Raw genomic sequence first — 115,343 nt, 5'->3', positions numbered from 1 at the left:
ACGGAATAGCTTTCGCCCCACCATGTATGGAAATGGTTCTTCGATACGTCCGGAGTGAAATTCGCATCGTAGTTTACAAGCAGTTCATCACCCTCTTTGGCGACCGATACAATCTGCACCTCACACCCATCCACAGGGCAGGCATTGGGCATCGCTGACTGGGCAGTTGCATCAGCACCGAACAAGAGTGTAGCTGCACCCAGGATCAGAGCGCCCTGACGAAGCTGGTTTCCTGAAGTATTCAATGACATCATTCCCTCCCAATCTTGGTTGAAATACGCAATTGGTGCCGATTCTAGCACAATCGCGAGTTTCTTTCTGAGACTTTCACCACAGAAGCCAGAATTCAGGCGTGCCACGTCGTTTATCGGCGGACGACCTCAAACTCTAATGGGCGCGCATCAGAGTGCAAAATTGATAGTGCAGGCGATATCAGCCCGCTATCGGCCAGCATTATGTTCTCGCGCTTAAGCTGGATTTCACGCGCATTCTCGAATTGTACGTAAGTTCCCGACGAACTGCGATCCGCCAGCATCAGCTTCCCGCCTTTCATGCTGAGTACCGCATGCAGTCGCGAAACCCACGGCTCAGGCAGGATGACATCGCATTGACTGGATCTGCCGATCGTTAGCTCCCCGCCTTCCCGACACCGCCAGGTATGATCGTCGTGATAAAGAATGAGCGCAAAGCTTTCATTCTGCTGCATGCCCTCAGATCCGCTGGCCGTCTGCGTCGGCAGATGCATCACGGTGCTTAACCCGTCCGTTGAGGCCACGATTGAATAGGCTTTGACCGGTTCACTCACACCTTTCAGGCGAAGCGATCCGATTGGGGTGAGCATCTGGAGACTTTCGGGGCTTAGATCCTTGGCGACGCTTTCGCTGACACAAGCTTCACCCGGATTGGCCGCGGCCGCCAAACGTGCGGTCAGATTTACTGTTTCGCCAAATATCCCATTATCGCCAATAACAACAGGACCTTGATGAACACCCGCGTGGACCGACAGTAATGTTCCAGGCGGTTTCTGAATCATCTCTACAACCGCGTTTACGGCGGCCTCGGGTTCCTTGAAATAGGACAAGACGTCATCGCCTTTCTGCCCCACAGGAACTCCGCCAAACCCAAGTAGAACCTCACGCAATCGATCGATTTCAAACTGAATCAACTGCTGCGCCTGATCGTCCCCCATTTCTTCGTAGAACGGAGTGCTGTCAGAAATGTCAGCAATTATGGTCGTGACGAGCTTGGTTTCCACGGTGCTACTCGCAATTTTGCTTGTCCGGAACGGCAAACCCTATTTGGGATCATAAACATAACCTATACCCCGCACGGTTCTGATGATTTCCGGCTTTTCCGGGTTGGTTTCAAGCTTCCGGCGCAGTCTGGATATTCTGATATCAATGCTGCGATCGAACGGGTCCCAGGACCGGTCATGCGCTTGTTCTAGCAACTGATCACGGTTCAAAACACGCCCTTTGTTTTCAGCAAACACCTTGAGCAGACTATACTCCATCGCCGTTAGCGGGACCTCGGATCCATCCGGCGCAAGAAGTTTGGCTGCCTCTTTATCCAGCGTGTAGTCGCCAAAAAGGGCCAAATTGCCTTCGGAGGCATCTGCGGGCAGACTTTCGTTGATGGCCCCTCGGCGCAATAGGGCCTTGATCCGCGCTTCCAGTTCCCGAAGATCAACCGGCTTTCCAAGATAGTCATCTGCCCCCATCTCAAGCCCGATGATCCGGTCCACTACATCGCCTGCTGCAGTCAACATGATCACGGGCGTCGTGTTTTCAGGACGAAGCGATCTGAGGATCGAAAGACCGTCTTCCTTTGGCATATTGATATCCATGATCATGACATCAACAGCACGAGAGGAGATGACAGACCGGAGCTCTTCTCCGCCAGCGGCTGCAGAAACCTCGTACCCGCGTTTGCTCAGATATTCCTGAAGCATCTCGCGCACGTCGATCTCGTCATCGCAAACCAGGATATGGGTTTTCTGGTCATTCATCCGTTTGATCCTTCTGATCGGCGAGCAGCTTTCCGACAAGTATTCTCAGTTCCGAAGGCGAGACGGGTTTTTCCAGATAGGGCAGACCGGATTCCTTCAGCAGTCCCAATGAGCTTTCACCCATGGTGTCCCCGGTGATGTATGCTGTCCGGGTCAGCATTTTCGGAAAACGCGCCACCAGCGCCTCATAAATCTTGCGTCCGTCAACACCGGGCATGTTCATATCACTTAGGAATACATCGTAGTTGGCGGACTGCAGTTGCCTGAGCGCCTCTTCCCCTGAGGTAACGAAATCAACGTGAAAGCCGTCCTTCCGCAGTATCTCGGCATTGATCTCACCCACTTCGACCTCATCATCCACGACCAATGCACGGTGCTTGGCAAAATTCGCGGCGGGTTCGGGTTTTTCTTCAGCCACATCATTTTGCATCTTTGCGACGGGCAGAGTTATCCGGAAGCAGGTGCCGGACACTGCGGCCTGATCAAGCCTGATCTGACCGCCATGGGACAGAATGATCCGGTGACAGAAAGCAAGCCCAATCCCGGTGCCGTCACCCACTTCTTTTGTGGTGAAGAACGGCTCGAAGATACGTGCGCGTATGGCTTTGGGGATACCGGGGCCATTGTCCTGAACCGTGATCTCAACCATTCCGATGGCAGGCTTGACCTCGGCAGACAGCATGATCTGGTCGCCGATGCCGGATGCGGTCATGGCCTGCTCGGCATTGATGATAAGATTCAAGACGACTTGCGTAAGCTGGTCCGCATCCCCGGCAACTGCAGGCAGGTCTGCTGGCACACTTTGCTCAATGCGAATTTCACCTGATGAGCTACCGTACCCGGCGACATCCGCAGCTGTTTCGATCAGGCTGGGAACATCAACCTGCTCGATCTTGCTGGGCTGCTGACGCGCCATCGCCAGAAAGGTCTTTACAATCTTCGCGCAGCGTTCTGCAGCATTGCCGATTTTTTCAATCCTGACACCGAGATCGGGGTCGGAAATTTCTTCCTTCAACATCAACGAATGACCCACAACAACCGACAATGGATTGTTAAGCTCATGCGCCACACCGGCGAGTAGTTCGCCAAGCGCAGACATCTTTTCGTTCTGGAACAACAGCTCTCGTTGCTTTTCAAGCTCAGCCTCAATGGCCAATTCATCGGTCAGATCGCGGGTATTGGAAACGATTACTTCTTCACCGTTGAACTCGATCAGCCGTGAAGAATCCGCCCCCCAGAACTTTCGTCCGCTTGCATCGACGAACTCCATACGTCGATCCTTAAGCGCCCCCGCTTGCCGGAGGTCTTTCAGGTACCGTTGGCGCTCATTCGGGTCCGCATAGTAGGATTTCGAACTTTCTGCTTCACCAAACAGCGCCTTTATCTCGGGCGTAGCAAACAGCACCTCTCCGGTGTCGGCATGCGTCATGTTGATGGCTGCTGGATAAGCCTCCATGACCTGACGGATCAGGGCATCAGCCTCTTTCTGGACGGTTAGATCGATCACGCTGGTCACGATGACTTCTTCGCCTTTGTAATCGATCAATTGAGACGAAATCGACGCAGGGAAGGTTTTGCCAGCCGCATTAATCAAGTCGAGCTTGTAGTCATCGACACGACCATCGGCCAAAAGCTGGGTTACAAAATCCGCGCGCTCTTCCGGCTTTTGATAATGTTGTTTTGCGGATTTGGAAGGTCCGAACATCTGCAGCGCAGCAGGCGTGCGATACAGTATCTGACCATCACCAATCCGCGCCATAGTTACGATTGCCGAACTGGCATCCAGCACCTTTCGAATCAATAGATCGCCGTCGCGCTCTTCGACCTCGGCTTGTTTGCGTTCGGTGATATCCTCACGCGTGACGACAAATCCGCCGAACTTGGTGGGATGAACAGAAACCAGATAGGTGCGCCCATCCGTTTCCGTCAGCTCAAAGTCTTGGATGAACTCGACACCGTTGGCCAACCGGTCCGAAACCCACTGCTGTTCATTGCCGATGGCGTCCGCATATATCCCGCGGCGTGCCGTCTCGCGCATCAGGATTTCCCAGTCCAGTCCGGGTTGCAGCAGGTCGGCGACCCCCTTGTTCATCTCGGCATATCGTTGGTTGAATAGGACAAGGCGGCGATCATCATCATAGAGGGCGAACCCTTCTTTGAGAGATTCGATCGCATCACGAAGAAGGTCCCTCGCCTTCTCGATTTCTTCAAATTCGTTCGCCATGCCCATCGTCATCCTGAATTTTTAGGATACCATTGTTTCAATGCCATTTCAAAATCAGCATCGCGTGTTTCAATTGTTTCAATAGGTGCCAACTCAGCCAAGTACCGGCCGATAAACCTGTTTGTTTTTGAGCCGGATAGCAAGTTGTGTGACCTGCTTCACAGAGCAACAACTGAAACACTTGGCACCGCTTCCAGACATCACAATGAAACATAGAAAGGTCAGTTATTGCCCATCTTAAGTGCGATTGGGTAAGAACGATGACTATTTCTTTTAGAACTACTGAAATGATTAACGCACCTATTTTTGCGTTGCATTCTTCGGCGTCCAATAGTGGGCAATGGAACCAACTGGCGGCGGATCTGGAAGGTCGCTTTAGTGTTCACGCTGTTGATCTTCCCGGGTACGGTCGTAGCCCGTTGACTGGAGATAACTCTCAAAACGGTGCGGCGTTTTCTGCCATACCGGTAATCCACGAAATCGAAGCGCTGGGACGCCCCGTTCATCTTGTTGGACATTCCAACGGCGGAGGTATTGCCATCAAAATCGCGTTGATGCGTCCTGATCTTGTCAAAAGCCTGACGGTATATGAGCCTGCAGCCTTTCATTTTCTGAAGGCTGGCAATGAGGTCAGCAAGAAACTGTTCGGGCAAATCCAGCTTCTCGCGGGTGTGGTGAGCGCCGCAGCAGCGGATGGCGATGCCGCTGCTGGTATGCATCACTTTTTGGATTTCTGGAACGAGAAGGGGTTTTGGAACTCGCTGCCCGCGCAGGCCCGGGACCGGTTCATTGGGATGATCCCATCAGTCATGTCTGATTTTGCAAAAGGTTTTGCTGAAACCTGGCAACTGAAGGACCTGTCCAAGCTTGAAATACCGACGTTGGTAATGACTGGTTTGGAGTCACCTGAGATTGCGCAGCACGTCTCGGTCGAGATCGCGAAGGCTTTGCCCAATGCGCGGATCGCGTTGCTGCCCGAGCTGGGCCATATGGCGCCGGTCTTCCAGCCCGAATGGATCAACGCAAGGATTTTCGAACACGTGGCCAATGTGGAGCGGCCCGTTGAAACTGTCAGCTGGCCAGAACGTCAAGCTGCCTGACCGGGGCCGCATTTAGCAATGCGGCCTTCATCAAACCACTGCCACATCAAAAGGAGCAATATCATGGGTATTCAAACATCGATCAACGCCACCACAGACTTTGCGGCAATCAAAGCAAAGCAAAACGTCGCCTGGGGCTCCGGCGACTACAGCAAAGTGGGTGTCACCCTTCAAATTACGGGTGAAGAACTGGCTGAAACCATGGATCTGATGCCCGGTTCCAAGGTACTGGATGTCGCCGCCGGGAATGGTAATGCCACCCTGGCCTTCGCCCGGCGCTTTTGTGATGTTACATCGACCGACTATGTAGAAGCCCTGCTGGACGCCAGCAGCCAGCGCGCCAAAGCGGAAGGTCTGTTCGTGACCTACAAGGTTGCCGACGCCGAAAACCTGCCTTTCGATGATCAATCCTGCGACGCGGTGGTTTCGACGTTCGGCGTGATGTTCACACCGAACCAACAACAATCAGCAGCAGAGCTGCAACGGGTCGTCAAACGCGGCGGCAAGATTGGTCTGGCCAACTGGACGCCGGACAGCTTCATCGGCCTTCTGTTCAAAACGATCGGTAAACATGTGCCTCCACCTGCTGGCGTAAGCTCTCCGGCTTTGTGGGGCAGCCGGGACTGGATTGAAGAAGCCTTCGGATCGCACAGCACCATCGTTTCGTTCCGACGCAAGAACTTCATGTTCCGCTACCGTTCAGCCGAACACTTCCTAGAGTATTTTCGGACGTTCTATGGCCCGATGCAAAAGGCCTTCGATGCACTGGACGCATCGGGACAAGAGGCGCTGCAGCGCGATATCATGGCCCTGATCGAGAAGTTCGATATCTCAGGCAATGACACACTTTGCATCTCATCCGAGTACGCTGAAATTGTCATGCAGCGCAGCTGAGATCGTGAATCACTGGCTCATCGTTCTTTGACCCAACCGTCAAAGAACGATGAAGATCACCCGGTGTAGTCGATCCACCATTTTCTTGGTATTAGTTTGTTTAAGGGGGATTTTGTTATGGCCGAGCGCACACTTTATGAAAAGTACGGTGGGTTTTCACAGATCAGCAAGATCGTGTTCTCGTTCTATGACATCCTGCTCGACAATGACGAGGTTGGACCATTCTTCGACAACGTGGATATGAGTCGCATGGTCGACCATCAGACCAAGTTCATAGCGTCGCTCCTTGGTGGTCCGGCCTCCTACACCGACAATCAACTGCGCCAGTTACACTCTCATCTCGCAATTACGGATGACCATTTCGACGAGTTGGAGGTCGTGCTCCGTGATGCTTTGCAAAGACACGGCGTGGATGCCGAGGATATCGATATCGTTGTCGCGGAATTCAGTAAACGTCGCCCCTTGATTGTTGGATAAATCATGACCATCGAAGCCATCAATGAACAGCTCCTTCGCGCGATTGGTGTGGGCGTTGCCCTACTGGACCGTCAATCGCTGAAGTTTGGGTTCCGCAATGATACGTTTGACGAGTGGTTCAGTGCCGATGGCCCTTCAGACCAATTGCAGCAGCTCTTTCCTGATCTGGATATCGACACAGTGCAAACAAGCCTGTCCGGCACCGGGCGACATACATCAGAAATCACGTTCAAAAAGAAACGCCGCACACTGGTGATCGCACTCGATTTCACGGTCGCGCATGACGATGTGCTGGTTCTGGTATGTCAGAACATCACCCGTATCAAAGAGCTGGAGTCCATGATCGACTCCTATTCGATGATGGTGGAACGGAACACGCGCGAGTTGAAGCGGGAAAAGGAGCAGGTTGAAAAACTGCTGCTAAATCTGATGCCCCGGTCGGTCTACGAAGAGTACAAGACTTTCGGCGTGGTCACGCCACAACTCTATGATCCCGTCTCCGTCCTGATGCTCGATTTCGTGGGGTTCACGGATATGGTCGCCTCGCAGGACCCAAGCGTCACGGTCACCGAACTGAATGATATCTACAGCGCGTTCGATCGCATAGGTGAGCAATTCGGTTGCGAACGGATCAAGACGATCGGAGACGCATATATCACCGTCGCTGGTCTGCCCGATCCGACTCCGGATCACGCCAAGGCAATCGCAAACACAGCCATTCGTTTCGTACGCTATTTGACCCGCCGAAACCTGAGCCATCCGCATCAGTGGCGGTGCAGAATTGGACTGGCCACGGGATCGGTAGTCGGGTCGGTCGTTGGCATCCAGAAGTATGTGTACGATATCTTTGGTCCGGCTGTGAATCTGGCCTCCAGACTTCAGGAATTCTCTGACCCGATGCAGATTTCAGTCCAGGACGAAGTCGCGCAGGTCCTCAAAGATCAGTTTGACCTTGAGAATGTCGGCGCGCGAACAATCCGTGGGTTTGGAGAGCAAGACATCTGGCGCTTGTCCGACGATAGCTGAGCGTCAATGCCCGCTGTAATCCTTTGTTCGCACTAAATGGTGACTGATCACTGCAGTGACTACAGTAGGCTGTTTACCCAGCCCCAAAACCACTGATCTTGATCCCGAAATAAGCGGCTACTCGTTTCGGCGTTTGGTGACAACGGTTTCGAGCACCTCGCCTTCGTGATCAACAACCCGCCAGAGGCAATGTCTCTTACCATTCACCTTCACAAAATCTCGTCGGCGTGCCACTTCCATATCGAGAGTGCGCGCAGTTGTTGCACCCGCATTCTTCGGATATCAAAGGCAAACATTGGACCGAACCTGTTCCAACAGTAGCAGTCGGTTTCGTGACTCACGTCGATGCCTCGCTCGTGCAACAGATCTACGGCATTCCGAAGCGAGAGCGGGAATCGGATGTACAGCATCACGGTCAAGCGGATGATCTCAGAACTGGTTATTATAGTATTTGAAAGATGCGGGTCTGGTCATGGGCAAAAGCTACGCAACACCCTTACCCCGCCCAAGCAAAGTTCTTCTGACAAGATTCTTTTGACAGTTCCCCGATTGCAGTTTTCCTTGGTCACACAAACCTGTTCACATAATTCTCTAGAATCTCCTGACGCCCAGATTGTGGTTTCGGGTTGGTATTTTCCTGCAGAACCCGGGCAGAAATCTCTTCCAGACTGCTACTCAACATAGAAACTGCTTCCGGCGTGTTCCAACCGGAATACCGTTCCGTTAGCGCGTCCTCCAAGCCACCGTCTTCAATCATTGCAGCCGCAGCTTTCAAGCCTCGTGCACAAATGTCCATTCCACCGACATGGGCTGCAACAAGATCTTTTGCATCAAGCGATTGCCGACGAATTTTGGCGTCAAAATTTGTGCCCCCAGTTGTAAAGCCACCAGCTTTCAGGATGTAGTAATATGCCAAAGCAACCTCTGGCGTGTTATTCGGGAACTGGTCCGTATCCCATCCGGATTGGTAATCGTTTCGGTTCATGTCGATTGAGCCAAGCATCCCTTCGGCAGCGGCGACCGCAATTTCATGCTCGAAACTGTGTCCGGCCAGGATCGCATGCCCCTGCTCCAGGTTCAACTTGACCTCGTCCTCCAACCCGTACTTCCTGAGAAATCCAATACAAGTCGCGGCGTCGTAGTCGTATTGGTGTTTGGACGGCTCCTGAGGCTTGGGCTCAACGAGAATAGTTCCTTTGAACCCAATCTTGTGTTTGTATTCAACGACCATGTTCAAGAAACGGCCCATGTGGTCCAACTCGGTTTTCAAATCCGTGTTCAGAAGGGTTTCGTAGCCCTCACGACCACCCCACAGAACATAGTTTTCGCCGCCGAGCTTGTGAGTTGCATCCATGCAGGATTTCACGGTCGCTGCAGCGAATGCAAAAACGTCGGGATCAGGATTGGTACTGGCGCCAGACATCCAGCGACGATGGCTGAACATATTGGCCGTGCCCCAAAGCAGCTTGGTACCAGACACCTGCATCTTTTCACCGATATAATCGGTGATATCTTCCAATGTGCGCAGGTTATCGGCAAAATTTCCCTGTTCGGGCCGGATGTCAGCGTCGTGCCAGCAAAAGAATGGCTGCCCCAAAAGCGCAAACAATTCGAATGCAATATCTGCCTTCTGTCGGGCCCGGCCCATATCGTCCTGAGGATACCATGGGCGTTCGAACGTAGGTCCACCAAAGGGGTCTCCGCCCTCCCACGCGAATGAATGCCACCAGGCCACTGCAAACCGCAGATGGTCCTCCATACGCTTGCCCATGATTATTTCATCCGGGTCGTAGTGACGAAAGGCCAACGGGTTCTTGCTGTCCACGCCTTCAAACTGGACCTTCTCGATCCCTTCAAAAAATCCACTTGGCATTTCTGCCCCCTACTCTGCTTTTTGTGCTGGCTGTTTGCCGAGAATGATCATCGACAAAAGATCGTCATCAGTTACGTCTGAGATATCGACCGTCCCAACCAGTTTTCCGTTCTTCATGACCGATGCGCGGTCGCACAGTTCCATGACGGCATGCACGTCGTGATCGATCAGAAATATCCCGATGCCTTGCGCCTTCAGCTGGTGGATCAGATCCGCCACCATCTGAGTTTCATGCGGCCCAAGCGCTGCTGTGGGTTCATCCATGATCAGGATACGGGCATTGAAATAGACGGCCCGAGCAATCGCCACTGATTGTCTTTGCCCACCCGACAAGGCGGAGACCGGGTCATTGAACTTCTGAAAGTTCGGGTTGAGCTGCGCCATGATCTTTCGGCACTCGGCCTCCATGGCTGCGTCGTTGACCAAGCCAAAAGGCGTCGTCATCTCGCGCCCCAGGAACAGGTTTGATGTCGCGTCCAGATTGTCGGCCAAGGCGAGCGTCTGATATATCGTTTCGATATTGTTCGCCCGGGCGTCACGGGGATTGCCAATCTCGACCGGCTTGCCATCGATCAGAATTTCGCCGTGGTCCATCTGATAGGCGCCGGACAATACCTTGATCAACGTGGACTTTCCGGCCCCGTTGTGGCCAAGCAGGCCAACGACTTCACCCGGATAGAGATCGACCGACACATGGTCGACGGCCTTGATCCCACCGAAGGAAATCGAGATGTCGCGCATCTCGACCAATGGCGGCGCGCCTGAACCGCGCCCAGTGCCAGAAGGTTTTTTCTGCGTATCCTGAGCTTGCATCACTTTGCCCCCAGTCGCTTGCGGTAAACGATGTCGATATAGACGGCCAACACGAGGACGCTGCCGACGACGATGTTCTGAAACGGCGCGTCAACGCCAACCATTGCCATGCCCGATTGCAGCGCCTGCATGATCAATGCACCCAGGATCGCGCCATAGATAGTGCCGATGCCGCCCGACAATGCGGTTCCTCCGATCACTGCAGCTGCTATGACCCGAAGTTCGTCGAGCGTACCAATGTCGTTCGAATGGTTCGCCAAGCGGGCCGAGGCGACCACCGCGGACACGGCGCACAAGAAACCCATCAAAGCAAAGATTTTCACGGTTAGCAGTCGAGTGTTGATACCCGAAAGCTCTGCCGCATCCGGGTTGCCGCCAGTGGCAAAGATGTACCGACCAAACCGGGTTTTTCGCGCCACAATTGTCAGCGTGACAGCCACGATGATTAGGATGAGTACAGAAATCGGTATGCCGTATCCGACGACCAGCCCCTCTGGCATTGTCTCTCCGCGCGCTTCGAACATACGTTGCAGCCGACGCGTTGGTATGGCGTAGCTGTTTACGATGTAAACGTACCCGAGGATGGCGATCGCGATTATCCCGGCCAAAGTGGCCTCGGCCCAGACAGGTTTGACGGGGAACCCATGCGCCGCCTTTGCGCGACGACTGCTCCACAAAGCCCAGATCGCGATTGCGGTAGCAAACAAGCCGAACAGCCAGCTTGTCGTCGTTCCCAATGTCCCGTTGGTCCCGCCAAACATCAGGAATGTACTATCCAGAGGACCAATCGTCTGACCGCTAGTCAAATACCACGCCACGTTTCGCCAAACCAGAAACCCACCAAGCGTAACGATGAAGGCTGGTATCGTCAGGTATCCGACCATCCAGCCATGAAACGCACCAATCAGCGTGCCGACAAACAACCCGACGACAATGGTGATCGCCCAGGTTGCAGGATTGTTCAGACCCATACCAAGTACTTGCGGCAAAAGCTCGGTTTGCGTCATCGCCATCACGGCCGAGGTTGTTGCCAGCAGTGCACCAACCGACAAGTCGATGTGCCGCGTGACGATAATAAATACCATCCCGCATGCCATAATGGCGACCGAAACCGTCTGGATGGACAGGTTGAATAGATTGCGCGGCGTCAGGAACCTTCCATCTGTGAAGATGTTGAACCCGATGCACAGGATGACAAACGCGCCGATCATTCCCAAAAGCCGCATATCCAGTTCCAGTTGCTGGAACAGGCTGGGTTTCGCTTTTTCAGGTACCGGCTGAGACGAAGTTTCGGTCATTTCCGATCTTTCATATTCAGCAATAGTCCCCGGCCCAGACGGGGCCAGGGACTTTGAAGTTTAGTTGCAGGGAGCAGGTCCGTTTTCAACGCCCTGACACAGATCTTCCAATGGGATCCATCCAGCGTCCACAACAACGGATAGGTTGTCCTTGGTGATCGGAACGGGTGCGAGGAAGACCGAGTTCATCTCGGTGCCACCCGGTGATGTCCAACTAATTGCACCTTCGACATCAGCAGGGCTTGTCCCTCCGCTCAGTGCGACTGCGATTTCGCCAGCGGCCTTTCCGAGTTCACGAGCGTCCTTCCATACCGAAACGGTTTGAGTGCCCAGCGCAACGCGGTTCAACGCTGCGTGGTCGCCATCCTGACCTGACACCGGAATGCCTTCCATACCCTGTGCGGTCAGCGCAGCAACAACACCGCCTGCAGTACCGTCATTCGACGCAACGACTGCATCCACGTTGTTTTCGTTCGCGGTCAGGATTTGTTCCATGTTCCGCTGCGCGTTCGCGGGCAACCAACCATCTGTGTAGGCTTCACCAACAATTACAATGTCACCGCTGTCGACGGCTGCTCCGATGATCTCTTGCTGACCACCGCGCAGGAAATCTGCGTTCGGATCAGTAGGAGAGCCTTTGATCATCACGTAGTTGCCTTTGGGCATGGCCTCAAAGACAGCCCGAGCCTGCATTCTGCCGACTTCCACGTTGTCGAAGGTCAGATAAAATGCTCGGTTGTCCTCGATCAGACGGTCATAGGCAATCACAGGAATACCTTCGTCCGCCGCGGCCTGAACCGCGGGACCAATGGCCTGCGCGTCCTGCGCTAGGATGATAAGCGCGTCCACGCCTTGCGCAATCAGGCTTTCGATATCCGAAAGCTGTTTGGCCGAGGATGATTGCGCATCGGCCGAGATATACTCGGCACCGCCGGCTTCTAGCGCCGATTTGATCGCGGCTTCGTCTGTCTTCCAGCGCTCTTCCTGAAAGTTGGACCAGCTTACGCCGACTACCGGCTCTGCGAACGCAGTCGAGGCCAGCAGCGTGGCTACAGCTGAGAAGCTGAGAATTTTTTTCATGATTTCCTCCCATATGCAGAGCCATCTCAACTCGATTCGCGGCTCTCACAATTTTAAATAACACATTTATTTCAGTCGGTAAAATATTTAGTCTATAAGACACATCAAAATTCAAATAGATTGAACCAAAGGTAAGATTCGCGAGGGCAAGATGCTGAAAAGCAAAGCGTCTGTAGTTTCTTTGGACCAACGAAACGCGACCCGCCTACGGGTGTTGGAACAGATCAGAAGCAATGGATCCGTATCGCGGATTGATATCGCATCCGCCTTGGAGACCAGTCCTGCCACGATCACTTCAGCGACGGCTGATCTGATCTCGGCAGGGCTGATCAAGGAAACCGAAGGCGAAGCTCAGTCAAAGTCTGGAAAAAGAGGTCGGCCCAGAGTTTTGCTGCAATTGGATGGCCAATCCATTCTTGTTGCGGGCCTGAAGATTGCTCGTCAGGTGATCTCGGTCATATTGGTGGATTTTGAAGGCAACGAGGTGACGTCGCACAACGTCCCGCTTGAAGACGCCCGAATGTCGCCGACGAACCTTATATCGACTATTCGCGAAGCCCTTGAAGTTACGTGCCAACGGGTCGGTCTTTCAATCGGACACTTGGCTGGCGTTTCAATCGGATTGGCCGGGCAGATTGATGCGGCAAGGAACTTTGTCCACTGGTCATCCTCGGTAACTGAAAGAAACATTGACTTCAGCCCTTTACTTGCGAAAGAACTCCCCTGCCCTGCATTCGTGGAAAACGACGCGAACCTTGTCGCAAAGGCTGAACAGCTTTCTGGGCTAGGCAACGGGTTGAAGAATTTCCTTGTCGTCACGATCGAACATGGTGTTGGGCTTGGCATCGTTCTGGACGGCCGACTTTATCGCGGGGAAAGAGGGTGCGGGGCCGAATTTGGGCATACTAAGGTGCAACTCGATGGCGCATTATGCCAATGTGGACAACGGGGGTGTCTGGAAGCCTATGTGGGGGACTACGCCCTGATCCGGGAAATGACTGTCACAGGTCACGCCGATAATATGCAAACGGTCTCGGATATCCACGCTCGTGCCAATTCCGGTGATGATAGAGCCGCCTCGGTTCTAGCGCGTGCAGGACAGATGTTCGGGCTTGGGGTATCCAATCTGATTAATCTGTTCGATCCCCAGTGCATTATTGTATCGGGCGCGCAAATGAGTTTTGAACACCTTTGCTCAGCCGAAGTTATGACGCGCATTCGAAATGGTGTTGTGAATGTCGACGCACCCTTGCCTGAAATCAAAGTGCATCACTGGGGTGATCTGATGTGGGCCAAAGGTGCGGCCGCCTATGGGATCGAACAAGTCTCGATCCTGAAGGTGAAGGAGCTTGCGGCGAATGCGTCCTGAACTTGCGGCATTACTCTTTCTTGCCACGGCTGCCGAAGCGGGCACTCAACCGCAATTCAAAGTAATAGATGTACCTGCACATATCTACGACGGCGGTTGGGAGCATTTTGTGGGTGGTGGCGTAGCAGTTTTCGACTGTGACGGCGACACGTTTCCCGAATTGTTCGTCGCGGGCGGATCCAATCGATCTCAGCTGTTCAAAAACACCTCTCAGGGCGAGATTTCTTTTCGGATTGAAACGCCGGATCCACTGTTCTTGACGGGAGTAACCGGTGCTTACCCATTAGACATTAACGGCGATGGCTTGACTGACCTGGCCATTTTGCGCGTTGGCGAAGATGTGCTGCTTCAAGGGCAGTCGGATTGTCAGTTTCGTCCCTTCGATAACATCGAGTTCCAATCCGAAGATCACTGGACCACAGGGTTTTCAGCCACTTGGGAAGAAGGCCAGTCTATGCCGACTCTGGCGTTTGGAACTTACGTGGATCGCTTCGATCCAGAAGGTCCGTTTGAATCCTGCGGGCCAACCCTACTCTATCGCCCGAACGGGAACAGTTATGGCCAACCCCAGCATCTGAAACCGGGATATTGCTCGCTTTCCATTTTGTTTTCAGACTGGGCGCGAACCGGACGTGCTGACCTCCGTATCAGCAACGACCGCCACTATTATGTTCGTGGCGGGCAAGAGCAACTATGGGCCATGGAGCCAGAGCCCCGATTGTATTCGCCCGAAGACGGATGGCTGCCCTATTCGATCTGGGGCATGGGAATTGCCTCTCGCGATCTGACCGGAGACGGCTTTCCTGAGGTTTACTTGACTTCGATGGGTGACCAAAAACTCCAAATTTTTGACCCCGATACCGGCGGCCCGACGTGGCGCGATGCAACTTATGAAAAAGGCACGACTGCCCACAGGCCGCATGTCGGCAATGACGGAAGGCCGTCGACCGGTTGGCACGCGCAGTTTGGAGACGTCAACAATGACGGCAGAGACGACATCTTCGTCGCCAAAGGCAATGTCGAGCAAATGCCCGATGCAGCACTGAACGACCCGAACAACCTTTTGGTTCAGGATTCGGAAGGTCAGTTTATCGAAGCTTCGGCAGAGGCTGGTGTTGCGTCGATAGCGAAGTCTCGCGGCGCAGCGCTTGCGGATCTGAACAACGATGGGCGGCTCGATCTGGTGGTCGTAAACCGTGGATCAAAACTTGAGGTCAACCAGAATATGTCAGCAGGTGACAATTGGCTGTTGGTAGAAGTTACTCAGGACAAATTCAATTGGGCAGCGGTAGGCGGATTTGTCGAGGTTCGAACCAGGCGGGGATTACAGACCCGCGAAATTACCATTGGCGGCGGACATGTAGGAGGCACGGCCGGCTATCATCATTTCGGCTTGGGGGCCGAGACCCAAGTACAGTTACGAGTTATATGGCCGGACGGAGAAGTCGGTGCGTGGCAGGAGGTCGTGCCGAACCAGATCGTTGAAATGCACAGGTGACTATTGATCTACCGGCAGACCGCTTGGAACAAAGGCAGGAACGCCCAACCTCTGAGCAGGGTCTTCAAGGCTTGCCAGAAAGCTCAATAACGCGTCGATCTCATTATCCGTTAGAACAACCTTCGGTAAACCGTTGCTTTTGGCTATGGCATCTAGATGTTGCTGATCCAGCAGCGGAGTTTCGTCTTCAGAACCCGGAAAATCTGGCAAATAAGCCATTTCAGTAGTGTAGCTTCGCAAAGAAGAAACCGAATCCAGATGGTGGCGTACGATATCCTCCAGCCGTGCAAATGCTCCATTGTGCCCGTAAGGAGCGGTTAGCGTCACATTGCGGAGCGATGGCGTACGAAAGGCAAACGCGTCCTCGGAGTTACCCGTGACGCGAAGACGACCATCATCTCTGATATGGTTCTCAAATCGAGCGGCCTTTCCGGGCCCGATTTGCGGAAGAGCGATCGAATGAAACTTGTGATCTGTTTGGAACCATCCCACGTGGCATGCGCTACACCCCGCCTCTCCATAAAACAGGTTCATGCCAAGTTCGGCGTCTTCGGATAGTGTGCCCTCACCTCGCATCGCGCGATCAAAAGGACTGTTATCTGCGCGCCATTCGAACGCGATGAAATCTGCGATCACATTTGCTATGGCCGTGAAAGATATCTCACCACCCGGCGTAATGGCTTCAAACCGCTGCTTGTATTCTGGGATAGCGGCAACACGTGCTGCAATCAGATCCCACGCGCCGCCTTGCTGTGTCAAAAGCCCGAGTCGAACTGCCTTGCTGACGTCATTTTCCGAGTAATGACCAGCCATTTCGTCTGGTGAAAGAACCGGGAACATCGCCTGCGCCGCTAATGCCGATTGGAAACCGGACCGCATATGTGTCCCCAAAGGTGTTCTAATCCCGTTGGGTTGTGATGGATCGGCCTCAAGGCGCCCATCATGAAAAAACGTCGTAAACTCTGTCGCACCAAGATTCCAAAGCGCCGGTGAATTACGGGGGATGCGTTGCTCCGGCGTATTCTGGGGATCCAGCCTGCGTTCAGCAGCCAGGCCAATCCCGCCTTCCCCGATTCCTAACGAAAGGCCGTCCGAAGTGCCAAACCTCGGGTGATGGCATGTCGCGCAACTGATGTTCTTGTTGCCGGACAAAATCGGGTCGTAGAATAGCAACTGTCCTAGTTCAACGCGGTCGAAATCAGGTTCTAGGAAAGTTGGAGGTGGCCCAAGCTCCTGAGCATTGGCGCCATTGCCGGCAATCAAAAAGCCAATGGTGGAAATGACTAACCTAGCTCTCATTGCCATCTTCCGAAATCTCGAGCGTGAGCACCTGCCTGTACGGTTTCTCGTAGGTGCATATGATCGAAGGAAACGAGGGTATGTTGGGCGCATTCGGATATCCGGAGGGTTCGATGCACAAACCAGCCGAACCGCTTAGCGGCTTCGCCAATTGGGCACCCGAATAGACCTGTACTCCGGGTTGGTCAGAATATGCAGTCAGAGAAAGACCAGACGGTGCGGTGAACTTCGCGATCGGACCAGTTGGATCGCGATTCAGGTCAAAGCAGAAATAGTGGTCTATGGCCTTTGGAACATGCCCGATCGATCTGGGCGCAGAGAAATCAAGTTCGCCGTTCTTGGTCGAACACACCGCACCGGACGGAACTCCTTGTTCGTCTAGTTCCAAGTAGCGGACAGAGGCCAGTTCCAGCTTGTGTGCGTCGACACCTTTTGAGCTGCCCAACGAATAATAGTTATGCTGCGTTAGGCTGATCGGCGTAGGACGGTCAGGATAACCTTTTAATATATAGGTCAACCGTGGGTACCGCAGCGTGACGCTGACCTCGAACCGGACATTCGCAGGAAAACCGCTTTCCCCGTCGTGTGAAAGGTAGTGCAATACCACTTCGTTCGGTGCGGTCTGTCTAAGGTTCCAGAATTGTTTGGAAAGCCCCTCAGCCCCGCCATGCAGAGTATTCTTACCCTCATTGGCGCTAAGCCCAAAACGTGTGCCTGCCAACTCGAACCGCGCGCCGCCGATCCGGTTCGCAACACGACCTACAACTGCGCCCACATAACTTGTATCGAGTAAGTACTTGATTGGATCATCAAACCCCAAAATAAGCGGTATATCCTTGAACCACCAACTTTGAGTGATTGCCCCGTAGTTCAGCACCGATGCCCGCATATCGCCATCGATCAGCATAACCGTCTCGACCCGAGAAGAATATTCCATTGCAGGCGTCATCCTGCCGCCAAGGGCGCCAGCGCCATGTAATACTGTCGATATCGCCCATATTCCTTTTCATAGTGTTCGGCCAGATCGTTACGTGGATCGATAACTTCCTGAATTTTGGGCGGTGTCATGATGTCCCCAAGGTTTGCGTTGTTGGCCGCGCAGATAGCGAGGCGCGCTGCGCCCATCGCCGCTCCGAAATCACTGCCTTTTGGCAAGCCCAACGGCACTTGCAATACGGTCGCCATTGTTTCCAACCAGAACCTGGATCGTGCACCTCCTCCAACAGCCATCAAGTTGGTCGGTACGGTTCCTGTGCTTTTTAAGGCTTCAAGACAGTCCCGCATCGCAAAGGCGACGCCTTCCATCACAGATTGTGTCAGTTCAGCGGGGCCCGACGCGACATCTACGCCTAAGAAAGCTGCTCGGATACGGCTGTTGTTATGCGGCGTTCGCTCGCCTGAAAGGTACGGTAGGAACGCGATCGAGGAGGGTCCGGTTATACTGTCGGGTACCATCGACGCCAGTTTTTCCACAGATTGACTTAGATTGCGAGACAACCAATTCATACTGTTTGTTGCCGAGAGTATGACCCCCATTTGAATCCACATTTCGGGAACAGCGTGGCAAAAGCAATGTACTGCAGTTTCAGGTGCCGGAGCATATGCATCCCGAGCAACAAGAAGAACTCCGGACGTTCCCAAAGATACAAAACCCGCGCCGTCCCGAATGCTCCCGATGCCACACGCGGCGGCCGCATTGTCACCTGCGCCACCTGCCACAACGACAGGATTGGAAAGCCCCCACGCCCGCCGCAGCTCAGTTTTCAACTCACCAGCCGGTTCGTTCCCTTCGACAAGACGCGGCATCTGCGAGGCATGCATGTGACCCAAACCCAAAGCCGTTTCCGACCATTGACGATTGTCTACGTCCAACCATGATGTGCCGGCACTGTCTGACATGTCCGATATGTACTCACCCGTCAGCCAAAACCGCAGATAGTCTTTAGGCAATAGAACCTTGGCTGTTTTTGAGAACACCTCGGGCTCGTGCGATCGCACCCATTCCAGTTTCGGGGCCGTGAAGCCAGGAAAAACGATGTTTCCTGATATGGTGCGCATCTGTGGAATCTGGTCGAGTGTACTTGCCTCGTCCGCCGAGCGTGTATCATTCCATAGAATGCAGGGCCTAAGAACCCTTCCACTGGCATCCAATAAAGTGGCACCATGCATGTGTCCGCTCAGACCAATGCCGCGAAGTTTTGCGAATGCCGGTTCGTTGTCCGCACGGAGATTCGCGACGACTTCTAAGCAAGCGCTAATCCAATCTGACGGATTTTGCTCGGACCAGCCGGGTTTTGGCGTCGATGTAGAAATGCCAGCTTCTGCGTCGCTGACGACGAGACCGGATTCATCGATCAGAATGCCTCTGAGTCCCGACGTTCCCAAATCCAATCCAAGATACATTCGGCGCCATCCTTTGAGTTTTATTTTAGTTGATAAAATTAATCATGGAAGACGCAGTGTCAAGGTGACTGTCGCGCTACTCCAACTTTACCCAAGCCGCATTTCTTGCAGAACTTTGCACGCAAGCTGCAACGAACCTGACACCATTCAATCCATCCTGAACAGTGGGATAGATCACCGATGGATCAGCTGAATTGCCACTTCGAAACGCTGTTATGGCGTCCGCAGCTTCACTATAGACATTTGCAAAACCTTCCAGATACCCTTCCGGATGGCCCGGAGGCACCCTGCTCAGACGGTTGGCGGCGTCCCCGGCTCCGGCCCCATTGCGGGTGATCAGTCGTTTTGGCTCACCATAGGGCGTAAACCAAAGATAGTTTGGATCTTCCTGCGCCCACTCGATCCCACCTTTTTCACCATAGACACGCAATCGCAGTGCGTTTTCGTTGCCGGGGGCAACTTGGGACGACCACAGCATCCCGCGCGCGCCACCGTCGAACCGCAGCAGGACATGTGCGTTATCGTCGACCCTGCGCCCCGGCACAAAGGCCTGCAAGTCAGCCGCAAGGCTTTCCGCCTTCAAGCCTGTCACAAAGCAGGCGATATTGTAGGCGTGGGTTCCGATGTCACCCGTCGATCCCCCTGCTCCGGAACGCTCAGGATCGGTTCGCCATTCGGCTTGCTTAAAGTCTTGCTGCTCGGTCAACCAGTCCTGCGGATATTCAACCTGAACCACGCGGATATTGCCAATCTCTCCGTTGGCGACCATCTCACGCGCCTGCCTGACCATTGGATAACCGGTGTAGTTATGGGTTAGAATGAACAGCGCGCCTGAACTCTCCGCCGCCTTCACGAGCTTCTTGGCATCCGCAAGGGTCGAAGTGAGGGGCTTGTCGCAAATCACGTGAATACCGCGCTTCAAGAACTCTCGCGCTGCGGCGTAATGAACGTGATTAGGCGTGACGATCGAGACTGCTTCGATCCCCGATTTCAAACGCGCTTCTCTGATCGCCATCTGCTTAAAGTCGTCATAGACCCGTTCGAGCCCCAACGCTTCTCCGCTTTCTCGAGATTTTTCTGGCGTTGAAGACAAGGCACCTGCGACCAACTCGAACTTGTCATCCAAGCGCGCCGCAATTCGATGCACACCTCCTATGAAAGCATCAGTGCCGCCACCAACCATGCCAAGGCGAATGCGGCCTGATTTTACTTCACTGCGTCCAGTTACCATCAGTCTATCCCCAGCATTTTTCGATTGGCCGCCATATCGCTGCCGCCATCCGCAAAGTCGTCGAATGCTTTCTCTGTGACACGGATAATGTGGTCAGAAACGAATTGCGCACCTTCGCGCGCTCCGTCTTCTGGGTGTTTCAAGCAGCACTCCCACTCGACCACGGCCCAGCCGTCAAAATCGTTTGCAGCCATCTTCGAAAAAACGGCCCCAAAGTCGACCTGACCATCACCAAGCGAGCGGAAACGCCCTGCCCGGTTAACCCAGCTTTGATAACCAGAATAGACGCCCTGCCGACCGGTCGGGTTGAACTCGGCGTCTTTGACATGGAACATCCGGATTCGGTCTTTGTAGATGTCGATATTATCAAGGTAGTCGAGACACTGCAGAACGTAATGCGACGGGTCGTACAGCATACAAGCCCGAGTATGATTGCCCGCCCGTTCGAGGAACATCTCATAGGTCACGCCATCATGCAGATCCTCGCCTGGATGGATTTCATAACAAACATCGACTCCACAATCTTCTGCGTGATCCAGGATCGGGACCCAACGGCTGGCAAGCTCATCAAATGCTGTTTCGATAAGGCCAGCAGGACGTTGCGGCCAAGGGTAAACATAAGGCCATGCGAGCGCGCCAGAGAATGTCGCGTGCGCAGATATCCCTAAATTTTTGGAAGCTGACAGCGCCTTCTTAACCTGATCAACGGCCCACTCCTGCCGGGCTTTTGCGTTTCCCCTGACGCTTTCGGCAGCAAAGCCGTCGAATGCTGCGTCGTATGCGGGATGCACGGCAACAAGTTGGCCCTGAAGATGCGTGGACAACTCCGTCACTTCCACGCCGTTCTCTTTGGCCTTGCCCTTGAATTCATCGCAGTAATCCGTGCTTGAGGCAGCGGTTTCAAGATCAAACAACCGGCCGTCCCAACTGGGCACCTGAACGCCTCTGTACCCACAATCCGCCGCCCATTTGGTAATGGTGTCCCACGAGTTGAAAGGCGCTTCATCTCCGGCGAACTGTGCCAGAAACAACGCCGGGCCTTTGATCGTTTCCATAATGTCTCCTCCCCAAAAACCGATGCCTCTATGGCGGTAAATTTTCCTTCAGATAGATATCGATGCGAATACGTTCTTGTGCCTTGTTGAACGGAACCTTGTCTGATGTTGCGCGCAACAGACGGACCGCGGATCGGACCAAGTGACCTGAATCCTGCGAGATTAACGCATCAAATGTTCCACGGCTCAGTGCGTCACGGCTGAGCGGCGTGAGTTCATGGGCTATGATCACCAGATCTTTGCTGATTTTGCTGTCGGACAGAAACTGGATCAAACCGGCGTTGCCAGCAGCGGAAGAATAGATACCGACAAGATCTGGATAGGTCTCAAAAATCTCGGGCATCATCTTGTAAATCAGTTCAGGGTCATCGCGACCTTCGACCGACGCCACAACTTCGAGATGCGGAAAATCTTCGGCAATCACCAGATCAAAACCCTGCCGTCGTTCCAAATGATCCCGTGCCAAGCGCGAGCCTGTCAAGACCAACAACTTTCCCTTGCGATGCACAAAGCGCCCCATCAACTGTGCCGCAGTCCGACCAGCCGATACGTTGTCAACTCCGACGAAGTGGTCGCGCTCCGAGCTGGGGAGGTCGGACACCAACGCGACGACTGGAACGCCTTTGTCCCGGACCCGTTTCACTGCATCACGTACCGACGGTGTTTCCGGACCGAAGACAGCGACGCCATCGACTTCCCGAATGTCCAAGGCGTCTAGGATTTCGACAATTTCCTGGGGATCAAATGGAGCGACACGTTGGATTTTCATACGAGTCCGCTCGATGAACTGATCGCGCGACTGGTCTACGATTTGCTTGCTGAGCGCTTCGACAAACTCGTTGTCGCTATCGGGCAGCACAAACAAGAAGTTATAGACACGCTTTCTCGCAAGGTTGGCTGCAGCGGTGTCGCGGACATAGCCAAGCTCATTAATTGCCTGTTGAACCTTTTGTACAGTCACTGCACGAACGCCCGGCCGTCTGTTCAGGACACGATCAACGGTTGCCAGACTGACACCCGCAACACGCGCAATGTCATTCACAGTTGGTTTGTTCACCAATTCTAGTTTGTGTTTTTGCTCTTTCACGTGTCGTTCAGCCTTTAATCTCCCGCGCCAACCCCTCGAACAGCAAGGCGACGGCTTCAGCGCCAGGGTCGTTGTTTCCCATCAGGTTTTCCTCGGGAACATAAGCGGCCCGACCGGCCTTGGCACGGTGAATATTTGCAGTGCTGTCCGCGCCTTCGCGCGCTGCATGTGCAGCTTGGACCAATCCCAAAGGCAGAGCGTCCAAAGCGGGTGCCAACGCGTCGATCATTGTCCTGTCGCCGACCTTCGCGCCCCCAACCTGGCTGACGCGGTTCAAACCTTCCGCCAAAGACTTCGGGATCGATGCGCCACTGGCGCAGGCGTCTCCTGCTGCATTGAAAAAGATGGCAAGAATGACCCCTGAAGAACCACCCATTGTTTGGCTGAGTTCGTTGCCCAAAGCCGGAAAAAGTTGCGTCAGATCCGCAAGTGGCATTCGGTCGAGACTACCCTGCAGAGCCCTGGCCGCAGTTGCCAATGTGCTGCCGGTATCTCCATCGCCGGACTTGGCATCTAACTCATTCAGGTCCTTCTCAGCATTTATCATCAATTCGGACAATCGCGTGATCGTTTCCTTCGTCGCGGGATTGTTGGATGGAATAGGATCAATCGGTGTCAAGCCATCAGGCAAAGGCGCGACTTGAATTGGATCAATAGAATTGACGCCTGGCCATGCCACGAGAGCGACCGGAGCTTCAAGCGCCGATAGTTCGCCTTCGCTCACGGGCAAGACAGAAACAGAGAATCCGTGCATGTCCAGAGATGTCATCATTGGCGAAGGACCGATAATGTGACGCGCCATCCCTGTTTCGGATAACGCGTGCGTCAACACGGACATTTCCAGCGGGGTTGTAGACCCGAGGTTGTTAACCAACGCAACACATTCCCCCGAGCTAATCCGTTGTTTTAACTTTCCTACGACGGTGGACATAGCCGTGACCGCGTTGGCAAAATCCACCTGCTCAACACCCGGTTCGCCATGGATTCCCAAGCCCAACTCGGCTTTGCCCGGTGCAATCCTGTCCTCTTTCGGAGATCCCGGAACGGTGCAGGTATCGAGGCTCATCCCGATACTGACCACTTTACCGATGACGCTTTTTGCAGCCTTGGTCACTGTGTCCAGGTCAGCGCCATCTTCCGCAAGCGCGCCTGCAATTTTGTGTACGAACAAGGTCCCGGCCACTCCACGCGGCTGCGGCAGATCCGGCAAGGCGATGTCATCATCGACTACCACCATCTCAACCTTGCGCCCCAAGGCGCGGGCGCGTTCCGCCGCAAGCCCAAAGTTCAACCGATCACCAGTGTAATTTTTCACAATTAGCAAACACCCCGCCTCACCGGTCACGGCCAGAATGCCCGCAAGAACCGCCTCAACCGAAGGCGATGCAAACACCTCTCCACACACAGCCGCAGTCAGCATGCCAGCCCCGACAAACCCAGCATGAGCAGGTTCGTGACCAGACCCGCCACCAGACACCAATGCCACCTTGGATTTGTCCCAATCCGAACGGTAAACCACCTTGATATGCGGGTAGCCGTCCAATCGGGTCAATGCGCCGCCAGAAGCGGCCAAAAGACCGTCAATCGCCTCTGTTACAAGGGTTTCTTTGGTGTTGAGGAACTGGGCCATGCTTTTGCTCCTTAATTCACGCGCGCGCCGGACGCGTCAAAATACAACGGGTTGTGTGGGCGGATTTTTATAAGTTTTCCAGATGGATAATCCTGATGTACATCAATCAAGGTCACAACCGGGTGACCGTTCAGGTCCAGGTGTAGCCGCGTTTGATCCCCCAGATGCTCTGCGCGTATTACCCGCGCTTCGCTGCCTTCTCCTTCGATGATGTTTTCCGGGCGAAGACCTATCTGCGGACCTTTGTGATTACCTCCGAACAGCTCGGAAGGCAGAATGTTGATCCGTGGCAGTCCCAACCGGCTGGCGACATAAACGCTACCGGGGTTTTCATAGATGTCCCGGGGTGTTCCGTACTGAACCAGCCTGCCGTTCTCCAAAACGCCGATATGCGTCGCCATTGTCATGGCTTCGACTTGATCATGGGTCACGTATAGCAAGGTCGATCCCAGATCCGCCTGAATTCTTTTTAATTCGACCCGCAAATCCGCCCGAAGCTTGGCGTCCAAAGAGCTGAGGGGTTCATCCATCAGAAATATCTGGGGGTCTCGCACCAGCGCTCGTCCAATTGAAACGCGCTGCATTTCACCGCCAGACAGTTCAGTCGCTTTGTTGTTCAACTTGTGCGGAATCTGGAGGATGTCCGCAACTTCGTTAACCTTCCTCTTGATCTCATCCTCTGGCGTCTTCAGGATCGGCGACCTCAGAGGAAAAGACAGGTTCTCCCGCACTGTCATATGCGGGTACAGTGAGTATTGCTGGAAAACCATAGCCACATCGCGCTGGGCTGGCGTTTCTATTCCAACATCCCGTCCAGCAATGCGAACGGTTCCAGAATCCAGTTTCTCAAGTCCGGATATCAATCTCAGCGTCGTTGTCTTTCCCGCGCCCGTTGGACCCAATAGCACCACAAAGGCGCCGTTGGGGATCGTCATTGAGATATCATCCACCGCCTTTAGATTGCCGAATGACTTCGAGATATTCTCTAAAACGACTTCAGCCATTACTTAGTACCTCGTCGTTCAGAGCGGACCTCAACGCGCGTCCGGTGGCCTTTTCAAACAGTGTTACTGCGGGTGAGCGGAACTCTAAACCCACCGTCTCGCCGGGATTTACGACTTCGCGCGCATCAATCCGGGCTTTCAGCTCTCCGTTCGGGCTTTGCAGCGTCACGATCTGGGTGGTTCCCAAATATTCTGTCGCCAGAACCTTGGCTCTGTAGGCGCTCGCATCCGATAGAAAAACATGCTCAGGGCGAACCCCAAAAACTAAGTCACCTTCCGCCCCCTCCATCAGTTTGGGCACGGCTTCGTCATGGCCATTTAGTCGAACCATTTCCGAGTCAGGCGCGACCTTTCCTTGAAACGGCAGGAAGTTCATGGAAGGGGACCCGATAAAATCTGCAACGAACATTGTGGCTGGTTTGTCGTAGATTTCCTGAGGTGTGCCGAATTGCTCAATCACAGCGTTGTTCATCACTACGATCTTGTCGCCCATTTGCATGGCTTCCAACTGGTCGTGTGTCACGTAAACAGTGGTTGCGCCCATACGGTCATGAAGCGCGCGTAACTCTTCGGCCATGTGTTCTCGAAACTCGGCATCTAAGGCACCCAACGGTTCGTCCATCATGAATGCCTTGGGTTCGCGAACGATCGCGCGGCCCAGCGCCACGCGCTGCCGGTCGCCACCTGACAGTCCACCTACCGGGCTATCGAGGATGTCGTTGATCCCCAGAATTCCCGCGACTTCTTCTACTTTGGCTTTTACAGCAGCACGCGGCATGCCCTGCGATATCAGGGGGTAGCTGATATTTTTGCGCACGTTCATGTGGGGATACAGCGCAAACATCTGGAACACGAATGCAATGTCTCGCTCTGATGGGGGTCGCTGGCTGATTTCTTCGCCGTCGAGATAGATCTCACCCGATGTTGGAAGCTCCAAGCCTGCGATCATCCTCAGCGTCGTTGTTTTGCCGCAGCCCGATGGACCAAGCAGCATGAAGAATTCACCATCTTCAATCGTGAACGAGCTTTCCCGCACAGCGGTGAAATCGCCGAACATCTTCTTTACGTTTTTGACAACGATCTGGGCCATTTCTACTCCGGAAAATGGCTGACGATGATGAACATGACAGTTCCGATCAGCGTAACGATGAAGGAATAAGTGAACGCCCAAAGGACGAACGGTTGCATCAGCATAAATACGCCGACCGCGATGAGGATGGTCGCGACCATCTCCCATGGGCCTCGGCGAAAACGCATTAATCCTGATAGAAACTCGCTCATTTGCGCACCGCTCCGAATGTGATCCCGCGCAGCAGGTGTTTGCGCATCAGGATGGTAAAAATCATGACCGGAATCAGGAAGATCGTGGCACCAGCCGCAACTGCAGGCCAATCCAGCCCACCGATCCCGATGATGGTTGGAATAAAGGGCGGCGCGGTCTGCGCATTCGCGGATGTCAGCAACACGGCAAACGCATACTCGTTCCATGCAAATATAAGGCAGAAGATCGCTGTCGAAGCGATACCCGTCGCAGCCTGCGGCAGTACAACTTTGTAAAACGCCTGAAACCGGGTGTAGCCGTCTATTAGTGCCGCTTCCTCGTACTCTCGCGGGATTTCGTCGATGAACCCTTTCAGCAGCCAAACAGCCAACGAGATGTTCACACCCGTATAGAGAAGGATCATCCCCAAATGCGTGTCGCTTAGACCGAGGTTTCTGAACATCAGGAAGATTGGGATCGCAACGGCAACCGGGGGCATCATTCTCGTACTGAGGATGAAGAACAGAAGGTCATCCTTGAGCGGCACCTTGAAACGGCTGAATGCATAAGCAGCCAAGGTGCCAAGGAAGATGCTTAGGAACGTCGATCCAAACCCGATGATCACCGAATTCATAAAACGCTCGCCAAACTTGGATGGCCCGACAATAACCATGTCATATTGCCGGACGATCTCATCGGCCCAGTTCTGTGGCGGGTTGGCTTCCAGGAACTCCTGCGTCTGCCGTGTGCGAGTGGTGAAGAGATTGACATAGCCTTCAAGTGTTGGGTCAAAGACAACCTTGGGCGGATAGCTGATCGCGTCGGCTGGAGACTTGAAGCCAGTTAGCAAAATCCAAACCAGCGGGATCATCGTGATCAGCGCATAGGTGATAACCAGAAACCCAGCGATCCACTTTGAACGGTTCGAAGGTTCGGTGACGGAAAAACTGCTCATCTCTGTTTCACCTTGTTCAGGGCTTTGACGTAGATCGACGCAAGGCCGAACACGGTGACGAAAAGGATGATCGCATAGGCCGAGGCATAACCCGTGCGCCATTTCTCAAAGGCTTCGCGCTTCAAATTGATGGAGGTCAGCTCCGTAACAGACCCTGGCCCGCCGCCCGTCAGTTGCACCACCAGATCGAACATCTTGAAGTTCTCGATCCCTCTAAACAGCACCGCCAACATGAGGAATGGCAGGACCATCGGGATGGTAATCGTAAAGAACTGGCGCAGCTTGCTGGCCCTGTCGATCTCAGCTGCCTCGTAGATGTAATCGGGAATACTGCGCAGCCCGGCCAGACAGATGAGCATCACGAAGGGGGTCCACATCCAGGTGTCGACAATCACGATGGACCAGGGCGCCAGCGTTACGGACCCGAGCATCTCAAAGCTCGACGGGTCTTTGCCGGTAAACCACGATACGATGTAGTTAAACAGGCCGATCTGAGGCTGATAGAGAAACTTCCAGAAGTTTCCGACAACGGCCGGGGACAGCATCATCGGCAGCACGATGATCGTGGTCCAAAGATCATTGCCCTTGAATTTCTTGTTGATCAACCACGCCAGAGTAAATCCGATCAGGACTTGAAAAAAAATCGTCCAGAACAGGAAATGTGCGGTGGCCTGCATGTTCAGCCATGTGTCCGAGTCTGTCAGGATGCGCTCGTAATTCCTGAACCCGACATCTTTGACCTCGCGCCCGATCCGGTTGGCCTTGTAGTTGGTAAAGCTCAGTTGGATGGTCCAGATCAAAGGGAAGATATTGATCGCCAGCAGTAGAAATATCGTTGGGGAGATGAATATCCAGGCGATCGCGCGGTCGGATAACCCCCGAATTTTTCGCGCAACTCGCTCGGGCGTTGCCTGCGCAACGCGATCTACGGTCCTGTCAGACATCTCTTTGCCAGTTCTTGTTGGTTTAGGGCTCACGGGTGAAGGTAGAGCGGGTTTGCACCCGCTCCTGCCTGTGTCCGGACTAAAGCTTGCCTTCGTCTTCGAAGACTTCCGTCCAATCTTCGATCAGAAGATCAAGCGCTTCTTGAGCTGTGCCTTGGTCGGCAACCACGTAGTCGTGGATGCGCTTCTGCATTGCCAGCAGCAGTTCCGCGTAGGCAGGCTCTTGCCAGAAATCCTGCACCCCGGCCATTGCTTCCAGGAAGTCACCGGCGAACGGTTGGCTGTCTACGAAACCAGGATCTTCCAGCACTGAATTATGTGCTGAGTAGCCGCCTAGTTCCCACCATTTGGCCTGAACTTCTGGCTGCGCGAACCACTTAATGTACTCAAGCGCGGCGTCCTGTTTGTCAGAGTAGCTGACAACAGAGATACCTTGTCCGCCCAGTGTCGAGCCTGCCTGATTTTGTGGTGGGTTCACGAAGAAGTCGATCTTGTCACCACCGGTATTGGGATCGGCATAGAGACCTGGGAAGAACGCGAACCAGTTCATAGCCATGGCGACCTGACCGGACTTAAAGGCGTCCAAGCTCTCTCCCATGTAGGAGTTTGTGTATCCTGGGGGTGTCGCTGTTTTGTAGAATTCTTTGTAAAACTCTAGCGCTTCGACTGCTTCGGGCGAGTTTACGGCACCCTCCATATCGTAGGATCCTGGTGTGTTTTCATATTTGAAGCCCCACGGATAGAGTGCTCCGGTCACACCCATGGTGATCCCTTCGGAACCACGCTCAGTAAAGATCGCCGCACCGTAAACCGTCTTTCCATCGATCTCACGACCCTGGAAAAACTGCGCGATTTGCAGCAATTCTTTCTGAGACTGAGGTTCACGCAAATCTTGCCCTGTTGCTTCCTTGTACGCAGCTTGGATGTCCGGATTCTCGAACCAGTCCTTGCGATAGAACCAGCCGTTTGCATCCCCCATTGCGGGCAATGCGTAGTAGTTCGGAGTACCTTTAGGCCATGTCGAATAGGCGTAAACCGTTGCCGGCGCGAAATCGTCCATGCTGATGCTCTCGGCATCGAAGAAATCATTCAGTTTTACATAATGACCGTTTTCAGCGCCCCCGCCGATCCACTGACTATCTCCGATCAACAGGTCGCAGAGCTTCCCGCCGGAGTTCAGCTCGTTCAGCATCCGGTCGGCAAAGTTTGGCCAGGGAACAAATTCGAAGTTCATCGTGTGGCCGGATTCTGCTTCGAATTCTTTTGATAGCTCAACAAGCGCGTTGGCCGGGTCCCATGCAGCCCAACAGAGCGTCAGGTCTTCAGCATTTGCCTTGGTAGAAAGAGTAGTAGCGGCAAGGACTATTGCGCTGGCCGAAGCCAGTTTTGTGTAAGTCATCCATTCCTCCCTTTTTTGCGCCGTCATTCGAGGATGTGCGAATCGCGGCATGTCTATAAGGCTATTTGAGGTACGCACCTCAAGTCCAGAAAATTTTGAGGTTCGTACCTCAAAATCACCGCCAACACATCAACGTATCCCAGTAATAATATGCTTTTACTATATTTTTCTTCCTCTCGATCACTCAGGACCATCAAGCGCAAAGGAAGAAGGAATTCGAAATCAAACGCGCCAATTCTTCAAATCAAGGCACCGACGGTATTGCATTGCCAACCCGAGTCTATCCATGATTGTGCCGAAGCCCAATTCTTGCCGTTCGACCAAGATTCCAATGTAGGATCGCTAGGAGGGCGCTTGCTAGCCCCACCACCCGGATATCTCGACAAGCCAGGACCCCAATTATGAGTAAACTCACCATTGTCCGGATGAACCGCTACCCGATCAAAGGTTTGAGCCCGGAACCACTAAGCACCATAAACCTGCGAGCGGGTGAAGGCATTCCTGGTGACCGCCTATTCGGCTTTGCCCGCTACAACTCCGGTTTCGACCCTCGAGATCCAAAACCATTGAGAAAAGACCGCTTTGTTGTGCTTTTGAACGAAGCAAGACTGGCTGGACTGCAAACCAAATTCGACGCTCAAACTCAATTGCTGGAAATTAAGCACGGAAGGAAAACTCTCCACTTCGATATGAGTGAGCCAAACGGGCAATTGGACGCGGCGAGTTTCCTCAATACCACACTCGACTTAAGAGACCCCGAACCGCCAGTGTTTGTCTCTTCCCATCCGCATCGATTCACAGACGTTTCGGTCGTGTCGCCAAAAATGATGAACGCAATTTCCGTTCTCAACCTAGCGTCTGTTGATGCACTTAGTAGAGAGCTCAATGTGGAAATACACCCGGCAAGGTTTCGTGCAAATATTGAATTGGACGGACCACCTCCATTTTCCGAGTTAGACTCTGTCGGCTCAACCTTGGCCTTTGGCGATGTGAAGCTAAAGATAATTTCGCGAACAAAAAGATGTGCCGCTACCGAAGTTAACCCTCAAACAGCCGAACGAGACCTGAAAATCCCGTTCCTTATTCGAAAACACTTGGGCCACATGGATATGGGCGTGTACGCAGAGGTGCAGGAGAAGGGAACCCTAAACGTGGGCCAACATGGAAAGATAACGCAGTAGAACAAATATGAACCAATCTCAGCTAGGCTCTGGACCCATTGATTTGGATGCAGGTGCTGTCAGACGAATTTTAACCAGTCTCAATTTGACGCAAAATCGTGAACCTATCCGGAACAAAGTTGACGCCACTCGTCAAGAGCGGCGGTTCGCGTCAGCTTGAAGGAGTCTCGGCTGGTGAGGGATCTTTCCTGGTTAAAGTGGTTGTATACGGAGGAATGGTCGGAAGCGAAATTCTGTAAACTTCGAATGCGCCTTAAACCCTGCATCGCGCGCTCGCATTGTTGATACGGCAGGTGCGAGTTCTCGACCCGGTTGTTGAGCCATCTACCCGTCGGTTGTTTTTCGAGCGTGCCCAGCTCTCTGACCGCGACTCTGTATCCGGCGAAGCGATCCGTGACGACGGCTTCCGCTTGGCCGTGTCGATTCATCAATTTCTTTAGAAATTTCAATGCTGCAGCTTTGCTTCGACGTTTGGTGACAACGGCTTCCAGCACTTCGCCCTCATGATCTACGGCCCGCCAGAGGTAATGTTTCTTGCCAATCACCTTCACGAAAACCTCGTCCACCTGCCACCTCCAATTCGAGAATTCACGCAGTTGTTGCACCCGCTTTTGTCTGATCTCAGAGGCGAAGATCGGACCGAACCTGTTCCACCCATATCGGACAGTTTCGTGGCTCACGTCGATGCCTCGCTCGTGCAGCAGATCTTCGACATTCCGAAGCGAGAGCGGGAATCGGATGTATAGCATCACCGCAAGGCGGATGATCTCAGGGCTGGTTTTGAAGTACTTGAAGAGGCAGGTCTGGTCATGCGCAAAAGCTACGCAACACCCCTACCCCGCTTAAGCAAACTTCTTCTGACAAGACCAAACAGAATGCCTTATGAGCTAGCGATGAATAGTCTAATTTCGAGCTTGCCGTAGACTACCTCTTCAGCTTTTTACCCGATGGAAGAAAAGCTGAGCGACGATGATAACACTTGTAAGTCCACCAGTTTTCGCGCTTCAGGTCGGCTTTTGGGTCGAAATAAAATTGGTTCTGAGCTTGCGAAGGGAACCATTACACTCCGGCGAAGAGTATTTGTTTCTTGCGGTCTGCATCCCTTTGACACAAAACGAAATCGTGCTCATGCAAAAAGCCCTGAGGGGAGGACGCAAGTAAAAAATGCCCAAAATCATCTCGCCCTGCGACTAGCGCAACCAAAGTTTTCACGCCATTCTGCTGTTTCATTGAAGGCTTTATGAAACGCAACGCCGCACCAATGCGTCTATCGTCTGTGTTATTGGGCCCGGATGCGTGAAAGAGATGCCCGTGATGCATGGATGCCTGCCCCGCACGCAATTCGGCAGCAACTGCATCTTTTTCGTTCACATCGACTGCGATTTCCTGCCCACGTGATAACAGATTGTTTTCGCTGAAAGTGTCCACGTGAGGCACGATACGGCTTTTGTGGCTGCCAGGAACAAACTTCATACACCCGCTTTGCTCAGACGCTTCTGAAATCGCAACCCAACAGGTAACCTCTTCAGCATCATCCAATCCCCAATAGGTCAAGTCTTGGTGCCACGAGACTATCTTCGATGATCGCGCTTCTTTTACGAAAAGTGCACCGCTCCAAACCATGAGGTCCGGCCCTAACACCGTTGAAGCAGCCTCAATCAGCTTCGGATGGCGAAGTAGTGCATCGAATGATGGTATCAGCCTGTCCGGATAAGAATATAGAAGCTTGAGTTTATCTGGGTCGTCTCTGAGAATGCGCTCAGCTTTCTCAAAATCATTGCGCAGCGCTTGGACCTCAGAAGCTGTCAGGATATCCAGCGGAGCTACGAAACCGTCTCTTTCATAAGTCTTTGCAATATCACTCATTCGTCTATCCATCGTCATTTTCTGGAAACGTTAACTGCACCTTCATTGATTGGGTTCGATCAGACGCGACCTCGAAAGCAGTGATGGCCTCGCCTACCTCGAAGGAATGCGTCACCAACTGGTCGACGTTTATTAGTCCGCTTCGCATCATCTCGACCGCGACTGAGAACTCGGAATGGAAACGGAAAGACCCGCGAAGCACTATCTCTTTTGCAGTCAACGCCTGCATCGGCACAGTCATATCTCCGCCCAGACCAAGCTGAACCAATGTTCCACCCGGTCGCAAGCATGCGACGCCAGAAGCCAGAGCCGATTGAGCCCCGGAACACTCCAGTTGTACATCAACCTGACCCTTGTCGTTTTCAAACTGCTCCAGTTTTTGCGGATCGGTGTAGGTGTTGATGACATCGTCTGCCCCGCATTCACGCGCCAGAGCGAGGGTCTGGTCCGAGATATCCGTCGCCACTATTCTGGCCGCCCCAGAACGACGCGCCGCCAAGATCGTGAGGCAGCCGATTGGACCGCATCCCGTGATAAGTACCGTTTTACCTAAGAGGCTCCCGGCTTGTTTAATCGCGTGCAAACAGACCGCCAAAGGTTCGGCCATAGCGGCCTGCGCAGGACTTAACCCATCTGCTGGAACGCATTGACTGGCTTTCGCTACGAGTTTGCTTTGAAAAGCGCCTTGGATATGCGGGAACGGCATCGCGCTGCCATAGAACTTCATATCAAGACAGTGGTTTTGCTGCCCGTTCAGACAATAAATGCAGGCTTGGCAAGGTCGGGATGGAGAAACTGCAACCAGTTGACCTAAATACAACCCCTGCACACTTGACCCAACTCTCACTATTTCCCCGGCGATTTCGTGTCCAAGCACCATCGGTTGACGCAACTTGATCGCGCCAAAACCACCGTGGTTATAATAATGCAGGTCAGAGCCGCAAATCCCTCCCGCGCGCATGGCAATCAAGACTTCGTCTGGCCCCACGTCGTGCACATCCCGGTTTTCCAACCTCAGATCTTTTGCGGCATGGATAACAACAGCAACACTGGCCGAAGACATTGCACGGACTCCCTATACAGATTGCCAAAAGATACGGATAGTCGGTGCTGACAACCAAGGGATTTTTGCATGACGCTTGAAATGTTTAGCCTAGAGGGAACACGCGCGCTCGTAACAGGCTCTAGCCAAGGCATTGGATTTGCGTTGGCTCGTGGTTTGGCTGCCGCCGGTGCGCAGGTCGTTTTGAACGGACGCGATGCCACTAAACTAGCGGCAGCAGCATCCGAGCTGAGCGAAACAGGTGCCTCGGTACGCGAACTTTCGTTCGATGCAACCGATCATGAAGGTGTCCGATCTGCTGTGGACGACTTTGAAGAAAAAGTCGGCCCAATAGACATCCTGATAAACAACGCCGGAATGCAACACAGGACGGAGTTACAGGATTTCCCCGCTGATGCCTTCGAGCGCCTGCTACAGACAAATGTAGCGTCCGTCTTTCACGTCGGTCAGGCTGTGGCACGGCACATGATTGAAAGAAAGTCTGGTAAGATCATTAACATTGCGTCGGTTCAATCCGCATTAGCAAGACCGGGTATTGCGCCTTACACGGCGACAAAAGGCGCCGTGACCAATCTTACAAAAGGAATGGCAACTGATTGGGCTAAGTATGGTCTAAACTGCAATGCCATTGCGCCTGGATATTTCGATACACCTTTGAACGCCGCCTTGGTTGCCGACCCAGAGTTTAGCTCATGGCTTGAGAAACGTACCCCGGCCGGTCGCTGGGGCAATGTAGAAGAACTTGTCGGCGCCGCCATTTTCCTTGCTTCCCCTGCATCCAGTTTCGTCAATGGTCATACTCTCTATGTCGATGGTGGAATAACGGCGTCACTTTGATCTGCAGCTTCCAATCGCCTGCTAAGTAAGACCGACTTAGATATCGTTCATAGCGCCGACCCCAAGGCAATCACCACAACCACCATTAATGAAGCGGCCATCGCAATATTGATCCTTTGATGCGATCTCTCGCTTAAATCAAGGCTACCCAGCTTTGCGCCAGCACCCAGCCAGATCATGTGCACTGGAACCCAAATCATATTGAATACTACGATTTTTATGACGACCTCCCAAACGGGCGCATCGGGCAAAAAGGCAAACCCTGAAAACAATGCTGTGCCGACCACGTAAGCCTTGGGATTGATGAACTGAAGTGTCAGACCGTTCGCAAAACCAAGCGGCGAAACCGCAGGAGAAAATCCGACCTTTGAGCCGGCGCTGGCAATACGCCAGGCGAGAAATACCAAATACCCGACAGAGGCGAATAGCAACAAAGTTCTAAGCACCGGTACAGCCAAAGCAACCGCAGCGACTCCAGAGACAACTAACATCATGTTGATGAACCCGCCCAGCATCAGACCAGCCACAAAGGCGAGTCCAGCTCGAAAACCAAAAGCTGATCCAATACCCGCGGTTGTTAGAACACCCGGGCCCGGCGTAATCAGTAGAAAGAAAACCGCGACAGCAAACTCAAACACTTTTCAGATTGGCCTATTACAGATCTCTGCATTCCGGCACAGCTGTGATCACCGATCCGTCCTTATGGTGTTGCAGCAGATTGTCGACAGTCAGGTCACCCATTGCTGCACGCGTCTCAAAAGTCGCGCTACCAGCGTGAGGGAGCAGAACGACATTGGACAACTCGCGCAATGCTTTTGGAACGCGCGGTTCGTCCTCGAAGACATCAAGCCCTGCCCACCCGAGCTCACCGTTTTGCAATGCACTAATTAAGGCAGTTTCGTCGACAACTGAACCTCGACTAACGTTTATCAGAGTGCCGCCTGCCCCCAACGCGCGCAACACCTCAGCGTTGACCAGCCTATTGGTCGACGGGCCGCCGGGCGTGATGCATATGAGGACGTCCACATGCTCTGCCATTTCAACCAAATTGTCGAAATATCGGTACGGGACATCCTTTTGTTTGCGGGTGTGATATGAGATTTCGGGTGCCCACGGCTCCAACTTATCAACAATCGCCTGACCAATGCGACCAAGACCAAGAATGCCTATTTTTTGATTGTCCGCTGATCGCGTCAAAGGGGCATTACCTTCAACTTCCCACCGTCCGGACCGAACGTAATTATCGTCACGTGTGAGCTCTCGATAACAAGACAGCAACAGCAGAACGGCGGTGGTTGCGACTTCTTTGTTCAACACATTGGGCGTGTGAGTCACAACAATTCCTCGCTCAGCCGCAGCACTTGCGTCGACGGCGTCGTAGCCGACTCCATAGACGCTGATTACCTTCAAATTACTGAGTGAAATCATTAGGTCATGCGGAACGCCATCATGCCCGTTCGTTACGATATGCGTAATACTTTCCGCGTTGAAATCGTCCAATTGTTGAATATTGAACACTGAGGACAGGCGTTCTCGCATCCGTTCAGTGATCCCTCCGATTTGCAACAAGTCAGTCATCTTGGCCGACCTTTTGCCGCTGAACACCAAGCCCATCGATACGAAGCTCCATGACGTCGCCTTTTTTCAGATAAACTGGTTCCGGTTTGATCCCCATTCCAACACCGGGCGGTGTTCCGGTTGAAATGACGTCACCGGGGTGCAGCGTAAAAAGTTGGCTTAGATGCTCAATGATCTCGGCAACGGAAAAGATCATCGTGGCGGTATTCCCGGTTTGCATGCGCTGACCGTTTACATCCAGTGACATACCAAGATTCTGGGGATCCGGCACCTCATCCCGGGTCACTAACCACGGGCCGGTAGGGCCAAATGTGTCGCAGGATTTTCCTTTGGTCCATTGACCTGTCAGTTGCGTTTGAAAATGCCTTTCCGACACGTCGTTTACGATGCAATAGCCCGCAACATATTCGAGTGCGTCGGCCTTGGGAACGTATTTGGCTGTCTTACCAATGACGACGCCCAGTTCGCATTCCCAGTCGGTACGGGTGGATCCCCGCGGCATGACAACATCTTCATAGGCACCAATGACGGCTGAGTTCGCCTTGAAAAAAAGTATCGGATGCTCGGGAATATCTGCGCCGGTTTCTGCAGCATGGTCTGAGTAGTTCAAACCGATGCAAAGAAATTTGCCGATGTCACCGACACACGGCGCGATACGAGGGTCACCCTCTACAATTGGCAGGTTGTTCGGATCCAATGACCGCAGGTTATCAAGCGTTCCGTCATCCAACATATCCCCCGTGATATCATTGATATGAGCGGACAGATCCCGCAATTGACCCTCAGAGTCGACCAGGGCTGGCTTTTCCGAGCCCTTGGCTCCGTAACGAACAAGTTTCATTTCTGTTCCTTTTAGTGGTTATCGCGTGGCATGAAGCCTCGCGCGATATCGCGGTAGTTTTCTGCACCCTTGAGCGTCATACCGCGATCCAACCGATCTACTTTTTCGCGGAATAATTCCTGCCAGGGGGATTGGTTGGGCGGGGTTGAATAACCACCCTTTGCCTCCAGATCGCGGGCGCGTTCATGCAGTTCTTCAAGCGAAACCAGCATATCTGCTGTGCCTTTTCCAAGATCGATGCGCAGTCGGTCGCCATTTCGCACCAAGGCCAACCCACCACCCTCTGCAGCTTCGGGTGAGGCATTCAGGATAGACGGACTTCCTGATGTACCGGATTGCCGTCCATCACCGATGCAAGGAAGGGCTTCTATGCCCTGTTTCAACAAATGTGCGGGCGGCCGCATGTTCACGACCTCTGCAGCACCAGGGTATCCTTTTGGTCCCGCTCCGCGCATAATCAGTATACAGTTTGCGTCGATGTTTTCTGCAGGATCATCGATCCGATGGTGAAAGTCCTCAGGCCCATCAAACACAACCGCCCTGCCCTCAAATGCATCAGGATCATCCGGGTTCGACAGGTAGGTCTCTCGAAATGCCTTTGAGATCACAGATGTTTTCATAATCGCACTCTCGAACAGGTTGCCCGAGAGATTGATGAACCCCGCCTGTTGCTTAACCGGGCTACTGACAGGCTTGATTACGTCGCTATTCTGAGACCGGCGCGTCGAGCAGTTATCGCCCATCGTCTTACCGTTCACCGTTATCGCATCGGGATGCGGCAGCAATCCAGCATCAAGAAGCTCTCCGACAACGGCGGGTACACCTCCGGCCTGTTGGTAATCTTCGCCCAAATACTCACCCGCAGGCTGCATGTTAACCAACAGTGGAACGTCGTGGCCAAGTTTCTGCCAGTCATCGTTGGTCAACGGAACACCAAGATGCCGAGCGATTGCATTCAGGTGGATCGGCGCATTCGTCGATCCACCAATCGCAGAGTTGATAACAATCGCATTCTCAAAAGCCTGACGTGTCATCACATCGCTGGGGCGTAGATCCTCCCAGACCATTTCCACAATGCGTTTACCCGTTTCATAACTGATTTGACCGCGCTCTCTATACGGGGCTGGAATGGCTGCTGATCCGGGCAATTGCATACCCAAGGCCTCAGCAAGCGAATTCATGGTCGTTGCTGTTCCCATCGTATTGCAATAACCCACCGAAGGTGCTGCGGCGGCTGCGATTTCCATGAACTCATCGGTGTCAATTTCGTCAGCCGCAAGGTCTTCGCGCGCTTTCCAAATAACCGTTCCCGATCCAGCGCGCTCACCTTTCCACCAGCCGTTGAGCATGGGACCGACCGACAGGGCGATCGCTGGGATGTTGACGGTCGCAGCGGCCATAAGAAGCGCGGGCGTGGTCTTGTCGCAACCAATGTTCAGAACAACGCCATCAATCGGATACCCGAATAGACTTTCAACCAAGGACAGATAAGCCAGGTTGCGGTCGAGTGACGCCGTTGGCCGTTTACCTGTCTCTTGTATCGGGTGGACCGGTATTTCAATGCACGTTCCCCCGGCGGCGATGATTCCATCGCGAACACGTTTGGACAATTCGATATGATGCCGATTACAGGGGCTCAAATCACTGCCGGTCTGAGCAATGCCAATGATCGGTTTGCCTGATTGCAGTTCCTCACGGGTCAATCCGTAATTCAGGTATCTTTCCAGATACAATGCAGTCATCTCAAGGTTCTCAGAATTCATGAACCACTTGCGAGATCGCAAATCGTTTTTTGATACTTTTGTCATTGGCCTGACCAACCCCCGTCAATTATGTGCGTGTGTCCTGTGGTGAATGCACTTTCATCGCTCGCCAGATAGACGACCAATGCAGCAATCTCTTCTGCTTTCGCTACACGCCCCATAGGCTGACGCGCCACAAATTGTGCAAGGGCCTCTTCTCTGCTGCCCAATTGCTCTCCCAACGCATCTACGCGGTCACGCCAACTGGGACTGTCGACTGTTCCCGGACAAATGCAATTGCACCGGATTCCTTTTGTTATGAAGTCCACGGCCACCGATTTCGTCAGCCCGACAACAGCGGCTTTTGTCGTTCCATATACAAAACGATTTGGCGCACCGATTATGGAACCCAGCGCGGAAGACATATTGATTATCGAGCCTCCTCCGCGCGCTAGCATTCCCGGCAATACAGCCTTTGTCGTGCGCACCATTGAGCGCACATTAAGGTCCATGGCAAAATCCCACTCTTCATCGGTTGCATCCAGAATAGTTCCGTGATGCACGAACCCTGCGCAGTTGAACAAAACGTCCGGCTTCGCTCGCGCGACCCCATGATGAATGCTGTCATTATTCGTCACATCCATCTCGAAAATTTCGAGATTTTCGAGATTCTGACCGCGAATCAAATTTAGTTTTTTGGGGCTAATATCCGTCGCATAGACTTTTGCACCCTCTCTTGCCATTGCAATTGCGCTTGCAAGTCCGATCCCCTGTGCGGCGGCTGTGACCAGGACGCTTTTTCCCTTAAGTCTTTCTGACATATAAATATTCCGACCTCAAAAGTGGCGACTGGACAAGTGTTACGTCGTCCCACAGATCAACCTAGAAGCAAAGAAACCTTGGCGGATTTGCAACGACTTCTGGCATGTGGGCCCAGAGCCGTTAGCGTATGACAGAGATTTTGGTTTGGCCATAACCATGCGTGGCGCACCTTCGGAAGGACAGTAGATGATGAGCAAGCAGTTCAAAGTGGCTCTGTTGGGAACCGGCCTGATGGGAGCTCCTATGGCGCGGAATATTTTGCGCGCCGAGTTTCCGCTCACTGTATGGAACCGCAGCTTGAAAAAGGCAAAACCGTTGACAGCAGAAGGCGCGACATTGGTGGAAACTGCCCCGCTGGCGGTTTCGGGTGCAGACGTAATAATAACCATGCTCTCGGATGGATACGCGACCGGCGCGCTACTTGCTGACGAGGCTTTCCGCGAGCAACTCAATCCGGGGATGATATGGATTGATATGTCGAGCGCCAAACCCGAACACGCAAGAGAGCAATCCGCGCAGCTTTCCTCGATGGGGGTGCTGCATCTGGACGCCCCGGTTTCCGGTGGCACCAAAGGTGCCGAAGCTGGCACCCTTGCGATCATGGTCGGTGGCGATCAGGACGTTATGGAGCGCGTGCGACCGGTTCTGACAGCAATGGGCCGGCCTGTACATGTTGGCCCAAGTGGTTCTGGTCAATTGTGCAAATTGGCCAATCAAACAATTGTCGCTGTAACAATATCGGCAGTCGCCGAGGCGACTCTACTGGCTCAGCAAGGTGGTGCGGACCCCACCGCGTTGAGGGCCGCACTGAAGGGGGGCTTTGCGGATAGTATTATCTTGCAACAACATGGCGAACGCATGTCTGATGGAAATTTTGCACCCGGAGGTTTGTCTAAGTTTCAACTAAAGGATTTGGACAACACGCTGGAGGAAGCACGAAGCCTTGGCGTTGAGCTACCTAGCACCCGATCTGTGCGCGACCGTTTCGAATATCTGATAGACGAAATGGATGGGGCCGAACTGGATCATTCAGCTTTGTATCTAGAACTCAAAAAACGGAACGGAATGCTGTGACGCGGATCCTGATTATAGGCGGCGGAGGAATGCTGGGCCAGAAACTGGCCCATCGCGTGTCGACCCAAGAAACCTTTGGAGCCGATGCCCAAGTCTCACTGTTCGATCTCTCGTTCCCGCCCGACAGTGCGGCAGGTAATCAAATTGTGGGGAACTTGACTGCGTCAGGCATAGCTAAGTCTTTTGCTACGCAGCGGCCAGACGTCATTTTTCATCTTGCAGCTATCGTTTCAGGCCAAGCTGAAACAGACTTTGCGTTGGGTTGGGATGTAAACCTTATGGCAACGTGGGCACTGCTGAACGCACTTAAGGATGAACACGAGGCATCAGGAAACGAGTACACACCTCGTCTGGTTTTTGCCTCGTCCATAGCAGTTTTTGGGTCACCATTCCCCGAAAAGATAAGCGATGAGTTCCTCTCGGCACCTTTGACAAGTTACGGAGCGCAGAAAGCGGCGGCTGAATTGATGATCACGGATTTCAGCAGGAAAGGATATATCGACGGTATTTCCTTGCGCTTGCCCACTTTGTGTGTGCGCCCGGGCAAAGCCAACGCTGCTGCTTCGTCCTTCTTTTCAGGTATAATCCGAGAGCCATTGAATGGGGATGAGGCTGTCTTGCCAGTTGCCGAAACTGTTCGTCACTGGCACGCCAGCCCCCGCGCCGCTGCGACTTTTTTGACCCACGCAGCAACAATGGACACGCAGCTTTTGAATGACAGACGCGCATTGAACATGCCTGGCGTAAGTTGCACCGTCGCCGAACAAATCGAAGCTCTGCGCAACGTGGCAGGTCAAGAAGCGGTTGGCCTAATCAGGCGAGAACCCGACGAGGCAATCGAACGAATAGTCAAGAATTGGCCGCGCGACTTTCAAACAGATCGCGCTCTGGAGTTGGGGTTCGAAGCGGAATCAAGCTTCGACGATATAATTCAGGTGTATTTGGAAGACGATTTTCGGCTTTAGTCGCCCATCGTCTTTCCAGTTAGATGGCGTTCCAGATGGTCGTGAATTTTCTCTCGTGTTAACTGCTCATCCCCTGACAATGCTGCTTCAAGTATATCGGCATGGTGTCTTATGTTCTGAGAAATGAATTCAAAGTTCCGGTCTGCCACCATCAACTGCTGTCTGAATTGCGCATAAACTCGGCTATGCATTTGTTTTAAGGTTTCCGAGCCACAGGCAGAAATAAGTGTTTGGTGAAATTCCTTTTCCGAGGCAAACCATATCTCGATAAGGCCGCTCGGGTCGTCTGTGGCGTGAATGCGTTTTTCGATATGGCTGAGTTTGTGATGTGCGGCCGTCAATCTTGCTTCCCAATCCACCCCGCCCTTACGGATCGACATTGCGGTGCCTTCGGCCTCCAACAGAACACGGACATGCGTCAATTCGATAAGCTTCTGCGGCGAACGCATTGGCACGCGGAAACCTTTTTGTTCCTGAAAGTCCACCAAACCAACAGCGGCCAAACGAAAAAGGACTTCACGAACGGCGCTCGCAGAACAGCCATACACTTTACGAAGTTCTTCAGCCCGCACCTTCGCTCCATGCTCGAATCCATTAGAGATCAGGCGCATCTTAAGATCTTGATAAATATCTATTTCGTCGTTCATTCCAGTATGCACCTTCAAGTTTTGTCCAAGTAGCGTCCTAACCTTATTTTCGAATTATCGCAAGAATCTCGAAATTTTTAGAAATTTCAATTTTTTCTTGTTGCATTCGATTCGTCGGCTTAACGTTTACCTGCGCGACAGCAAAGGAGGCGGCAAGATCTTCCACACCGCGCACGCTCAACGTCTGGGAGGACAATATGAAAATAGTCAAGACAGCGGCCCTGGCGGCCGTAGCCACGACAATGGCAGCCGGTTTCGCGATGGCTGAAACAACGAAGCTTAGAATTCAAACCCATTTTTCGCCCGAAACTCTGTCAGGCCAGATGGCTGCAAAATTCGTTGAAGACATTCAGGAAATGTCGAACGGCGAAATCGAAGTCGAAATGTTCTATTCCTCTTCGGTGGTCAAATCAGTTGAAACCTTCGATGCCGCAGCTACAGGAATTCTGGATTGCGACATGACGGGCGGCGGCTATCAGACCGGTAAAAACCCGGCCTTCCAGTTTGCGGGCGACCTGCTCGGCGGATATCAGAACCCATATCAGCAAATGGCTTGGCTTCTTCATGGCGGCGGAAGAGAAGCTGTAAATGATCTATACAACGGCTACGACATGGAATTCATCGGATGGTGGATTCCCGGGCCAGAGTCGCTGTCTTCGACCAAGCCGATTGCAAAAGTGGAAGACTTCAAAGATTGGAAGTTCCGCTCGCCTCCAGGCCTTGCTACCAAGGTGTTCGCGGAACTTGGTGCTTCTCCGATCGTGATGGACTTCAACGAAATCTTCACGGCTTTGGAAACCGGTATCATTGATGGTGCGGATGCTGCGAACCTGACGAACAATGTGGGCCTCGGTCTGTACGAGATCGCAGGCCACACAAACTATCCCGGTTTCCACTCGATGCCTGCAGATCACCTAGCTTGTCGCAAAGACGTCTGGGAAGCGATGCCCGCGCATCACAAGAAGATCATGGAAGTCGCAATGGATAGCCTGGCATTGCACAATGCCACAATCAATGAAGTGCAGAACGCTCAGACTGCAAAAGACCTGAAGGCAAAAGGCGTTCAGTTGTACGAATGGTCGCCTGAAGACCTGGCAGCGTATCGCGCGGCCGTTCAGGTCGGTTGGACGGAGTTCGCAACGACACCTGAAGCACAGGCGCTTTTGGAAAGCCACATCAACTTCCTGCGTGACCTGGGCGCAATGCAGTAATCAGGCTTCGATCGAACTACGACACACGGAAAGGCCGCACTTGCGGCCTCTCCGGATCGGCGCCGGGATCCAGAACTTCATGAAAATCACCAGAATAATAAGTCATGTACTGCAGTACGACATGCCGGAAGTTCTGGGCTACTCGCAACAGTATTATGACAAGCGTACAACCCATCTGGTCGAGATTCAGACAGATGAAGGGGTAACCGGTTGGGGGGAGTGCTTTGGTCCCGGAAACGTAGCCATTGCGAACAAATCCATCGTGGAAAAGGTAATCCAACCAATGGTCCTTGGCATGGACCCTTTGGACAAAGACGTGATCTGGCACAAGGTGTACAATCTTTTGCGAGACCATGGCCAAAGCGGAATGCCAATACAGGCTTTGTCTGGGGTGGACATCGCACTTTGGGACATCTCCGGCAAAATCTCTGGCCTCCCCCTCCATAAGCTTGTCGGCGGGGCTCATCGCGCAAGCGTTCCTTGCTACGGCTACGGCATGATGCTCCGGGATGAACCGATTTCTAGTCTTGCAAGCCGTTTTGAGGATGAAGCCGCAAAGATCAAGTCAATGGGATTTACCGCCACCAAAATGAAAACGGGCTTTGGCCCGAAGCCTGATGTGAAACTGTGCGAAGCAGTAAGACGCGGAGTTGGTGACGACTTTCCTTTTATGGTCGATGCAAACCATGCCTATACGACTTCAGACGCGTTCTTTGTCGGTCGGGCGCTGGAAGAACTGGACGCATATTGGTACGAAGAACCGGTCGCGCCAGAAGACATTGACGGATACCGCGAACTGCGCACTTCGCTTAAAGTAAACATCTCGGGCGGAGAGGCGGTATTCAATCGCTGGGCATGGCGCAATCTTCTTGAAAACCGTGGCATCGATATCGCGCAGCCAGAGGTTTGTGCTTTGGGCGGTGTTTCAGAGTATCTCAGGGTACTGTCTCTATGCCACGCACATTTCACTCCGGTCGTAAATCACGTCTGGGGTAGCGCCATCGCCGTCGCAACTAATCTGCATTTACTAGCGGCCATGCCCGCAATTCCAGGCGGCTTGCATCCATGGGAGCCGATGCTGGAGTTCGACACAACGGACAACAAGTTTCGGGACGATCTGCTGACCGAACCGCTGGAAATTCAAAATCAGGTCAAGGCCAACAACGGCCGTGTCACGATCCCGACTGGCCCCGGATTGGGTGTCGAGCCGGACCGAGACTTTATCGATCACTACAGGATCGAAGGATAGGGACGAGGGTTACGCGATGCACAAGAACTCAGGCGGACTAATTGAATGGCTCATACCGTTGGCCTTCGTCGCAACAGCCAGCTGGCTTGTTTGGCATCTTCCCGCATTCCTATTGGACTGGCTGCCTTACACCTCTGAATCCCTCAAAAGTCAGGTAACTGAAATATATCTGCGCAGCGACGTTACGCCCGAATTGTCTGGCGCATTCGGGGGGTATGTCGACATCATCGACATGGCCGCGCTCGTCCTTCTACCGTTTCTTGCAGTGATTGGTACCAAGACCGTGCGCCCGGCGACGATGGAGTTCGAAGGCTCGACGGTTATGGACCGTTTCGCCCTGTTCATAGGTCGAGTGACGATGATGATGATAGCAATCATGACTGTCGTCATGCTCTACGAAGTCTTCATGCGTTATATCCTGGAGAAGCCGACCGAGTGGGCCAACGAAATGACACTCTGGTTCGCCAGCTTTGTGTTTTTAATGTCTGGCTACTACGCCATGCAGCAACGCAGTCACATTCGAATATTCCTGATGTACGACGCAGTTCCACGTTGGCTTCAGCGCGTTTTTGATACGGTTTCGACTATACTGATCGTGCTATTTGCCTTCTTTCTTGTCTACGGCAGCTACAAACAGGTGTTCGTCAATAAGCTCTACAAATGGGAGCTTTATGGCTCTGCCTTCAATCCTCCGATCCCGGCGACGTTGCAGCCGATGGTGCTGATAGTGATTACGCTCGTCGCAATGCAAGCAATTTTGAACTTGGTCGCGGATTGGAACAAAGAACCGGAAATCCACACAGATGAACCGGACGAAGACGAAATTGAAATGATCAAACGGGCGGTGGGACAAGACTGATGGACATTGGAACAATCTCACTCATCCTGATGGTCGCCCTGATTGTGCTTCTGGCGATCGGGATGCCCTTGGGTCTGGCCTCGGCTTCGCTTGCGGTTCTGGTTCTTGTGCTCAAGTTCGAACCGACACTGCTTTTAAACCCGTTTTCATTCGGCGACGGGATTCTCACCGGTCGGCCAGGGACTGGGCCGCTCTATATCCTGGCGCAGAAGATATACGGGCTCTTAACGGACTACGTGCTCATATCCGTGCCATTGTTTATCTTCATGGCGTCGCTGCTAGAGCGGTCCGGGATCGCGCGCGACATGTATTCGTCGCTGAATGTCTGGCTGTCCAGAACACGCGGCGGCATCGCGATCGTGACCTCGATCATGGCGGTGATCATGGCTGCCATGTCCGGCATCATCGGCGGTGAGGTTGTCCTGCTGGGCCTTATCGCCCTGCCCCAGATGCTGCGCCTGGGCTACGATCAGAATCTCGCGATCGGCGTCATCTGCGCCTCAGGGTCTCTGGGCACCATGATCCCTCCTTCGATCGTTCTGATCATCTATGGGCTGATCACCGAAACCTCGATCAAGTCGCTGTTCACCGCGTCTTTCATTCCCGGCTTCATGCTGGCCTCGATGATCATCCTGTACATCATCATCCGCACGCGGTTGAATCCTCATCACGCTCCGCTGCCGGAACCGGACCCAAACGACCCAGAACCGGCCGAAAAACGCAAATTGTTTGGGGCCTTCATGAGCATCGTTGTCGCCGGATTTTCCACCGTTCTGTTTATCCGGGCCGCGTTTTTCGAGCTCTCAGGCTCGAACGCTGCCAGCCAGGGTGAGCCCGCGAGGCTGGGAACGGCTGACTACCTGCCCTGGTTTGCCGGCATCACGATCGTCGCCCTTCTGCTGATTTTCTTCGTCTTTGGCAGACAGCGCGCAAAAATCGGTTGGGAAATGGGCAAGGGTCTCGTCGCGCCGCTGGTTGTAATCGGCGTCGTGCTCGGCTCGATCTATGGCGGGATCACAGGGATCACTGAGGCTGCTGGCATGGGCGCCTTCGCCGTCCTGATCATCGCCATCCTACGAGGCGAAGGATCGTTCGAGCTGGTTTGGGACAGCTTGATGCGGACACTAAAATCCACAGGCACCATCATCTGGGTTACGATCGGGGCCGCCGCGCTGGCGGGTGCCTACACCATTGCTGGAGGGCCCCAATACGTGGCCGACCTGATCGTCGGCCAGGAGCTGCCGACCATGTTGGTCATTCTGGTAATGATGCTGATCTTGCTGTTCATGGGCGCATTCATGGATTGGGTCGGCATCGTACTGTTGATCATTCCGGTCTTTCTGCCGATCGTCCTGCGCCTTCCTATCGAGGAAATCGGAGTCTTTGGCCAGTTGGAGCCGAGTCATGTCGCCATCTGGTTCGGCGTCGTGTTCTGTATGAACATGCAGGTCAGCTTCCTCTCGCCCCCTTTCGGCCCGGCCGCGTTCTACCTGAAGTCAGTGGCCCCGCCGCATATCAGCCTAACGGATATCTTCCGCGGCTTCCTGCCATTCATCGGGATCCAGTTGCTGGCGCTTTCCGTTCTTCTGATCTGGCCTGGCATCATCGCGCTGCTGTTGTGAGGTTGCACCCATGCTGACACAAGATCAGATTGGCAAGTTCCAGACCGATGGATACCTCGTGGTTGAGGATGTAATTCCCGGCGATGTCCTGGGTCGGGTGCAAGCGGAATACTCGGATGTCCTGAACCGGCTCTATGACTGTTGGTACGAAAAAGGGCTGGTCAAGGACGAGCCGTCCGGAATGACCTTCTGGGACAAACTTCTGTCCGCCTATCAGGCCGGATGCGACTATTTCCAGCCGCTGGACATCTCGCTGCCCGGCGATCGGATCATGGCGGACACACCGTTCCATATTGGGCCCGCAGTGTTCGACTTGCTGACGGCCCGTCCCATGCTTGACATCGTCGAGCAGCTGATCGGGCCAGAGTTGGTGAGCAATCCAATCCAGCACGTTCGGCTGAAGCCCCCTGCCCTGAAGCTGTCCAAGGACGAGGTGCGCGCGCACATCACCGCAACGGACTGGCATCAGGATCGAGCGGTTGCGCTGGAGGATGCTGATCAGACCGACATGGTCACGGTGTGGATTGCCGTCAACGATGCAACCGTCGAAAACGGCTGCCTGCAAGTGCTGCCGAAGGCACCGGACCAAACCATCCTGCCGCATTGTGCCCGGACGCAGACAGGCATTGCTGACGGGTTCATTGATGAAGGCCGCACCGTACCCCTTCCTGTCAAGGCCGGCGGGATAATCCTGTTTCACCCTTTGACGCCACACGCTTCGCTGATCAATAAAACGGACCGGTTCCGCTGGTCGTTCGACATCCGCTTTAGTGCAGCAGGCCAACCGACCGGTCGAGATCATTTCCCCAGCTTCATCGCGAGGTCCAGATCGCGCCCCGAAACCGAGCTGCGAGATTGGCGCGTCTGCAAGTCCAATTGGGAGGCGGCACGAGCAAGACTGTCTGGCAAGCCGCATATAGATATTCACCGGTGGTCATCGGACTCACCGTTCTGCGCCTAGCTGCTGCCGCCAGGAAAGCTGATTATGACTTTTGTACGTTTAGATCGAACGGATAGCGTGGTGGTTGCAACTCGGCACCTGGAGGCCGGCAGTATGGTCGAGGATGTCACGACCAATGCGCGCATCCCCTCGGGGCACAAGGTCGCCACGCGGAATCTTGCACTCGGCGATCCGGTCAGAAAGTACGCCCAGATCATCGGCTACGCCACCCAACCGATTGAACCCGGCGACCATGTGCACACCCACAATGTCGAGTTCCGCAACACCAGCGTGAACTACGAGTTTGCGACGGATCACAGACCCACGAAACCCGCCAACTCGGTCGATACGTTTATGGGCTACCACCGGGATAGCGGTCGGGTCGGCACGCGCAACTACATCGCGGTTCTGACCACCGAGAACTGTTCGGCAACTGCGGCCCGCATGATCGCCAATCACTTCACGCCGGACAAGCTGGCCGAGTTTCCGAACGTCGACGGCGTGGTGGCCTTTGTCCACGGAACGGGCTGCGGAATGGCCGATTCCGGCGACGGTTTTGAAGCCCTTCAACGGGTCATGTGGGGGTTTGCAAAACACCCCAACCACGCTGCCGTTCTGATGGTCGGTCTAGGCTGCGAGATGAACCAGATCGACTGGCTGCTGGACGCGTATGGGCTGAAGCAAAGTCCCACCTTCCAGACGATGAACATCCAGAACGTCGCCGGATTGCGTCGGACCGTGGAAATGGGCATCAACAAGATCAAAAAGATGCTTCCCATTGCCAATGAGGCGAGGCGCAGCGAAGCCCCGGCGTCCGAACTGATGGTTGCGCTGCAATGCGGTGGCTCGGACGCTTGGTCCGGCGTGACCGCGAACCCGGCGCTCGGACATGCCTGCGACCTGTTGGTTGCGCAAGGCGGCACAGGTGTCCTTGCGGAAACACCCGAAATTTACGGAGCCGAACACCTTTTGACCCGCCGCGCCCTTAGTCGCACAACTGGGGAAAAACTGATCGGACTGATCGATTGGTGGCAGGACTATACCGCTCGCAATCACGGTTCGATGGACAACAACCCAAGCCCCGGCAACAAGCAAGGGGGTCTGACGACCATCCTAGAGAAGTCGCTGGGGGCAGCGGCGAAGGGCGGCACCACCCCTTTGACCGGTGTATTCAAATACGCCGAACCCATCACCGCCAAAGGCTTCACCTTCATGGACAGCCCCGGATATGACCCGGCCTCAGTGACCGGGCAGATCGCGGCTGGGTGCAACCTTGTGTGCTTCACCACGGGACGCGGCTCTGCATTTGGGTCCAAACCGGCACCCACGCTGAAAATCGCTACCAACTCTGAATTGGCAGCACGCATGCCCGAAGACATGGACGTGGATGCGGGCGACATTCTGACCAAAGGCGCCAGCGTCGAAGAAAAAGGACAGGAAATATACCGACGGCTGCTCCAAGTCGCCTCTGGCGCGCGGACCAAGTCCGAGGCGCAGGGCTTGGGTGACTACGAATTTGTTCCCTGGCAAATCGGAGCGGTGATGTGAAACGGATCCTTGTAGCCGGCGGCGGATTAATCGGTATCCGCCACGTCCGCGCCGTGATTGAGCATCCCGGCTGCATGTTGGTCGGGTTGGCCGATCCAGATGGCTCGATCCAGATCGACGCACCGCGTTTTGCTAGTATGGACGAGGTGCAGGACCCGGTAGATGGCGTCATCATCGCCACTCCGACCCGCCTGCATGCCGAACATGGCATTCTGGCCGCATCCCGCGGTTGGCACATGCTGATCGAAAAGCCGGTTGCCGCGTCGGTCGATGATGCACTGCGCCTGAAGACGGCCGTTCGCCAGGCCAATGTCCGCAGTCTTGTAGGCCACCATCGGCGGTATCATACAATCTTGCAACACCTGAAGGAGGTGATCGCGCAAGGTACGATCGGACAAGTCATCAATGTCTCGTTGCTGTGGGCCATGCGCAAACCCGACAGCTATTTTGAACAGAACTGGCGGACTTCCGATGGCAGCCCAGTCATGATCAATCTGGTGCATGATATCGATGTCCTGCGCTTTGTGATCGGAGAAATCTCGGATGTCGTCGCCCTGCCCGGAGCGCCCATCCGCGGATCGGAACGGATAGAAAGCGGGGCTGTCGCGATCGCATTCGAAAACGGCGCGACGGGCACTATCAGCTTTGCCGATACCGCACCCAGCCCCTGGGGGTTTGAGGCCGGAACCGGCGAAAACCCGAACATCGGCACGACCCATCAGGACATGATCTGGATCACGGGAACCAGTGGCGCTGTGAGCTTTCCCTCCATGACCCTGTGGCGCGGACAGGATTGGGGCACTGCGGCCCAAAAAGACCAACTTACACGACCAGAACAACAACGCGCACCGCTGGAGGTGCAGCTGGATCACTTCCTTGACGTGATCGATGGCGCTCCTCCACTGATTGACGTCGAGGATGCAGCCCGAACGCTCGAGGTCACATCACGGATTGAACAGGGGCTAAAGGCGCGAACGACTCGAGCGCAGGCGCCGGCCTGATGGACATGCGGCCCGGCCAAATGCCGGACCACCCAAAAACCAATGATTATCCACCGGGCAATATGAGCATAAAAAAAGCAAAGCCGCCCGCAACAAACACAAGAATAAAAACCAGACACATTCACGGAAAGGGAAACCAATGAGCAAACCATCAATCGGGTTTATCGGCTTGGGATTAATGGGCGGAGCCATGGTGAGCCGACTGTTGGACCAAGGATATTCGGTCGCTGTATTGGGAAACCGCGACCGCACGTACTTGGACGCCGCGATTGACCGAGGCGCCCGCGAGATGCGAAACGCCCAAGAACTGGCTCAGGCCAGCGACATCGTGATGCTGTGCATGGGCACCTCCGAACAGGTCGAGAGCCGAATGCACGGTGCAGATGGAGTGATTGCGGGATTGAAGTCCGGCGCGATTGTCATCGACTTTGGCACCTCGCTTCCTGGCAGCACACGCGCCTTGGCCGAGGAGGTTGCCGCAGCTGACGGAAGCTATCTTGATGCACCGCTTGGCCGGACACCTTCACACGCGCTAGAAGGCAAGCTCAACATTATGACGTCTGGCGACAAGGCTGCCTTTGACAAGGCCGAGCCGACACTGAAAGATTTGGGCGAAAACGTTTTTTACCTTGGCCCCGTTGGGTCCGGGCACACGATCAAGCTGATCAACAACTTCTTCGGAATGACCGTTGCGAACGCGATGGCCGAAGCCTTTGCCATGGCTGACATCACCGGTGTTGACCGCAAGCAGCTGTATGATGTGATGGCCGCAGGGCCGCTGCATTCCGGAATGATGGATTTCGTCAAAGCCTATGGCGTTGAGAGCGACCCAAATCAGCTGGCCTTTGCCATCAAGAACGCGGCAAAAGACCTCGGGTATTATGACCGAATGGCGCGCGAGGCGGGCGTTACCAGCGTGATGTCGCAGGGCGCGCTTTCGGCGCTGAATGACGCCCGCGACCACGGTCAGGCGGATGACATGGTAAGCCAGATGGTTGACTACTACGTTAAGCGTTTCAACACTTGATCGATGGCCGTCTCCGCCAACCCCACCGCTGACCTGCCGCGCCTTGGCATTGTGCTGATGTTGATGGCGTGGCTGTTCTTTTCGTTGGTTGACCTTGGGGCCAAGTGGTTGGCGTTGGCCGGAGTGCCGGCATTTCAGTTGGCGTTCATGCGCTATGCGGGGCACTTCGTGATCTCAGTGGGCGTGATCGCCAAGGGCGGGATAGAGGCCGGTCGGTTCAAGACTGACCATCCATGGCAGGTGATAAGCCGGGCCTTGCTGCTGATCTCGGCGACCGTTTTCAATTTTTATGCCCTACGGTTTTTGCCACTGACCGTTGTGTCGGCAATCATGTTCTCAAGCCCGGTCATCGTGTGCTTTCTGTCCGTCTTTGTATTGAAAGAAAGCGTGGGCCCATGGCGTTGGGCGGCTATCATCCTGGGCTTTCTGGGGGTGTTGGTTGTCGTACGGCCGTTTGGTTCGGCCTTTCATCCGACCATGCTGCTGATCGTATATAATGCCACCGCTTTGGCCTTGTACTCGATCATGACGCGCAGGCTGTCCGGGGTCGTTGCCGTGGACACTATGCAGTTCTACCTCGGGCTTACCGGTACGGTGGTCCTGTTGCCGTTCGCCATCTGGTTTTGGGTCCAGCCAGAAAACACGTGGAGCCTGATTGTACTGATCGGCCTTGGTGTGTTTGGCTGGTGCGGGCATCAACTGCTGACGAACGCGCATCGGTTTGGAACGGCGAACCAGTTGATGCCATTCACCTATTCGTTCCTAATCTACGTGGCAATCTGGGGTTATCTGTTCTTTGACACGGTACCGGACGCATTCACGTTGGCGGGGGCTGCGCTGATCATGGCTGCCGGTCTCATCATCTGGAAAAGAGAAAAGAAATGACGCGAATTGCCTGCATCGGCGAAGCAATGATCGAATTGTCCATGCTGGAAACCGGCGCGAAGGTGGGCGTCGCGGGGGATACGCTGAACACTGCCATCTACATGCACCGTGCCGCGCCTGACCTGCAGGTGGAGTATGTGACATGTCTAGGCGACGATCCGTTCTCAAGGCGTATCGTGGACTTCATCGCCAGTCATGGCATCGGAACATCAGGCATCCGTATCATTCCGGACGCCTCTCCGGGACTATACGCGATCACGACATCTGCGGACGGTGAACGCAGCTTTACCTATTGGCGCAGCGAGGCAGCCGCCCGTCAGCTTTTTGCCGATCACGACTTCAGCCCGCTGAACGGTTACGACGTGCTGTACTTGTCAGGGATTTCCGTGGCCATTCTTCCGCATGCAGTCAGGCTTGCGCTTCTGGACTGGCTCGAAGGCTCTTCCGTCCGGTTGGTATATGACAGCAACTTTCGTCCGCGTCTTTGGGACAGCGTCCAACACGCTCGGCAGATTAACCAACGGCTTTGGCAACGTGCAGACATTGCCCTGCCGTCCATTGACGACGAGATGGCATTGTTCGGGGAAAGCGCGGACCAGGTGGCTGCACGCTTTGCCGATCATCACGGTGTTGGTGCGTTGAAACGCGGAGAGAATGGCCCTTTATCCATCGGGCAGAACACTGACCAAACCTATGAACCTGCCGAAAACGTGCTGGATACGACAGCGGCGGGCGACAGTTTCAACGGTGGGTACCTCGCGGCCTTGCTGATGGGAAAATCACAGGCCGAGGCCCTGATGGCTGGACACAATCTGGCTTCCACCGTTGTTCAGTTCCGCGGCGCGATCATTCCCGGATAAGTGGCGCGAGATCCTCAGCACCAACGAGACCCAAAAGCGGCACTACCGGGTCCGGCTGCTTGACGGCCTTGGCAATTTCCGACGCGCAAGGATCGTTCAGCGCCCTGCCCTTTGCGATCTCGGACATGCAATAGGAGATCCAGGCCCGCATCCCTGCAATCACCGCCTGAGAGCCGGTCTCACGGAGTGTGGGAACAAACCGATACGGCAGCTTCTGGCTGCCATCCATCGCGATTTGGTCCAGACGATGCGCCAGCTCGGGGTTTTCAAAGCGGCGCAACAAAGCCTCGGCATAATCCGGAACCTGTGCTTGCAGTGCAGCGGGCAGCGTTGCGCCCGCATCCTTCATCAACTCAGAAACCAGCGGGCGCAAAACCGGGTCTCGAACCGCTTCGTGGACGTAGGTCATGCCCCGCTCCAACCCGGCATAAGCCAACAGGGAATGGGCACCGTTCAACATGCGCAGCTTTCGCATCTCGTGCGGGGCTACGTCATCGACCAGTTGCACTCCCGGCCAATCCGGGTGCGGACCGGAGAAACTGTCTTCGATCACCCACTCCGAGAACGCCTCGGTCGGAACAGCCATAGGATCGCCGCTGATTGCGCGAACGGCGTCCGTGGTAGCCGGGGTGATCCGGTCGACCATCGCGTTGGGAAAGCGAACAGAGTCCCAATTCACGTCCAGACCGGCTGCTTCCGCAAAATCGGCAACTGCCGTTTCGAGCGTCTTGCCGTTTTCCATGCGATTGTCACAACTTAGTACCGTTACTGGCTTGCGCCGTTCCGCAAGGCCATAAGCTAAAAACCCGATCAGCGTCGCAGGCTCTTGCCCTGCCAGATCGGCGGCAATCGCCGGGTCCTGAAGGTTCAGCTTGCCCGCGGCGTCCAAGTGATAACCTTTCTCGGTTACGGTTGCCGAAATGATCTCGGCATCCGCCATCACATCGAATATCTCTGCGCGATCCTTGGGCGCGACCAGAACGTCACGCAGAGCTTTGATGCGCCGGACTCCCTGCCCCTGTACGCACAAATCGTACTCGAAACCCTGTCGGGCCAATCCATCCCGAACCGAGGATGAACGCAGGCTGACGCCGACAACGTCCCATCCGCCCGCTTGATCCGTGTAATCCAGCAAATGCGCCCGGGCAAAGTTTCCAAGGCCGAAATGAAGAATTGTACCCATTTACCTTTGCAACCCGTAAACCTGTTTCGCCAGATCGACCGCCAGCAATCGCGCCAGATGCTCGGCACTGTCCCGATCGAAATAGCCGCGCGCAACCTGCTCGGCCAGATGAATCGCCACACCCCGTCGCCACAGGTCGTGACGTGCAGGAATGGACAGGAAAGCCCGCGTGTCGTCATTGAAACCGGCCAGATTGTAATATCCGGCCGTTTCAACGACCTGATCGAAATACCGCGCAATCCCGGCTGGGCTGTCGTAGAACCACCAAGGCGGCCCGATCCGAAGGCACGGCCAATGTCCCGCCATCGGGGCCAGTTCGCGGGCATAGGTGCTTTCGTCCAGTGTGAACAGAATGATGCGCAGTTCCGCCGAGTTACCGACCCGGTTCAACAGCGCCTCAAGGCCCGTGACCCAATCCATCGCGATTGGAATGTCGGCCCCCTTGTCCCGTCCAAAGTCCCGCAGTACCGCGTGGTTCGTGTTGCGCTTGCTGCCAGCATGTATCTGCATTGTCAGACCATCATCGACAGACATCTGCGCCATTTCGATCAGCATATGCCCATAGAACCGGCGAGCATCCTGTTCGGTACCTTCCCGCCGTCTCAGCCGCTGGTACAGCGCATCCGGGTCGTCCAGCCACTCGGTCTTTATGCGTTCGATACCGTGGTCGGTGGCAGTACATCCCAGCTGGATGAAATAAGCCCGCCGCATTCGCAGCGCGTTGAGGTAGCCAACATAGCTGTCCAGATCGCAGTCTGTCAGCTCGGCCAACTTATTCAGGTTCTGTACGAACTCCGGGTCCGCCCCATCCAAAACCCCGTCTGGGCGGAACGTCGGAACAACCCGCCCGCCCCAACCGCTTGTTCGAATCTCCCGATGCTCAGCCAGGCCGTCGAGAGCCGAATCTGTGGTGGCCAGAACCTCGATCCCAAACCTGTCGAACAAAGCCCTCGGGCGAAATTCGGGACGCGTCAGCTTTTCTGAGATCTCATCATAAATCAGGTCAGCCGTGCGAGAAGACAACGCCTCAGACACGCCCAGCGTTTCGTGCAGCACGTAGCTTATCCAGATCCGGGATGGCGTTCCCAGAAACAGATGCCAGTGTTCGGCAAAGGTGCGAAAAACGGCGCGGGGATCCTTCTTTCGCCCCTTTTCCCCAACGCCAAGTTCGGACAAGGGAACGCCCTGCGAATAGAGCATACGGAATACGTAATGGTCGGGAACCACAAGCAGCTCTGCCGGGTTGGGAAACGGCTCATCGGTTGCAAACCACCCCGGATCGCAGTGACCATGCGGAGACACGATTGGCAGGTCCTTGATGCCCAAGTACAGGTTTTCTGCCATGCCATTCAAATTGCCAGTCAATTCTGCCTCCGATACTGCTGCCCGCAATTGTTAACACAGTTTTTAATGGTTGCATCTTTCCCGTTCGAACCCGCAGACTGACCGTGTGATCCGGGGGAATGAATGAATATTGCGCTGATTGGTTTGGGGATGGTTTCGGGCACGCATGTCGCTGCCATTCAAGCATCGGATCAAGGCCTCAGTCTTGCCGGCGTCCTCGGGCGCAACTCTGAAAAAGCAGCTGGGTTCGCGCGGCGAAACGGCACCCGCGCATTCGGCTCGATCGAGGAAATCGCAGACGACCCAAACGTCGACTTTGCGATCATCGCAACACCGCCCGATCAGCGCTCAGAGTTGGTTCGGGTTCTTTCGAGCGCTTCGAAACCGATCCTGATGGAAAAGCCCATCGAGAGAACGCTGGGCGCCGCGACGGCCATCGTCGAGCAGTGCGAGGTATCCGGTGTGCCGCTGGGCATAGTCTTTCAGCACCGCGCCCGCGCCGCCTCGCAGGCGCTGAAATCAGCCATTGAACAGGGTGAGCTGGGCGCGATCGCCACGGTGGAGATCCGTGTCCCCTGGTGGCGCGATCAGAGCTACTATGACGAGCCGGGTCGCGGCACTTATGCGCGCGACGGAGGCGGTGTCATGATCTCGCAGGCAATCCACACGCTTGACCTTGCGATGTGGCTGCTGGGGCCGATCTCGGACATTCAAGCCATGATGAGAAAAACTCCGTTACACGATCTCGAAGCTGAGGATTGGGCAGGTACAATCTTTGAAATGGATAACGGCGCAGTGGGCACTATGATGGCGACTACTGCCGAATATCCCGGGGCCGCTGAGTCCATTACCATCCAAGGCACACGCGCCAAAGCGCATCTGGAGTCAGGTGTCCTGACCTTAACGACTTTCGATGGTCATAAATCCACGGTTGGCGAAACGTCCGCCACAGGCGGAGGGGCCGATCCCATGGCGTTCACCCATGCTTGGCATCAGGCGGTCATCGAGGATTTCGCCAAGGCTGTTGCCGATGGCACGCTGCCCATGGCCACCGGACGCAGTGCCCTTTTGACCCACGCCGTCATAGACGCGATGCAGATCGCCAATCGAACCGGCCAGAAAACACGAGTCATCTCATGAGCCTGACCTGCGTCGCCCTTGGCCTGGACCACCGCCATATCTATGGCATGACGGAAAACATGCGTAAAATCGGCGTGGACTGCGTTGGCTACTGGACACAAGGCGATCCGGAAACGCTTCCGGGCTACGTCAAAAGGTTTCCCGATATTCCGCGGCTGGCCCGACTGGAAGACGCCCTAACCAGTGGGGCGGATCTGGCGCTGATTTCGGCGATACCGGCAGATAGGGCCGCGTTGACGATCCGCGCCATGCAAAACGGCATGGATGTCATGAGCGACAAGCCGGGCTGCACGACGTTCGAGCAACTCGACCAGATCAAGCGAGCGGTCGCCGACACCGGTCGAATCTGGTCGGTGAATTTTTCCGAACGATTTGAAACGCCCGTCAGCACCCGGGCGACCGAGTTGGTCGAGTCCGGTGCCATCGGGCGCGTGATCCAGACGGTTGGGCTTGGCCCGCACCGATTGAACCGGACAACCCGGCCGGATTGGTTTTTTCAGCGTGACCGCTATGGCGGCATTCTGACCGACATCGCCTCGCATCAAATCGATCAGTTCTTGCATTACACAGGTTCGAAAACCGCAGAAATCACGAACGCTTATGTGGCGAACTACGCAAACCCCAAAGATCCCGGATTGCAGGATTTCGGAGAACTCAATCTAAGAAGCGAGAATGGCACCGGGTACATCCGGGTTGACTGGTTCACGCCGGATGCCTTGCCAAACTGGGGGGATGGTCGTCTGACGATCCTCGGAACCGAAGGATATATCGAGTTGCGGAAATACGTCGATGTGGGTGGGGCCTCAGGGACAGACCATCTGATCCTCGTCAATGGTGAAACCTGCCAAAAGATCGACGCAGCCGACGCCAGCCTTCCCTACTTCGCGCGCCTGGCCGATGACATCCGCAACCGGACCGAAACCGCGATGACACAGACCCACTGCTTTACGGTCATGGAACTGGCACTGCACGCGCAGGAAGTGGCGGAACGCAGATGATCAACGTTGCGATCCTTGGCGCAGGTATCGGTGCGCAACATCTGGACGCTCTGGAACGGCTTGACCGCACCTTCCGCGTAGCCGCCGTGGTCGACCAGAATACGGACCGGATCGAACAGATACGGCAGAACTCGGATTTTCGAGCACTAACCAACATTCAGGACGCTCTGGATGATCCGGCGATTGATGTCATCGACATCTGCCTACCGCCGCATCTGCATGTACCAACCACGCTTGCGGCACTGGCCGCAGGAAAACACGTTGTCTGCGAAAAGCCTCTTGCGACCTCGATGCAAGATGTGGATCGGATCACGGCAGCCACACGCAGCGCGGGCAAGCAGGTGTTTCCGGTGTTTCAATACCGGTGGGGGCCGTCACTGGCCCAACTGCGCCACCTGCAGCGCGCAGGCCTGACCGGAGCGGTCCAAACTGCCGCGCTTGAGACCCATTGGTCCCGCGGGGCAGACTATTACGCGGTGCCGTGGCGGGGAACATGGGCCGGTGAACGCGGCGGCGCAGTGCTGGGCCATGCCATCCACAACCATGATCTGCTGACTCATATCGCGGGTGATATCGCCTGGGTGTCTGCAATGGCCACAACGCGGGTAAACCCGATCGAGACCGAAGACTGTGCCGCGATCTGCTTTGGCATGACTTCCGGAGCTTTGTGCACAAGCAATATCACCCTGGGCGCCGCCACGGACGAAACCCGCCTGCGGCTCGTCTTTGAAAAGGTGACCGCCACCTCTGGCAACGAACCCTATGCCCCAGGTCAAACGCCCTGGACATTCGTCGCGCGGGACCCTGTGTATCAAGCCGCTATCGACGAGGCCCTTGCAGCCGCCACTGACGAGCCAACAGGTTTCGAAGGGTTCTTTACCGAAGTCGGCAGGGCGCTGCGGTCCGAGGCAAATTCGGCCGTTACGCTGAAGGATGGCGCTGCATCCATCGGCCTTGTGACAGCGATTTATCACGCGGCGCGCACCGGGCAGCGCGTTGCTCTTCCCATCAGTTCCGATCACCCGCTGTATGAAGGATGGCTGCCATGAAACAATGCTGGCGTTGGTTCGGACCCGATGATCCGATCGCCCTTGCCGCTCTCCATCAAGTCGGGGTTCAGGGCATCGTCACCGCGCTGCATCACATCCCGCCGGGACAGCCCTGGGACGAACCAAGCATCGCCGATCGGCAAGCAGTTCTGGCTACTGCCGGGTACAGTTGGGACGTTGTCGAAAGCCTGCCCGTTTCCGAGGCGATCAAAACACAGTCCGCAGACATGGCTGAACATCTGCAGGCGTATAAGTCCAGCCTCAGGTCCCTGTCCGCCCGTGGCATCAAAATCGTTTGCTACAACTTCATGCCAATCCTGGATTGGACGCGCACCGCCCTTCGCGCACCGCAGCCGCACGGCGGAACGGCCATGCTGTTCGACCTGACCGATTTTGCTGCTTTCGACATACATATTCTTGAACGTCCGGGCGCGTCCGAAGACTATTCCAGCGTCGTCCAGCAAACGGCCAAGGATCGCTTCTTGCGCATGTCGGATGAATCCAAGGCCCAGTTGCAACACAATGTCACTGCGGGGTTGCCCGGCGCCAACGATCAGTGGAGCGTGCAGGACGTGCGCGCTTTGTTGCAGACCTATGCACATATCGACCGTGACCGGCTTCGCGCAAACCTGATCGACTTCCTGTCAGAAGTCGCCCCAGTCGCCCAAGAACTGGAACTACGCTTGTGCTGTCATCCAGATGATCCGCCGTTCTCGTTGCTTGGTCTGCCGCGGATCATGTCCAGTACCGATGACTACGGCGCCGTTCTGGATGCGGTTGATTTGTTGGCGAACGGCGCAACGTTGTGTACCGGATCGCTGGGAGTGTCTCCCGAATTTGATGGGCCGGACTTCGTGCGCAGGCATGGCGACCGAATTCACTTTGTCCATCTGCGGAATACCCAACGCATCGCCGGGTCAGACAGCCAGAAGCCGGACTTCTTTGAGGCCTCGCATCTGGAGGGCGACACCGACATGGTCGGCACAATTCGCGAACTGATGAACGAACAGCGCCGCCGCAAATCCCAAGGGCGTCGCGACTGGCAAATTCCGATGCGGCCCGACCACGGACAAGAACTGCTGAGCGATCTGGGCGGACACAGTACTCCCGGCTATCCGTTGATCGGGCGTATGCGCGGGCTTGCGGAACTGCGCGGCATCATGGCGGCGTTCTCGTAACGCGTCGGATCAGGCGGTTTCTTTTCGCCCGCAACACTTCTTTGCTTGCCTGAGCGCCGCATTCTTCGTTTACTTACGTTACGTAAACGGGCAGCGGGGTGTCTTCCGGACTCGCCCGACGTCTGTTCAAGACGCGTGAAACTCCCGCGAAAACCGATGCGATTAGGCATCATTTTTCGAAACGCCTGCCATACGGCAACGGCGAAATATCGGGAGGAGCCCAAATGAATACTGTAGGCGTAATAGGTCTTGGCGACATGGGCAGCGGCCTTGCCAAGAACCTGATCAAGAATGGCTTCGAAACATCAGGTTTCGACCTGAGCGAGACGCGCATGACGGCATTTGCTGACATGGGCGGCCGGCCCAAGGACAGCGTGGGACAGGTCGGTCGACACGCCTCCAGTGTGTTTGTCATGGTGATGAACGGAGATCAGGCCCGCGATGTCATTCTGGGTGAAAACGGGCTGGTTGCGAACATGGCCAAAGGCGGAACGGTCATCCTGTCGGCGACCATTACCCCGGCCGAAGCCCGCGCCATCGGGCAGGATATGGAAGGCTCGGGGATTAACTTAATCGACACGCCGGTCTCAGGTGGGTTTCCCGGCGCGCAGAACGGCACATTGACGATGATGGCTGCCGGTGCTGCGGATGTGCTGGACCGAAATGCAGAAGTCATGCAGGCAGTGTCGGCAACAATTCATCGGGTCGGCGAAAACGTCGGCGACGGGCAAACCGTGAAAGCCTGCCTGCAATCCCTGATCGGATCGATCTTTTCCGCCACATTCGAGGCTGCAGCCCTGGCGGCCAAAGCCGGTGTCAGCGGTCAGGCATTACTTGATGTGTTCTCCTCATCCAGCGCGGGGTGCGGCGTCGTGAATTCCGCCCTTGAAAACATCATTGATCGCAAGTTCGAGGCCACCGGCAGCCATATCGCAACCATGCACAAGGACCTGACGATCTCGCTGGCACTGGCCGGTGCGTTGGGCGTTCCAATGCACACAGCATCATCCGCTATGCAGATCTTTCACGCAGGAAAAACCAAATACCCGAATGGTGACAACTGGGTGTGTACTCGCGTCATCGAAGAAATCGTTGACGCAGAATTGCATCGCTGAGGGGACCGGACATGAAACTAGGTGTGATTTGCGACGGCATTTCCCGCGATTTGCTGCATGCCGTTGACGTGATGGACGAATTCGGTCTGGACTATGCAGAGCTTCAATTCGTTGGCGATGCGGAGGTCGGGGATCATTCCCCGCAGCAAATTGCCGAGATCGACGCGCTTTTGCGCGACCGGGGCAAGCCTGTGTCATGTCTGTCGCGCCATATCTTTGCGGGGATGACAGCTGCCAATAGGCCCGGCGACGACCTCCACACTCGGCATATGGACGCCTTGAAACGCGTAATCGACATGGCGCATGTTGTTGGGTCTCCGCTGGTTCGGATCATGACCCAACGAAAAGAGCAGATACTGTGGGGAAAAAACGGCGCCGAGAAGTGGAACGTAGCGCATGGGGTATGGGACTCGATGCCGCCGCTGATCGCGCCGGCGGTTGAACTGGCAAGAGCTGAGGGCGTGACGCTTGTCGTGGAAACCGGAAACGGCACGCTGGTCAATTCCAACTATACAGCCCGCAAGCTGATTGACGAGTTGGACGCAAAAGACTCTTTGAAAGTGCTGTGGGACCCCGGAAACAACTGCTGGTGCCATGAACTGGCATATCCGGACGCTTATGAAGAACTGCGCGGCGGCTATCTGGGTCACATTCACATCAAGGACGTGAAGGTCGACACGCCACGGGCAACGCTGGAAGTGCGCCGCATGGGGGAAGGTCAGCTTGCGCCTTTGTTCCAACCCATCGCGGACGCGCTTAGATCCGACGGCTATGATGGCGTCATTTCTTTCGAAAGCGTTTATCACCCCGACAACGGGAATTTCGAAGATGGTTTTCGTCTGTGTGTGGACCAGTTCAAAAGCCTGTTTGCATAAAAATGTAGTCAATATGCGTTCAAAATCAAAATCTTGACCCCCATTGCTGAATGCCAAGTGAGATGTAGAAAGCTGGGCGCGCTCGCGTGAAATCAAGGAAAGGGCCTGCTGGATGAAACAACAGTTTTTTGACCTGTCCATTGAAACGCCGGGCAAATCCCTCATCGACATCAGCGGGATCGTTCAGCGTGCGGTGTCCGAACACGAATTTGTCTCGGGCCTGCTGACCCTTTGGTGCGTCCACACCGGTGCCGCGCTATTGGTGCAGGCCAATGCCGATCCCGATGTGCTCAAGGATATCGAGACGTTCTTCGAGAAACTCGTACCCAAGTCACCAGGCAAGTATCACCACCGCCCGACCGAGGACGACAACGCTCCATCGCATCTGCGGGCGCTGTTGACGCAAACTCAGGTATCGATCCCGGTCGAACACGGGCAGCTTCCGCTGGGTCGCGTACAAAGCCTGTACCTGTTCGAACATCGGGAAGCACCCAAGGCACGCCGATTGAAGGTGCACTACATCGGGACGTGATGCCTTGGATCACATGGAGCGTTGGCAGTGCTAACGCCCCATCCAGCCCCCGTCGACTACAACGATTTCACCGTTGACGAAGTCCGACGCAGCGGAGGCCAGAAAGACCACCGGTCCCGCAAAATCAACAGGCGTACCCCAACGGCCTTGGGGTGTTCGTTCCAGGATCGACTTCGACCGGACCGGATCATCCCGCAGGGCTTGGGTGTTGTCGGTCGCGATGTAGCCAGGCGCGATCGCATTCACGTTTACGCCCTGCCCGGCCCATTCGTTGGCCAAGGCTTTGGTCAGCTGTCCAATCCCGCCTTTCGAGGCCGCATAGCCCGGAACGGTGATGCCGCCCTGAAAAGTAAGCAGCGATGCCGTGAAAATGATCTTCCCCGAGCCGCGCGCCAGCATGTCCTTGCCGATCTCGCGTGACAGAACGAACTGCGAGGACAGGTTCACCTCCATCACTTCGTCCCACCAGTCGTCCGGGTGTTCGGCGGCGGGTTTGCGTTTGATCGTGCCGGCATTGTTGACAAGTATATCAGGGGTTTGTCCGTCGGCCCTCAACTGATCAATGAACCCATGCAGCGCGGCGCGATCCGAAAAGTCGCATTGGTAGGCCCGGAAATTGCGTCCCATCGCCGTCACGGCTTTTTCGACATCCGAGCCAGACAGCTCGAGCGAGGCGGACACTCCGATGATATTGGCTCCGGCCGATGCCAATGCTTCGGCCATACCGCGCCCGATACCGCGTTTGCACCCGGTCACAAGGGCCGTCTTTCCCGTCAGGTCGAAACTTTGCAAAACACTCATGAACGCGGTCCTACTTCGATCAGGCTTTTCATTGCGGTTGGGCTGCGATCCAGTGCTTCGAACGCGGCCTGGATGTCTGCCAGAGGGCTGACGTCCGTGATCACAACATCCGCGTCCACTCCGCCCGAAGCGACAACTGCAATGGCTTTCTCGTAATCCTCTGGCTCATAGACCCGAGCACCGATCAGTCGCAGCTCTCGCCAGAAGAACTGGAACAGGTCGATCTGGGGCTTTTGAGCATGGATCGCGACCATTACGATCCGGGCCCGAGTCGCGGCAACGGCGGTCATTGCATCGACACCGGGCTGCGTTCCTGACACCTCGAAAACCACATCTGCCCCTTTGTCGCCCGTGCGCGCGTTGATTGTGGACACCAGATCGGTTTCGATTGGGTTGATCGTGTCAAAGCCAAGTTTTTCAGCAATCGCAAGACGGTTCGGATTCACTTCGGAAATCACGACATTTCCACCCGCGTCCCGCGCAACCATGGCAACCAGGATGCCAATCGGGCCGCCGCCGATAACGACAACGTCCTCTCCAGGTTGCAGGTCAGACAGCCGCACATCGTGGCAGGCAACGGCAACCGGCTCGATCAGCGCCGCGTGATCCATGCGCAAGTCATCCGGCAGAACGTGCAACGTGTGGGCCGGAACAGTCCAGATCTCTTGCATCGCGCCATCGGTGTCGAGGCCGAGAAACTTGAGATTCTGACAGATATGCTGATGCCCCCGCTTGCAAGCTGGGCATTCTCCGCAGTGATCAAGCGGTCGGACAACGACCTTCTGGCCGGGTTCGACCGTATCGACGCCCTCGCCCACCGCTTCGACCACACCTGACATCTCATGCCCAATAACCCGGTTCAGGCCGACGCGGGCATCCATGTTGCCGTGGTAGACGTGCATATCCGTCCCACAAATCCCACAATAGGCAACACGAATGGCAGCCTCGCCGGGACCCGGATCTGTCGCTTGGGCTTGCTCTACTGCAAAGCTCTTATCGCCCCTGTAGTATGCGGCAGTGATCGTCTGGGTCGTCATCTATGCATCTCCTTGTGTTCCGCATTCAATTTGTCCCAGTCGAATTCCACTCCGGTTCCCGGGGTATCCGGGGCCACGGCCAGACAGTCTTCGACAACTAGTGGACGGGTCGTGTACTGGTCTATCGGGAATGAGTGTACTTCTAGCCAGCCTGCGTTGGGTTGCGCAGAAACAAGGCTGACGTGCAGCTCCTGCATCCCATGACTGCAAACCGGAATGCCGTGCTGTGCGCTTAGCGCGGCCACGCGCAGCCAGCCGGTGATTCCACCGCAGTTTGAGGCATCGGGCTGGATAAAACTCAGTTTCGCGTCATCAAAGGCGTATTCAAATTCGTGTATGGTGTGCAGGTTTTCACCCATGGCAAGGGGAACGCCCGTCGCTTCGACAATTCGGCCATAACCTTTGTAGTCGTCTGGAATTGTCGGTTCCTCGAACCACAGGATATCGCAGTCGGCGAACCCTCTGGCAGCGACGATGGCCTGTTCGACACTCATAGAGTAATTCGCATCGACCATGAAGAACCGGTCCGGCCCCAGCATCTCGCGCACCGCCCGGGCACGTGCAAGATCGTAGGCCAGGTCTGGTTGACCGACCTTGATCTTGACTGCGTTGAACCCACGCGCAAGGTACCCTTCGGTCTGACGCAGCAGTTTCTCCAACGAGAAATTCAGGTCGATCCCGCCGGCATAGGCCTTGCACCTTTTCGACGCTCCACCGGCCATCTGCCACAAAGGCGCATTCTGCGTTCTGCCGCGAATATCCCACAGTGCAATATCTACGGCCGAGATGGCAAACGAGGCGATCCCGCCCCGTGCGACGTAGTGCACGTGCCACTGCATGGTATCGTACAGGCTTTCGATCTGTTCGGCGTCTTGTCCAACAAGGAACGGTGCCAGGTCATGCTGGATCATCGCCAAGATGGCATGGCCACCCTTGCCCCCGGTATAGGTATACCCGACCCCCTCGACCCCATCCGAGGTTTGAATGGTGACAGTGATCAATTGAAAAAACGTGTGATCCCCATGTTTGGCATCGACTAGGACTTCGGCGAGCGGAACGTTGAACAGCCGCGCTGATACACTTTCTATGCGATTCATTAACCTAAGACCTTCTGCTGCCTGGCAATAACCCGAGACTGTAGAAGGATGACCGCAAATAGAAAGCCTCCACGTATGACCATTTGCCAATAGGCACTGAAACTGATGGTGCCCTGACCGTTTTCAAAGTTTAGAACGTTGAAGACCAGCCCCAGCAACAGCGCGCCAGCGACCGTCGCAGGGATCGATCCCATCCCACCCGTCAACAAAGTGCCGCCTACAACCACAGAAGCGATGGCTGACAATTCCCATCCGATGCCTTCAAGGGGTTGCCCAGCTCCAAAACCCGAGGCCAGAAAGACTCCAGCTAGCCCCGCACAGCCACCCGACAGCAGGTAGACAAAAGCCTTGGCGCGATTGACCTTCAGACCCATGAGGTTCGAGGCATCCTCGCTGCCACCGATCGCCAAGACGGTCCGCCCGATGGTTGTTCTTTCCAGCACCAGCCAAAGTGCCAGAGTCAGTCCGGCCACGATGACGATCGCCCATGGAAACAGACCAAAGGCCTGCCCCATGCCAAGCTTGGTGAAGTTCGACCCCCAATCGACCGAAATTGTCTGGGCGCCCGAAATCACCAATGCGCCGCCTTTTGCGGCCAGCATGGTGGCCAGCGTGGCGATGAAGGGCGGGATCCGAAGGATGATTATGCAAAAGGCGTTGATCGCCCCGAAACCAACCCCGGCAAGAACGGCCCCCGGCAACGCAACCTGAATCCCATACGGGCTGAGATAGGCCGCAACAACCGAGGTAAACGCCGCCACGGATCCGACCGACAGATCAATCCCGCCGGTCATGATCACAAAACACATGCCCAGCGCAATCGCGATGAACATCGCGTTGTAATTCAGGAAAGACGAGAAATTGTAGGCGCTGCCAAAGTTGTCATAGCGCATCAGCCCGAACAGAATCAAAGCCAGCAGTGCGATCCACACCGTCACCGAGGCCGAATTACGTCGAAGGTATTTTCGCAGGTCAAAAGCCGTTTCATCCAACATCGATTAAACCCTCCGAAACTGCTGGACCCAAACGGCCAGGATAATGATGACGGCCTTGGCGATCAGTGCAACTTCGTCCTCTACCCCGTTGGCCAACAATGTATATTTGACCAACTGGATGATGACGGCACCCAGTATGGCACCAAAGATCGGCGCTCGCCCGCCTTGCAAAAGAGCCCCGCCAACAACCGCGGCCGCGATGGCATCAAGCTCCATCAGATTGCCGTTGCGCGCGGCGTCCGAGGCCGAGTTGATTGCAACCACGATCAAACCGGCTAGGCCCGCAAGCACCGCGCAGATGACATAGGCCCCGATCTTGACCCGTCGGACGGGACCACCCGACAGATAGGCCGCACGTTCATTGCCCCCTATGGCCAACAGGTAACGGCCCCATGTGGTTCTGGTGATCACCCAAAACAGCACACAGGCAATGGCCAGCGCCAGCCAGCCCTGGAACGGCAAACCAAGCACTTTACCAGTTCCAAGATAACTGAATGAAGGGTTTGAAAACGTCTGCAGGTTCCCGTTCGTCAAGACTTGGGCAATACCGCGACCAGAGATGAAGAGAATGAGCGTCGCAACAATGGGCTGCACGTTCAACACGGCAACCATCACGCCGTTGAATACCCCGCATAGCCCCGCAATGAACAGCGGCAGGACAATGGCCAAAGTGACGCCTAGCATCGGATTGGCAGCGCCCAGATCCGACAGAAAGATCAGCGGAGCAAGCGCCCCCGCCAGCGCCATGACCGCCCCAACCGACAGATCGATCCCACCCGTGGCGATTACCAGCGTCATCCCCATGGCCACGATGGCGATCGTAGCGACCTGGCTGATATTTACGAACAGGGTTTGCAGTTGCAGGAAATTAGGTGTGAAAAACGCGTTGAACACTAATAGGGCGACCAACGCGGCGATGCCGCCGTGAAAGCGGAAGGGCATTGATGCGACCCGTTGCGGCAACTTCATTGCGCGGTCCATGAACCAGTTCCTTCTTCATGATGCGCAAGCGCGCGCACCAGTATGTTCTCGGTGACCCCGGGGTTGGTCAGTTCCTTGACCGAGCGTCCCTCGTGCATGACAACGATGCGGTCAGCGCCTTCCACCAGTTCTTCGAATTCCGAACTGATGAGGACGACACCAAACCCCTTCTCGACATAAGACCGAATGAACGATTGGATCTCTCGCTTGGCGCCAACATCCACGCCTCGGGTCGGCTCGTCGAGTATCAGGATGTCGGGCTGCGTCGCCAGCCAGCGGGCAAGCAACACCTTTTGCTGGTTGCCGCCGGACAACTCGCGAATGGGCTGGTCCATATGCGCCGCCTTGATGCCCAGATCGTCGATGAACGCCTGAACGATTTCGCGCTCGCGGGCAAAGTCGATTTGACCACGGCTGGCCAGTTTCGGCAGCAGGGCCAGCGTCATGTTCTCGCGCACGGACATGTCTGGAATGATCCCTTCGGCCTTGCGATCTTCGGTCAGAAAGCCGACGCCGTTCGCGATCGCGTCACCCGGTCCGGACGGTTGACCGACCGTGCCATGCAACTCGATTGCGCCGCTGCGTTTCCCGTCCACTCCGAACAAAGCGCGCGCCGCCTCGGTCCGGCCAGAGCCCAGCAATCCGCCCAGCCCAACGATTTCCCCGCGGTGGAGCGTGAGGTCGAAATGCGTCAGCCGCGGGCCTGTTGAAACAGAGTCCGCCCGCAAAACGATATCGCCTTTCTTGGCCTTGGCACCTGCGAAGTCCGTCAGACCGTCTGCCGCGATCTCATCCTTGTTGCGGCCCAGCATGTCCGCGATCATTTCCAGTTTGGTCGTGTCCTGGACGTTACGCCTGCTGACGGTGCGCCCATCTCGCATCGTTGTGACTCGATCGCATATTTGGAACAGCTCATCGAGGAAATGCGAAACATAAAGAACAGACACGCCCTGTTTCTTCAACTCGCGCACAACACCGAACAGCACCTCGACTTCGCTGGCATCCAGCGACGACGTAGGTTCATCCATGATGACAAGTTTCGCATCCAGCGATACAGCCCGCGCAATTGCAACCAACTGCTGGATCGCTGTCGAGAAATTTCCTAACGGCTCGGTCACGTCGATATCTATGCCAAAGCGCGTAAGCACCTCGCGTGCGCGCCTGTTGCCCTCGCGCCAGTCGACCAGAAAGCCGAGACGTTTGGGCTCGTACCCCATGATGATGTTCTCGGTCACTGACCGCAGCGGTACCAGGTTGAGCTCTTGATAGATGGTGGCAATTCCGGATTCCTGCGCTTCGCGCGGAGTGGAGATGCGGCTCGGCACACCCGCCAGATGAACGTCGCCGGCATCCCGATCGTAAACTCCGGTCAGAACCTTGATCATCGTCGATTTTCCGGCACCGTTCTGGCCGATCAGCGCATGAACCTCGCCGGGCGCGATTTCCAGGTTGGCCTGGCTAAGTGCCGGTACGCCGGCAAACGACTTTTCAATTCCCGACATCGAGACGAGCGCATTCATGAGATGTCTTCCTCCGATTGCTTGCAGGCGGCGCCGACCACAGGCCAGCACCACCCACCAGGGAGAATCAATAGGCTTCGTCGATGTGATCGGCCGCATTGTCCTTGGTAAAGATGCGATCTTCGACTTTCACCCATTCCGGGATCGTCTCGCCAGCTGCGTATTTATTCATGACTTCACAAGCCAGAGGTCCGAAGAAGGGCGAGCTTTCCACCGTCACCCCCATCTTGCCATCGATAATAGCCTGAAGTGCATCGCGTGTCCCGTCGATCGAAACGATTGTCACGTCCTCGCCGGGCTTGCGGCCGGCCAGTTCCAGAGCCTGGATCGCACCGATTGCCATCTCGTCATTGTGGGCGTAGACCACGTTCACATCGGGGTGCGCCTGCAGCAGGGTTTCCATCACCTGACGACCCAGGTCGCGCGCAAAGTCACCGGTCTGAGAAGCCACGATCTCAAAGCGGTCATCCGCTGCAATCGCGTCGTCGAAACCTTTTTTGCGGTCATTTGCAGGTGAAGAACCAGTCGTGCCCTCCAACTGGACGATGACGCCATTGTCGCCGTCGAAATTCTCCATCAGCCACTGTGCGGCCCGGTTGCCCTGATCAATAAAATCCGACCCAAGGAACGCCACAAAATGCTCGCCCGGCTTGGCAACGGCCGGATCAACCGAGCGGTCCACCAAAAAGGTCGGGATTCCCGCTGCACGGGCCTTCATAACGGCTGGGATCAACGGCTTTTCTTCCCGCGGGGGCAGGAACAGAACGTCGATGCCTTGGGCGATCATGCTGTCCACATCCGCAACCTGCTTGGCCGCAGATCCGGCCGCATCCGTCGCGATCAGATCCCAGCCACAGGCCTCGGCTGTGTCATGGAAAGATTTCGTTTCGGCAATGCGCCACGGGTTGTTCGATTCCATCTGCGCAAAGCCGACCTTGTAGCGATCCTTCTGCTCAAGCGGTGGCAGATCCTGCGCGATCACCGTGGTGCCCAACAGCGCACCCGCGACAACCGTCGAGATCAAAAGAGTTCTGCGTTTCATGGTTATTCCTCCTCCATTGGTGCGGTCGCCTCCGTTTTGACCGCGAGTTCTCAGGTCATGCCCAATTCATGTATGTCGTCTGTTTCCTCAGATAGCCATCGAAGCCATACGCGCCGTCTTCGCCCCCAACCCCGGACAAACCCCAACCGGTGTGAAATCCCTGTACGGCCTCACCATTGGAGCGGTTCAGGTACAATTCGCCGAACTTCAAACGGCTCGGGGCCTCCATCAATCGCCGGTGCGATCCCGTAAAGAGATAGGCAGACAGCCCGAATGATGTGTCATTCGCAAATTCTATCGCCTGATCAAAATCTTCGACTCGCATGGCTGTCGCCACAGGGCCAAAGACCTCCTCTTGCATCGCGGCATTGCCGTTGTCTGAGACCTCAAGAACCGTCGGGGACATCCAGTGTCCTTTGCGGTGCGCGCTGTCCAACAGGGGCCCGCCTTCCAGATGGACCGTGGCACCTTCCGTGATGCTGCGCTTGATGATTTCGTCGACCTTGGACACCTCGGCCTTGCTGACTTTGGGACCCAGATCGCAGTCCTCCATCGGATCCCCGATCGACAAAGCACGGGCCGCAGACACGAATTTTTCAAGAAACTGATCCGCAATGCCGCGATGTAGATACATACGCTCGTTGCAGGTGCAAATCTGGCCGCAATTGGCAAACCGGGCGGCAATCGCGGCCGAAACGGCGGCGTCAATATCCGCATCCTCCATCACGATGAACGGAGCCTTACCGCCAAGCTCGAGCCGAACAACCTTGATCCGGTCGGCCGCGGCGCGAAAAATCTCTTTACCGGCTCGTGTGCTGCCGGTCATTGTGATCAGTGAGGTATCGGGGTGTTCGACCAACCGCTGCCCTACCACCGGCCCCTTGCCTGTCAGAACATTCAGAACACCGGGCGGAAACCCGACCTTTTCGGCAAGCTCGGCGATCGCGAGACCGGACAGCGGCGTGATTTCGTGCCCCAACAGAACAACAGTATTGCCCGCGACCAGCGCAGGCCCGACTTTCCTGGCGGCCAATGCCAACGGATAGTTCCAGGCCGTCAACGCAACAACAACGCCATAAGGATGACGCCGGATCTGGATTTCCTCGGACTTGTTGTCCGATGCCACTATGTCACCTGAAATCCTCCGGGCCTCCTCAGCCGCATGGCAAAGAAAGGTAACAGCGGCATCAACTTCACTTCGGGCCTGCGTGATCGGCTTGCCCTGCTCGACCGTGATCAGAGCGGCCAGACGCCCGGCGTCAATCCGGATGGCTTCGGCCAACCGCTGAACCAGTCGCGCCCGCTCGATCGCCGGGCGCGAGGACCACGAGCCAAAAGCACGATGGGCCGCCTCGACGGCCGCATCCGCATGAGCGGCACCGCCATCTGGAACTTGCGCAACGATCTCTTCATTTGCAGGGTTCTCGACACCAACCGTGTCCGCGTCAGAGTCGGTAAAGCGGCCATCGATGAACATCGAATGCCGAACCACCTGACCCAACTCCCCCACCACAGACCGCAATTTCGCCTCCCGCGTTTGCTCGGTCAGACCACATTGGCGACCGCACTGCCGATCAAAACACTAATAATATTATTTCGTCAACACTAATATTAATTACTATTCACTAATATTAGTTGCGTGTCCTCCGCATAGTCGATAAAAAGGAAGCGAACAAAAAGGTTGAGCAATGAACGATCAAGCGAACAAGGCCGGGCAGCACAGGGGCGTGGGACGAGTCGCGGGCCGGCAGCGCATAACGATGCATGATATTGCACGCGTCGCCGGGTGCTCACAGACGACAGTATCGCTGGTTCTAAACAAGAACGATTCCGTCAAAATCTCCGAGGACACAAAGCAAAGAGTCCTGGATGCCGCCAACACGCTTGGATACGCCATGCCCTCTCAACTCAGGAAACCCCAGGACAGCGCGCCTCGACCCTCGGCGTTAGACGGCACCATCGCTTTTGTCGTGGACGATCTGGCGTCGAGCCCCGAAATGGTAAACGCGTTTAATGGCGTGAAACAGGCCGTTCGGGACACGGGAAATCTTGTATTGCTGGCAGAAACCCAAAACGACCCCGAGGTCGAACCCAGAACGCTTAGGTATTTCCTCGACCAACAGGTTGCGGGCATCATTTACGCAACCGTTTTCACCCGGCGGGTGGTCGTTCCGGAAATACTCAGGCAGACCGCAACCCCGGTTCTGCTGCTGAACTGCTTTTGCGACGACCTCTCTTTTCCTGCGGTGATCCCCGGCGAAGTCGCTGCTGGACATACGGCGACCAACGCCCTGATCAAGGCGGGGCACAAACGAATTGCCACCATCACCGGCGAGCCGTTCATGGAATGCGCCGCAGGGCGAACGACCGGGTACAGAAACGCCCTTGCTTCCGCCGACATCCCATTTGACGAGGATTTGGTCATCGAGGGCAACTGGCTGCCCAGCGCAGGCTATGCTGCCACGCGCGAATTGATGGACCTGCCCTCTCCGCCAACCGCCATTTTCTGTCAGAATGACCGAATGGCAATCGGCTGCTATGAGGCGCTCAAGGAACTTGGCCTATCCATCCCCGAAGACATCTCGGTCATCGGATTTGACGATGACGAAACCGCGCGACACCTGTCGCCCCCCCTGACCTCGATGATCCTTCCAACTAGGGCGATGGGACGCTGGGTCATCGAACAGTTGTTCCACGGTCCGACGGATGGTCAGCGACACCCTCTCGTGAAGCTTGAATGCGAACTGGTGGAGCGCGACTCGATCAGCGAACCCAAACGCCGGGCCTGAAGGCGAACTCATGACGGAAACCTTCGATCATATCGTCATCGGCGGCGGCTCTGCCGGCGCAGCCGCTGCAGCGAGACTGGTCAACCAGGGCAAGTGCAGGGTTCTGGTGCTGGAGGCCGGGCATTCGCACCGCCATCCGTTGCTGGACATGCCGCCGGGTATCTTCAAGATGATCAACGGGTCCAAGTTCATGACCTACCACCAGACCGAACCGCAGGACCACCTGGACGGCCGCGTGCATGACATTCCGCAGGCCAACGTACTGGGTGGCGGGTCGTCTGTGAATGCCCAGGTCTATATGCGTGGCCGCCCTTCTGATTATGACGCGTGGGACGACCTGCTACGACAGACCAACGACAGAGTCGGCTGGGGATGGGATGATGTGCTGCCCTACTTCCGTAGAATGGAAGACAATAACAGGCTTCACAATGACCTGCATGGCAGCAACGGTCCGGTGCAGGTCTCGGATCCGGGGCATATCGACGACATGTCACGTTGGTTCGTTCAGTCGGTCCAGGCCCTTGGCGAACCATTCAACACGGATTTCAACGGCGCAACGCAGCGCGGTGTCGGTTTCTATCAGTTCACCAATCGCGCCGGCAAGCGCAGTTCGTCAGCCTATGCGTTTCTCGCCCCTCTCGAGACGAACCCGAACTTGACCATCCAGCTTGGCGCAACGGTCAGCAAAGTCATCATCGAAAACGACAAGGCCGTCGGCGTGCAGTATCGAGACAAAAGCGGAGCCCACACGGTCCGGTGCGATGGTGAAGTTATCGTTGCGGCGGGCGCTCTGGTGACGCCAAAAATCCTAATGCTATCAGGCATCGGACCTGATGCACATCTTGCCGATCACGGTATTCCCGTGATCTGCCCATTGCCTGGGGTTGGCCAGAACCTGATCGACCACCCCGAAGTTCCAATTACCGCCTTTGCCAACGGTCCCTACGGATACTTCAAACAAGGTGAGGGCTGGCGGATGCTTCGCAACGGCATCCAGTTCAAACTGTTCGGCAGCGGACCGGTGACTTCCGCCGGAGTCGAAGCCGGCGCGTTTGTCAATCCGTCGTCTCCTGATGGAGAACCAACCATTCAAGCTTTTTGCGTGCCAATTGTTTATCTGGATCGCGACGCTCTGGACGAGGTGCAGGATGACTTTGGCCTGACCGTTACGACCGTCGTAGTCAAACCGAAATCACGCGGAGAGGTCCGGCTTCGCTCGGCCGATCCTCACACCATGCCATTGGTCTCGCCCAACCTTCTGAAGCATGAAGACGACATGCAGGAGATGATCCGGGGGCAGCGGTTCTTTCGCCGGGCATTCACGTCGGGCCCGCTTGCTCAAAGGGTTCGCGAAATCGTCATTCCCACGGCGGACGACGACCAGACGCTACGAGCACATTGCAAGCGATTCGTAAAAACCAACTATCACCCGGCGGGCACTGCCAAAATGGGCCGGGACGGCGACGGAATGGCCGTGCTGGACGCCAGAATGCGCGTGCGCGGAATCGAGAGCTTGCGGGTGTGCGACATGTCAGCCGTGCCCGACATCAACGCCGGCAATACAAACGCACCTGCCATGATGCTGGGCGAACGATGCGCCGACCTGATCCTCGGCATCGGATCAGCCCGCGAGATACGCAATTCCTAACCTGAGCTGCGGCGTCGCCCGTCATTGATCCTATTTCTAACGCAGAATATGGCGTCGCCCTGCCCGACCCACCGAAAATAGACTACCCTGCCTCAATGCGCAGAACGTGGCCAAAGGTCATGGCGCGGACGGAAAACGCCTTACAGAAAATCGTCCCGCCTGGGCGTGAAGCAATCGATCAACTCTCCGGCAGCCAGGCAAACACAACCATGGCTTACACCGGACGGAATGATCAGGCTGTCACCGGGTTCCAACGCTCGCTCCTGATCTCCGATGACAAAGTTGAACCGCCCGGACCGCACAAATGTCGACTGCACATGCGGATGGTCGTGCAACACGCCTTCGGCACCTTCTTCAAACCGGAATGAAACCATCATGAGGTCTTCATTATCCGCCAAAACCTGGCGCGTGACACCTGATGCAGGTGATACAATCGGATAGCTCTTGGTCATAATGCGAGGTCCTTAGTCAGTTGGCGGCGTTCAATTTACTCGAAATACTCGGCATGTTTCGAGTGAACCTCCTCGATGGTCTTGTCGATGCGGCCCAAATGACGGCGTATCGTCTCGGTCGCAGTCGCCTCGTCGCGGTCTGCTAGCGCTTTTGCCAGCTCAACATGATCCCGAACCAGAATGTCGGCCTCGCTCTCGCGCCCTAGGCTCAAAACGCACAGGCGATCGATCTTTCTTTTGCATTCCTGAATCGTATTGAAGGCCAGCGGGTTGCCGCTCAACTCACAAATCAGCCGGTGAAAGTCATAGTCGAGCTGATGGAACCTTTCGGCTTCGTTCCTTGAAACGACGTCTTTCTGCTGCTTGAGATTGTCCTCCAGCAGCTTCGAATATTCGGGCTTCCAGTTCCGACATGCAGCGCGCACCACTTCCAACTCGACCGAGAGGCGAACAAAGCGCGCATGACCGATCCGTTCCATGGAAAAACTACGTACCCGCGTGGCTTTCTGTGGTCGGATCAGCAGCAAATCCTGCGCCTCAAGCCTGTTGAAAGCATCGCGGACCGGCTGCCTCGACACTTCGAACTTTTTTGCAATATCTGCTTCGGACAGTTTTGTTCCCGGCAGAATTTCCAGTGAAACGATCGCCTCGTACAAACTCTCATATACGATGTCAGTGGTTGTGCGCCGCTCGATTTTATCCGTAATACTTTGCATTTCCTGCCTTTTTCTGCGCGTAACCAACACCGGCGGCATTCTGGGCCACTAGACCTCTCCCTCCGATACTCCTCAATGTATCTCCAGCCAATCCATTTAGCACGGGCCGTGCGAAGCCTTTTGTGGCTCCCAAACAAATTTGTTGACAATACTAGTATCCTAGTCGACTACAATAGGCAACACCGCTGAATGCTCGTTAAGGCTCAAGGACCAAAACGGGCGCACTGACTGGATGACCGGGGACCCAAGGGGACAAGAAAATGACCGAATTGAACGCTGAACAGATTGGCCCGAACTTGGAACTGGCAGGGAAGGTTGCGATCGTGACCGGCGGCGGACGGGACATTGGCCGTGCCTGCGTCATGAAACTGGCCAAGGCTGGAGCGTCGATCGCGATCAACTATCACAGCTCATCTTCGGGTGCGGAATCGGCGGTTCAGAAAATAACGGCTGCCGGAGGTAAGGCGATTGCCATACAGGGCGACATGACCTCCGGTGCGGATGTGGAAAGGCTGATCTCGGAGACTATTGCGACATTCGGACCTCGGATCGACATTCTTGCCCACGTGACCGGCGGATTGCTGGCCCGGAAGACCCTGTCTGAGATGGATATGGAACATTGGCGCCATGTCATGGACCTGAACACCACTTCTTTTGCCCGCACTGTTCAGGCCGTGTTGCCGCATATGAAAAAAGGCGGCGCGATCATCGGGTTTGCGAGTCAGGCGGGGCGTGACGGGGGTGGCCCAGGCGCGGTCGCCTATGCGGCCTCGAAGGGTGCGGTCATGACGATGACGCGTGGATTGGCCAAAGAACTGGGGCCGGACATCCGGGTAAATTCGGTTTGCCCGGGCATGATCGACACCGATTTTCACAATGTCTTCACAAAAAGCGAAGTGCGGACCAACGTGGCCGGCGCCACGCCGCTTAAACGCGAAGGCACATCTGAGGATGTCGCCAATCTGGTCGCCTATCTGGCCTCAGACGCCGCTGCTTTCATTACGGGCGCGAACATCGACATCAACGGAGGCCTGCTCTTTTCATAACCGGCCTTCGCCGGGCATCGAGTCAACTGTCTGTTTTCTAGGGAGGAAAATATGAATATCAAACTGACTAAAACGCTGATGAGTGCCGCGACCGTGGTCGCAATTACCGGGAGCGCATCCTTCGCAGAGGATTGGCGCGGGTGGAATATCCACGTGGATGGTTACCCAAACACCATCGCGATGGACAAATTCGCAGAACTCATTACGGAAAAAACTGGCGGTGAAATCAGCCTTCAAATGTTCCATGGGGGCACGCTGGGCAGTCAGCCCGACGCTGTTGAACAGGTCCGCGCAGGCGCATTGGAAGTCGGCAACTTTAACCTGGGCCCAATTGGCCCGATTGTCGCCGAGGCCAATGTTGTATCGTTGCCCTTTATATTCAAGGACGTCCCGCACATGTTCCGCGTCTTGGACAGTGAGGGTGGCGAGGCAATTGCGGCGGGCATGGCAGCCAAAGGCTTGACACCTCTTGCGTGGTATGACGCTGGCGCTCGCTCCTTCTACAACGGAACAAAGGCAATCAACGCACCTGCCGATGTTGAGGGAATGAAAGTTCGGGTCATGAATAATGACCTCTTTACAGGCATGATTTCTGAGCTTGGTGGCAACCCATCACCAATGGCGTTTGCCGAAGTTTATCAGGCCCTGAAAACCGGTGTCGTCGATGGTGCCGAAAACAACTGGCCATCATACGAGTCAACTGGCCACTTCGAAGTTGCCGGTTTCTATTCGCTGTCTCAGCACCTGATCATACCCGAATGTATCTGCATTAATACCGACACGTTCAACGCACTGTCACCTGAGATGCAGGCCGCGGTTCGAGAGGCAGCTCAGGAATCTGCAGAACTTCAGCGGCAATTGTGGGCCGAGCGCGAAGCAGCCAGCCGTACAGCCGTCGAAGAAGCTGGTGTGGTCGTGAATGAAGTGGCAGACAAAGCCCCGTTCCAAGCGGCTATGGGCCCGGTTTACGAAGCCTACTTTGCTACGAACCCCGATTTACGCCCGCTTGTCGAGACTATCCAGGCGACGGACTGATTTAGCTACATTGGGTCTGATATTGTCCGGTCCCGCACATGCGGGTCCGGACGCCTGATCAAGAGTTGTGAGCCAATGAGTTATACTTCCCTGCCCCCGACATCTGTGCGCAAGATGATCCAGATCCTGGACTGGATCGCCGACTTGTGCCGGGTTTTGACCGGTGTCGCACTGGTTGTCATCACGGTCATATTCGGATGGCTAGTATTTGGTCGCTATGTTCTGAATGCGACGCCGACCTGGGTCGAGCAAGTCGCCTTGCTTCTCGTCATGACAATTGCGTTTCTCGGTGCGGCAGTAGGCGTACACGATAACACGCACTTGTCCGTGTCTCTCGTGCGTTCCGCAGTTCCTCCACGTGTGAGGACCATTTTGGTTATCTGCTCAGACGTGCTTATGGCTGGGTTCGGCGCCTTGATGCTGTGGTTCGGAGCTCGACTTACGATCTTTAAGTGGGGATCGCTAATCCCATTGATTCAAGTCCCCGAAGGCTTGCGTTCATTGCCTCTCACAATTGGCGGAGGACTCATATTACTCTTTTCCGTTGGTCATCTAATCCGCCTCTATGTCGGTTTTGACGAGCGCAATGACAGCATCGAATAGAGGCGAATGATGGGAATACTTCTGTTGCTTGGCGTGTTCGCCCTCTGCGTTCTGATCGGAACGCCTGTAGCATTCGCGCTTGGAATAGCGGCCATTTCGGCATTTTGGTTCGAAGGCTTACCCTTGATGATCGGATTTCAGCGGATCGTCTCCGGGATCAATGTATTCTCGTTGATGGCGATCCCGTTCTTCATTTTTGCAGGTGAACTGATGTTCCACGGCGGGATAGCCATGCGTCTAGTCAGGTTTGCTTCAGCCGCTGTCGGGGCCGTGCGCGGCGGCTTAGGAATTGTGAACGTGTTTTCTTCGATGCTTTTTGGGGGGATTTCAGGATCGGCCATCGCAGACATTTCCGCACTGGGGTCTATCTTGGTTCCTGTGATGAAAGAGAAAGGTTACGATACAGATTACGCCGTAAACGTGACCGTCACGTCCTCGATTGCCGGTATAATTATTCCACCCAGTCACAATATGATCATTTTCGCGATCGCAGCCGGGGGTGGAATATCGATCTCGAAGCTGTTTCTTGCAGGCGTTGTTCCAGGAGTTTTAATGTGCCTTTGCCTTGCTGTGGCGGCGTACCTTGTAGCGGTGCGCAGAGGTTATCAAGCTGAGACTTTCCCGGGTTGGCCAGCGCTCGTAGTGAGCTTCTTCAGTGCAATTCCAGGACTTTTGACGGCTGTGATTATCGTCGGCGGTGTGTTGTCGGGTATTTTCACCGTTACGGAGTCCGGAGCTTTTGGGGCCATTTACGCATTCGTGGTCACACTGATCGTCTACAGAAGCATAACGTGGGAAAACTTTTGTATTGCCGTCGCTTCTGCTGTGCGCACGACGGCGATGGTAATGATATTAATCGCATGCGCTGGTGCGTTTGCCTACATGCTGACCTTTTACAGAGTTCCGGACAGAACCGTAGATCTGCTTACTGGGTTGACAGAAAATCCGATACTCATCCTGCTGATGGTAAATGCGGTTTTGTTGTTGCTTGGAATGATTATGGATATGGCAGCGCTAATTCTGATCTGCACACCCATTTTTCTACCCGTTGCCAACAGCCTTGGGATTGATCCGCTGCAATTCGGGATGATCTTGCTCGTGAATTTGGGATTAGGATTGTGCACACCACCGGTCGGATCGTGCCTGTTTGTCGGTTGCGCCGTGGGTAAATTGCCAATGGAGAAAGCCGTGCGAACAATATGGCCCTTCTACTTGGCAATTCTCTTCGCATTAATGCTTATCACTTTTGTACCCGCGATTTCACTAACACTGCCAAGCTTGGTTGGGTGAATAAAGTACATTCAAGTTTAAAGGCAGACACTTGAAGCTAAGCTTGTGTTCGAGTTTCTTTCTTAATGAAAAAAGGAAGCTGACATGTCGCAAAAACCCAAAGTGAATGCTCCCGTCGAGCAGATCAGTGTTTTTGATGTCTGCGGTGGCGAAATAGAGATTGGTCGGCCCAAAGATCGATGGACGATGCTTTTCGTCTATCGCGGGCGTCACTGTCCCAGATGCAAGCGATTTCTCAATAAATTGAACACCATGCTGGCTGATTGGAGCAGCGTCATGGATGTGGTGGTCGTTTCTGCCGACTCTAAAGAAAAGGCTTTGGCCGACAAGGAAGAGTTCGGTTGGACATTTAATTTGGGCTTTGGATTGACCGAAACGCAGATGCGATCACTTGGCCTCTACGTGTCGGCCCCTCTTTCAGAGGCTGAGACAACGACACTGTTTGCAGAGCCCGGCGCATTCGGAATTCGGCCAGATGGCAGTTTGATGTTGGTCGACATTTCGAATGCCCCTGCTGCGCGCCCGGATCTTGAAGAATTGCTAGACGGAATGAAGTTCAATATCGAAAACAACCGCCCGACTCGGGGAACAGTTTTATAACTGCAATTACCTACTTTGATGCAGGACTGTTCCCAGAAAGCTCTCCGGACGCCACCCGATCGCATCCAACCCCTCCTGCATTTTTGAACTGTTAACCACAAGTGGTGGGCGAAGTACTGTCAACAAAATTTGAACCAGTCTCAGCTTATCCAATAAAGTCGCCCTTTTGGTCATGGGCAAAAGGGACTGATGCTACCGCCTGGTCTGAGCTTCAATGCTGTAATTGACCGGGCGTTGGAGCAATCAAATTCCGGGACCATGCCGCGAAGCTATTGGGATTGGGGGATATGGTCGAGCCAAACCAAAAAGGACTCTTCCCTTATACTCCCGGCACAAACCTTCTCTATGGACTGAATGAAGCCATCGACATGTTGCACGAGGAAGGGCTGGAGAACGTATTCGCTCGGCATTCGCGCCACGGAGCCGCGACTCGGGCTGCCGTGCAAGCATGGGGTCTCGAGGTGCTGTGTGCTCGCCAAGGTCAGGGATCGGGCGTCCTGACCGTTGTCAAAGTCCCGGAAGGGCACTCTGCGGACGCCTTCCGCGCGACGGCGCTGGAGCACTATGACATCTCACTTGGAAATGGCCTGTCTAAAGTGGCCGACAAGGTTTTCCGCATAGGTCACCTGGGCGATTTCAACGACCTGATGTTGATGGCCACCCTCTCAGGCGTATAAATGGGGCTCGCCAAGAGTGGCGTGCCGCGCAATAAAGGCGGTACTCAGGCTGCATTGGAATATCTCAAGGCCGCATAGCGCTGGACAACGTCTCTAAAAACGCCACAAGGTCCGTGATCTCCTGTTTCGTCAAATTCAGTTCAGAAAGTATCGCCTCGCCATCGGCGTGAAGCCTTTCCGTATCGATTTCGCTGTAGTGCCGGACCACGGCGTCCAGATCATCCATGCTGCCGTCATGCATGTAGGGGGCGGTTTCGCCCAAACCTCGCAGGCTGGGCGTCCGAAAGATTCCAAAATCAGAATGGCTCCTGCGTACATTTCGCACGGCCCAGGCACCTTTCTTTTCCGGATCGTCGTTCCAGTCGCCGTCCAATGTGTAGGGGCTGGAGAGTAAAATGTTCAATCCTCCGAACCGACCTTGGTCAACCTCGGTTTCATTCAGAAAATATGGCACACCTGCGTCATGGAACTCGTTGTTGGAAAACCTCGGACCGTTGTGGCAAAATACGCATTTTCCGCGCCCTAAAAAGAGCTGAAGACCTCGCTGAGCTGCTTCGGGGTATTCCTTAGCCGCTGCAATATCTCGGCGCTCCAAAGCATCGCGAAAATCGTCAAATATCGTCCGGTCGGTGGCTAAGGTCTCCAAGTAAGCAGAAAGAGCTTTTGCAGTATTTACCAGAAAAAGTTCAGGGCTTTGATCCTGGAGGTGACCAAATATGGCTTCAAAATCATCAATGTAGGTACTTTCAGAGATAGCTATCTTTAGGCTTTCGGCACTATGCGCCATCTCTTGTTCTTCGATGATCGGATGCAGGCTAGCTGCCCAAAGATTATCGCTTTTGCCGCCCCAACCATACCAGCGCAGCCCGGCAAGGTTTCGCAGTGATGGTGTGTTTCGATTTAACAAATCACGACCGAGTGCCCGCGCCTCCGGCGTCGTAAATGCCTGATCAGGATCATGACAACTTGCACAGGAAAATGCACCATCGACTGATAACACCGGATCGTTGAATAAAGCCTGTCCGAGCTTGATTGCCGTGGCGTCTTTGGAAAACCTATTGCTTGGATCCGACTGGAAGGATGGTGGCCACGGCCCAAAGGACAACGTCTGTTCAATTTCGTCTTCGGTCAACAAGACATCTGCACGTACTGCCCCGGTCAGAAAAATTAGCGCAGCTGTCATCCACAGCTTCATTTCAGCGCAATTTCTGACGTGTAGAAAACCGATTGGCCACTGACGTCGACATCGATTTGCAGCTCCCACAAACCCGGCATGTGAAACAACATATCATCAATTCGGAACACTCCGCCGTCCAATGCGGTAACCTTGGGAGTATAGTTCATACCATGTTGATGAGCGGGCATGATTGCATCCACACGCATTTGGCCCACTGCAGTTTCACTACAAACTGAAACCAACACCGAAAACGGTTGGGCCAACGGAATTTCGTCGACCGTCAGATAAACCTTGGGTGCGTTTTGAACTTCCGAATTCATGCGTTGCCCCGTCGCTTCACAAGCAACCGCCGCGCTGGACCATATAAGAAACCAAGCAGCGCAGTGGGTCATTCTGATACCAGCAAACGTTCTGCGTTAGCAAAGGCAATGTTGTCTGCGATCTGGTCCGGCAGCAAATCCAACCATTCACGCGAAAAATCGGCATGAGGGCCTACGTAGTACCAACGTTCAGGTGCGAACGTATCCGTACCGACCATGAACCTATCGGGATGGGCTTGGAACGCAGCCCTCCAATCCGGGTCGACACGGCCTCGCGAAACCATGTCCGAACGAAATGCCAGATCGGCCCATAGCCCGGGATAGATGTCTAGCGCATCGACCACACTGGCTGGATCGTCAAACCCAGAATGGGCCCACAATACCCGAGCTTCCGGCCATGTTTCGAAGATCAAATCAACGGCCTCGCGATCACCATGGTGGTGCAGGATTAGGTTCCGCTCTTTCGCCAGTGCAATCATACGCTGGATGACCGGCGTCTTGATGTCATCTCCGTAAGCGTGAAACTCGCCGATGGCCTCGTAGTTGTTTTTTGCCAGGTTTGTTTCCAGATACTCGATTACAGTTTCATCGTGCATCCAGGTGTTGATCTCACCGCGACGACGATAAGGGCGAAGCGCCGGAACAACGATGTCCGGTGCCACGGCCAACAATAGCTGAGTGCCATTGTCATCCGAGCTGGAAATCAGCGCTTTACGCACGCCTGCATCTCGAAGGATTTCGGCCACCTGTTCAGGCGGAACCAGTTTGACGGCATCGTGGCTGTAGTGAATATGTGCGTCAAAGATCGGTCGCTGTTCTGCGACGGCGGTACTGCAAAATAACGCTGCACTTAAAATGGAGATATGTTTCAGCACCTCAAGCCTCCTCAATATCATTCAGACCCTGGCAAGCGTCACGTCGAAATTCACGTGCAAGAAAGGTTCGGCAATCTTACCAGTAAGCTCCATGCCATCGGGAAATTCTGATGCAGGTCGTTCAACATATGTCATTACCAGATCGTCCCGAACGCCAAAGACAGTATCCTGATCTAAATAGGGATCATTGTCCGGAAAAATCTCCGTCACAAGTGAGCGATACCCGGGGGCTTTGACGATAAAGTGCAAGTGTGAGGGCCTCCACGGATGGCGGCCACAAGCGCGCAGAATATCACCAACTGGCCCGTCAGACGGCACGGTGTATTCAACTGGCTTAACTGTGGTGAACGCATATCTGCCATCATCGCCAACTGACATCAGCCCGTGGAAAGAATAGGTGTCCTGTTCTTCATCCTGACTGGCGTAGAGGCCGTTGGGTGCCGTTTGCCAGATATCCAGTTCTGCCCCGGCAATCGGATGACCTTCGGTATCGCGGATCACGCCCTCTGCAAGTAGAACCGGCCCGCCGTAGTGACGCTTCATATCGCCACCGATTGGCAGCGGGGGGGCGCCCGAGACGTGAAATGGACCTAAAACGGACGAACTGGTCGCATCGGCACTGGAATGCAGCATATCAACCAATGACGACAGGCCCAACACGTCCGAGGCTAGCACGAATTCATGCCTATCCTCGGTTTCCACCGCAGCGCAGCCTTCCAGAAACGCAATCCCGGCCCGCCACTCGTCATGCGTCAGGTTGGTTTCCCGCGCAAAGTCGTGGAGGTGTTTGACCAGGGAGCCCATGATTTCACGCATCCGTGGATCAGTATCTTTTGACAGGTACCCCATGAAGACGTCGGTGATATTGTCTTTGGTGACAGAGCGCATCTTGTCCTCCTTAAATCAGGGCAAGGCTGAGGATCGGGAACTCGATCAGAATGAACAGAACGATCAGCATCACGAACGCAAAGGGAAGTGCGCCCATGAACACGTCCTTAAGTGATATGCGGTCATCGTTAATCGTGGATTTGATAACGAAGCAGGATATACCCAAAGGTGGTGTCAAAAGACCGATTTCAGCCCCGACCACGGTGATAATGCCAAACCAGATCAGCGACATATCAAGCGCTTCGGCCATGGGCAGGAACAGCGGTACCACAATCAGAATGATCGACGCGGTGTCGAGCAATGTTCCCAGAAATAGCATCAACAGAACATAGAGCAGCATGATCGACCAGAAAGATGCGGAATTCCCCGCAAGCAGATCCTGTAGTTGATTGGGCAGCCCGGCCAGCCCCAGCATGCGGCTGTAGATTGAAGCGGCCGTGATCAGGAACAGGATCGCGGCTGTGATGTGACCGGTTTCCAGCAACGCGTCCCAGAATGCGCGTGGAGACATCGACTTACGGGCAACCGCGATGATTAGCGCAACGAGAGCTCCGGCGGCCCCTGCTTCTACGGCAGTCAACCAACCTGTGTAGATACCACCAAGGACGATGGTAATGATGAACAGTGTCGGCAGTGTTTTGGAGGCTATCTCGCGCCCTGACATCCACTCGGTGTCTTCGACAACGCGGCCACCGACGAATGCTGGGGTGAAACGACCCATAACCCAAATCGCGCCTACATAAGCGATCGCCAGCATGATCCCCGGAATAACCCCCGCAAGGAACATGTCCCCTACAGATTGCTCGGCGACAAAGGAATAGATGATCAGCATCGCCGAGGGCGGGATGATCATCCCCAAAACCGAAGACCCGGCGACCACGCCAACAGCAAACCGTGGGTTATAAGCCTGCGCCATCATCTGCGGGACCGAGACCTTGGTGAACACGGATGCGGAGGCTATTGACGACCCAGTCACTGCGGCAAAGACGGCGTTGGCTCCAACGGTTGCCATACCGATACCGCCTTTGACCTTGCGAAATCGCATGGTCATGACTTCGTAGATGTCCCTGCCCAACCCGGCTTTTGAGACAATGAGCCCCATGAAAGTAAACAATGGGATGGTTGCAAAGCTGTATTCCATCGCGCTGTCGCCAACCGCCACTTTCAGCAGGTTGAGCGCCAGCGTGAAATTGTCCCGCATCAGCCAGATCGACACGAACGAGACCACGCCCAATGCGATCGGAATGTAGACGCCTGCGTAAATCAGAAAGACGATGGCAACGACCGAGATCAGGCCAATCTCAATCGGCGTCATTCTGCGGCCTCGTCATGTTCAGGTGCACGAATTAGATGCGGGCGGTCCTGCGCCGTGACAACCTTGAGCAGGAAGATCACGCAGGCAAGCGCAGTACCGCACGCGATGACCAGTTTGACCGGCCACCATGGCAGAGTGAAAAGACCCGGAACTCCGAAGTAGTCCTGTGTCTCCCACATATGCAGGAACTCGGGAAAGGTTACATAAGCAATCAGACCCATGAAGATTGCGGAGATGGCATTGATAATGCGCCTCAAGTTGGCCGTTAGCCCAGGACGGCGGTGGTGTAGCAGGTTCAGAAACCCGTCCGAGCGCGTCAGCCGATCCACTCTGACTACGTCGGCCAGCTGCAAAAAAACGATCATCACGACCGAAAATTGCACTATTTCATATGTGCCACGCAGAGGTGCCGAAAACAGACCGCGCGCAATGACGTCGACATTCAGAATGACCACCAACGCAAGGACGACAAGCGTACCCAATGCGTTGGCGGCGATAGCAAGCGAATTGGCGACCCGCGACAAGCCAGCAACTGCGGTCTTCAGCATGAAAGGCCCCTTTCGTGGATCGCCAGACTGTTACTCGGCCGTCCAGTCACGCACTCCGGTAAAACCGGCGTCCTGCAGCTTGCCGAGATAAGCGGCCAGTATCGCGTCGCCTTGTTCACCGTTCTCATTCAGTGTGGCTGCCCATTCCTGTGCTACATTTGGCATTGCGTTGGCCCAGGCCGCTCGGTCTTCGTCCGAAACTTCGACAATCGTCCCGCCGGCTTCGGTGTATGCGTCCCTTGAGGCCGCAGCCCGGTCCATAGCGATGCCGGCCACATGATCACGGTAGTCAATTGCGACGGCCTGCAGAACGCCTTTGACTTCATCCGGCAACTTTGCCCAATAGTCAGAATTCACCGTGATCGTCTTGGAGTTCACGGCACCCAAGTCAGCTTTGAGCATGTAGGGAGCCACTTCGGCGATCTTGAAGGTCTTGGCTGCTTCAGGCCACAGCATCGCACAATCAACAAGGCCGGTTTGCAGCATATTGTAGAAATCGGTCAGGCCACCACGAACCCCCGCTGCATCTTTGATACCTTCGAGATATCGGAGGTTCAGTCCCGCCCCTGCCACTTTTCGGCCTTCCAGATCAGAAACAGCCGAGACCGGCTCTGTACAAAAAACCTGATAGGTATCGAGTACTACGCCGGTCGCCAGATAGACTTGGTTCTGTGCAGCGAACTCATTTTGCATCGCTGGGTATTCGCGCGCGATCTCATCCACGGCTTTGGCTACCGCGCGAGAGTCCGATGACACGAAGGGGGTCGACCCCGATATCCCCTGACTGGGCAACTTGGACGAATGGAAGATAGTTGTGACAATGCCGATGTCGCCAAGGCCAAGCTGGATCCCTTCCAGGACGCCCTTCGGCTTTACGATCGAGCCACCGTAGTTCTCTTGCCAGTTCATCTTGTAGTTGCCAGAATCGGCCAGCCGCTTGTCCACTTCCGGAATGAAGAAGTTGGTGAATTCTTTCACCCACAACGCACGGTCGGGATAGCCATCAATTACGACGGCTGAGATGGTCTCTTCTGCCGCGAGGGGCATCGCCATGACGCCTGCCAGAGCAGCGCCCACTAGGCTGCGTTTGGTCCAATTTTTCATTTCTCTCCTCCCAGAAAGTCGGGTCCTGTCGATTTTTATTTGTTGGTTTTGACCCAGTTTACGGTCAGGTCCGTGCCTGCCGCTTTGAACAGTTTTGCGATGGCGCAATATTTGGCTGTCTCCTCGCCCACGCGTGTCAGCTCCTCCTGACTGGCGGGCGTATCGCAATTCACAGTGAGTCCGATTTCGGGAAACGGAACATCGATCTCCTCCTCCATCAGGACACCGCGTCGATCCAGCCTGCATTTCGCGTCGATTGTCACGGTGCCAAGATCAATTCCCAAACGGTGCGCATTCTTGTGCCCGATGACATTCGTACAGGCGATCAAAGCAGCCATTGCGGTTTCGGTCGGAGACGGGCCAAGATTTGTTCCGCCTCGCTCCACGGGCTCGTCGATAATCACGTCCAGATCGCGAATTGGGATCTCGGTTCGCGCGTGTGTCGGGCATTGAGCTGTCGTACGGTAGGTTACGACAGGTTTGACTTTCATCGCCACAGGGTCACCTCCTCATGCATAAGAGCAAACCTTTTCGAATGAGAAGCGAGGCAGCTTGTGAAACAATCCTGTTTCGTCTGCGTAGCCCAGATTGCAAAGAAAGTTCGACTTGAGCGTCGTACCCGCGAAGAATTCCTCGTCGACGATCTTGTTTGAAAAGCCAGACATGGCGCCGACGTCCAACCCGACAGCCCGGGCCGCGATCATAAAGTAAGCGCCCTGAAGCGTTCCATTGCGAAACGCTGTATCGGCTACATATTCGGGATTATTTTCGAAAAGTGACCGTCGATCTTCGTGCGGGAAAAGAAAAGGTAATTCCTTCCAGAAGTCCATGTCATAAGCAATGATCGCAGTGACCGGCGCATCCATCATCTTTGGCACGTTCTTCGGCTTTAACGACTTGGCTAGGCGCTGTTTACCTTCCGCGCTTTTAACGAAAACGAAGCGGGCGGGCAGCGTGTTCATGCTGGTCGCGCCGTTGATCGTGATGTCGTAGATCTCTTCAAGCAATTCGTTAGAAACAGCCTTGTCGGTCCAGGCGTAATGAGATCTGGATTCGCGGAGGATCAGGGCAATTGCGTCGTCTGAAAGACGTGAGATGCGCTCGCGCAGATCGCGATGATCTTGCTGCGCCTTTGCGCGAAGTGCCTCCAGCTCTGCCCCGGCTGGTGCGCTCATGCCGCGGCCACCTTAGTCTCGGCGTCCTTTTCGTCGATGACGGGGCTGGCGCATATGCCGATGCCCTCAATTTCGACCTCGACGGTTTCACCCGGCTTCAACCAACGTGGATTGGGCTTTTTGGCGTGACCAACACCCGGCGGCGTACCCAACGCAATCAGATCACCGGGTTCGAGAGTGGTATATTCCGAGATCGTGGCGATGACCTGAGGGACCCCCCAGATCATGTTGGCGGTGTTCGAGCTTTGCAGGATTTCGTCCCCCACTCGGCTTTCGATTTTCAGGCCGGATGCTCCCTCCGGCAAGTCTTCCGGCGTTACGGTGAAAGGGCCGATCGCGCCTGTGTCATCGAAGTTTTTGCCGGGCGTCCATTGAACGGTTTTACGCTGATAATCCCGCAGCGACCCGTCGTTAAACACGGTGTAGCCGAAGACATAATCCAGTGCGTCCTCTTCCGAGATATGACGGCCGCGTTTTCCAACGATCAGCATAAGCTCGGCTTCGTAGTCGAGTTTCTCGGAACAGGTCGGCCGCACCATAGGGTGCCCTGCCGCCATGATCGAATTCTTCCCGCGCATAAACAGCGTCGGATACTCCGGGATATCATACCCGCCTTCTTTGATGTGGTCCGTGTAGTTCAACCCCATGCAAATGATCGTTCCGGGAGCGGCAACGGGCAATGCAGGAGTGATGGAAGACACGGGCACACTGTCTGCGGCGTCAATTTTGCCGGAAAGTGAGTCGGCCAGTTCAGGCTCGGCTATCAAACCCATCAAATCCGAACCGATTGCAGGATGTAAAGCCGTTAGATTCACTGCATTTTCGCCGTTTACAGCAAAAACCGCTGTGCCATCCAAAGTCTCTCCCACCAGGTATTTCATATTCACCATCCATGTCAGTTCACTTGATTTTTGCCGACTATTTTGCAATATGTCAAATAATATCGATATTTTTGGAGGCAGCAAATGGTTGCTTGGGCAGACTACAAATCAGAAGCAAAAAGCCGCGGTGCTCTTGCTTTGGAGCTTTACGTCGCGCTGAGCACGCCAGCCAAATCGCCCGAAGATGTAAAGGCGTCACTGCCAGATCACTTGGCGTATCAGACGCAGCTGGAACGTTTGGGGCAGCTGGCTTTTGCAGGCCCCATGTCGGATGAAACTGGCGAGCATATGCAGGGGATGGGACTGATCATCTATCGCGCCGACAGCCTTGAAGCCGCCCGGAAGCTGGCCGAAGACGATCCTATACACAAAAGTGGCGCACGTAGTTTTGTACTTCGGCGCTGGATGATCAACGAAGGCTCGCTGAACCTTTCGGTTGGCCTATCGACTGGAACGAGTGCCCTCAGTTAAGAGCACTCAAGAGTATTTGCCGCGAAATAGGAACAGTCGGATATGGACGCCATGCTTGATACTGAGGGCAAAGAGACATCAGCCACTCATGGAGCGTATCGAAGGCTACGCGAAATGATCCTGACCGGAGAATTACCTCCGGGCCAAAAACTCAAGATCGAGCAACTTCGCGGGCTTTTGGACACTGGCGCTAGTCCGGTTCGCGAAGCGCTTAGCCTTTTGACTTCGGACATGTTGGTCGAGCGGATTGATCAGCGCGGATTTCGGGCAGCGCCAGTCAGCAAGTGTAACTTCGAAGAAATACTCCTGTTGCGATGCAACCTCGAGGAAACAGCGCTGCGCGCTTCCATCGTCAATGCAGACGGAGCTTGGGAGGACAGGCTAGTCTTGCGTCATCACCATATGAAAAAGGCCAGTCAAAAAGGTGCGCCTGACTTCGAAGACGCCCACAAAGCGTTTCATATGGCCTTGTTGGAAAATGCAAAACTGCCGTTGCTGCTACGGTATTGCTCGCAGCTTTATGACCTCAACATTCGCTACCGTTATCTGGCAGCGGGAGGGTCGAGTTACAAAAAGCGCGATATCGCTGCCGAACACCAGCAAATCCTAGATGCCGCACTCGATCACGACGCAGACAGCGCGACCCAGCACTTGCTCAACCACTACCGCCGAACGGGTGAGTACCTGAGCAGTCAGATGGAGTCCTGAAATGCAGCGGAACTGGTTTCTGGGCGATCTGTTAAATCAGTTGTTCGACCGTCCCGGCAAAAGGCGCGGCAATGACGACAATCGATCTATTGTAGAGCTTTGTGAGGCCTTGTTGTCTGCAGAAGGCGAAGTATCGGGCTTTACCCTCGCTTCCACGATCCTTGATCGCTACCAGACTTTAAACGATTCCGAGAAATTTCAATTTTTTGCCTATTTGAATGATCAACTTGAGCTGGACGCGGATCAGCTTGCCGAAACGGCAAGTCTCTACGCCAAGGAGCGAAGTGCCGATTTATATCAAAAGCTTAGTGAAGTCGCGGAACCCAAACGGCAAGAGTTTTTGCGCCGATTAAACCAACCATCAGGTGCGACTCAAGAACTCGTAGCAATGCGCGTTGACCTGTTGCGCTTTCTCAGATCCAACCCCGAGTTCAAGCGAACAGATATTGATTTCGTCCATTTGCTGCGAAGCTGGTTCAATCGGGGGTTTCTTGTCCTCAAACAAATCAGTTGGGATACCCCTGCCCGCGTTCTAGACAAGATCGTTGCCTACGAGGCGGTTCATCAGATCAACGATCTGGACGATCTGCGACGAAGGCTCTACCCGCCTGATCGTCGTTGCTTTGCGTTCTTCCATCCTTCGATGCCAGATGAACCTCTGATTTTTGTCGAAGTTGCTCTGACGGCTGAAGTTCCAGACGCTATTGATGCGCTTTTGTCCGAAGGTCGAGAACCGATCCAAGCTGAACAGGCAAAGGTCGCGGCGTTCTATTCCATTTCAAATTGCCAAAAGGGTTTAATGGGTATCAGCTTTGGGAATCTGTTGATTAAACAGGTTGTGACCGAGCTGTCGAGAGAGCTCCAGGGGATTGATACTTTTGTGACCTTATCACCAATACCGGGGCTTAATCGTTGGTTGGCGGGCGAGACAGAACACCCTGAGCACGGCTATGCCGCCGAGGCCGTGCTTGCGGCAACAACATCGCCACAAGATTTGCGCGCGATGGCCGCGCGATATTTGATGTTCGCCAAGCGTGAAGATGGGATGCCGCTTGATCCCGTGGCCCGCTTTCACCTCGGCAATGGTGCCGAGTTGCACGAACTGCACGCCGAAGCCGATTTGTCGCCGAACGGACGATCACAATCCGGCGGTGCGATGGTCAACTATCTTTACGATTTGAACAAGACAGAACGTCATCACGAAGAATTCGCAACACATGCGACAATCGAAGCCTCGCGTTCAGTTCGCGCGGCCTCAACCGCCGCGATTGCGGCCAAGCCAAGGGAACATACAGAGTGACCAATACCCTCTACGATAGTTTGTTTGCCCAACATGAGGGTAACGAGGCTCCGTTCCTGCAGCTCGATGATGGCCAAGTGGTGTCCTATGACTCGTTTTTGAAGCGCGCGGCGCAGATCGCACGTGTTTTGCAAAGCAACGGAGTTTCACCTGGCGATCGCATCGTTGTGCAAGCGCCAAAGCTCGCCGATACGATTGCGCTCTACGCGGCGGCGGTTCAGGCAGGTGCTGTTTACCTGCCGCTGAATACGGCTTACACGTTGGCAGAGTTGGACTATTTCATTTCTGATGCCCAACCAGCGATGATCGTTTGCGACAGCAAAGACGAACTTGAAATCGGAAAACGGGCGGCTCGGTCTGGGGCAAAGCTGCGGACACTCGGCGGCGTTTCCGCTAGCCTGAGCAGCGAGGCCGACGCACAACCTTGTGTATTCGAGACCTTGGATCGCGCTCCGGACGATCTTGCCGCATTGCTTTATACATCAGGCACCACAGGCCGTTCCAAAGGCGCAATGCTGAGCCATCAAAACCTGTTGTCCAACGCCCAAGTTCTTGTTGATCTGTGGGGCATCACAAACGACGATCGCTTGATTCACGCGCTGCCGATCTTTCACACGCACGGGCTTTTCGTGGCAATGAATACGTCACTACTCGCCGGTTCCAGAGTTCGACTGATGGAAAAGTTCGACCTCGGCGCCATCCTGGATGAGTTGCCTCAGTCGACCCTTTTGATGGGGGTCCCCACTTTTTATACCAGACTATTGGCAGACGACCGGTTCACCGAAGAAATCACCGGGAACATGCGCCTGTTCGTTTCCGGCTCCGCCCCCCTGCTTGCCGAAACCCATCAAGCATTCGAAACGCGCACTAGCCACCAGATCCTTGAGCGCTACGGAATGACCGAGACGAACATGAACAGCTCTAATCCTTATAGTGGCGAACGACGTGCGGGAACTGTTGGTATGGCGTTGCCTGGCATCGAAGTGATCGTGACAAACCCGGATACCGGGGAACCGCTGCCTCAGGGCGAGGTTGGAATGATCGAAGTACGCGGCCCCAACGTGTTCAAAGGTTATTGGCAGATGCCCGACAAAACCGCTGAAGAGTTGCGGGACAATGGATTCTTCATCACCGGCGATCTGGGTCAATATAGTAAGGATAGCTACCTGTCGATTGTAGGTCGGTCAAAAGACCTGATCATCACCGGCGGTTACAACGTCTACCCAAAAGAAATTGAAGATGTCCTGAACGACATTGATGGTATTTTGGAATCGGCGGTGTTCGGCACTCCCGACAACGATTTCGGCGAAGCAATCATCGCCGCACTGGTGGCTGAGCCCGGCGCACAACCGGACATGGAACAGATAGCGAGGACCGTCGAAGACAGGCTGTCACGCTTCAAACATCCACGCCGCTACGAGCTCGTCTCGGAACTGCCGCGCAATACAATGGGAAAAGTTAAAAAAAATGTGCTGCGCGAACGGCACGCGCAAAAGGAGCCATTGGAAGTGTCTCAAAAGACGTACCGCGAACCTCAATCAAAAAAGGACTCCTTAATCGGATAGTACCCCACCCTTCGGACGACCAAACTCAACAGGAGATTTATTATGACCCGCATGACGGCCAGAGATTTCGACCAGGAGCTTTTGGACCTGTACGACTTTTACGCGCACGGCAAAATCACCAAGCGCCAATTCCTGGATCGTGCTGGCAAATTTGCAGTTGGCGGCTTATCCGCCGTCGCGTTGCTCAACATGCTTAGCCCAAACTATGCCCTTGCTCAGCAGGTATCCTTCAACGATCCCGATATCCAAGCGGACTATATTACTTACCCTTCACCTAATGGAACCGGCGATGTCCGGGGCTATCTGGTTCGGCCTGCGGGCGTGGAAGATCCCCTACCCGCAGTTCTGGTGATTCACGAAAACCGCGGCTTGAATCCCTACATCGAGGACGTGGCGCGCAGATTGGCGAAAGCTGGATTTATGGCGCTGGCCCCCGACGGGTTGACCTCGGTCGGTGGATACCCGGGCAACGACACCGATGGGCGCGAACTGCAAAAGACAGTGGACCGAGTCGAGTTGATGAACGATTTCTTCAACGGGTTCGAATACCTGATGAATCGGGAAGATTGCACAGGCAAGGTCGGCGCGGTAGGCTTTTGCTATGGCGGCGGCGTCGTCAGTGCAATAGCCGTGGCCTACCCCGAACTTGCTGCAGGTGTGCCGTTCTATGGTCGTCAGCCAGCAGCAGAGGATGTGACCAAAATTCAGGCACCGTTATTGATCCAGATGGGAGAGCTTGATGAACGTATCAACGCAGGCTGGCCAGATTTTGAGTCCGCTCTGCAGGCCAATGAAAAAGTATACGAGGCCTATATCTACGAAAATGCCAATCACGGCTTTCACAACGACAGCACGCCACGCTATGACGAGGAGATGGCGAACCTAGCCTGGGACCGAACAATTGATTGGTTCAACACATATCTGAAGTAGTACGAACCCCGCGCAGCCAACGTCGCCAGCCAGCGACACGCAGGCTGGACGCTGCTGCCCGTGCCATACAACGATAATGGTGTGGGTACTGCCAGACAAACTCGGACCAGTTTCAGCAAGGTCAGAAGAGCGGCGCTTTGTCCGGCACTAAGATCACAGGGTCGGGCGGGGTCTTGCTTGCGTTCCACGGGCCTTGCAAAGTCTGGTTGCGAATATCCGCTATGGGCCTTTAGTTCGAACCCCATTTTCAGCTTTGCTTGTGATCTCTCCGAATGATTTTGACCTTGCTAGCGTGAAGAACCCCTTTTTCCAGATGGTTAAGAACCGGTCATTTTGTCGCTTTCGACATCACGAAACTGTTGCACCAGGTAATCCACGAATGCTCGGGTTTTCGGGGCTAGATTGCGCCTGTCAGCAAACATCACCACGATATCAGTGCTCGGTGGTGCGTATTCCGGCATAACATGGACGAGTTCGCCGGACTGAAACTTGCAGTTCGCGATGTAAAAGGGTAGCCGCGCTATCCCTATACCAGCCAGTACCGCTCGAAAAACGACATCGGTGCTGTTTCCCTCAAAACTGCCCGTTGCTTCAAATTTTTCGCCGACCTTTGGTTCGATACTGTTCCAAGCGTTCCGTTGGCTTCTTCCAGCAACTCTCAGGCAATTGTGTTCAGCCAACTCGGCAAAACTCGTCGGGGTTCCTGAACGCTCAAGGTATTCAGGTGAGGCGCATAGCACCCTGCGACTCTGCATAATGCGTCTGATGACCATATCTGGGTTCTTGCGTTGTTCAGCAAAGCAGATCGCCGCATCGAACCCTTCGCTCCGAAGATCAATCTCTCGGTCGGTCAAATCCAAGGACACATTAACTTCAGGGTTCTCTTCCATGAATTTCGGCAGAGCAGGGATCAGCTGTGCCTTACCAAAGGCAACCGTGGATGCGATTCTGAGCACTCCGCGTGGGATACCATCAAAGTTATGGATCATCGCCTCGGCTTCTTTGAATTTGTCAGCCATCGCTTTGCATTTTTCGTAGAACGCTTGGCCTTCCAACGTCGGGGAGATACCTGTTCTGGTGCGATTCAGTAGGCGGTAGTGCACCTGATCTTCAAGCAATCCGATCTGCTTGCTTACAGCCGAGGGGGTCTGCCCCATTGATCGTGCAGCCGCAGATATGCTTCCCTGCTCGACAACTGTCGTAAAGATTAGCATTTGCGCAGAAATATCCATGTCATGACCCTTGCTGTTCCAATCTGACATGGGGCCTATGCCAAATTGCCAAATTGTGAGCGCTACCAAACACACGTATCTCTGCATTGCAGCATAAATACTGCATTGCAGCAACGGACGAGGCAATATCATGACAATTACTCGATCAAACAGCGGGCTGGATGTCATTTTCGAAGCTGGCCGCACGTTCTTTCATCAAAAAATAGACACGATGCGAAAGGCACAGGCCAATCGCAGGGTTTACCGCGCGACGTATTATGAGCTCTCGGTGCTATCTGACCGCGACTTAACAGATCTGGGTATTCCGCGCAGTAGCATCAAAAAACTTGCTATGGAGGCTGCGTATGGCTGCTAACACTCAAGCTGCTGGTGCAGATCGCGGTCACGTTATCGCCTTATCAATCAGCTTCTTGGGGTGGGTTGGATCCACTACAAATGCTGCCTTGAAGGCACTGCAAATGGCTCGGATGCTCTCCACGCTTTCGAGTATGAACGACCATCAGCTCGCTCAGATCGGAATTTCGCGATCCGATATCCCGGAATATGCCGCGAAATTGATGGCTGATTAATAGAGCGGAGGCCCTCAGGGCAGAAGCTCACACGAAATTTGCTGGTTCTCGCTCCTCCCAGAGTTAGCCAGCATAAGCGGCGGCGAAAAAGCCAACAGGGAGCGCCAACGCAAAGGGCCAGCATTTTCACCTCCTCCCGAAAATGCTGGCCCAAACCACCCTGCCAAGCAGGAGCCGCGAAAGATGAGAGGCAGGAGAACATCACGAGATCCGCTCGTCCGTCATCTCCGTTTTGGCGACAAAATTTACATTTGTGACCAATACATAAATTAGCTGTCCAGATGCGATGGGCTCGGTTTTGCGGAGCTGTAAACGGAAGTGGCAGCTTGAACTCCGCATAGAACGTTCCGGGTTAAGACAAAATCGCATATGGGCCGTGTTTTGCAGGCAGGTAAGGGGCCTTGCGGAGCTACGCGGTGTCTTTCATACATAAATGTGGAAGATCTAGGCAGCGACCGCTGTTAAAGCTGAACGACCGAGCCCCTGGGATTTGCAGTGCTTTGTTTAGAGATATGTTCGCAATGGCGGAAAAAAGAGGTTTCAGCACTACCCTGATAAGGTTAACTGCGGCGGCCAAACAGTCCCGCATGTCGCCCGGAACATCATCTGCGTCAACTTGAAACTTGAGTGCGGGGGTTGCGGTTGATCCCCCAACCCGATGACGCGTGATCGAAATCAAAACGTGTGCTCATGCTATAACTGGGCATGGGCTATTTGCATCGCGATCTGCTCGTTGCTTGAGAGCCGAACCTGGGACAAAACGGTCAAGATTGAAATGAGTGCGGAAGCGAGCAAACTTAACCCTTTCTAGCCGACTTGACACTTCGGGTCCTTCATCTCTAAATTTACTACAAGTTTCCGCGCGACATGTTGAAAATTGGTGTGAGGCAAGAATTGAAACGCAAAATCCGAAACATGGAAGAATTTGCGGCCATCAGCGGGATCTCCCGACCTACCGTTTCAAAATACTTCAACGATCCAGAAAGCGTGCGTGTTTCCACAAGAGACAAGATCGAAGCAGCACTGGAAGAGTATGAGTATCATCCGAATGTATTCGCGATGAACCAAAACCGGCGCACGACCAAGAACATTGGAGTTGTAGTCCCCAATCTGGCTGACCCATTCTTTTCCGAGATCGGCAGACGCGTAGAGCTTGCGTGCATAGAGGCCGGCTACAGCCCGATTTTACTTAGTTCACACGGCAATCCTGAAATGGAGCGAGACAACCTTAATTCACTCAAATCCCTGAAACCTGCTGGCGTCTTATTGGCACCTTTTGGCAGGCTGTCAGACAAAGACGCCGTTAAAGCATTTGATGCCGAGATTCCAGTCGTCTTGTTTGATGCCAACATGCAAAATGTAGGACGAGCATTTGTTGGCACCGATCACTTTCAGAGCGTCAATTTGATGGTCGAGTACCTTTGCCGCAGCGGTGAACCTCCCTGTTTTTTCGAAATGAAAAAACCGCTCAACCCCAACGCCAATAAGCATAGGCAAGCCTATATCGAAAGTATGGAGCGGCACGGTCAGACACCGAATATATTTCAAGTGAACGGAGAAGGCTGGGACTTCGAAGAAATTGGGAAAGTCCAGGGTGGCCGGCTCTTGTCTGAGGGGGCATTCAAGACCAACACGATCCTATGTAGCAATGATCGCTTTGCCATCGGTCTTTTGTCAGCGGCTTATGGCCTTGGCTTTAAAGTTGGTCATGGTCCGGAATGCAATCTCCGGATTGCAGGCCACGACGATCACCCGTTTTCAAGGTTCACATGCCCCCCTCTGACAACGATCGCACAGGATTATGAAGGTATCGCGAATTGGTCGGTGTCCACATTGTTTGCATTGTTTGAAAAGGGAGAAGTCCCGCCGGAAAGACAGGAAAAACTGTTCGAGGGCCGTCTGATCATGCGGGAGTCGGCATAAGAAACCACTAATCTCGCAGTCAGCCTAAAATTTACGCGCGTAAATTTATAATTGACTTCGCGTTGTGATTTTGACTAAGGTCGAAGTCATCATCCAACGAGGAGGAGAATTAGGATGTCATTCAAACAAGCTCTATATGCGGCGACGGCAATGACACTCGTCACTGCAAGTGGCGCACTAGCAGAGAATCTTGTCATCGCCACCGTGAACAATGGCGACATGATTCGCATGCAGGGGTTGACTCAGGACTTCACTGATAAGACTGGCCACACGGTCGAGTGGGTCACATTGGAAGAAAACGTATTGCGCCAGCGTGTCACCACGGACATCGCCGCCAAGGGTGGTTCTTTCGACATCATGACCATCGGCATGTACGAGACTCCGATCTGGGGTGCCAATGGATGGCTGGTCTCGCTTGACGACCTTTCAGCTGAGTATGACGCTGATGATATCCTGCCAGCCATGCGAGCCGGTCTGAGCCACGATGGTACCCTATATGCAGCGCCATTTTATGGCGAGAGTTCGATGATCATGTACCGCACCGACCTGATGGAGAAGGCCGGTCTGGAAATGCCTGAGGCACCAACCTGGCAATTCATTCGCGAAGCTGCCGCAGCAATGACCGACCGTGACAATGACATCAATGGTATCTGCCTGCGCGGAAAGGCGGGCTGGGGTGAAGGTGGTGCGTTTATCACCGTAACCGGCAACTCCTTCGGTGCGCGCTGGTTTGACGAAGACTGGAATGCCCAGTTCGATCAGCCAGAGTGGAAAGAGGCGCTGACCTTCTTTGTCGAAATGATGCAGGAATCTGGCCCGACGGGCTATGCGACCAACGGCTTCAATGAAAACCTGAACCTTTTCCAGCAGGGCAAGTGCGGCATGTGGATTGACGCCACCGTTGCGGCTTCGTTTGTGACCAATCCTGATGACTCAACTGTCGCCGACAAGGTTGGTTTCGCGCTAGCGCCGAATAGTGAAGGTGTCGACAGGAAAGCAAACTGGCTCTGGGCATGGGCGCTGGCAGTTCCTGCCGGAACTCAAAAGGAAGCCGCAGCAAAGGCATTCATCGAATGGGCAACGTCAAAAGACTATATTGAACTTGTCGCCGAAAACGAAGGTTGGGCTAACGTACCGCCGGGAGCACGAACATCGCTGTATGAAAACCCCAACTATCAGGCAGTTCCCTTTGCCCAGAAGACGCTGGACTCAATTCTAGCGGCAGACCCCACAAATCCGACGGTTAAGCCGGTTCCCTACGTTGGCGTCCAGTTTGTGGCAATTCCGGAATTTGCGGGCATCGCTACCGAAGTGAGCCAGGAGTTCTCGGCTGTCTATGCCGGTCAGCAAACCGTTGATGAGGCGCTCGCCAAAGCTCAGGCACTTACAAACGACGCTATGGAAGCAGCTGGCTACCGCTGAGCATTCCCTTGGTCTCGGGCAACACTCTTCTCCCAAGTGTTGCCCGAGACGCCATCAATTCTCAAAAACTTTGCACTGTTTAAGATAGCCTTATGGCAATCAACAGAGGAGGTATGCCCGATGGCTACTAAACACTCCCGATCAGCGGCGCGGCTTATGATGGCCCCAGCGGTCATCTTGCTCCTCGGCTGGATGCTCGTTCCATTGATCATGACGCTCATTTTCTCGTTCAAACAATACCTGCCGCTGCGTGGCGGAGACCTTGGGTGGGTCGGCTTCGAAAACTATGTTCGCTTTGTCAGCTCCAGCGCGTTCTGGCCGTCGGTGATCGCCACGTTGACCATCGTTGGCGGGGTCCTTTTGATCACAGTAATCTTTGGCGTATTGCTGGCAATATTGCTGAACCAGCCAATGTGGGGCCAAGGTGTCGTCCGCATTCTGGTCATCGCACCATTCTTTGTTATGCCGACGGTTTCAGCTTTGGTTTGGAAGAACATGTTCATGGACCCGGTAAACGGTCTGTTTGCCCATCTGTGGCGCTTTTTCGGGGCTGAGCCGATCGCGTGGCTGTCTGAGGCTTCACTGCCTTCAATCGTCATGATCGTTTCCTGGCAATGGTTGCCGTTCGCAACGCTTATCCTGTTGACGGCAATCCAGTCTCTGGACGGTGAACAATTGGAAGCAGCAGAAATGGATGGTGCTCCGCCGCTGAAGCGGTTTGGTTACATCACTCTGCCACATCTCAGCCGTGCGATTACGATCGTGGTTCTTATCCAGACGATCTTCCTGCTGGCAATCTTTGCAGAAATATTTGTCACGACCGGAGGCGCGTTTGGCACCCGTACTCTGACCTATCTGATTTTCCAACGTGTTCTTGAAAGTCAGAATGTTGGCCTCGGTTCCGCTGGTGGTGTCTATGCAATCATTCTCGCCAACATCGTTGCGATCTTCCTGATGCGCATCGTCGGCAAGAACCTGGACGCGTGAGGAGGAAAAGATGGCCCGCGCAGTAACTCAACAACGTAAGATCATCAACACAGCCGCCGCTTGGGGTGTTGGACTGCTGATCTTTTTTCCGATCCTCTGGACTGTCCTGACCAGCTTCAAAACCGAAGCTACCGCAATCGCAGACCCTCCGGTGTTCCTGGCATTTGACTGGACGCTTGAAAACTACTCTGCGGTGATGGAGCGGTCCAACTACGCCCGGTTCCTTTGGAACTCGATCATCATCGCCGGGGGTTCGACAATATTGGGTATCATCGTGGCGGTCCCCGCGGCCTGGTCGATGGCTTTCGTTCCTTCCAATCGCACCAAGGACATTCTCCTCTGGATGCTGTCCACTAAAATGCTACCGGCGGTTGGTGTTCTGTACCCGATCTACCTGATCTGCATCAAACTTGGCATCCTCGACAGCCGAGGCGCGCTGGTCATCATCCTCATGCTGATGAACCTGCCGATCATCGTCTGGATGCTGTACACATACTTCAAGGAAATCCCAGGTGAGATCCTTGAAGCGGCCCGAATGGACGGTGCGACGCTGAAAGAGGAAATCCTTCACGTTCTCACACCGATGGCAGTTCCCGGCATAGCTTCGACCTTGCTGCTGAACTTCATTCTGGCCTGGAACGAGGCGTTTTGGACACTGAACCTTACAGCAGCCAATGCGGCTCCGCTGACGGCCTTCATTGCTAGCTACTCCAGCCCCGAAGGCCTGTTCTTTGCCAAACTCAGTGCAGCATCAACCATGGCCATTGCGCCAATCCTCATCCTTGGCTGGTTCAGCCAGAAACAACTTGTCAGCGGCCTGACCTTCGGCGCCGTCAAATAAGGAACTTGACCAATGGGACAAATCAAACTCAACCAAGTGACCAAAAGCTTCGGCGACGTTCAAGTCATTCCGCCGCTGGACCTGACAATTGGAGACGGCGAGTTCACGGTTTTTGTCGGGCCTTCGGGCTGCGGTAAATCCACACTATTGCGCCTGATCGCGGGACTCGAAGACATCACTACGGGTCATATCGAAATTGATGGCTCGGATGCTACTGACGTGCCCCCCGCAAAGCGCGGCTTGGCAATGGTCTTCCAGTCTTACGCCCTGTACCCGCATATGTCGGTGCGCAAAAACATCGCGTTCCCGATGAAAATGGCAGGGATCGATGAGGACGAACAAAATCGCCGGATTGAAGGAGCCGCAAAGGCGCTGAATCTTACCGATTATCTGGATCGGCGTCCGGGGCAATTGTCGGGCGGTCAGCGTCAGCGCGTTGCTATTGGCCGGGCAATTGTTCGGGAACCGGCGGCATTCCTTTTCGACGAACCGCTGTCCAACCTCGACGCGGCCCTGCGTGTTGGTATGCGGCTTGAAATCAGTGAACTTCACGAACGGCTCAAAACGACAATGATCTACGTGACCCACGACCAGGTTGAAGCCATGACCATGGCGGACAAGATCGTCGTTTTGCGGGCTGGCGTGATCGAACAGGTGGGGTCACCGCTAGAGCTCTATCACAGTCCACGTAACGAATTTGTCGCGGGGTTCATAGGGTCTCCGAAAATGAACCTGATCTCAGGTGCTGAGGCCGAGAAAAACGGGGCAACCACAATCGGCATTCGTCCTGAACACACAGATGTCAGCATGACTGATGGAATGTGGAAAGGCGTCGTTGGTGTGGCGGAGCACCTGGGATCGGACACCTTCATTCACGTCCATGACACGGGTCTTGCTGACATGGTCACCGTGCGGATTACAGGTGACATTCAGGCCAAGCACGGCGACACGATCTACCTGACACCGCAAATGGACAAGTTGCACAAGTTCGACGCTCAAGGTCTAAGGATCGAATAATGCAACTGGCTGGAAAAACAGCCCTGATCACAGGTGCCGCCCGAGGAATCGGGCGGGCCTTTGCCGAAGCCTACGTCAGTGAAGGCGCTCGAGTCGCCATCGCCGACATCAATATTGATGGCGCTCGCCAAAGCGCTGCCGCACTTGGAGAAAATGCAATCGCGGTGGCTATGGATGTGACCGACCAGGCCAGCATCGACAACGCTGTGGGCAATACAATAGGGGAGTTCGGGCATATAGACATTCTGGTCAATAACGCAGCACTTTTCACAGCAGCCCCGATTGTTGAAATCGAACGCGCCGACTATCAGCGCGCTTTTGACATCAATGTAGCGGGTACTCTCTTTACGACGCAGGCCGTAGCGCGGTGCATGATTGAGCGCGGGAAAGGTGGCAAGATCATCAACATGGCAAGTCAAGCCGGACGGCGCGGTGAGCCGTTGGTTGCAGTCTATTGCGCGACAAAAGCGGCGGTCATCAGCCTGACTCAGTCGGCGGGTCTGAACCTGATCAAGCACGGCATAAACGTGAACGCGATTTCTCCGGGTGTCGTCGACGGCGAGCACTGGGACGGCGTGGATGCGTTCTTTGCCAAGTACGAAGACAAGGCACCCGGACAAAAGAAACAGGAAGTTGATGCCGCCGTGCCCTACGGACGCATGGGCACACCGGACGATTTGACCGGAATGGCTGTTTTTCTGGCAAGTGATGCGGCGAACTACATCGTCGCACAAACTTACAACGTGGATGGTGGGCAATGGATGAGCTGATCTCCCTATCGAATTCAACACTCGATCAACTGACCGTCGAACGCCCAAGATATGACCGTGCCGCATTGAAACCTGGCATTGTTCATGTAGGGGTCGGCAATTTTCACCGTGCGCATCAGGCTTGGTACCTGCATCGTTTGATGCAGCAAGGCAAAGCCAAAGATTGGGCAATCATCGGTGCTGGCGTACGCCCTTATGATGCGATTATGCGCGATAAATTGCTCGCCCAGAATTGCCTTACAACCTTGATCGAACTCGACCCGGAAAAAATCTCTGCCGAGGTCATAGGATCCATGATCGACTACTTGCCTATTGAAGATGACAATGGGGCGCTAGTTCGCATGATGTCGAATCCTACGATTCGCGTCGTAACTATGACGGTCACAGAAAGTGGGTACTACATCGATCCAGTCACCAAGGAGTTTGACTCCAACCACCCCGACGTTCTTCACGACGCTAAAAACCCGCTGAAACCCCGCACCGTATTTGGAGCCATGGTGGCTGCGCTTGGTCAGCGACGTGATGCAGGGCATATGCCTTTCACTGGGCTCAGCTGCGATAACCTGCAAGGTAACGGTGACGTCCTTCGGCAAACTGTCATTTCGTTGGCTCGAATGACCAACCCTGAACTTGCCGATTGGATCGACGCCAATGCGTCCTTTCCAAATTCGATGGTAGACTGCATCGCCCCCGCGACCGGTCCAAGCGAACTGGCACTCGCCATAGACTTTGGCATTGATGACGCCGCGGTCGTCACGCACGAAGCCTATCGTCAGTGGGTGATAGAAGACAGTTTCTGCGCAGGGCGCCCCGACTTGGACAATGTTGGCGCAATTTTCACTGACGATGTTCATGCGTTTGAAACTATGAAAATTCGCGTCCTCAATGCTGGGCATCAAGTTCTCGCAAATGCCGGAGAGATCCTGGGGCTTCAGACGATTTCCGAATGCATGAAGCACAGGCAGCTTTCGCAGTTTTTTGGCAAAGTTCAAAGAACCGAAATAGCACCAACAGTTGCACCCGTATCCGGAAAAAGCCCGGAAGAGTATATAAGCCTAATTGAAAGTAGGTTCTCAAATCCACGAATTGTGGACACAACCCGACGAGTGGCTTTCGACGGCTCGGCGCGCCATACGGGATTCGTTATGCCGATCATTCGAGACCAGCTAAAGGCAAGTCGCTCTATTGTCGGCCTAGCCCTCGTCGAAGCTCTTTGGGCCCGCATGTGTGCAGGCAAGCGCGAAGATGGTAGTGTGATCGAGGCTAACGATCCCGTTTGGGGCAAACTGTCTGAGGCCGCGCTTGCCGCGAAATCAAATCCGGTCGCATGGCTCGAACAATCCTGGATTTATGGCGATTTACAGAACGCTAAGGAGTTCTCAGATGCGTTCTCTGAGTGGCTCAACCTTATTTGGAAGGATGGATGTGAAGCAGCCCTTATTGAGTACGTTGAAGAAGTGTGAGTCGGACCAGTCATTTTGTGGCGAATACTTTTGTTACAAGACAAAAGTCGATCGGGTAGCACTGTCAGCCGCTTGAGTTACAGATGTGTCTGAGCTGATATGAATTAGCTCATGCAAAGCACACATGCTTCAACCGCGAAGCCCAAAGTCGGGAGAATAACGTGAAACCAGAGCAATTGAGAATGGCCCGTCACGTGCTTGGGCTCTCTATGAAAGAATTTGCGGATTTGACGCGCGTTTCTCATATGACAGTGCATCGATTTGAAGCTGGAAAAAAAGGCGTAAACCACGCAATGATTGAAGCAATGCGCACCACGCTGGAGGATGAAGGCGTTCAATTTCTAAAACATGGCAGCACGTCTGACGGTATAGGCGTCGCCATCAAATCCAATTCAGCGTAAACGGGGCAGCCACTCTAACATGAAACCAGAAATCCTCAGACATCTCACTTACTCACTCGGTAAAGATGCCGAGCACGCGTCGATCTATGACTGGCGTATGGCGGTTTCGCTTACACTTCGCGATCGCATCGTTGACCCCTGGTTTGAAAGCACGCGCGAGACGTATCAGTCTGGTGCGAAACGCGTTTATTACCTATCGATGGAGTTTTTGATCGGCAGGCTGGTCGAAGACATGACTGCAAACCTAGGACTTACAGAAAAGGTCAGGCAGGCCCTTGAGGATCTTGGTCAGGATATTTCCGTCGTTTTTAACGACGAACCTGATGCCGCTTTGGGTAATGGCGGCCTTGGTCGGTTGGCGGCCTGTTTCATGGATTCCCTCGCCACCCTTGGAATACCTGCCTACGGCTATGGTATTCGCTATGAACATGGGTTGTTCGAGCAGAGCTTTGTCGATGGGCGGCAGGTTGAAAAAGCAGAAACCTGGCTGAACCAGCGATTTGCATGGGAATTCGTGCGTCCCGAGGCCTGCTATCGTATCTCATTTGGTGGCTATGTTAGCCATCATGACGGTCAAGCTGAATGGCATCCCGCTGACACCGTTCAGGCGCAGGCTTTTGACACGCCAGTGGTTGGATGGAAAGGCGCGTGGGGCAATACTCTGAGGCTTTGGTCGGCCCGGCCAGAGAATGAGTTCGATCTGGAGAGCTTTAATCGGGGCGATTATCTGGCGGCCAGCCGGTCCGAGGCTCTGGCACGTACGATTTCGCGCGTTCTGTATCCGGACGATACGACCGATGCAGGCAAGGAACTGCGACTTAAGCAAGAATATTTCTTTACCGCCGCATCGATCATGGACTTGCTGCGCCGGTTCCTGAGCGATCATGGCGACATTCGCGAATTGCCGAATGCGGTAGCCATTCAGCTTAACGATACGCATCCGGCGATTGCGGGACCCGAACTGGTACGCCTTTTGGTTGATGAGCATGATTTGCCTCTGGACGAGGCGATTTCTCTCGCCCGCCGGTGCCTTGGATATACCAACCACACGCTGTTGCCAGAAGCACTGGAACGCTGGCACGAAGGGTTGCTAGGCCGCGTCCTTCCGCGACATTTGGAGATCATTCGGGCCATTGATGAGCAACAGCAGCAGGAGTTTCCCGGCAGCCCGCGCGTCCTGAAACACGGCGAAGTCCATATGGGCGAGCTGGCCTTTATCATGGCGCATAAAGTCAACGGCGTCTCAGCGTTGCATACTGATCTGGTAAAGGAAACAGTCTTTGCCGATCTGAACCGCATTCATCCGGCACGTATCATCAATCAAACCAATGGCATCACACCCCGCCGCTGGTTACACACCTGCAACCCTGTTCTGAGCGATCTGATCACTCGCGAAATCGGTGATGGTTGGGTTGCGGATTTGGAGCAGCTAAAACAGCTCAAGCACCGCGCCGGAGATCGCGGCTTCCTCAGCGACTTCAGCGCCGCAAAACGACACAACAAGGAAAAGTTGTCGAACTGGGTCGCTGCCAAATGTGGTGTCTCGGTTGATCCTGACGCGATCTTCGACGTCCAGATCAAGCGCATTCACGAATACAAGCGCCAGCTTATGAATATTCTGGAAACTGTCGCCCTGTGGAACGAGATGCGGGACAATCCAAGAGTCGAATGGACACCTCGGGTAAAGTTTTTTGGAGGCAAAGCTGCGCCGGGTTACCACGTTGCCAAGCAAATTGTGCGGCTGATCAACGATGTGGCAAAAGTCATCAACACCGATCCTGTCACGGGTAATCTTCTGAAGGTTGTTTATCCCGCCAACTACAACGTTACGATGGCTGAAAACCTGATCCCTGCCGCAGATTTGTCCGAGCAGATTTCGACCGCAGGGAAAGAAGCCTCAGGCACCGGAAACATGAAATTTGCACTAAACGGCGCGTTGACGATCGGCACGCTGGACGGCGCGAATGTCGAAATCCGCGAACATGTGGGGTCGGACAATTTTTTCCTGTTCGGCTTGACAGCACAGGAGGTCATGGAGCGTCGCAGGGTGCATGACTATGCGCGCGCCGCAATTGCAGACAGCCCACGGTTGGAGCGTGTATTGGGGCAGATTTTTGAGGGGCTGTTTTCGCCTGAGGAAGCGGGGCGCTATCACTCTCTGATCGGAACGCTATACGATCACGACTACTTTCTGGTCACCTGCGATTTCGACAGTTATTTCGATTCTCAGCGCCGCACCGACATTGCATATCGCAACAGTCAGAATTGGGCCGCGATGGCGCTGCAGAATACGGCCAGCATGGGATGGTTTTCGTCAGACCGTACAATCAGAGGATATGCCCGCGACATCTGGCAGGCGGATAGTGTTCTGATCAAACCCCTGGGCAAGTCGGCATGAGGAGCGACCTGATCCAAGCCGAGGATAGGGCTGCCATCGCTCAGGGCGAGCATGGTGACCCGTTCTCGGTCCTTGGGCTGCATGAAGTCGATGGACGGTTGGTGATCCGGTGCTTTCACCCCGAAGCGGACACGGTCGAGGTTGTGGATCAGAAAACCGGGCGGAAGCTCTGCGCGCTGTCGCGAGTCGACGCGGAAAGCGGTGTTTTTGTTGGTGCCGTCCCGCATAGGAAAAAACGGTTCCCTTACCTGCTACGCCTAACACACCACAGCGATAGCTGGACAGAACAAGACCCATACGCGTTTGGCCCTGTTCTTGGCGAAATTGATGAATATCTCTTGGCAGAGGGTACACACGGTCAGTTGTGGCGCGCGCTTGGGGCGCATGTGACGTCGCACGAAGGCAGCATTGGCGTGCATTTCGCAGTCTGGGCACCAAACGCGAGGCGGGTGTCGGTTATCGGTGACTTCAACGGCTGGGATGGACGGCGAAACGTGATGCGGCGACGTGGTGCAACCGGCGTTCACGAGATTTTCATGCCTGGATTGGGCGACGGTACAGCATACAAGTTCGAAATCGTGGGGTCCGACGGACATCTGATGCCGGAAAAGGCCGACCCAGTCGGGTTTGGGTCTGAATTACCGCCCAAAACGGCCTCGGTCGTGCGCGATCTCGGGAAATTCGACTGGTCGGATGCTGATTGGATGGCTAATCGTGGTCAACACCAACGCGTGGATAAACCGATTTCCATCTACGAGGTACATCTGGAAAGTTGGCGGCGCGTTCCTGAGGCTGGCAACCGGTCGCTGGACTATCAGGAACTTGCAACCGATCTTGTGGTTTATGCCAGCGACATGGGCTTCACCCATATCGAACTCACACCGATCTCGGAATATCCGTTCGGTGGGTCTTGGGGGTATCAGCCTGTCGGGCTGTTTGCGCCTACGGCGCGATTTGGAACACCTAATGATTTTCGGGCGCTGGTGGATGCTTGCCATCAGGCCGACATGGGCTTGATCATCGACTGGGTGCCAGGCCACTTCCCCTCCGATCCGCACGGGCTGGGTCGGTTCGATGGGTCTGCTTTGTACGAACATCTCGACCCGAAGGAAGGATATCACCCAGACTGGAACACGCTGGTCTACAACTACGGCCGGGCCGAAGTATCCAGCTATCTGATCGCGAACGCAAAATTTTGGATGGAAGAATACCATATCGATGGGCTTCGCGTCGATGCGGTGGCCTCGATGCTGTATCGCGATTATTCGCGGAAAGAGGGCGAATGGGTGCCAAACATCCATGGTGGGCGTGAAAACCTGGAGGCCATCGGCTTCTTGAGACAGATGAACGAAGCAGTTTATGCAGCGCATCCCGACGCGATGACAATTGCCGAAGAATCCACAGCATTCCCGGGTGTCTGCGCCAGGACATCGGAGGGCGGGCTGGGCTTTGGTTTCAAATGGAACATGGGGTGGATGAACGACACCTTGCGGTACATGGCCGAAAATCCTGTGAACCGGAAGTACCACCACGACAAAATGACATTCGGGTTGCACTATGCGTTTTCCGAGAACTTTGTGCTGCCCCTCAGTCATGATGAAGTCGTTCATGGCAAAGGGTCTTTGCTGGACAGAATGCCCGGTGATGATTGGCAGCGCTTAGCCAATCTGCGGGCCTACTACGGCTTCATGTGGGGGCATCCTGGCAAGAAGCTGTTGTTCATGGGGGGCGAGTTTGCGCAGGTTGCCGAATGGAACCACGAACAAAGTTTGGACTGGCACCTGTTGGAGCACCCCAGCCACGCAGGTGTCCAACGGTTGGTGCGCGATCTCAATATGCTCTATCGTGAGACGCCCGCTCTTTACCAACAAGACACGCGTGCGGAAGGGTTCCGTTGGATCGACGGCGGCAACGCCAGCGACTCGGTGTTCTCTTGGGTTCGCTATGGCACCGATGACGGCCCGCCGGTGTTGGTGGTCGCCAATTTCACCCCTGTAACCCGGACGGAATTCCGCGTTGGTGTGCCGGTCGCGGGCTATTGGGCAGAACGATTGAACACAGATTCCACATATTACGGCGGCAGCAATCACGGCAACGGAGACGGTCTGAATTCCGAGCCAGTCGCAGCGCATGGCTGTGACCAGTCTGTTGTGATGACCGTTCCGCCACTTGCCACCGTTTTCTTTGAATTGAGGCACGAATAGACCGGAACCAATAGTGGGAGGACACCCGTTGAAACAAGATCGTCGCAGATTGGCCAACCAGACCATGGCCTATGTTCTTGCGGGTGGCAGGGGGAGCCGTCTGAAGGAAATGACCGATGTCCGCGCGAAACCAGCGGTCTATTTCGGCGGCAAAACGCGGATCGTAGACTTTGCTTTGTCCAACGCGGTGAACTCGGGTATCCGGCGGATCGGCGTTGCGACCCAATACAAGGCTCACAGCCTGATCCGGCACCTGCAACGGGGTTGGAGCTTTTTCCGGGCAGAGCGTAACGAGTCTCTGGACATCCTGCCCGCATCTCAACAGCTGGATGAGGATAACTGGTACAAAGGCACCGCAGATGCCGTTACCCAGAATATAAACATCTTGCGCGGATATGGACCGAAATACATTTTGGTGCTGGCTGGCGATCATATTTACAAGCAGGATTACTCGCTGATGATTGAGCAGCATGTTCAATCCGGCGCGAAGGTGACGGTGGGCTGTATTGAGGTGCCGCGCGAAGAAGCCAAAGGCTTTGGTGTCATGGATGTCGACGAGACGGACAAAGTACTAAGCTTTGTTGAAAAGCCTGCGGATCCGCCCCCGATGCCCGGTCAGGCGGACATGTCACTGGCCAGCATGGGTATTTACGTGTTCGAGGCAGAATATCTCTATGACATCCTTGAAGCAGACGCGAATTCGGAGACATCCAGCCATGACTTTGGCAAGGACATCATCCCGACTATCGTAGCCGAAGGCGGCGCAATGGCGCACCCCTTCAGCCGGTCTTGTGTCATGTCTGGGCTTGAGGACAAACCCTATTGGCGCGATGTAGGCACGATTGACGCCTATTGGCAGGCCAATATCGACCTGACCGATTTCAAACCGGGTCTGGATATCTACGCCACAGACTGGCCTATCTGGACCTATTCCGAACTGACGCCGCCGGCGAAGTTCATTCACAACGAGGAAGGGCGCCGCGGCCAGGCTGTTTCGTCGATGGTGTCAGGCGGCTGTATTATCTCAGGCTCGTCACTGTATCAGTGCTTGCTGTTCACCGGGGTAAAAACACACTCCTTTTCGCAACTGGAAGGCGCTGTCGCCCTGCCATATTGCGAGGTCGGGCGTCGGGCTTACCTGAAGAACGTTGTGATTGATAGGGGTGTCAAAATTCCACCCGGTCTGATTGTTGGAGAAGACCCAAAACTTGACGCCAAACGGTTCAGACGCACAGAAGGCGGTGTCTGCCTTATTACCCAAGCGATGATCGACCAACTGGACATGTGATATGAAAGTACTGATGGCCGCCTCAGAATGCGCGCCGTTCATTAAGACTGGAGGACTGGCGGATGTGGTCGGCGCGCTGCCTGCTGCGCTGTCCGGTCATGGCATCGACTGTCGCATTCTGTTGCCGGCCTATCCGTCGTTGCAGCCTTTGCTCAGCGACGGGCGGCAGGTTGCCAAGTTCAGTGATCTGCCTGGCGGCTATGGACAGCTTGTTCTGGTCTCTGTCCAAGGTATTGACCTGCTTCTATTGGATGCTCCGCAATTGTTTGATCGTCCCGGCTTGCCTTACACGGATCCCGATGGCGCGGATTGGGCGGACAATCATCTGCGCTTTGGCGCGCTGGCACAGGCGTCGGCGCGGGTGGGTCTTGACGGTGTCGACGGTTGGCAGCCGGACATCATCCACGCACATGACTGGCAGGCCGCTCTGACCCCTGTTTATCTCAAACAATCCGGTCAAGACGCGCCCAAATCGGTTTTGACCATTCACAACATTGCCTTTCAGGGCCGGTTCGGCCCGCATGCCCTGTCAGATTTAGGACTGCGCGGTGACTGGTTTCATCCCGAAGCGCTGGAATTTCACGGTGATCTTGCGTTTCTGAAGGGTGGGTTGATGTTTGCAGACCGGATCACGACGGTCAGCCCTACCTATGCCCGGGAAATCCTCACGCCGCAGTATGGAATGGGTTTGGACGGCGTTCTACAGTCCAGAACAGCGATACTTAGCGGTATTCTGAATGGCATAGACACCGGCACATGGGACCCCTTGAGCGATCCAGCACTGGCCCGAGGTTACAATGCACGAAGCCTGGGGCGAAAGGCTGACAGCCGCGCAAGTATCGCAGACCGTGTTGGACTTGATCCCGATTCCAGGGGTCCGCTGTTCTGTGTCATCAGTCGGTTGACTGAGCAGAAAGGTCTGGATGTGCTGATTGACACCGTTCCGCACATCGTCGAACGCGGCGGCCAACTGGCTGTTTTGGGCTCTGGCGAAACTGCACTCGAACAGGCTTTTGTGGACGCTGGCCAGCGCTTTGCCGGTTCAGTAGGGGCCGTGATCGGATATGACGAGGCCTTTGCCCATCTGCTACAAGGCGGATCTGACGCCATTCTGATCCCGTCGCGGTTTGAACCTTGCGGTTTGACCCAGCTTTATGGGCTGCGATACGGTACTTTGCCCATCGTCGCGCGTACCGGGGGATTGGCTGACACGGTGATTGACGCAAATGTCGCAGCACTGAACGCCGAATGTGCGACCGGATTTGTGTTTGATAACGTTACGAAAACCGGCGTTGAGGCTGTGCTTGATCGTGTTTTTGGCTGCTTTGACGACAAGAAGACGTGGCAGATGATGCAACGCGCGGCGATGCGCCAAGCTGTTGGATGGGATCGGTCGGCGCGGGAGTATGCCGAATTGTACAAGAGTTTGTCTGTATGAAGGATGTTGGACCTACACAACTGATAATTCGACAAGGGAACCCATCGCGGCTCGGCGCTCATTTCGACGGTGAAGGCGTGAATTTTGCCCTGTTCTCCGAGCACGCATTGCGCGTCAATCTGTGTCTTTTCGCAGAGGATGGCCGAACCGAGCTCACCCGACTGGCTTTGCCCGAACGCAATGGAGCCATCTGGCATGGTTACGTGCCGGGCCTGAAACCCGGAGCACTTTATGGCTACCGCGTGGAAGGCCCTTTTGCACCCGAGCGGGGTCACAGGTTCAACGCCAACAAGCTGCTTTTGGACCCTTATACGCGCGAACTGCACGGAACCGTCACCCATGATCCGGCAATCCTGGGTTACCTGCCCAATTCTCCCTACGGTGATCTGTCTTTCAGTGAAGTCGACAGCGCGCCTTTTGTGCCCAAATCCGTCGTCTCTAGTCCTGACAGTTTCACCTCGGACGCGGTGACGCTGGGACGGCGTTGGAACGGCACTTTCATTTATGAGACGCATGTCAGAGGGGTGACCATGTTGCACCCTGACATTCCTGACCATGTGAAGGGCACCTATGAAGGGATGTCGTCACAGCCGATTCTGGATCATCTGATGCGATTGGGTGTGACGGCTGTTGAAATCCTGCCTATCCACGCCTTCACCTCTGAAGGTGCGCTGCGCGCGCGATCCATGCGGAACTATTGGGGGTACAATACTCTGGGCTTCTTTGCGCCCGAACCGCGCTATTTCGGGCCATCCGGCGTGTTCGGGTTTCGCGCTATGGTCGAGCGGTTTCATGCCGCCGGTATCGAGGTCATACTGGATGTGGTCTACAACCACTCCGCCGAAAGTGACCATCTCGGCCCGACGCTTAGTTTTCGCGGGATCGACAACGCGTCTTATTACCTGCTGCTGGATGGCCAACCGCGCTACTATGTGAACGACACCGGCACCGGAAATACACTTCAGGTAAAGCACCCGTTTGTGCTTCGGATGGTGATGGACAGCCTGCGGTTCTGGGTGCAGAGCATGGGGGTCGACGGTTTCCGCTTTGACTTAGCAACGACTCTGGCGCGCGAGGCGCATGGGTTTGAAGCAAGCGGCGGGTTCCTGGATGCCTTGCGCCAGGACCCTGTACTAGCAGGTGCAAAACTGATTGCAGAGCCTTGGGATGTCGGTCCGGGAGGCTATCAACTGGGACGGTTCCCGCCCGAGTTTTCGGAATGGAATGACCGTTACCGAGACACGGTGCGCAAGTTCTGGCGCGGCGACAGCCATTCGGCGCAGGACATGGGCTCGGCCTTATTGGGGTCAGCGGAATTATTCGATACCAAGGGTCGTCAGGCCTGGTCTTCAGTAAACTTCGTGGCCTCTCACGACGGCTTCACGTTGGCAGATACGACCCGGTACCTGCAGCGCCATAATGCAGCCAATGGTGAAGACAATCGCGATGGCCATCACAGCAACTACAGCGACAATTTCGGCATGGAGGGAGCCTGCGACGATCCCGAAGTGAAAGCCGCGCGCCTCCAAAGGATGCGAAATTTCCTGGCCACTGTCTTCTTGTCACAAGGCACCCCTATGCTGTTGGCCGGTGACGAGGGCGGCAATTCTCAGAATGGCAACAACAACGCGTATTGCCAGGACAACCCAGTAAGTTGGATCGACTGGACCACACTTGACAGCGATTTGATCGCGTTTACCGCGGCACTGTCGCGTTTCCGGTGCAATCATCCCGTACTCAATCAAAATCGATTCCTGCATGGTGCCCAACGGACAGACGGATATCCGGATGTCGAGTGGCGTGCCATGGACGGATCGCCACTGAACTGGCGCGATCCGGGACTGTCCAGCCTTTGTCTGATCCTGCGCGGTTGCGCCGAATGCGTGGCGGGCGACACTATCTTCGATGTGGTGATGCTGGCCTTCAACCGGGAAAATGAGGCGCTGGAGTTGCGGTTGCCGTCCGGCGGAGACAGAGTCTGGCAGCGAGAAATTGACACGTCGGTTTCTCATCAGTCGGCCAGCAAGATCACGACTTCAACGACGATCATTCCGGCACACTCGGTAGCCGCCTTTGTCTTAGAAGAACGGTCAGTGGAATGATGGGCAGCGACGACAGACTGCGTCAACTAGCGCAGGATTGCGGCATCCATCTGGGGTACAACGCCTGGGATGGAACGCGTTTATCATCGGATCCACCGACCCTGAAGGCTCTGCTCCGCGCGATGGACATAGACGTAGATACGGACAGCGCCGTTTCCGAGGCCTTACGGGCGGGTCAGGCCGAACAGGCAGCACGAGCGTTACCTATTGAACAGGTCATTCTGGCCGACCTGCCGTTTGAATTGGCACTGTCTCAGCCCAGCGAATGGCATGTGCTGGATAACAAAGGACACGAGGTTCAGGCGGGGCGCGGAGAAACAAGCCTGACGCTTCAACCTCTGCCTGTTGGATATTTTACGTTGGTTGTGCATAGCCCTGGTCGCTGCGAAGAAGTGTTTCTGTTGAGCCGACCGATACATGCGCCGACAATCGCAGACCTGACAGGACGCACGAAGGGATGGGGTGTATCGGGCGCAGTGTACTCGTTGCGGTCCCGATCAAACGGCGGGTTGGGAAACTACGACGACCTGGGCCATGCGATG

The 115,343-nt window shown here is 54.8% G+C and carries 107 protein-coding genes and 3 pseudogenes (2 of these 110 running past the window's edge); 56 read left to right on the top strand and 54 right to left on the bottom strand.

Annotation, left to right across the window (positions count from 1 at the left end):
* From ACRZ9U_RS07910 to ACRZ9U_RS07895, 4 genes are all read right to left on the bottom strand, one after another.
* Window positions 1-251, bottom strand: partial view of a hypothetical protein gene (locus ACRZ9U_RS07910; protein ID WP_170396227.1) — the 5' portion only. The gene continues 214 nt to the left of window position 1, outside the view; the window shows 251 of its 465 coding nt (coding positions 1-251); the start codon lies at window positions 249-251; the stop codon falls past the left edge of the window.
* 113 nt (window positions 252-364) lie between these two features.
* Window positions 365-1,255 carry an adenylate/guanylate cyclase domain-containing protein gene (locus ACRZ9U_RS07905; RefSeq protein WP_170403417.1) on the bottom strand — a complete coding sequence of 297 codons (891 nt, stop codon included), beginning with the start codon at window positions 1,253-1,255 and terminating at the stop codon, window positions 365-367.
* Window positions 1,256-1,294: 39 nt separating this feature from the next.
* On the bottom strand, window positions 1,295-2,008 hold the full coding sequence (locus ACRZ9U_RS07900) for a response regulator (protein WP_170396223.1): 714 nt from the start codon (window positions 2,006-2,008) through the stop codon (window positions 1,295-1,297).
* On the bottom strand, window positions 2,001-4,232 hold the full coding sequence (locus ACRZ9U_RS07895) for an ATP-binding protein (protein WP_480885746.1): 2,232 nt from the start codon (window positions 4,230-4,232) through the stop codon (window positions 2,001-2,003). Before ACRZ9U_RS07895 ends, ACRZ9U_RS07900 begins: the two co-directional genes overlap by 8 nt.
* 287 nt (window positions 4,233-4,519) lie before the next feature.
* On the opposite strand from ACRZ9U_RS07895, the gene ACRZ9U_RS07890 reads away from it, so the two are divergent.
* The 4 genes from ACRZ9U_RS07890 to ACRZ9U_RS07875 all read left to right on the top strand — a co-directional run bounded on the left by ACRZ9U_RS07890 (window position 4,520) and on the right by ACRZ9U_RS07875 (window position 7,729).
* Window positions 4,520-5,332: an alpha/beta fold hydrolase gene (locus ACRZ9U_RS07890; protein ID WP_480885744.1), complete on the top strand. Its 813-nt coding sequence runs from the start codon at window positions 4,520-4,522 to the stop codon at window positions 5,330-5,332.
* 63 nt (window positions 5,333-5,395) lie between these two features.
* A complete protein-coding gene (locus tag ACRZ9U_RS07885; RefSeq protein WP_170403428.1) occupies window positions 5,396-6,226 on the top strand; it encodes a class I SAM-dependent methyltransferase in 831 nt (276 codons plus the stop codon).
* Between the two features lie 117 nt (window positions 6,227-6,343).
* Window positions 6,344-6,703 (top strand): group I truncated hemoglobin, encoded by a 360-nt coding sequence (locus ACRZ9U_RS07880; protein WP_170403431.1) that lies wholly within the window; start codon window positions 6,344-6,346, stop codon window positions 6,701-6,703.
* 3 nt (window positions 6,704-6,706) lie between these two features.
* Complete coding sequence (locus ACRZ9U_RS07875) at window positions 6,707-7,729, top strand: adenylate/guanylate cyclase domain-containing protein (RefSeq protein WP_170396212.1); 1,023 nt, start codon at window positions 6,707-6,709, stop codon at window positions 7,727-7,729.
* A gap of 123 nt (window positions 7,730-7,852) precedes the next feature.
* Here the strand turns inward: ACRZ9U_RS07875 and ACRZ9U_RS07870 are convergent.
* From ACRZ9U_RS07870 to xylF, 5 genes and pseudogenes are all read right to left on the bottom strand, one after another.
* Window positions 7,853-8,203 (bottom strand): annotated as a pseudogene (locus ACRZ9U_RS07870) (DDE-type integrase/transposase/recombinase); the annotation flags it as partial.
* A 91-nt stretch (window positions 8,204-8,294) separates the two neighbouring features.
* Window positions 8,295-9,602 carry a xylose isomerase gene (gene xylA / locus ACRZ9U_RS07865; protein WP_170734721.1) on the bottom strand — a complete coding sequence of 436 codons (1,308 nt, stop codon included), beginning with the start codon at window positions 9,600-9,602 and terminating at the stop codon, window positions 8,295-8,297.
* A 9-nt stretch (window positions 9,603-9,611) separates the two neighbouring features.
* Window positions 9,612-10,415, bottom strand: coding sequence for an ATP-binding cassette domain-containing protein (locus tag ACRZ9U_RS07860; protein WP_170403439.1), 804 nt, complete (start codon window positions 10,413-10,415; stop codon window positions 9,612-9,614).
* Window positions 10,415-11,713 carry a sugar ABC transporter permease gene (locus tag ACRZ9U_RS07855; RefSeq protein ID WP_170396208.1) on the bottom strand — a complete coding sequence of 433 codons (1,299 nt, stop codon included), beginning with the start codon at window positions 11,711-11,713 and terminating at the stop codon, window positions 10,415-10,417. The genes ACRZ9U_RS07860 and ACRZ9U_RS07855 overlap by 1 nt, the downstream gene beginning before the upstream one ends.
* 60 nt (window positions 11,714-11,773) lie before the next feature.
* Window positions 11,774-12,793, bottom strand: a complete 1,020-nt coding sequence (gene xylF / locus ACRZ9U_RS07850) for a D-xylose ABC transporter substrate-binding protein (protein ID WP_170403442.1) — start codon at window positions 12,791-12,793, stop codon at window positions 11,774-11,776.
* A gap of 151 nt (window positions 12,794-12,944) precedes the next feature.
* Between xylF and ACRZ9U_RS07845 the strand changes: the two genes are divergently transcribed.
* A complete protein-coding gene (locus ACRZ9U_RS07845; protein ID WP_170403445.1) occupies window positions 12,945-14,162 on the top strand; it encodes an ROK family transcriptional regulator in 1,218 nt (405 codons plus the stop codon).
* Complete coding sequence (locus ACRZ9U_RS07840) at window positions 14,152-15,660, top strand: CRTAC1 family protein (protein ID WP_170403447.1); 1,509 nt, start codon at window positions 14,152-14,154, stop codon at window positions 15,658-15,660. The genes ACRZ9U_RS07845 and ACRZ9U_RS07840 overlap by 11 nt, the downstream gene beginning before the upstream one ends.
* On the opposite strand, the gene ACRZ9U_RS07835 is transcribed toward ACRZ9U_RS07840, so the two are convergent.
* The 13 genes from ACRZ9U_RS07835 to ACRZ9U_RS07775 all read right to left on the bottom strand — a co-directional run bounded on the left by ACRZ9U_RS07835 (window position 15,661) and on the right by ACRZ9U_RS07775 (window position 29,928).
* On the bottom strand, window positions 15,661-16,959 hold the full coding sequence (locus tag ACRZ9U_RS07835) for a cytochrome c peroxidase (protein WP_170403449.1): 1,299 nt from the start codon (window positions 16,957-16,959) through the stop codon (window positions 15,661-15,663).
* Window positions 16,949-17,896 carry an aldose epimerase family protein gene (locus ACRZ9U_RS07830; RefSeq protein WP_170403451.1) on the bottom strand — a complete coding sequence of 316 codons (948 nt, stop codon included), beginning with the start codon at window positions 17,894-17,896 and terminating at the stop codon, window positions 16,949-16,951. The genes ACRZ9U_RS07835 and ACRZ9U_RS07830 overlap by 11 nt, the downstream gene beginning before the upstream one ends.
* 8 nt (window positions 17,897-17,904) lie before the next feature.
* Window positions 17,905-19,362, bottom strand: coding sequence for a xylulokinase (gene xylB / locus ACRZ9U_RS07825; RefSeq protein WP_170403453.1), 1,458 nt, complete (start codon window positions 19,360-19,362; stop codon window positions 17,905-17,907).
* Between the two features lie 76 nt (window positions 19,363-19,438).
* Window positions 19,439-20,593, bottom strand: a complete 1,155-nt coding sequence (locus ACRZ9U_RS07820; RefSeq protein WP_170403456.1) for a Gfo/Idh/MocA family protein — start codon at window positions 20,591-20,593, stop codon at window positions 19,439-19,441.
* Window positions 20,593-21,648 (bottom strand): sugar phosphate isomerase/epimerase family protein, encoded by a 1,056-nt coding sequence (locus tag ACRZ9U_RS07815; RefSeq protein ID WP_170734717.1) that lies wholly within the window; start codon window positions 21,646-21,648, stop codon window positions 20,593-20,595. Before ACRZ9U_RS07815 ends, ACRZ9U_RS07820 begins: the two co-directional genes overlap by 1 nt.
* Before the next feature lie 28 nt (window positions 21,649-21,676).
* A complete protein-coding gene (locus ACRZ9U_RS07810) occupies window positions 21,677-22,735 on the bottom strand; it encodes a LacI family DNA-binding transcriptional regulator (protein WP_480758950.1) in 1,059 nt (352 codons plus the stop codon).
* A gap of 7 nt (window positions 22,736-22,742) precedes the next feature.
* Window positions 22,743-24,365: a dihydroxyacetone kinase subunit DhaK gene (locus ACRZ9U_RS07805; RefSeq protein ID WP_170403460.1), complete on the bottom strand. Its 1,623-nt coding sequence runs from the start codon at window positions 24,363-24,365 to the stop codon at window positions 22,743-22,745.
* Window positions 24,366-24,376: 11 nt separating this feature from the next.
* Window positions 24,377-25,369, bottom strand: a complete 993-nt coding sequence (locus tag ACRZ9U_RS07800) for an ABC transporter ATP-binding protein (RefSeq protein ID WP_170403462.1) — start codon at window positions 25,367-25,369, stop codon at window positions 24,377-24,379.
* Window positions 25,362-26,459 (bottom strand): ABC transporter ATP-binding protein, encoded by a 1,098-nt coding sequence (locus ACRZ9U_RS07795; protein WP_170403464.1) that lies wholly within the window; start codon window positions 26,457-26,459, stop codon window positions 25,362-25,364. The genes ACRZ9U_RS07800 and ACRZ9U_RS07795 overlap by 8 nt, the downstream gene beginning before the upstream one ends.
* 2 nt (window positions 26,460-26,461) lie before the next feature.
* Complete coding sequence (locus ACRZ9U_RS07790) at window positions 26,462-26,650, bottom strand: hypothetical protein (protein WP_170399676.1); 189 nt, start codon at window positions 26,648-26,650, stop codon at window positions 26,462-26,464.
* Window positions 26,647-27,585 (bottom strand): carbohydrate ABC transporter permease, encoded by a 939-nt coding sequence (locus ACRZ9U_RS07785; RefSeq protein ID WP_010442361.1) that lies wholly within the window; start codon window positions 27,583-27,585, stop codon window positions 26,647-26,649. Before ACRZ9U_RS07785 ends, ACRZ9U_RS07790 begins: the two co-directional genes overlap by 4 nt.
* Window positions 27,582-28,529, bottom strand: a complete 948-nt coding sequence (locus ACRZ9U_RS07780) for a carbohydrate ABC transporter permease (protein ID WP_170403466.1) — start codon at window positions 28,527-28,529, stop codon at window positions 27,582-27,584. Before ACRZ9U_RS07780 ends, ACRZ9U_RS07785 begins: the two co-directional genes overlap by 4 nt.
* A gap of 79 nt (window positions 28,530-28,608) precedes the next feature.
* Window positions 28,609-29,928: an extracellular solute-binding protein gene (locus ACRZ9U_RS07775; protein WP_170399683.1), complete on the bottom strand. Its 1,320-nt coding sequence runs from the start codon at window positions 29,926-29,928 to the stop codon at window positions 28,609-28,611.
* 401 nt (window positions 29,929-30,329) lie between these two features.
* Here ACRZ9U_RS07775 and ACRZ9U_RS07770 point away from each other — a divergent pair, with 401 nt between their 5' ends.
* On the top strand, window positions 30,330-31,109 hold the full coding sequence (locus ACRZ9U_RS07770) for an MOSC domain-containing protein (RefSeq protein WP_170403467.1): 780 nt from the start codon (window positions 30,330-30,332) through the stop codon (window positions 31,107-31,109).
* 104 nt (window positions 31,110-31,213) lie between these two features.
* Here the strand turns inward: ACRZ9U_RS07770 and ACRZ9U_RS07765 are convergent, their stop codons facing one another.
* The 3 genes from ACRZ9U_RS07765 to ACRZ9U_RS07755 all read right to left on the bottom strand — a co-directional run bounded on the left by ACRZ9U_RS07765 (window position 31,214) and on the right by ACRZ9U_RS07755 (window position 34,038).
* On the bottom strand, window positions 31,214-31,858 hold the full coding sequence (locus ACRZ9U_RS07765; RefSeq protein WP_480570449.1) for an IS6 family transposase: 645 nt from the start codon (window positions 31,856-31,858) through the stop codon (window positions 31,214-31,216).
* 310 nt (window positions 31,859-32,168) lie between these two features.
* Window positions 32,169-32,975: a phytanoyl-CoA dioxygenase family protein gene (locus ACRZ9U_RS07760; RefSeq protein ID WP_480570451.1), complete on the bottom strand. Its 807-nt coding sequence runs from the start codon at window positions 32,973-32,975 to the stop codon at window positions 32,169-32,171.
* A gap of 4 nt (window positions 32,976-32,979) precedes the next feature.
* Window positions 32,980-34,038, bottom strand: a complete 1,059-nt coding sequence (locus ACRZ9U_RS07755) for an L-idonate 5-dehydrogenase (RefSeq protein WP_170396195.1) — start codon at window positions 34,036-34,038, stop codon at window positions 32,980-32,982.
* A 69-nt stretch (window positions 34,039-34,107) separates the two neighbouring features.
* On the opposite strand from ACRZ9U_RS07755, the gene ACRZ9U_RS07750 reads away from it, so the two are divergent.
* Window positions 34,108-34,875 (top strand): SDR family oxidoreductase, encoded by a 768-nt coding sequence (locus tag ACRZ9U_RS07750; RefSeq protein WP_170403472.1) that lies wholly within the window; start codon window positions 34,108-34,110, stop codon window positions 34,873-34,875.
* Between the two features lie 47 nt (window positions 34,876-34,922).
* Here ACRZ9U_RS07750 and ACRZ9U_RS07745 read toward each other — a convergent pair whose 3' ends face one another.
* From ACRZ9U_RS07745 to ACRZ9U_RS07725, 5 genes are read right to left on the bottom strand one after another with little or no spacing between them, the layout of a single operon-like run.
* Complete coding sequence (locus tag ACRZ9U_RS07745; protein ID WP_170403474.1) at window positions 34,923-35,513, bottom strand: LysE family transporter; 591 nt, start codon at window positions 35,511-35,513, stop codon at window positions 34,923-34,925.
* 16 nt (window positions 35,514-35,529) lie between these two features.
* On the bottom strand, window positions 35,530-36,453 hold the full coding sequence (locus ACRZ9U_RS07740) for a 2-hydroxyacid dehydrogenase (RefSeq protein WP_170403476.1): 924 nt from the start codon (window positions 36,451-36,453) through the stop codon (window positions 35,530-35,532).
* Window positions 36,446-37,294 carry a fumarylacetoacetate hydrolase family protein gene (locus ACRZ9U_RS07735; RefSeq protein ID WP_170403478.1) on the bottom strand — a complete coding sequence of 283 codons (849 nt, stop codon included), beginning with the start codon at window positions 37,292-37,294 and terminating at the stop codon, window positions 36,446-36,448. The genes ACRZ9U_RS07740 and ACRZ9U_RS07735 overlap by 8 nt, the downstream gene beginning before the upstream one ends.
* An 11-nt stretch (window positions 37,295-37,305) precedes the next feature.
* On the bottom strand, window positions 37,306-39,102 hold the full coding sequence (locus ACRZ9U_RS07730) for an IlvD/Edd family dehydratase (protein WP_170403480.1): 1,797 nt from the start codon (window positions 39,100-39,102) through the stop codon (window positions 37,306-37,308).
* Window positions 39,099-39,857, bottom strand: a complete 759-nt coding sequence (locus ACRZ9U_RS07725; RefSeq protein WP_170403482.1) for an SDR family oxidoreductase — start codon at window positions 39,855-39,857, stop codon at window positions 39,099-39,101. Before ACRZ9U_RS07725 ends, ACRZ9U_RS07730 begins: the two co-directional genes overlap by 4 nt.
* Window positions 39,858-40,047: 190 nt before the next feature.
* On the opposite strand from ACRZ9U_RS07725, the gene ACRZ9U_RS07720 reads away from it, so the two are divergent.
* Both ACRZ9U_RS07720 and denD read left to right on the top strand, forming a co-directional pair.
* Window positions 40,048-40,932, top strand: coding sequence for an NAD(P)-dependent oxidoreductase (locus ACRZ9U_RS07720; RefSeq protein ID WP_170403486.1), 885 nt, complete (start codon window positions 40,048-40,050; stop codon window positions 40,930-40,932).
* Window positions 40,929-41,897: a D-erythronate dehydrogenase gene (denD, locus tag ACRZ9U_RS07715; RefSeq protein ID WP_170403488.1), complete on the top strand. Its 969-nt coding sequence runs from the start codon at window positions 40,929-40,931 to the stop codon at window positions 41,895-41,897. Before ACRZ9U_RS07720 ends, denD begins: the two co-directional genes overlap by 4 nt.
* Here denD and ACRZ9U_RS07710 read toward each other — a convergent pair.
* On the bottom strand, window positions 41,894-42,544 hold the full coding sequence (locus ACRZ9U_RS07710; RefSeq protein ID WP_170403493.1) for a GntR family transcriptional regulator: 651 nt from the start codon (window positions 42,542-42,544) through the stop codon (window positions 41,894-41,896). The genes denD and ACRZ9U_RS07710 overlap by 4 nt on opposite strands.
* Window positions 42,545-42,741: 197 nt before the next feature.
* On the opposite strand from ACRZ9U_RS07710, the gene ACRZ9U_RS07705 reads away from it, so the two are divergent.
* The 10 genes and pseudogenes from ACRZ9U_RS07705 (at window position 42,742) to ACRZ9U_RS07660 (ending at window position 53,746) form a co-directional block, all read left to right on the top strand.
* The gene (locus ACRZ9U_RS07705; protein ID WP_170396175.1) at window positions 42,742-43,755 is read left to right on the top strand and encodes a TRAP transporter substrate-binding protein; all 1,014 of its coding nucleotides are present in this window, start codon (window positions 42,742-42,744) and stop codon (window positions 43,753-43,755) included.
* A gap of 79 nt (window positions 43,756-43,834) precedes the next feature.
* Window positions 43,835-45,004, top strand: a complete 1,170-nt coding sequence (locus tag ACRZ9U_RS07700) for a mandelate racemase/muconate lactonizing enzyme family protein (protein ID WP_170403496.1) — start codon at window positions 43,835-43,837, stop codon at window positions 45,002-45,004.
* A gap of 16 nt (window positions 45,005-45,020) precedes the next feature.
* Window positions 45,021-45,863: a TRAP transporter small permease subunit gene (locus tag ACRZ9U_RS07695; protein ID WP_480885728.1), complete on the top strand. Its 843-nt coding sequence runs from the start codon at window positions 45,021-45,023 to the stop codon at window positions 45,861-45,863.
* Window positions 45,863-47,485, top strand: a complete 1,623-nt coding sequence (locus tag ACRZ9U_RS07690; protein WP_170403499.1) for a TRAP transporter large permease — start codon at window positions 45,863-45,865, stop codon at window positions 47,483-47,485. The genes ACRZ9U_RS07695 and ACRZ9U_RS07690 overlap by 1 nt, the downstream gene beginning before the upstream one ends.
* Before the next feature lie 10 nt (window positions 47,486-47,495).
* Entirely contained in the window at window positions 47,496-48,446 is a 951-nt protein-coding gene (locus ACRZ9U_RS07685) for a phytanoyl-CoA dioxygenase family protein (RefSeq protein ID WP_170403502.1), read from the top strand.
* Between the two features lie 24 nt (window positions 48,447-48,470).
* Window positions 48,471-49,973 carry a UxaA family hydrolase gene (locus ACRZ9U_RS07680; protein WP_480901546.1) on the top strand — a complete coding sequence of 501 codons (1,503 nt, stop codon included), beginning with the start codon at window positions 48,471-48,473 and terminating at the stop codon, window positions 49,971-49,973.
* The gene (locus ACRZ9U_RS07675) at window positions 49,970-50,974 is read left to right on the top strand and encodes a Gfo/Idh/MocA family protein (protein WP_170403505.1); all 1,005 of its coding nucleotides are present in this window, start codon (window positions 49,970-49,972) and stop codon (window positions 50,972-50,974) included. The genes ACRZ9U_RS07680 and ACRZ9U_RS07675 overlap by 4 nt, the downstream gene beginning before the upstream one ends.
* Before the next feature lie 94 nt (window positions 50,975-51,068).
* Window positions 51,069-52,001 (top strand): annotated as a pseudogene (locus tag ACRZ9U_RS07670) (NAD(P)-dependent oxidoreductase); the annotation flags it as partial.
* Between the two features lie 3 nt (window positions 52,002-52,004).
* A complete protein-coding gene (locus ACRZ9U_RS07665) occupies window positions 52,005-52,886 on the top strand; it encodes a DMT family transporter (protein WP_170396161.1) in 882 nt (293 codons plus the stop codon).
* Window positions 52,883-53,746: a sugar kinase gene (locus ACRZ9U_RS07660; protein ID WP_170403512.1), complete on the top strand. Its 864-nt coding sequence runs from the start codon at window positions 52,883-52,885 to the stop codon at window positions 53,744-53,746. The genes ACRZ9U_RS07665 and ACRZ9U_RS07660 overlap by 4 nt, the downstream gene beginning before the upstream one ends.
* On the opposite strand, the gene ACRZ9U_RS07655 is transcribed toward ACRZ9U_RS07660, so the two are convergent.
* Complete coding sequence (locus tag ACRZ9U_RS07655; RefSeq protein WP_170403515.1) at window positions 53,733-54,929, bottom strand: mannitol dehydrogenase family protein; 1,197 nt, start codon at window positions 54,927-54,929, stop codon at window positions 53,733-53,735. The genes ACRZ9U_RS07660 and ACRZ9U_RS07655 overlap by 14 nt on opposite strands.
* Window positions 54,930-56,273: a glucuronate isomerase gene (uxaC, locus tag ACRZ9U_RS07650; RefSeq protein WP_480901543.1), complete on the bottom strand. Its 1,344-nt coding sequence runs from the start codon at window positions 56,271-56,273 to the stop codon at window positions 54,930-54,932.
* Between the two features lie 123 nt (window positions 56,274-56,396).
* Between uxaC and ACRZ9U_RS07645 the strand changes: the two genes are divergently transcribed.
* The 7 genes from ACRZ9U_RS07645 to ACRZ9U_RS07615 all read left to right on the top strand — a co-directional run bounded on the left by ACRZ9U_RS07645 (window position 56,397) and on the right by ACRZ9U_RS07615 (window position 63,160).
* Window positions 56,397-57,413 carry a Gfo/Idh/MocA family protein gene (locus ACRZ9U_RS07645; RefSeq protein ID WP_170403518.1) on the top strand — a complete coding sequence of 339 codons (1,017 nt, stop codon included), beginning with the start codon at window positions 56,397-56,399 and terminating at the stop codon, window positions 57,411-57,413.
* Window positions 57,410-58,411, top strand: coding sequence for a Gfo/Idh/MocA family protein (locus ACRZ9U_RS07640; protein ID WP_170403521.1), 1,002 nt, complete (start codon window positions 57,410-57,412; stop codon window positions 58,409-58,411). Before ACRZ9U_RS07645 ends, ACRZ9U_RS07640 begins: the two co-directional genes overlap by 4 nt.
* Complete coding sequence (locus ACRZ9U_RS07635; protein WP_170403524.1) at window positions 58,408-59,460, top strand: Gfo/Idh/MocA family protein; 1,053 nt, start codon at window positions 58,408-58,410, stop codon at window positions 59,458-59,460. The genes ACRZ9U_RS07640 and ACRZ9U_RS07635 overlap by 4 nt, the downstream gene beginning before the upstream one ends.
* Window positions 59,457-60,638: a mannonate dehydratase gene (gene uxuA / locus ACRZ9U_RS07630; RefSeq protein ID WP_170403527.1), complete on the top strand. Its 1,182-nt coding sequence runs from the start codon at window positions 59,457-59,459 to the stop codon at window positions 60,636-60,638. The genes ACRZ9U_RS07635 and uxuA overlap by 4 nt, the downstream gene beginning before the upstream one ends.
* A gap of 224 nt (window positions 60,639-60,862) precedes the next feature.
* The gene (locus ACRZ9U_RS07625) at window positions 60,863-61,753 is read left to right on the top strand and encodes an NAD(P)-dependent oxidoreductase (protein ID WP_170403530.1); all 891 of its coding nucleotides are present in this window, start codon (window positions 60,863-60,865) and stop codon (window positions 61,751-61,753) included.
* 11 nt (window positions 61,754-61,764) lie between these two features.
* A complete protein-coding gene (locus ACRZ9U_RS07620) occupies window positions 61,765-62,628 on the top strand; it encodes a sugar phosphate isomerase/epimerase family protein (RefSeq protein WP_170403533.1) in 864 nt (287 codons plus the stop codon).
* A gap of 112 nt (window positions 62,629-62,740) precedes the next feature.
* Window positions 62,741-63,160 carry a secondary thiamine-phosphate synthase enzyme YjbQ gene (locus ACRZ9U_RS07615; RefSeq protein ID WP_170403536.1) on the top strand — a complete coding sequence of 140 codons (420 nt, stop codon included), beginning with the start codon at window positions 62,741-62,743 and terminating at the stop codon, window positions 63,158-63,160.
* Between the two features lie 30 nt (window positions 63,161-63,190).
* On the opposite strand, the gene ACRZ9U_RS07610 is transcribed toward ACRZ9U_RS07615, so the two are convergent.
* The 8 genes from ACRZ9U_RS07610 to ACRZ9U_RS07575 form a co-directional block, all read right to left on the bottom strand.
* On the bottom strand, window positions 63,191-63,961 hold the full coding sequence (locus tag ACRZ9U_RS07610) for an SDR family oxidoreductase (RefSeq protein ID WP_170403539.1): 771 nt from the start codon (window positions 63,959-63,961) through the stop codon (window positions 63,191-63,193).
* Entirely contained in the window at window positions 63,958-64,998 is a 1,041-nt protein-coding gene (locus tag ACRZ9U_RS07605) for an alcohol dehydrogenase catalytic domain-containing protein (protein WP_170403544.1), read from the bottom strand. The genes ACRZ9U_RS07610 and ACRZ9U_RS07605 overlap by 4 nt, the downstream gene beginning before the upstream one ends.
* Window positions 64,995-66,095, bottom strand: a complete 1,101-nt coding sequence (locus tag ACRZ9U_RS07600; protein WP_170403546.1) for a mandelate racemase/muconate lactonizing enzyme family protein — start codon at window positions 66,093-66,095, stop codon at window positions 64,995-64,997. Before ACRZ9U_RS07600 ends, ACRZ9U_RS07605 begins: the two co-directional genes overlap by 4 nt.
* Complete coding sequence (locus ACRZ9U_RS07595) at window positions 66,095-67,090, bottom strand: ABC transporter permease (protein WP_170403549.1); 996 nt, start codon at window positions 67,088-67,090, stop codon at window positions 66,095-66,097. Before ACRZ9U_RS07595 ends, ACRZ9U_RS07600 begins: the two co-directional genes overlap by 1 nt.
* 3 nt (window positions 67,091-67,093) lie before the next feature.
* Window positions 67,094-68,071: an ABC transporter permease gene (locus ACRZ9U_RS07590; protein ID WP_170403552.1), complete on the bottom strand. Its 978-nt coding sequence runs from the start codon at window positions 68,069-68,071 to the stop codon at window positions 67,094-67,096.
* Window positions 68,056-69,591: a sugar ABC transporter ATP-binding protein gene (locus ACRZ9U_RS07585; protein WP_255612040.1), complete on the bottom strand. Its 1,536-nt coding sequence runs from the start codon at window positions 69,589-69,591 to the stop codon at window positions 68,056-68,058. The genes ACRZ9U_RS07590 and ACRZ9U_RS07585 overlap by 16 nt, the downstream gene beginning before the upstream one ends.
* A gap of 67 nt (window positions 69,592-69,658) precedes the next feature.
* Window positions 69,659-70,633 carry an ABC transporter substrate-binding protein gene (locus ACRZ9U_RS07580; RefSeq protein ID WP_170403556.1) on the bottom strand — a complete coding sequence of 325 codons (975 nt, stop codon included), beginning with the start codon at window positions 70,631-70,633 and terminating at the stop codon, window positions 69,659-69,661.
* Window positions 70,634-70,688: 55 nt separating this feature from the next.
* Window positions 70,689-72,146, bottom strand: a complete 1,458-nt coding sequence (locus ACRZ9U_RS07575) for an aldehyde dehydrogenase family protein (protein WP_480901619.1) — start codon at window positions 72,144-72,146, stop codon at window positions 70,689-70,691.
* Between the two features lie 175 nt (window positions 72,147-72,321).
* Here ACRZ9U_RS07575 and ACRZ9U_RS07570 point away from each other — a divergent pair, with 175 nt between their 5' ends.
* A complete protein-coding gene (locus ACRZ9U_RS07570) occupies window positions 72,322-73,422 on the top strand; it encodes a LacI family DNA-binding transcriptional regulator (RefSeq protein WP_480503409.1) in 1,101 nt (366 codons plus the stop codon).
* 10 nt (window positions 73,423-73,432) lie between these two features.
* Complete coding sequence (locus ACRZ9U_RS07565; RefSeq protein WP_170403559.1) at window positions 73,433-75,070, top strand: GMC family oxidoreductase N-terminal domain-containing protein; 1,638 nt, start codon at window positions 73,433-73,435, stop codon at window positions 75,068-75,070.
* A gap of 140 nt (window positions 75,071-75,210) precedes the next feature.
* Here the strand turns inward: ACRZ9U_RS07565 and ACRZ9U_RS07560 are convergent, their stop codons facing one another.
* Entirely contained in the window at window positions 75,211-75,522 is a 312-nt protein-coding gene (locus ACRZ9U_RS07560) for a cupin domain-containing protein (RefSeq protein WP_170396125.1), read from the bottom strand.
* A 35-nt stretch (window positions 75,523-75,557) separates the two neighbouring features.
* Entirely contained in the window at window positions 75,558-76,238 is a 681-nt protein-coding gene (locus ACRZ9U_RS07555; protein WP_170403562.1) for a GntR family transcriptional regulator, read from the bottom strand.
* 260 nt (window positions 76,239-76,498) lie between these two features.
* Here ACRZ9U_RS07555 and ACRZ9U_RS07550 point away from each other — a divergent pair, with 260 nt between their 5' ends.
* From ACRZ9U_RS07550 to ACRZ9U_RS07525, 6 genes and pseudogenes are all read left to right on the top strand, one after another.
* Window positions 76,499-77,284, top strand: a complete 786-nt coding sequence (locus ACRZ9U_RS07550; RefSeq protein ID WP_480885710.1) for an SDR family NAD(P)-dependent oxidoreductase — start codon at window positions 76,499-76,501, stop codon at window positions 77,282-77,284.
* Between the two features lie 51 nt (window positions 77,285-77,335).
* Window positions 77,336-78,319, top strand: a complete 984-nt coding sequence (locus ACRZ9U_RS07545; protein ID WP_170403565.1) for a TRAP transporter substrate-binding protein — start codon at window positions 77,336-77,338, stop codon at window positions 78,317-78,319.
* 75 nt (window positions 78,320-78,394) lie between these two features.
* Window positions 78,395-78,922: a TRAP transporter small permease gene (locus ACRZ9U_RS07540; protein ID WP_170403568.1), complete on the top strand. Its 528-nt coding sequence runs from the start codon at window positions 78,395-78,397 to the stop codon at window positions 78,920-78,922.
* 9 nt (window positions 78,923-78,931) lie between these two features.
* Complete coding sequence (locus ACRZ9U_RS07535) at window positions 78,932-80,212, top strand: TRAP transporter large permease (protein ID WP_170404749.1); 1,281 nt, start codon at window positions 78,932-78,934, stop codon at window positions 80,210-80,212.
* An 84-nt stretch (window positions 80,213-80,296) separates the two neighbouring features.
* Window positions 80,297-80,812 (top strand): redoxin domain-containing protein, encoded by a 516-nt coding sequence (locus ACRZ9U_RS07530; RefSeq protein WP_170403571.1) that lies wholly within the window; start codon window positions 80,297-80,299, stop codon window positions 80,810-80,812.
* Window positions 80,813-80,989: 177 nt separating this feature from the next.
* Window positions 80,990-81,567: pseudogene (locus ACRZ9U_RS07525) on the top strand (pyridoxal-phosphate-dependent aminotransferase family protein); the annotation flags it as partial.
* Here the strand turns inward: ACRZ9U_RS07525 and ACRZ9U_RS07520 are convergent.
* The 10 genes from ACRZ9U_RS07520 to ACRZ9U_RS07475 form a co-directional block, all read right to left on the bottom strand.
* Window positions 81,554-82,672: a cytochrome c peroxidase gene (locus tag ACRZ9U_RS07520; RefSeq protein WP_170403574.1), complete on the bottom strand. Its 1,119-nt coding sequence runs from the start codon at window positions 82,670-82,672 to the stop codon at window positions 81,554-81,556. The pseudogene ACRZ9U_RS07525 and the gene ACRZ9U_RS07520 sit on opposite strands and share 14 nt — an antisense overlap.
* 8 nt (window positions 82,673-82,680) lie before the next feature.
* Entirely contained in the window at window positions 82,681-82,986 is a 306-nt protein-coding gene (locus ACRZ9U_RS07515; RefSeq protein ID WP_170392793.1) for a hypothetical protein, read from the bottom strand.
* A 68-nt stretch (window positions 82,987-83,054) separates the two neighbouring features.
* Window positions 83,055-83,861 carry an amidohydrolase gene (locus tag ACRZ9U_RS07510; protein WP_170403577.1) on the bottom strand — a complete coding sequence of 269 codons (807 nt, stop codon included), beginning with the start codon at window positions 83,859-83,861 and terminating at the stop codon, window positions 83,055-83,057.
* Between the two features lie 21 nt (window positions 83,862-83,882).
* On the bottom strand, window positions 83,883-84,749 hold the full coding sequence (locus ACRZ9U_RS07505) for a dioxygenase family protein (RefSeq protein WP_170403580.1): 867 nt from the start codon (window positions 84,747-84,749) through the stop codon (window positions 83,883-83,885).
* A gap of 10 nt (window positions 84,750-84,759) precedes the next feature.
* The gene (locus tag ACRZ9U_RS07500; RefSeq protein WP_170403583.1) at window positions 84,760-86,064 is read right to left on the bottom strand and encodes a TRAP transporter large permease; all 1,305 of its coding nucleotides are present in this window, start codon (window positions 86,062-86,064) and stop codon (window positions 84,760-84,762) included.
* Window positions 86,061-86,612 carry a TRAP transporter small permease gene (locus tag ACRZ9U_RS07495; protein WP_170403586.1) on the bottom strand — a complete coding sequence of 184 codons (552 nt, stop codon included), beginning with the start codon at window positions 86,610-86,612 and terminating at the stop codon, window positions 86,061-86,063. The genes ACRZ9U_RS07500 and ACRZ9U_RS07495 overlap by 4 nt, the downstream gene beginning before the upstream one ends.
* A 30-nt stretch (window positions 86,613-86,642) precedes the next feature.
* Window positions 86,643-87,716: a C4-dicarboxylate TRAP transporter substrate-binding protein gene (locus tag ACRZ9U_RS07490; protein ID WP_170403589.1), complete on the bottom strand. Its 1,074-nt coding sequence runs from the start codon at window positions 87,714-87,716 to the stop codon at window positions 86,643-86,645.
* 35 nt (window positions 87,717-87,751) lie between these two features.
* The gene (locus ACRZ9U_RS07485) at window positions 87,752-88,207 is read right to left on the bottom strand and encodes an OsmC family protein (protein WP_170403592.1); all 456 of its coding nucleotides are present in this window, start codon (window positions 88,205-88,207) and stop codon (window positions 87,752-87,754) included.
* 18 nt (window positions 88,208-88,225) lie between these two features.
* Window positions 88,226-88,891: a malonic semialdehyde reductase gene (locus tag ACRZ9U_RS07480; protein ID WP_170403594.1), complete on the bottom strand. Its 666-nt coding sequence runs from the start codon at window positions 88,889-88,891 to the stop codon at window positions 88,226-88,228.
* A complete protein-coding gene (locus tag ACRZ9U_RS07475; protein WP_170403597.1) occupies window positions 88,888-89,772 on the bottom strand; it encodes a fumarylacetoacetate hydrolase family protein in 885 nt (294 codons plus the stop codon). The genes ACRZ9U_RS07480 and ACRZ9U_RS07475 overlap by 4 nt, the downstream gene beginning before the upstream one ends.
* A gap of 84 nt (window positions 89,773-89,856) precedes the next feature.
* On the opposite strand from ACRZ9U_RS07475, the gene ACRZ9U_RS07470 reads away from it, so the two are divergent.
* From ACRZ9U_RS07470 to yghX, 5 genes are read left to right on the top strand one after another with little or no spacing between them, the layout of a single operon-like run.
* Window positions 89,857-90,243, top strand: coding sequence for a YciI family protein (locus ACRZ9U_RS07470; RefSeq protein WP_170403600.1), 387 nt, complete (start codon window positions 89,857-89,859; stop codon window positions 90,241-90,243).
* Window positions 90,244-90,294: 51 nt separating this feature from the next.
* Complete coding sequence (locus ACRZ9U_RS07465; protein WP_480885703.1) at window positions 90,295-90,951, top strand: GntR family transcriptional regulator; 657 nt, start codon at window positions 90,295-90,297, stop codon at window positions 90,949-90,951.
* A gap of 1 nt (window position 90,952) precedes the next feature.
* Entirely contained in the window at window positions 90,953-92,251 is a 1,299-nt protein-coding gene (locus ACRZ9U_RS07460; RefSeq protein ID WP_170403606.1) for a malonyl-CoA decarboxylase, read from the top strand.
* Complete coding sequence (locus ACRZ9U_RS07455; RefSeq protein ID WP_170403609.1) at window positions 92,248-93,816, top strand: malonate--CoA ligase; 1,569 nt, start codon at window positions 92,248-92,250, stop codon at window positions 93,814-93,816. Before ACRZ9U_RS07460 ends, ACRZ9U_RS07455 begins: the two co-directional genes overlap by 4 nt.
* A gap of 42 nt (window positions 93,817-93,858) precedes the next feature.
* Entirely contained in the window at window positions 93,859-94,746 is an 888-nt protein-coding gene (gene yghX / locus ACRZ9U_RS07450) for a YghX family hydrolase (RefSeq protein ID WP_170403612.1), read from the top strand.
* Between the two features lie 317 nt (window positions 94,747-95,063).
* On the opposite strand, the gene ACRZ9U_RS07445 is transcribed toward yghX, so the two are convergent.
* Window positions 95,064-96,008: a LysR family transcriptional regulator gene (locus ACRZ9U_RS07445; protein WP_480901532.1), complete on the bottom strand. Its 945-nt coding sequence runs from the start codon at window positions 96,006-96,008 to the stop codon at window positions 95,064-95,066.
* A 100-nt stretch (window positions 96,009-96,108) separates the two neighbouring features.
* On the opposite strand from ACRZ9U_RS07445, the gene ACRZ9U_RS07440 reads away from it, so the two are divergent.
* The 16 genes from ACRZ9U_RS07440 to malQ all read left to right on the top strand — a co-directional run.
* A complete protein-coding gene (locus ACRZ9U_RS07440; protein WP_480885700.1) occupies window positions 96,109-96,333 on the top strand; it encodes a DUF1127 domain-containing protein in 225 nt (74 codons plus the stop codon).
* The gene (locus tag ACRZ9U_RS07435; RefSeq protein ID WP_170403620.1) at window positions 96,323-96,547 is read left to right on the top strand and encodes a YjiS-like domain-containing protein; all 225 of its coding nucleotides are present in this window, start codon (window positions 96,323-96,325) and stop codon (window positions 96,545-96,547) included. Before ACRZ9U_RS07440 ends, ACRZ9U_RS07435 begins: the two co-directional genes overlap by 11 nt.
* Before the next feature lie 867 nt (window positions 96,548-97,414).
* Entirely contained in the window at window positions 97,415-98,470 is a 1,056-nt protein-coding gene (locus ACRZ9U_RS07430; RefSeq protein WP_170403623.1) for a LacI family DNA-binding transcriptional regulator, read from the top strand.
* Window positions 98,471-98,584: 114 nt separating this feature from the next.
* Window positions 98,585-99,892, top strand: a complete 1,308-nt coding sequence (locus tag ACRZ9U_RS07425) for an ABC transporter substrate-binding protein (RefSeq protein ID WP_170403626.1) — start codon at window positions 98,585-98,587, stop codon at window positions 99,890-99,892.
* A 120-nt stretch (window positions 99,893-100,012) separates the two neighbouring features.
* The gene (locus ACRZ9U_RS07420) at window positions 100,013-100,879 is read left to right on the top strand and encodes a carbohydrate ABC transporter permease (protein WP_170403629.1); all 867 of its coding nucleotides are present in this window, start codon (window positions 100,013-100,015) and stop codon (window positions 100,877-100,879) included.
* Window positions 100,880-100,889: 10 nt separating this feature from the next.
* On the top strand, window positions 100,890-101,720 hold the full coding sequence (locus ACRZ9U_RS07415; protein ID WP_170403632.1) for a carbohydrate ABC transporter permease: 831 nt from the start codon (window positions 100,890-100,892) through the stop codon (window positions 101,718-101,720).
* 12 nt (window positions 101,721-101,732) lie between these two features.
* Complete coding sequence (locus ACRZ9U_RS07410) at window positions 101,733-102,737, top strand: ABC transporter ATP-binding protein (RefSeq protein WP_170383437.1); 1,005 nt, start codon at window positions 101,733-101,735, stop codon at window positions 102,735-102,737.
* Entirely contained in the window at window positions 102,734-103,507 is a 774-nt protein-coding gene (locus ACRZ9U_RS07405; RefSeq protein WP_480760266.1) for an L-iditol 2-dehydrogenase, read from the top strand. Before ACRZ9U_RS07410 ends, ACRZ9U_RS07405 begins: the two co-directional genes overlap by 4 nt.
* Entirely contained in the window at window positions 103,495-104,970 is a 1,476-nt protein-coding gene (locus tag ACRZ9U_RS07400) for a mannitol dehydrogenase family protein (RefSeq protein ID WP_170511700.1), read from the top strand. The genes ACRZ9U_RS07405 and ACRZ9U_RS07400 overlap by 13 nt, the downstream gene beginning before the upstream one ends.
* A gap of 161 nt (window positions 104,971-105,131) precedes the next feature.
* Entirely contained in the window at window positions 105,132-105,371 is a 240-nt protein-coding gene (locus tag ACRZ9U_RS07395) for a helix-turn-helix domain-containing protein (RefSeq protein ID WP_170403641.1), read from the top strand.
* A gap of 19 nt (window positions 105,372-105,390) precedes the next feature.
* Window positions 105,391-107,769: a glycogen/starch/alpha-glucan phosphorylase gene (locus tag ACRZ9U_RS07390; RefSeq protein ID WP_170403644.1), complete on the top strand. Its 2,379-nt coding sequence runs from the start codon at window positions 105,391-105,393 to the stop codon at window positions 107,767-107,769.
* Complete coding sequence (gene glgB / locus ACRZ9U_RS07385; RefSeq protein WP_170403647.1) at window positions 107,766-109,973, top strand: 1,4-alpha-glucan branching protein GlgB; 2,208 nt, start codon at window positions 107,766-107,768, stop codon at window positions 109,971-109,973. Before ACRZ9U_RS07390 ends, glgB begins: the two co-directional genes overlap by 4 nt.
* Window positions 109,974-110,001: 28 nt before the next feature.
* Window positions 110,002-111,261 (top strand): glucose-1-phosphate adenylyltransferase, encoded by a 1,260-nt coding sequence (gene glgC / locus ACRZ9U_RS07380; RefSeq protein WP_170403649.1) that lies wholly within the window; start codon window positions 110,002-110,004, stop codon window positions 111,259-111,261.
* Window position 111,262: 1 nt separating this feature from the next.
* Complete coding sequence (gene glgA / locus ACRZ9U_RS07375; RefSeq protein ID WP_170403653.1) at window positions 111,263-112,699, top strand: glycogen synthase GlgA; 1,437 nt, start codon at window positions 111,263-111,265, stop codon at window positions 112,697-112,699.
* Window positions 112,696-114,801 carry a glycogen debranching protein GlgX gene (gene glgX / locus ACRZ9U_RS07370; RefSeq protein WP_170403656.1) on the top strand — a complete coding sequence of 702 codons (2,106 nt, stop codon included), beginning with the start codon at window positions 112,696-112,698 and terminating at the stop codon, window positions 114,799-114,801. Before glgA ends, glgX begins: the two co-directional genes overlap by 4 nt.
* On the top strand, window positions 114,798-115,343 hold the beginning of the coding sequence (gene malQ / locus ACRZ9U_RS07365; protein WP_170403659.1) for a 4-alpha-glucanotransferase. The gene runs 1,455 nt beyond the window's last position; the window shows 546 of its 2,001 coding nt (coding positions 1-546); its start codon is at window positions 114,798-114,800; its stop codon lies off the right edge, out of view. Before glgX ends, malQ begins: the two co-directional genes overlap by 4 nt.

This window comes from Ruegeria sp. D7 (assembly GCF_056534355.1).
This window is presented reverse-complemented; position numbering and strand designations above follow the sequence as displayed.

Coding starts and splice junctions, on each gene's coding strand:
- ACRZ9U_RS07530 (WP_170403571.1), top strand. CDS start 80,297: ATGTCGCAAAAACCCAAAGTGAATGCTCCCGTCGAGCAGATCAGTGTT.
- ACRZ9U_RS07725 (WP_170403482.1), bottom strand. CDS start 39,857: ATGTCAGAAAGACTTAAGGGAAAAAGCGTCCTGGTCACAGCCGCCGCA.
- ACRZ9U_RS07415 (WP_170403632.1), top strand. CDS start 100,890: ATGGCCCGCGCAGTAACTCAACAACGTAAGATCATCAACACAGCCGCC.
- ACRZ9U_RS07430 (WP_170403623.1), top strand. CDS start 97,415: ATGTTGAAAATTGGTGTGAGGCAAGAATTGAAACGCAAAATCCGAAAC.
- ACRZ9U_RS07410 (WP_170383437.1), top strand. CDS start 101,733: ATGGGACAAATCAAACTCAACCAAGTGACCAAAAGCTTCGGCGACGTT.
- ACRZ9U_RS07605 (WP_170403544.1), bottom strand. CDS start 64,998: ATGACGACCCAGACGATCACTGCCGCATACTACAGGGGCGATAAGAGC.
- glgA (WP_170403653.1), top strand. CDS start 111,263: ATGAAAGTACTGATGGCCGCCTCAGAATGCGCGCCGTTCATTAAGACT.
- ACRZ9U_RS07815 (WP_170734717.1), bottom strand. CDS start 21,648: ATGGAAACGATCAAAGGCCCGGCGTTGTTTCTGGCACAGTTCGCCGGA.
- ACRZ9U_RS07550 (WP_480885710.1), top strand. CDS start 76,499: ATGACCGAATTGAACGCTGAACAGATTGGCCCGAACTTGGAACTGGCA.
- ACRZ9U_RS07710 (WP_170403493.1), bottom strand. CDS start 42,544: ATGAACGACGAAATAGATATTTATCAAGATCTTAAGATGCGCCTGATC.
- ACRZ9U_RS07750 (WP_170403472.1), top strand. CDS start 34,108: ATGACGCTTGAAATGTTTAGCCTAGAGGGAACACGCGCGCTCGTAACA.
- ACRZ9U_RS07835 (WP_170403449.1), bottom strand. CDS start 16,959: ATGAGAGCTAGGTTAGTCATTTCCACCATTGGCTTTTTGATTGCCGGC.
- ACRZ9U_RS07555 (WP_170403562.1), bottom strand. CDS start 76,238: ATGCAAAGTATTACGGATAAAATCGAGCGGCGCACAACCACTGACATC.
- ACRZ9U_RS07800 (WP_170403462.1), bottom strand. CDS start 25,369: ATGGCTGAAGTCGTTTTAGAGAATATCTCGAAGTCATTCGGCAATCTA.
- ACRZ9U_RS07445 (WP_480901532.1), bottom strand. CDS start 96,008: ATGTCAGATTGGAACAGCAAGGGTCATGACATGGATATTTCTGCGCAA.
- ACRZ9U_RS07830 (WP_170403451.1), bottom strand. CDS start 17,896: ATGGAATATTCTTCTCGGGTCGAGACGGTTATGCTGATCGATGGCGAT.
- ACRZ9U_RS07595 (WP_170403549.1), bottom strand. CDS start 67,090: ATGTTGGATGAAACGGCTTTTGACCTGCGAAAATACCTTCGACGTAAT.
- ACRZ9U_RS07565 (WP_170403559.1), top strand. CDS start 73,433: ATGACGGAAACCTTCGATCATATCGTCATCGGCGGCGGCTCTGCCGGC.
- ACRZ9U_RS07790 (WP_170399676.1), bottom strand. CDS start 26,650: ATGAGCGAGTTTCTATCAGGATTAATGCGTTTTCGCCGAGGCCCATGG.
- ACRZ9U_RS07875 (WP_170396212.1), top strand. CDS start 6,707: ATGACCATCGAAGCCATCAATGAACAGCTCCTTCGCGCGATTGGTGTG.
- ACRZ9U_RS07775 (WP_170399683.1), bottom strand. CDS start 29,928: ATGACTTACACAAAACTGGCTTCGGCCAGCGCAATAGTCCTTGCCGCT.
- ACRZ9U_RS07420 (WP_170403629.1), top strand. CDS start 100,013: ATGGCTACTAAACACTCCCGATCAGCGGCGCGGCTTATGATGGCCCCA.
- xylB (WP_170403453.1), bottom strand. CDS start 19,362: ATGTATCTTGGATTGGATTTGGGAACGTCGGGACTCAGAGGCATTCTG.
- ACRZ9U_RS07660 (WP_170403512.1), top strand. CDS start 52,883: ATGACGCGAATTGCCTGCATCGGCGAAGCAATGATCGAATTGTCCATG.
- ACRZ9U_RS07785 (WP_010442361.1), bottom strand. CDS start 27,585: ATGAGCAGTTTTTCCGTCACCGAACCTTCGAACCGTTCAAAGTGGATC.
- ACRZ9U_RS07440 (WP_480885700.1), top strand. CDS start 96,109: ATGACAATTACTCGATCAAACAGCGGGCTGGATGTCATTTTCGAAGCT.
- ACRZ9U_RS07730 (WP_170403480.1), bottom strand. CDS start 39,102: ATGACAAAAGTATCAAAAAACGATTTGCGATCTCGCAAGTGGTTCATG.
- ACRZ9U_RS07685 (WP_170403502.1), top strand. CDS start 47,496: ATGCTGACACAAGATCAGATTGGCAAGTTCCAGACCGATGGATACCTC.
- glgX (WP_170403656.1), top strand. CDS start 112,696: ATGAAGGATGTTGGACCTACACAACTGATAATTCGACAAGGGAACCCA.
- ACRZ9U_RS07665 (WP_170396161.1), top strand. CDS start 52,005: ATGGCCGTCTCCGCCAACCCCACCGCTGACCTGCCGCGCCTTGGCATT.
- ACRZ9U_RS07490 (WP_170403589.1), bottom strand. CDS start 87,716: ATGAAAAATTGGACCAAACGCAGCCTAGTGGGCGCTGCTCTGGCAGGC.
- ACRZ9U_RS07615 (WP_170403536.1), top strand. CDS start 62,741: ATGAAACAACAGTTTTTTGACCTGTCCATTGAAACGCCGGGCAAATCC.
- ACRZ9U_RS07840 (WP_170403447.1), top strand. CDS start 14,152: ATGCGTCCTGAACTTGCGGCATTACTCTTTCTTGCCACGGCTGCCGAA.
- ACRZ9U_RS07425 (WP_170403626.1), top strand. CDS start 98,585: ATGTCATTCAAACAAGCTCTATATGCGGCGACGGCAATGACACTCGTC.
- ACRZ9U_RS07845 (WP_170403445.1), top strand. CDS start 12,945: ATGCTGAAAAGCAAAGCGTCTGTAGTTTCTTTGGACCAACGAAACGCG.
- ACRZ9U_RS07880 (WP_170403431.1), top strand. CDS start 6,344: ATGGCCGAGCGCACACTTTATGAAAAGTACGGTGGGTTTTCACAGATC.
- ACRZ9U_RS07465 (WP_480885703.1), top strand. CDS start 90,295: ATGCTTGATACTGAGGGCAAAGAGACATCAGCCACTCATGGAGCGTAT.
- ACRZ9U_RS07620 (WP_170403533.1), top strand. CDS start 61,765: ATGAAACTAGGTGTGATTTGCGACGGCATTTCCCGCGATTTGCTGCAT.
- ACRZ9U_RS07760 (WP_480570451.1), bottom strand. CDS start 32,975: ATGAGTGATATTGCAAAGACTTATGAAAGAGACGGTTTCGTAGCTCCG.
- ACRZ9U_RS07500 (WP_170403583.1), bottom strand. CDS start 86,064: ATGACGCCGATTGAGATTGGCCTGATCTCGGTCGTTGCCATCGTCTTT.
- ACRZ9U_RS07435 (WP_170403620.1), top strand. CDS start 96,323: ATGGCTGCTAACACTCAAGCTGCTGGTGCAGATCGCGGTCACGTTATC.
- ACRZ9U_RS07485 (WP_170403592.1), bottom strand. CDS start 88,207: ATGAAAGTCAAACCTGTCGTAACCTACCGTACGACAGCTCAATGCCCG.
- ACRZ9U_RS07545 (WP_170403565.1), top strand. CDS start 77,336: ATGAATATCAAACTGACTAAAACGCTGATGAGTGCCGCGACCGTGGTC.
- ACRZ9U_RS07770 (WP_170403467.1), top strand. CDS start 30,330: ATGAGTAAACTCACCATTGTCCGGATGAACCGCTACCCGATCAAAGGT.
- ACRZ9U_RS07820 (WP_170403456.1), bottom strand. CDS start 20,593: ATGGTAACTGGACGCAGTGAAGTAAAATCAGGCCGCATTCGCCTTGGC.
- ACRZ9U_RS07590 (WP_170403552.1), bottom strand. CDS start 68,071: ATGGACCGCGCAATGAAGTTGCCGCAACGGGTCGCATCAATGCCCTTC.
- ACRZ9U_RS07885 (WP_170403428.1), top strand. CDS start 5,396: ATGGGTATTCAAACATCGATCAACGCCACCACAGACTTTGCGGCAATC.
- ACRZ9U_RS07655 (WP_170403515.1), bottom strand. CDS start 54,929: ATGGGTACAATTCTTCATTTCGGCCTTGGAAACTTTGCCCGGGCGCAT.
- ACRZ9U_RS07585 (WP_255612040.1), bottom strand. CDS start 69,591: ATGAATGCGCTCGTCTCGATGTCGGGAATTGAAAAGTCGTTTGCCGGC.
- ACRZ9U_RS07755 (WP_170396195.1), bottom strand. CDS start 34,038: ATGTCTTCGGCCAGTGTTGCTGTTGTTATCCATGCCGCAAAAGATCTG.
- ACRZ9U_RS07720 (WP_170403486.1), top strand. CDS start 40,048: ATGAGCAAGCAGTTCAAAGTGGCTCTGTTGGGAACCGGCCTGATGGGA.
- ACRZ9U_RS07640 (WP_170403521.1), top strand. CDS start 57,410: ATGAGCCTGACCTGCGTCGCCCTTGGCCTGGACCACCGCCATATCTAT.
- ACRZ9U_RS07780 (WP_170403466.1), bottom strand. CDS start 28,529: ATGTCTGACAGGACCGTAGATCGCGTTGCGCAGGCAACGCCCGAGCGA.
- ACRZ9U_RS07735 (WP_170403478.1), bottom strand. CDS start 37,294: ATGAAACTTGTTCGTTACGGAGCCAAGGGCTCGGAAAAGCCAGCCCTG.
- ACRZ9U_RS07480 (WP_170403594.1), bottom strand. CDS start 88,891: ATGAGCGCACCAGCCGGGGCAGAGCTGGAGGCACTTCGCGCAAAGGCG.
- ACRZ9U_RS07855 (WP_170396208.1), bottom strand. CDS start 11,713: ATGACCGAAACTTCGTCTCAGCCGGTACCTGAAAAAGCGAAACCCAGC.
- ACRZ9U_RS07805 (WP_170403460.1), bottom strand. CDS start 24,365: ATGGCCCAGTTCCTCAACACCAAAGAAACCCTTGTAACAGAGGCGATT.
- yghX (WP_170403612.1), top strand. CDS start 93,859: ATGACCCGCATGACGGCCAGAGATTTCGACCAGGAGCTTTTGGACCTG.
- glgB (WP_170403647.1), top strand. CDS start 107,766: ATGAGGAGCGACCTGATCCAAGCCGAGGATAGGGCTGCCATCGCTCAG.
- ACRZ9U_RS07475 (WP_170403597.1), bottom strand. CDS start 89,772: ATGAAATACCTGGTGGGAGAGACTTTGGATGGCACAGCGGTTTTTGCT.
- ACRZ9U_RS07700 (WP_170403496.1), top strand. CDS start 43,835: ATGAAAATCACCAGAATAATAAGTCATGTACTGCAGTACGACATGCCG.
- ACRZ9U_RS07400 (WP_170511700.1), top strand. CDS start 103,495: ATGGATGAGCTGATCTCCCTATCGAATTCAACACTCGATCAACTGACC.
- ACRZ9U_RS07540 (WP_170403568.1), top strand. CDS start 78,395: ATGAGTTATACTTCCCTGCCCCCGACATCTGTGCGCAAGATGATCCAG.
- ACRZ9U_RS07705 (WP_170396175.1), top strand. CDS start 42,742: ATGAAAATAGTCAAGACAGCGGCCCTGGCGGCCGTAGCCACGACAATG.
- ACRZ9U_RS07520 (WP_170403574.1), bottom strand. CDS start 82,672: ATGACAGCTGCGCTAATTTTTCTGACCGGGGCAGTACGTGCAGATGTC.
- ACRZ9U_RS07460 (WP_170403606.1), top strand. CDS start 90,953: ATGCAGCGGAACTGGTTTCTGGGCGATCTGTTAAATCAGTTGTTCGAC.
- uxuA (WP_170403527.1), top strand. CDS start 59,457: ATGAAACAATGCTGGCGTTGGTTCGGACCCGATGATCCGATCGCCCTT.
- ACRZ9U_RS07680 (WP_480901546.1), top strand. CDS start 48,471: ATGACTTTTGTACGTTTAGATCGAACGGATAGCGTGGTGGTTGCAACT.
- ACRZ9U_RS07570 (WP_480503409.1), top strand. CDS start 72,322: ATGAACGATCAAGCGAACAAGGCCGGGCAGCACAGGGGCGTGGGACGA.
- ACRZ9U_RS07515 (WP_170392793.1), bottom strand. CDS start 82,986: ATGAATTCGGAAGTTCAAAACGCACCCAAGGTTTATCTGACGGTCGAC.
- ACRZ9U_RS07860 (WP_170403439.1), bottom strand. CDS start 10,415: ATGCAAGCTCAGGATACGCAGAAAAAACCTTCTGGCACTGGGCGCGGT.
- ACRZ9U_RS07645 (WP_170403518.1), top strand. CDS start 56,397: ATGAATATTGCGCTGATTGGTTTGGGGATGGTTTCGGGCACGCATGTC.
- uxaC (WP_480901543.1), bottom strand. CDS start 56,273: ATGGCAGAAAACCTGTACTTGGGCATCAAGGACCTGCCAATCGTGTCT.
- ACRZ9U_RS07765 (WP_480570449.1), bottom strand. CDS start 31,858: ATGCTATACATCCGATTCCCGCTCTCGCTTCGGAATGTCGAAGATCTG.
- xylA (WP_170734721.1), bottom strand. CDS start 9,602: ATGCCAAGTGGATTTTTTGAAGGGATCGAGAAGGTCCAGTTTGAAGGC.
- ACRZ9U_RS07610 (WP_170403539.1), bottom strand. CDS start 63,961: ATGAGTGTTTTGCAAAGTTTCGACCTGACGGGAAAGACGGCCCTTGTG.
- ACRZ9U_RS07625 (WP_170403530.1), top strand. CDS start 60,863: ATGAATACTGTAGGCGTAATAGGTCTTGGCGACATGGGCAGCGGCCTT.
- xylF (WP_170403442.1), bottom strand. CDS start 12,793: ATGAAAAAAATTCTCAGCTTCTCAGCTGTAGCCACGCTGCTGGCCTCG.
- ACRZ9U_RS07535 (WP_170404749.1), top strand. CDS start 78,932: ATGGGAATACTTCTGTTGCTTGGCGTGTTCGCCCTCTGCGTTCTGATC.
- ACRZ9U_RS07900 (WP_170396223.1), bottom strand. CDS start 2,008: ATGAATGACCAGAAAACCCATATCCTGGTTTGCGATGACGAGATCGAC.
- ACRZ9U_RS07505 (WP_170403580.1), bottom strand. CDS start 84,749: ATGCGCTCTGTCACCAAAGACAATATCACCGACGTCTTCATGGGGTAC.
- ACRZ9U_RS07390 (WP_170403644.1), top strand. CDS start 105,391: ATGAAACCAGAAATCCTCAGACATCTCACTTACTCACTCGGTAAAGAT.
- ACRZ9U_RS07690 (WP_170403499.1), top strand. CDS start 45,863: ATGGACATTGGAACAATCTCACTCATCCTGATGGTCGCCCTGATTGTG.
- ACRZ9U_RS07795 (WP_170403464.1), bottom strand. CDS start 26,459: ATGGCCCAGATCGTTGTCAAAAACGTAAAGAAGATGTTCGGCGATTTC.
- ACRZ9U_RS07695 (WP_480885728.1), top strand. CDS start 45,021: ATGCACAAGAACTCAGGCGGACTAATTGAATGGCTCATACCGTTGGCC.
- ACRZ9U_RS07895 (WP_480885746.1), bottom strand. CDS start 4,232: ATGGCGAACGAATTTGAAGAAATCGAGAAGGCGAGGGACCTTCTTCGT.
- ACRZ9U_RS07560 (WP_170396125.1), bottom strand. CDS start 75,522: ATGACCAAGAGCTATCCGATTGTATCACCTGCATCAGGTGTCACGCGC.
- ACRZ9U_RS07740 (WP_170403476.1), bottom strand. CDS start 36,453: ATGACTGACTTGTTGCAAATCGGAGGGATCACTGAACGGATGCGAGAA.
- ACRZ9U_RS07470 (WP_170403600.1), top strand. CDS start 89,857: ATGGTTGCTTGGGCAGACTACAAATCAGAAGCAAAAAGCCGCGGTGCT.
- ACRZ9U_RS07495 (WP_170403586.1), bottom strand. CDS start 86,612: ATGCTGAAGACCGCAGTTGCTGGCTTGTCGCGGGTCGCCAATTCGCTT.
- ACRZ9U_RS07600 (WP_170403546.1), bottom strand. CDS start 66,095: ATGAATCGCATAGAAAGTGTATCAGCGCGGCTGTTCAACGTTCCGCTC.
- ACRZ9U_RS07890 (WP_480885744.1), top strand. CDS start 4,520: ATGATTAACGCACCTATTTTTGCGTTGCATTCTTCGGCGTCCAATAGT.
- ACRZ9U_RS07580 (WP_170403556.1), bottom strand. CDS start 70,633: ATGAAACGCAGAACTCTTTTGATCTCGACGGTTGTCGCGGGTGCGCTG.
- ACRZ9U_RS07635 (WP_170403524.1), top strand. CDS start 58,408: ATGATCAACGTTGCGATCCTTGGCGCAGGTATCGGTGCGCAACATCTG.